General features: G+C 42.0%; 107 protein-coding genes, 8 pseudogenes, 1 CRISPR repeat array and 2 riboswitches (2 of these 118 cut by a window edge). Of the genes and pseudogenes, 56 read left to right on the top strand and 59 right to left on the bottom strand.

Features of this window, described 5'->3' with window-relative positions:
* Together zds and V7K30_RS25225 are read left to right on the top strand one after the other, a co-directional pair.
* Positions 1-1,030: the 3' portion of a 9,9'-di-cis-zeta-carotene desaturase gene (gene zds, locus V7K30_RS25230; RefSeq protein WP_335003968.1), read on the top strand. It extends 407 nt beyond the left edge of the window; 1,030 of the gene's 1,437 nt are visible here — the last part of the coding sequence; its start codon lies off the left edge, out of view; the stop codon is at positions 1,028-1,030.
* An 85-nt stretch (positions 1,031-1,115) separates the two neighbouring features.
* Entirely contained in the window at positions 1,116-1,559 is a 444-nt protein-coding gene (locus V7K30_RS25225; RefSeq protein WP_335003967.1) for an SRPBCC family protein, read from the top strand.
* Positions 1,560-1,851: 292 nt separating this feature from the next.
* Here the strand turns inward: V7K30_RS25225 and V7K30_RS25220 are convergent, their stop codons facing one another.
* From V7K30_RS25220 to V7K30_RS25195, 6 genes are all read right to left on the bottom strand, one after another.
* On the bottom strand, positions 1,852-2,070 hold the full coding sequence (locus V7K30_RS25220) for a type II toxin-antitoxin system HicB family antitoxin (RefSeq protein WP_335003966.1): 219 nt from the start codon (positions 2,068-2,070) through the stop codon (positions 1,852-1,854).
* Positions 2,063-2,275, bottom strand: a complete 213-nt coding sequence (locus tag V7K30_RS25215) for a type II toxin-antitoxin system HicA family toxin (protein ID WP_334971950.1) — start codon at positions 2,273-2,275, stop codon at positions 2,063-2,065. Before V7K30_RS25215 ends, V7K30_RS25220 begins: the two co-directional genes overlap by 8 nt.
* A 102-nt stretch (positions 2,276-2,377) precedes the next feature.
* A complete protein-coding gene (locus tag V7K30_RS25210; RefSeq protein WP_335003965.1) occupies positions 2,378-2,677 on the bottom strand; it encodes a HigA family addiction module antitoxin in 300 nt (99 codons plus the stop codon).
* 176 nt (positions 2,678-2,853) lie between these two features.
* Positions 2,854-3,090 carry a 2Fe-2S iron-sulfur cluster-binding protein gene (locus V7K30_RS25205; protein WP_118161629.1) on the bottom strand — a complete coding sequence of 79 codons (237 nt, stop codon included), beginning with the start codon at positions 3,088-3,090 and terminating at the stop codon, positions 2,854-2,856.
* A gap of 130 nt (positions 3,091-3,220) precedes the next feature.
* On the bottom strand, positions 3,221-4,699 hold the full coding sequence (gene cobQ / locus V7K30_RS25200; protein ID WP_335003963.1) for a cobyric acid synthase CobQ: 1,479 nt from the start codon (positions 4,697-4,699) through the stop codon (positions 3,221-3,223).
* A 298-nt stretch (positions 4,700-4,997) separates the two neighbouring features.
* Positions 4,998-5,402: an Npun_F0494 family protein gene (locus tag V7K30_RS25195; RefSeq protein WP_335003961.1), complete on the bottom strand. Its 405-nt coding sequence runs from the start codon at positions 5,400-5,402 to the stop codon at positions 4,998-5,000.
* 195 nt (positions 5,403-5,597) lie between these two features.
* Between V7K30_RS25195 and V7K30_RS25190 the strand changes: the two genes are divergently transcribed.
* Positions 5,598-6,020 (top strand): peroxiredoxin, encoded by a 423-nt coding sequence (locus V7K30_RS25190; RefSeq protein WP_335003959.1) that lies wholly within the window; start codon positions 5,598-5,600, stop codon positions 6,018-6,020.
* A 76-nt stretch (positions 6,021-6,096) separates the two neighbouring features.
* Here the strand turns inward: V7K30_RS25190 and V7K30_RS25185 are convergent, their stop codons facing one another.
* From V7K30_RS25185 to V7K30_RS25165, 5 genes are all read right to left on the bottom strand, one after another.
* Complete coding sequence (locus V7K30_RS25185) at positions 6,097-6,495, bottom strand: hypothetical protein (RefSeq protein WP_335003958.1); 399 nt, start codon at positions 6,493-6,495, stop codon at positions 6,097-6,099.
* A 36-nt stretch (positions 6,496-6,531) separates the two neighbouring features.
* A complete protein-coding gene (locus V7K30_RS25180) occupies positions 6,532-7,419 on the bottom strand; it encodes an ABC transporter permease (RefSeq protein WP_335003956.1) in 888 nt (295 codons plus the stop codon).
* A 120-nt stretch (positions 7,420-7,539) separates the two neighbouring features.
* Positions 7,540-8,559 (bottom strand): ABC transporter ATP-binding protein, encoded by a 1,020-nt coding sequence (locus tag V7K30_RS25175; protein ID WP_335003954.1) that lies wholly within the window; start codon positions 8,557-8,559, stop codon positions 7,540-7,542.
* Positions 8,560-8,694: 135 nt separating this feature from the next.
* On the bottom strand, positions 8,695-9,678 hold the full coding sequence (locus V7K30_RS25170) for a choice-of-anchor A family protein (RefSeq protein ID WP_335003952.1): 984 nt from the start codon (positions 9,676-9,678) through the stop codon (positions 8,695-8,697).
* 321 nt (positions 9,679-9,999) lie between these two features.
* The gene (locus tag V7K30_RS25165) at positions 10,000-11,487 is read right to left on the bottom strand and encodes an aminotransferase class I/II-fold pyridoxal phosphate-dependent enzyme (protein ID WP_335003950.1); all 1,488 of its coding nucleotides are present in this window, start codon (positions 11,485-11,487) and stop codon (positions 10,000-10,002) included.
* A 61-nt stretch (positions 11,488-11,548) separates the two neighbouring features.
* Here V7K30_RS25165 and V7K30_RS25160 point away from each other — a divergent pair, with 61 nt between their 5' ends.
* From V7K30_RS25160 to V7K30_RS25150, 3 genes are all read left to right on the top strand, one after another.
* The gene (locus tag V7K30_RS25160; protein WP_335003948.1) at positions 11,549-11,893 is read left to right on the top strand and encodes a DUF6883 domain-containing protein; all 345 of its coding nucleotides are present in this window, start codon (positions 11,549-11,551) and stop codon (positions 11,891-11,893) included.
* Positions 11,880-12,140, top strand: coding sequence for a DUF4926 domain-containing protein (locus tag V7K30_RS25155; protein WP_335003946.1), 261 nt, complete (start codon positions 11,880-11,882; stop codon positions 12,138-12,140). Before V7K30_RS25160 ends, V7K30_RS25155 begins: the two co-directional genes overlap by 14 nt.
* A 547-nt stretch (positions 12,141-12,687) precedes the next feature.
* Complete coding sequence (locus V7K30_RS25150) at positions 12,688-13,395, top strand: M15 family metallopeptidase (protein ID WP_335003944.1); 708 nt, start codon at positions 12,688-12,690, stop codon at positions 13,393-13,395.
* A 5-nt stretch (positions 13,396-13,400) separates the two neighbouring features.
* Here V7K30_RS25150 and V7K30_RS25145 read toward each other — a convergent pair whose 3' ends face one another.
* The 3 genes and pseudogenes from V7K30_RS25145 to V7K30_RS25135 form a co-directional block, all read right to left on the bottom strand.
* Positions 13,401-13,874 carry a TspO/MBR family protein gene (locus V7K30_RS25145; protein ID WP_335003942.1) on the bottom strand — a complete coding sequence of 158 codons (474 nt, stop codon included), beginning with the start codon at positions 13,872-13,874 and terminating at the stop codon, positions 13,401-13,403.
* Positions 13,875-13,964: 90 nt separating this feature from the next.
* A complete protein-coding gene (locus tag V7K30_RS25140) occupies positions 13,965-14,438 on the bottom strand; it encodes a TspO/MBR family protein (protein WP_335003940.1) in 474 nt (157 codons plus the stop codon).
* A 280-nt stretch (positions 14,439-14,718) separates the two neighbouring features.
* Positions 14,719-15,024: pseudogene (locus V7K30_RS25135) on the bottom strand (IS4 family transposase); the annotation flags it as partial.
* A 342-nt stretch (positions 15,025-15,366) separates the two neighbouring features.
* Between V7K30_RS25135 and V7K30_RS25130 the strand changes: the two are divergent.
* A complete protein-coding gene (locus V7K30_RS25130; RefSeq protein WP_335003938.1) occupies positions 15,367-18,390 on the top strand; it encodes a UPF0182 family protein in 3,024 nt (1,007 codons plus the stop codon).
* A 151-nt stretch (positions 18,391-18,541) separates the two neighbouring features.
* Positions 18,542-18,724, top strand: a complete 183-nt coding sequence (locus V7K30_RS25125) for a hypothetical protein (RefSeq protein ID WP_335003936.1) — start codon at positions 18,542-18,544, stop codon at positions 18,722-18,724.
* A 57-nt stretch (positions 18,725-18,781) separates the two neighbouring features.
* Here the strand turns inward: V7K30_RS25125 and V7K30_RS25120 are convergent, their stop codons facing one another.
* The 5 genes and pseudogenes from V7K30_RS25120 to V7K30_RS34375 form a co-directional block, all read right to left on the bottom strand.
* Complete coding sequence (locus V7K30_RS25120; RefSeq protein WP_335003934.1) at positions 18,782-19,255, bottom strand: hypothetical protein; 474 nt, start codon at positions 19,253-19,255, stop codon at positions 18,782-18,784.
* A 105-nt stretch (positions 19,256-19,360) separates the two neighbouring features.
* Complete coding sequence (locus tag V7K30_RS25115) at positions 19,361-19,663, bottom strand: hypothetical protein (protein WP_335003932.1); 303 nt, start codon at positions 19,661-19,663, stop codon at positions 19,361-19,363.
* Between the two features lie 503 nt (positions 19,664-20,166).
* Entirely contained in the window at positions 20,167-21,570 is a 1,404-nt protein-coding gene (locus tag V7K30_RS25110; protein WP_335003930.1) for a glycoside hydrolase 100 family protein, read from the bottom strand.
* Positions 21,571-21,632: 62 nt separating this feature from the next.
* Positions 21,633-22,442: pseudogene (locus V7K30_RS25105) on the bottom strand (glucose 1-dehydrogenase).
* A gap of 466 nt (positions 22,443-22,908) precedes the next feature.
* Positions 22,909-23,325, bottom strand: a pseudogene (locus V7K30_RS34375) (hypothetical protein); the annotation flags it as partial.
* A 521-nt stretch (positions 23,326-23,846) separates the two neighbouring features.
* On the opposite strand from V7K30_RS34375, the gene V7K30_RS25095 reads away from it, so the two are divergent.
* Positions 23,847-24,641 carry a glutathione S-transferase family protein gene (locus V7K30_RS25095; protein WP_335003926.1) on the top strand — a complete coding sequence of 265 codons (795 nt, stop codon included), beginning with the start codon at positions 23,847-23,849 and terminating at the stop codon, positions 24,639-24,641.
* A gap of 422 nt (positions 24,642-25,063) precedes the next feature.
* Positions 25,064-26,794 (top strand): ATP-binding protein, encoded by a 1,731-nt coding sequence (locus tag V7K30_RS25090; protein WP_335003924.1) that lies wholly within the window; start codon positions 25,064-25,066, stop codon positions 26,792-26,794.
* A 39-nt stretch (positions 26,795-26,833) separates the two neighbouring features.
* Here the strand turns inward: V7K30_RS25090 and V7K30_RS25085 are convergent, their stop codons facing one another.
* Entirely contained in the window at positions 26,834-26,956 is a 123-nt protein-coding gene (locus V7K30_RS25085) for a hypothetical protein (RefSeq protein WP_335003922.1), read from the bottom strand.
* Positions 26,957-27,435: 479 nt separating this feature from the next.
* On the opposite strand from V7K30_RS25085, the gene V7K30_RS25080 reads away from it, so the two are divergent.
* Both V7K30_RS25080 and V7K30_RS25075 read left to right on the top strand, forming a co-directional pair.
* On the top strand, positions 27,436-28,419 hold the full coding sequence (locus tag V7K30_RS25080; RefSeq protein ID WP_335003920.1) for an RNA polymerase sigma factor, RpoD/SigA family: 984 nt from the start codon (positions 27,436-27,438) through the stop codon (positions 28,417-28,419).
* Between the two features lie 540 nt (positions 28,420-28,959).
* A complete protein-coding gene (locus tag V7K30_RS25075; protein ID WP_335003918.1) occupies positions 28,960-29,661 on the top strand; it encodes a hypothetical protein in 702 nt (233 codons plus the stop codon).
* 8 nt (positions 29,662-29,669) lie between these two features.
* Here V7K30_RS25075 and cobO read toward each other — a convergent pair whose 3' ends face one another.
* The 3 genes from cobO to V7K30_RS25060 all read right to left on the bottom strand — a co-directional run bounded on the left by cobO (position 29,670) and on the right by V7K30_RS25060 (position 32,552).
* Positions 29,670-30,347 carry a cob(I)yrinic acid a,c-diamide adenosyltransferase gene (cobO, locus tag V7K30_RS25070; protein WP_335003916.1) on the bottom strand — a complete coding sequence of 226 codons (678 nt, stop codon included), beginning with the start codon at positions 30,345-30,347 and terminating at the stop codon, positions 29,670-29,672.
* A 321-nt stretch (positions 30,348-30,668) separates the two neighbouring features.
* Positions 30,669-31,124 carry a GFA family protein gene (locus tag V7K30_RS25065; RefSeq protein WP_335003915.1) on the bottom strand — a complete coding sequence of 152 codons (456 nt, stop codon included), beginning with the start codon at positions 31,122-31,124 and terminating at the stop codon, positions 30,669-30,671.
* A gap of 159 nt (positions 31,125-31,283) precedes the next feature.
* Positions 31,284-32,552, bottom strand: coding sequence for a plasmid pRiA4b ORF-3 family protein (locus tag V7K30_RS25060; RefSeq protein WP_335003913.1), 1,269 nt, complete (start codon positions 32,550-32,552; stop codon positions 31,284-31,286).
* Positions 32,553-32,747: 195 nt separating this feature from the next.
* Here V7K30_RS25060 and V7K30_RS25055 point away from each other — a divergent pair, with 195 nt between their 5' ends.
* From V7K30_RS25055 to V7K30_RS25045, 3 genes are all read left to right on the top strand, one after another.
* Complete coding sequence (locus V7K30_RS25055; protein WP_335003911.1) at positions 32,748-33,284, top strand: nucleotidyltransferase family protein; 537 nt, start codon at positions 32,748-32,750, stop codon at positions 33,282-33,284.
* Positions 33,285-33,452: 168 nt separating this feature from the next.
* The gene (locus V7K30_RS25050) at positions 33,453-38,876 is read left to right on the top strand and encodes a trifunctional serine/threonine-protein kinase/ATP-binding protein/sensor histidine kinase (protein WP_335003910.1); all 5,424 of its coding nucleotides are present in this window, start codon (positions 33,453-33,455) and stop codon (positions 38,874-38,876) included.
* A 504-nt stretch (positions 38,877-39,380) separates the two neighbouring features.
* A complete protein-coding gene (locus V7K30_RS25045) occupies positions 39,381-39,968 on the top strand; it encodes a nuclear transport factor 2 family protein (RefSeq protein WP_335003908.1) in 588 nt (195 codons plus the stop codon).
* A 224-nt stretch (positions 39,969-40,192) separates the two neighbouring features.
* Here the strand turns inward: V7K30_RS25045 and V7K30_RS25040 are convergent, their stop codons facing one another.
* Together V7K30_RS25040 and V7K30_RS25035 are read right to left on the bottom strand one after the other, a co-directional pair.
* Positions 40,193-40,636 carry a (2Fe-2S) ferredoxin domain-containing protein gene (locus tag V7K30_RS25040; protein ID WP_335003906.1) on the bottom strand — a complete coding sequence of 148 codons (444 nt, stop codon included), beginning with the start codon at positions 40,634-40,636 and terminating at the stop codon, positions 40,193-40,195.
* 263 nt (positions 40,637-40,899) lie between these two features.
* Positions 40,900-41,052: a hypothetical protein gene (locus tag V7K30_RS25035; RefSeq protein ID WP_335003904.1), complete on the bottom strand. Its 153-nt coding sequence runs from the start codon at positions 41,050-41,052 to the stop codon at positions 40,900-40,902.
* 251 nt (positions 41,053-41,303) lie between these two features.
* Between V7K30_RS25035 and V7K30_RS25030 the strand changes: the two genes are divergently transcribed.
* Positions 41,304-43,529, top strand: a complete 2,226-nt coding sequence (locus V7K30_RS25030; RefSeq protein WP_335003902.1) for an FdhF/YdeP family oxidoreductase — start codon at positions 41,304-41,306, stop codon at positions 43,527-43,529.
* Between the two features lie 56 nt (positions 43,530-43,585).
* Positions 43,586-44,275, top strand: a complete 690-nt coding sequence (locus V7K30_RS25025; RefSeq protein WP_335003900.1) for a Uma2 family endonuclease — start codon at positions 43,586-43,588, stop codon at positions 44,273-44,275.
* 156 nt (positions 44,276-44,431) lie between these two features.
* On the opposite strand, the gene V7K30_RS25020 is transcribed toward V7K30_RS25025, so the two are convergent.
* Genes V7K30_RS25020 through V7K30_RS25010 form a run of 3 tightly spaced genes read right to left on the bottom strand, consistent with a single transcriptional unit; the run spans position 44,432 to position 46,263 of the window.
* Entirely contained in the window at positions 44,432-44,599 is a 168-nt protein-coding gene (locus tag V7K30_RS25020) for a hypothetical protein (protein WP_335003898.1), read from the bottom strand.
* Between the two features lie 19 nt (positions 44,600-44,618).
* Entirely contained in the window at positions 44,619-45,026 is a 408-nt protein-coding gene (locus V7K30_RS25015; protein WP_335003897.1) for a hypothetical protein, read from the bottom strand.
* A gap of 55 nt (positions 45,027-45,081) precedes the next feature.
* On the bottom strand, positions 45,082-46,263 hold the full coding sequence (locus V7K30_RS25010; RefSeq protein WP_335003895.1) for a serine hydrolase domain-containing protein: 1,182 nt from the start codon (positions 46,261-46,263) through the stop codon (positions 45,082-45,084).
* Positions 46,264-46,406: 143 nt separating this feature from the next.
* Here V7K30_RS25010 and fdhD point away from each other — a divergent pair, with 143 nt between their 5' ends.
* On the top strand, positions 46,407-47,246 hold the full coding sequence (gene fdhD / locus V7K30_RS25005) for a formate dehydrogenase accessory sulfurtransferase FdhD (RefSeq protein WP_335003893.1): 840 nt from the start codon (positions 46,407-46,409) through the stop codon (positions 47,244-47,246).
* A gap of 304 nt (positions 47,247-47,550) precedes the next feature.
* Here fdhD and V7K30_RS25000 read toward each other — a convergent pair whose 3' ends face one another.
* The 3 genes from V7K30_RS25000 to V7K30_RS34370 all read right to left on the bottom strand — a co-directional run bounded on the left by V7K30_RS25000 (position 47,551) and on the right by V7K30_RS34370 (position 50,564).
* A complete protein-coding gene (locus V7K30_RS25000; protein WP_335003891.1) occupies positions 47,551-48,156 on the bottom strand; it encodes a CDP-alcohol phosphatidyltransferase family protein in 606 nt (201 codons plus the stop codon).
* 103 nt (positions 48,157-48,259) lie between these two features.
* A complete protein-coding gene (gene ilvD, locus V7K30_RS24995; protein WP_335003890.1) occupies positions 48,260-50,002 on the bottom strand; it encodes a dihydroxy-acid dehydratase in 1,743 nt (580 codons plus the stop codon).
* Positions 50,003-50,363: 361 nt separating this feature from the next.
* Complete coding sequence (locus tag V7K30_RS34370; protein WP_442941105.1) at positions 50,364-50,564, bottom strand: SDR family NAD(P)-dependent oxidoreductase; 201 nt, start codon at positions 50,562-50,564, stop codon at positions 50,364-50,366.
* Between V7K30_RS34370 and V7K30_RS24990 the strand changes: the two genes are divergently transcribed.
* Positions 50,478-50,816: a hypothetical protein gene (locus tag V7K30_RS24990; RefSeq protein ID WP_335003889.1), complete on the top strand. Its 339-nt coding sequence runs from the start codon at positions 50,478-50,480 to the stop codon at positions 50,814-50,816. The two genes, V7K30_RS34370 and V7K30_RS24990, sit on opposite strands and share 87 nt — an antisense overlap.
* 16 nt (positions 50,817-50,832) lie before the next feature.
* On the opposite strand, the gene V7K30_RS24985 is transcribed toward V7K30_RS24990, so the two are convergent.
* Positions 50,833-52,488, bottom strand: a complete 1,656-nt coding sequence (locus V7K30_RS24985; RefSeq protein ID WP_335003888.1) for a B12-binding domain-containing radical SAM protein — start codon at positions 52,486-52,488, stop codon at positions 50,833-50,835.
* A 302-nt stretch (positions 52,489-52,790) separates the two neighbouring features.
* On the opposite strand from V7K30_RS24985, the gene V7K30_RS24980 reads away from it, so the two are divergent.
* Positions 52,791-54,410, top strand: coding sequence for a cyclic peptide export ABC transporter (locus V7K30_RS24980; RefSeq protein ID WP_335003886.1), 1,620 nt, complete (start codon positions 52,791-52,793; stop codon positions 54,408-54,410).
* Between the two features lie 105 nt (positions 54,411-54,515).
* Here V7K30_RS24980 and V7K30_RS24975 read toward each other — a convergent pair whose 3' ends face one another.
* Complete coding sequence (locus tag V7K30_RS24975) at positions 54,516-54,959, bottom strand: TOBE domain-containing protein (RefSeq protein ID WP_335003884.1); 444 nt, start codon at positions 54,957-54,959, stop codon at positions 54,516-54,518.
* 93 nt (positions 54,960-55,052) lie between these two features.
* Between V7K30_RS24975 and modA the strand changes: the two genes are divergently transcribed.
* Positions 55,053-55,847 (top strand): molybdate ABC transporter substrate-binding protein, encoded by a 795-nt coding sequence (gene modA / locus V7K30_RS24970; RefSeq protein WP_335003882.1) that lies wholly within the window; start codon positions 55,053-55,055, stop codon positions 55,845-55,847.
* Between the two features lie 539 nt (positions 55,848-56,386).
* On the opposite strand, the gene V7K30_RS24965 is transcribed toward modA, so the two are convergent.
* The 4 genes from V7K30_RS24965 to V7K30_RS24950 form a co-directional block, all read right to left on the bottom strand.
* Positions 56,387-56,944: a peroxiredoxin gene (locus tag V7K30_RS24965; protein WP_335003880.1), complete on the bottom strand. Its 558-nt coding sequence runs from the start codon at positions 56,942-56,944 to the stop codon at positions 56,387-56,389.
* 57 nt (positions 56,945-57,001) lie between these two features.
* Complete coding sequence (gene sipA / locus V7K30_RS24960) at positions 57,002-57,244, bottom strand: regulatory protein SipA (protein WP_335003878.1); 243 nt, start codon at positions 57,242-57,244, stop codon at positions 57,002-57,004.
* A gap of 146 nt (positions 57,245-57,390) precedes the next feature.
* Positions 57,391-57,912, bottom strand: coding sequence for a Coq4 family protein (locus V7K30_RS24955; protein WP_335003876.1), 522 nt, complete (start codon positions 57,910-57,912; stop codon positions 57,391-57,393).
* A 63-nt stretch (positions 57,913-57,975) separates the two neighbouring features.
* Positions 57,976-58,482: a Spy/CpxP family protein refolding chaperone gene (locus V7K30_RS24950; RefSeq protein WP_335003875.1), complete on the bottom strand. Its 507-nt coding sequence runs from the start codon at positions 58,480-58,482 to the stop codon at positions 57,976-57,978.
* A 276-nt stretch (positions 58,483-58,758) separates the two neighbouring features.
* On the opposite strand from V7K30_RS24950, the gene V7K30_RS24945 reads away from it, so the two are divergent.
* The 3 genes from V7K30_RS24945 (at position 58,759) to V7K30_RS24935 (ending at position 61,448) form a co-directional block, all read left to right on the top strand.
* On the top strand, positions 58,759-60,024 hold the full coding sequence (locus V7K30_RS24945; protein ID WP_335003874.1) for a sensor histidine kinase: 1,266 nt from the start codon (positions 58,759-58,761) through the stop codon (positions 60,022-60,024).
* Entirely contained in the window at positions 60,024-60,686 is a 663-nt protein-coding gene (locus V7K30_RS24940) for a response regulator transcription factor (RefSeq protein ID WP_335004112.1), read from the top strand. The genes V7K30_RS24945 and V7K30_RS24940 overlap by 1 nt, the downstream gene beginning before the upstream one ends.
* A 177-nt stretch (positions 60,687-60,863) precedes the next feature.
* The gene (locus tag V7K30_RS24935) at positions 60,864-61,448 is read left to right on the top strand and encodes an O-acetyl-ADP-ribose deacetylase (protein ID WP_335003873.1); all 585 of its coding nucleotides are present in this window, start codon (positions 60,864-60,866) and stop codon (positions 61,446-61,448) included.
* Between the two features lie 177 nt (positions 61,449-61,625).
* Here V7K30_RS24935 and V7K30_RS24930 read toward each other — a convergent pair whose 3' ends face one another.
* Entirely contained in the window at positions 61,626-62,051 is a 426-nt protein-coding gene (locus V7K30_RS24930; protein ID WP_335004110.1) for a nucleoside deaminase, read from the bottom strand.
* A gap of 88 nt (positions 62,052-62,139) precedes the next feature.
* Here V7K30_RS24930 and V7K30_RS24925 point away from each other — a divergent pair, with 88 nt between their 5' ends.
* The gene (locus tag V7K30_RS24925) at positions 62,140-62,931 is read left to right on the top strand and encodes an ion transporter (RefSeq protein WP_335003872.1); all 792 of its coding nucleotides are present in this window, start codon (positions 62,140-62,142) and stop codon (positions 62,929-62,931) included.
* Between the two features lie 193 nt (positions 62,932-63,124).
* On the opposite strand, the gene V7K30_RS24920 is transcribed toward V7K30_RS24925, so the two are convergent.
* A complete protein-coding gene (locus V7K30_RS24920) occupies positions 63,125-63,277 on the bottom strand; it encodes a hypothetical protein (protein WP_335003870.1) in 153 nt (50 codons plus the stop codon).
* A 257-nt stretch (positions 63,278-63,534) separates the two neighbouring features.
* On the bottom strand, positions 63,535-64,887 hold the full coding sequence (tftA, locus tag V7K30_RS24915) for a hormogonium tapered terminus morphoprotein TftA (RefSeq protein ID WP_335003868.1): 1,353 nt from the start codon (positions 64,885-64,887) through the stop codon (positions 63,535-63,537).
* Between the two features lie 206 nt (positions 64,888-65,093).
* On the opposite strand from tftA, the gene dnaG reads away from it, so the two are divergent.
* Entirely contained in the window at positions 65,094-67,037 is a 1,944-nt protein-coding gene (gene dnaG / locus V7K30_RS24910) for a DNA primase (protein ID WP_335003866.1), read from the top strand.
* Between the two features lie 769 nt (positions 67,038-67,806).
* Positions 67,807-69,237, top strand: a complete 1,431-nt coding sequence (locus tag V7K30_RS24905; RefSeq protein ID WP_335003864.1) for a hypothetical protein — start codon at positions 67,807-67,809, stop codon at positions 69,235-69,237.
* A gap of 267 nt (positions 69,238-69,504) precedes the next feature.
* Here V7K30_RS24905 and V7K30_RS24900 read toward each other — a convergent pair whose 3' ends face one another.
* Complete coding sequence (locus tag V7K30_RS24900; RefSeq protein ID WP_335003862.1) at positions 69,505-70,848, bottom strand: DEAD/DEAH box helicase; 1,344 nt, start codon at positions 70,846-70,848, stop codon at positions 69,505-69,507.
* A 241-nt stretch (positions 70,849-71,089) separates the two neighbouring features.
* Here V7K30_RS24900 and infC point away from each other — a divergent pair, with 241 nt between their 5' ends.
* On the top strand, positions 71,090-71,581 hold the full coding sequence (gene infC / locus V7K30_RS24895; protein WP_335004108.1) for a translation initiation factor IF-3: 492 nt from the start codon (positions 71,090-71,092) through the stop codon (positions 71,579-71,581).
* Positions 71,582-71,763: 182 nt separating this feature from the next.
* On the opposite strand, the gene V7K30_RS24890 is transcribed toward infC, so the two are convergent.
* Positions 71,764-72,381 (bottom strand): TetR/AcrR family transcriptional regulator, encoded by a 618-nt coding sequence (locus tag V7K30_RS24890; RefSeq protein WP_335003860.1) that lies wholly within the window; start codon positions 72,379-72,381, stop codon positions 71,764-71,766.
* Between the two features lie 220 nt (positions 72,382-72,601).
* On the opposite strand from V7K30_RS24890, the gene V7K30_RS24885 reads away from it, so the two are divergent.
* From V7K30_RS24885 to V7K30_RS24860, 6 genes are all read left to right on the top strand, one after another.
* Positions 72,602-73,909, top strand: coding sequence for an HlyD family efflux transporter periplasmic adaptor subunit (locus V7K30_RS24885; protein WP_335003858.1), 1,308 nt, complete (start codon positions 72,602-72,604; stop codon positions 73,907-73,909).
* Positions 73,906-75,081, top strand: a complete 1,176-nt coding sequence (gene devC, locus V7K30_RS24880) for an ABC transporter permease DevC (protein ID WP_335003856.1) — start codon at positions 73,906-73,908, stop codon at positions 75,079-75,081. Before V7K30_RS24885 ends, devC begins: the two co-directional genes overlap by 4 nt.
* An 87-nt stretch (positions 75,082-75,168) precedes the next feature.
* A complete protein-coding gene (locus V7K30_RS24875; protein WP_335003854.1) occupies positions 75,169-75,867 on the top strand; it encodes a DevA family ABC transporter ATP-binding protein in 699 nt (232 codons plus the stop codon).
* Positions 75,868-76,043: 176 nt separating this feature from the next.
* A complete protein-coding gene (locus V7K30_RS24870) occupies positions 76,044-77,573 on the top strand; it encodes a YifB family Mg chelatase-like AAA ATPase (RefSeq protein WP_335003853.1) in 1,530 nt (509 codons plus the stop codon).
* Positions 77,574-77,692: 119 nt separating this feature from the next.
* Complete coding sequence (locus V7K30_RS24865; RefSeq protein WP_335003851.1) at positions 77,693-78,142, top strand: hypothetical protein; 450 nt, start codon at positions 77,693-77,695, stop codon at positions 78,140-78,142.
* On the top strand, positions 78,139-78,555 hold the full coding sequence (locus tag V7K30_RS24860; RefSeq protein ID WP_335003850.1) for a type II toxin-antitoxin system VapC family toxin: 417 nt from the start codon (positions 78,139-78,141) through the stop codon (positions 78,553-78,555). The genes V7K30_RS24865 and V7K30_RS24860 overlap by 4 nt, the downstream gene beginning before the upstream one ends.
* A gap of 61 nt (positions 78,556-78,616) precedes the next feature.
* On the opposite strand, the gene V7K30_RS24855 is transcribed toward V7K30_RS24860, so the two are convergent.
* A complete protein-coding gene (locus V7K30_RS24855; RefSeq protein WP_335004107.1) occupies positions 78,617-79,258 on the bottom strand; it encodes a type I restriction endonuclease in 642 nt (213 codons plus the stop codon).
* Positions 79,259-79,492: 234 nt separating this feature from the next.
* On the opposite strand from V7K30_RS24855, the gene V7K30_RS24850 reads away from it, so the two are divergent.
* The 4 genes from V7K30_RS24850 to V7K30_RS24835 all read left to right on the top strand — a co-directional run bounded on the left by V7K30_RS24850 (position 79,493) and on the right by V7K30_RS24835 (position 83,434).
* Complete coding sequence (locus V7K30_RS24850; RefSeq protein WP_335003849.1) at positions 79,493-80,500, top strand: YihY/virulence factor BrkB family protein; 1,008 nt, start codon at positions 79,493-79,495, stop codon at positions 80,498-80,500.
* Between the two features lie 298 nt (positions 80,501-80,798).
* Complete coding sequence (locus V7K30_RS24845; protein WP_335004105.1) at positions 80,799-81,350, top strand: DUF421 domain-containing protein; 552 nt, start codon at positions 80,799-80,801, stop codon at positions 81,348-81,350.
* Positions 81,351-81,390: 40 nt separating this feature from the next.
* The gene (purB, locus tag V7K30_RS24840; protein WP_335003847.1) at positions 81,391-82,686 is read left to right on the top strand and encodes an adenylosuccinate lyase; all 1,296 of its coding nucleotides are present in this window, start codon (positions 81,391-81,393) and stop codon (positions 82,684-82,686) included.
* Between the two features lie 196 nt (positions 82,687-82,882).
* Complete coding sequence (locus V7K30_RS24835) at positions 82,883-83,434, top strand: DUF4126 domain-containing protein (RefSeq protein ID WP_335003845.1); 552 nt, start codon at positions 82,883-82,885, stop codon at positions 83,432-83,434.
* 329 nt (positions 83,435-83,763) lie between these two features.
* On the opposite strand, the gene hemH is transcribed toward V7K30_RS24835, so the two are convergent.
* Positions 83,764-84,930, bottom strand: a complete 1,167-nt coding sequence (hemH, locus tag V7K30_RS24830) for a ferrochelatase (RefSeq protein WP_335003844.1) — start codon at positions 84,928-84,930, stop codon at positions 83,764-83,766.
* 93 nt (positions 84,931-85,023) lie between these two features.
* On the opposite strand from hemH, the gene V7K30_RS24825 reads away from it, so the two are divergent.
* From V7K30_RS24825 to V7K30_RS24805, 5 genes and pseudogenes are all read left to right on the top strand, one after another.
* Positions 85,024-85,647, top strand: coding sequence for a class I SAM-dependent methyltransferase (locus V7K30_RS24825; RefSeq protein ID WP_335003843.1), 624 nt, complete (start codon positions 85,024-85,026; stop codon positions 85,645-85,647).
* A 104-nt stretch (positions 85,648-85,751) separates the two neighbouring features.
* Entirely contained in the window at positions 85,752-86,273 is a 522-nt protein-coding gene (locus tag V7K30_RS24820) for a DUF29 family protein (protein WP_335003842.1), read from the top strand.
* Between the two features lie 4 nt (positions 86,274-86,277).
* Complete coding sequence (locus tag V7K30_RS24815) at positions 86,278-86,796, top strand: DUF29 family protein (protein ID WP_335003841.1); 519 nt, start codon at positions 86,278-86,280, stop codon at positions 86,794-86,796.
* A gap of 4 nt (positions 86,797-86,800) precedes the next feature.
* A pseudogene (locus V7K30_RS24810) lies at positions 86,801-87,322 on the top strand (hypothetical protein).
* A gap of 187 nt (positions 87,323-87,509) precedes the next feature.
* Positions 87,510-88,055: a CRISPR direct-repeat array (repeat unit 37 nt; unit sequence GTTTCAATCCCTAATAGGGATTTTGATGAATTGCAAT).
* 43 nt (positions 88,056-88,098) lie between these two features.
* Positions 88,099-88,887: a dienelactone hydrolase family protein gene (locus V7K30_RS24805; RefSeq protein ID WP_335003839.1), complete on the top strand. Its 789-nt coding sequence runs from the start codon at positions 88,099-88,101 to the stop codon at positions 88,885-88,887.
* A gap of 67 nt (positions 88,888-88,954) precedes the next feature.
* On the opposite strand, the gene V7K30_RS24800 is transcribed toward V7K30_RS24805, so the two are convergent.
* Positions 88,955-92,071: an MFS transporter gene (locus V7K30_RS24800; protein ID WP_335003837.1), complete on the bottom strand. Its 3,117-nt coding sequence runs from the start codon at positions 92,069-92,071 to the stop codon at positions 88,955-88,957.
* 519 nt (positions 92,072-92,590) lie between these two features.
* Here V7K30_RS24800 and V7K30_RS24795 point away from each other — a divergent pair.
* The 3 genes and pseudogenes from V7K30_RS24795 to V7K30_RS24785 all read left to right on the top strand — a co-directional run.
* A pseudogene (locus V7K30_RS24795) lies at positions 92,591-92,728 on the top strand (high light inducible protein); the annotation flags it as partial.
* 41 nt (positions 92,729-92,769) lie between these two features.
* Positions 92,770-92,982 (top strand): high light inducible protein, encoded by a 213-nt coding sequence (locus tag V7K30_RS24790; protein ID WP_335003835.1) that lies wholly within the window; start codon positions 92,770-92,772, stop codon positions 92,980-92,982.
* 41 nt (positions 92,983-93,023) lie between these two features.
* Positions 93,024-93,236, top strand: a complete 213-nt coding sequence (locus V7K30_RS24785) for a high light inducible protein (RefSeq protein ID WP_335003834.1) — start codon at positions 93,024-93,026, stop codon at positions 93,234-93,236.
* Positions 93,237-93,299: 63 nt separating this feature from the next.
* Here the strand turns inward: V7K30_RS24785 and V7K30_RS24780 are convergent, their stop codons facing one another.
* The 5 genes and pseudogenes from V7K30_RS24780 to V7K30_RS24760 form a co-directional block, all read right to left on the bottom strand.
* Complete coding sequence (locus V7K30_RS24780; RefSeq protein WP_335003832.1) at positions 93,300-93,425, bottom strand: hypothetical protein; 126 nt, start codon at positions 93,423-93,425, stop codon at positions 93,300-93,302.
* Between the two features lie 266 nt (positions 93,426-93,691).
* Positions 93,692-94,312 (bottom strand): universal stress protein, encoded by a 621-nt coding sequence (locus V7K30_RS24775; RefSeq protein ID WP_335004103.1) that lies wholly within the window; start codon positions 94,310-94,312, stop codon positions 93,692-93,694.
* A gap of 182 nt (positions 94,313-94,494) precedes the next feature.
* Positions 94,495-94,630: riboswitch (cyclic di-AMP (ydaO/yuaA leader) on the bottom strand.
* Between the two features lie 17 nt (positions 94,631-94,647).
* A pseudogene (locus V7K30_RS24770) lies at positions 94,648-95,533 on the bottom strand (ABC transporter ATP-binding protein).
* 53 nt (positions 95,534-95,586) lie between these two features.
* Positions 95,587-95,742: pseudogene (locus tag V7K30_RS24765) on the bottom strand (twin-arginine translocation pathway signal protein); the annotation flags it as partial.
* Positions 95,732-96,427: pseudogene (locus V7K30_RS24760) on the bottom strand (ABC transporter permease); the annotation flags it as partial. The pseudogenes V7K30_RS24760 and V7K30_RS24765, both read right to left, overlap by 11 nt.
* Positions 96,428-96,524: 97 nt before the next feature.
* A riboswitch (cyclic di-AMP (ydaO/yuaA leader) is annotated at positions 96,525-96,806 on the bottom strand.
* A 418-nt stretch (positions 96,807-97,224) separates the two neighbouring features.
* Between V7K30_RS24760 and V7K30_RS24755 the strand changes: the two are divergent.
* On the top strand, positions 97,225-98,415 hold the full coding sequence (locus V7K30_RS24755; RefSeq protein WP_335003830.1) for a sensor histidine kinase: 1,191 nt from the start codon (positions 97,225-97,227) through the stop codon (positions 98,413-98,415).
* Positions 98,416-98,473: 58 nt separating this feature from the next.
* On the opposite strand, the gene rnc is transcribed toward V7K30_RS24755, so the two are convergent.
* Together rnc and V7K30_RS24745 are read right to left on the bottom strand one after the other, a co-directional pair.
* Complete coding sequence (gene rnc, locus V7K30_RS24750) at positions 98,474-99,160, bottom strand: ribonuclease III (RefSeq protein WP_335003828.1); 687 nt, start codon at positions 99,158-99,160, stop codon at positions 98,474-98,476.
* A 305-nt stretch (positions 99,161-99,465) separates the two neighbouring features.
* Positions 99,466-99,831, bottom strand: coding sequence for a phosphopantetheine-binding protein (locus V7K30_RS24745; RefSeq protein ID WP_335003826.1), 366 nt, complete (start codon positions 99,829-99,831; stop codon positions 99,466-99,468).
* Between the two features lie 315 nt (positions 99,832-100,146).
* On the opposite strand from V7K30_RS24745, the gene V7K30_RS24740 reads away from it, so the two are divergent.
* Entirely contained in the window at positions 100,147-100,278 is a 132-nt protein-coding gene (locus V7K30_RS24740) for a hypothetical protein (protein WP_335003824.1), read from the top strand.
* A gap of 1 nt (position 100,279) precedes the next feature.
* Here V7K30_RS24740 and V7K30_RS24735 read toward each other — a convergent pair whose 3' ends face one another.
* Both V7K30_RS24735 and V7K30_RS24730 read right to left on the bottom strand, forming a co-directional pair.
* Positions 100,280-100,888 carry a hypothetical protein gene (locus tag V7K30_RS24735; protein WP_335003822.1) on the bottom strand — a complete coding sequence of 203 codons (609 nt, stop codon included), beginning with the start codon at positions 100,886-100,888 and terminating at the stop codon, positions 100,280-100,282.
* A 54-nt stretch (positions 100,889-100,942) separates the two neighbouring features.
* Positions 100,943-101,530: a Uma2 family endonuclease gene (locus tag V7K30_RS24730; RefSeq protein WP_335003820.1), complete on the bottom strand. Its 588-nt coding sequence runs from the start codon at positions 101,528-101,530 to the stop codon at positions 100,943-100,945.
* A gap of 120 nt (positions 101,531-101,650) precedes the next feature.
* On the opposite strand from V7K30_RS24730, the gene bchD reads away from it, so the two are divergent.
* On the top strand, positions 101,651-103,684 hold the full coding sequence (gene bchD / locus V7K30_RS24725) for a magnesium chelatase ATPase subunit D (RefSeq protein WP_335003818.1): 2,034 nt from the start codon (positions 101,651-101,653) through the stop codon (positions 103,682-103,684).
* A 58-nt stretch (positions 103,685-103,742) separates the two neighbouring features.
* Here bchD and V7K30_RS24720 read toward each other — a convergent pair whose 3' ends face one another.
* Positions 103,743-104,528 carry an RNA polymerase sigma factor SigF gene (locus V7K30_RS24720; RefSeq protein WP_335003817.1) on the bottom strand — a complete coding sequence of 262 codons (786 nt, stop codon included), beginning with the start codon at positions 104,526-104,528 and terminating at the stop codon, positions 103,743-103,745.
* Between the two features lie 337 nt (positions 104,529-104,865).
* On the opposite strand from V7K30_RS24720, the gene V7K30_RS24715 reads away from it, so the two are divergent.
* The 6 genes from V7K30_RS24715 to V7K30_RS24690 all read left to right on the top strand — a co-directional run bounded on the left by V7K30_RS24715 (position 104,866) and on the right by V7K30_RS24690 (position 109,725).
* Positions 104,866-105,594 carry a Bax inhibitor-1/YccA family protein gene (locus V7K30_RS24715; protein ID WP_292772558.1) on the top strand — a complete coding sequence of 243 codons (729 nt, stop codon included), beginning with the start codon at positions 104,866-104,868 and terminating at the stop codon, positions 105,592-105,594.
* Between the two features lie 138 nt (positions 105,595-105,732).
* Positions 105,733-106,885 (top strand): PCRF domain-containing protein gene (locus tag V7K30_RS24710; RefSeq protein WP_335004101.1). Its coding sequence is split into 2 segments (ribosomal slippage): positions 105,733-105,804 and positions 105,806-106,885, totalling 1,152 coding nucleotides; the frame shifts between segments, so codons are not numbered across the junction.
* 126 nt (positions 106,886-107,011) lie between these two features.
* Positions 107,012-108,134, top strand: a protein-coding gene (gene prfB / locus V7K30_RS24705) for a peptide chain release factor 2 (protein ID WP_335003816.1) whose coding sequence is annotated in 2 segments (ribosomal slippage) — positions 107,012-107,083 and positions 107,085-108,134 — 1,122 coding nt in all. Because the reading frame shifts where the segments join, the coding sequence is not laid out codon by codon here.
* A gap of 260 nt (positions 108,135-108,394) precedes the next feature.
* Positions 108,395-108,550 (top strand): DUF3285 domain-containing protein, encoded by a 156-nt coding sequence (locus V7K30_RS24700; RefSeq protein ID WP_104904774.1) that lies wholly within the window; start codon positions 108,395-108,397, stop codon positions 108,548-108,550.
* A 38-nt stretch (positions 108,551-108,588) separates the two neighbouring features.
* A complete protein-coding gene (ybeY, locus tag V7K30_RS24695; protein WP_335004099.1) occupies positions 108,589-109,116 on the top strand; it encodes an rRNA maturation RNase YbeY in 528 nt (175 codons plus the stop codon).
* 153 nt (positions 109,117-109,269) lie between these two features.
* The gene (locus V7K30_RS24690; RefSeq protein ID WP_335003815.1) at positions 109,270-109,725 is read left to right on the top strand and encodes a diacylglycerol kinase family protein; all 456 of its coding nucleotides are present in this window, start codon (positions 109,270-109,272) and stop codon (positions 109,723-109,725) included.
* Between the two features lie 476 nt (positions 109,726-110,201).
* On the opposite strand, the gene V7K30_RS24685 is transcribed toward V7K30_RS24690, so the two are convergent.
* From V7K30_RS24685 to V7K30_RS24675, 3 genes are all read right to left on the bottom strand, one after another.
* On the bottom strand, positions 110,202-111,284 hold the full coding sequence (locus V7K30_RS24685) for a glycosyl transferase (RefSeq protein ID WP_335003813.1): 1,083 nt from the start codon (positions 111,282-111,284) through the stop codon (positions 110,202-110,204).
* Between the two features lie 210 nt (positions 111,285-111,494).
* Complete coding sequence (locus V7K30_RS24680) at positions 111,495-112,688, bottom strand: aminotransferase class V-fold PLP-dependent enzyme (RefSeq protein WP_335003811.1); 1,194 nt, start codon at positions 112,686-112,688, stop codon at positions 111,495-111,497.
* A gap of 122 nt (positions 112,689-112,810) precedes the next feature.
* The gene (locus V7K30_RS24675; RefSeq protein ID WP_335003809.1) at positions 112,811-113,263 is read right to left on the bottom strand and encodes an HIT family protein; all 453 of its coding nucleotides are present in this window, start codon (positions 113,261-113,263) and stop codon (positions 112,811-112,813) included.
* Positions 113,264-113,664: 401 nt separating this feature from the next.
* Here V7K30_RS24675 and V7K30_RS24670 point away from each other — a divergent pair, with 401 nt between their 5' ends.
* Positions 113,665-115,128, top strand: a complete 1,464-nt coding sequence (locus tag V7K30_RS24670) for a TM0106 family RecB-like putative nuclease (RefSeq protein WP_335003807.1) — start codon at positions 113,665-113,667, stop codon at positions 115,126-115,128.
* Between the two features lie 66 nt (positions 115,129-115,194).
* Here the strand turns inward: V7K30_RS24670 and V7K30_RS24665 are convergent, their stop codons facing one another.
* Positions 115,195-115,343 carry the 3' end of a TauD/TfdA dioxygenase family protein gene (locus V7K30_RS24665; protein ID WP_335003805.1) on the bottom strand. It continues 820 nt past the right edge of the window, so only the last 149 of its 969 coding nucleotides appear in the window; the start codon falls outside the window, past its right edge; the stop codon is at positions 115,195-115,197.

Here is a 115,343-nt window from a genome sequence, read left to right as displayed (position 1 = left end):
TCGCGGATTGGTAGACTTTAACGGGGCGATGAAAACCATCCGCAAATTAGATAGAATTAGCTTTGCCGATTGGTTCCGTAGTCACGGTGGGAGTAATGGCAGCATTAAGCGCCTGTGGAACCCCATTGCCTACGCATTGGGATTTATTGATTGCGAAAATATGTCGGCCCGTTGTATGTTAACGATATTCCAGTTATTTGCAGTCAGAACTGAAGCTTCAGTTTTGCGAATGCTGGAAGGTTCTCCTTATGAGTATTTACACAAGCCCATTCTGGAATATCTGGAAGTTAGAGGCACCAAAGTTTACACGCGTCGGCAAGTTCGGGAAATTCAGTTTACATCAGAGGAACAAACCCGCGTCACTGGTATAGTAGTTGCCCAAGGTGATACCGTAGAAACTATCACTGCTGATGCTTACGTTTTTGCCTGTGATGTTCCAGGAATTCAACGTATATTACCACACGAGTGGCGTAAGTGGTCAGAATTTGACAATATTTACAAACTGGATGCAGTACCAGTGGCTACAGTGCAGTTACGCTTCGATGGTTGGGTAACGGAACTGAACAATGGAGAGCAACGTAAACAACTAAATCATGCGGCTGGAATCGATAATTTACTTTACACAGCCGATGCTGACTTTTCTTGTTTTGCCGATTTGGCGTTGACTAGCCCTGCTGATTATTATCGCCCAGGACAGGGGTCATTGTTACAGCTAGTGCTGACACCGGGAGATCCGTTTATTGCCCAAAGTAATGAAGCGATCGCGCACCATGTCCTTAAGCAAGTTCATGAACTGTTTCCCTCGTCGCGGGAGCTAAATATGACTTGGTACAGTGTGGTAAAACTTGCCCAGTCTCTCTACCGAGAAGCACCAGGGATGGATGCGTACCGTCCCAACCAAAAGACACCAGTAGATAATTTCTTCCTTGCAGGGAGTTATACTCAGCAAGATTACATCGACAGTATGGAAGGTGCTACTATTTCTGGACGGCGGGCGGCAAAAGTGATTTTGGAGAGTTTGAAGAAATAACTAACTGCGTTCGCGCAGCGTCTCGTTAGAGAAGGGCGCAAAGGGCGCAATCGCAAAGCGTCTCGTAGAGAAGGAAGAAGAGAGAATGTCAGATTGGTTAGAGCATACTGTGCAGGTAGAAGTAGAGGCTCCCATAGATTTAGTATGGAGTCTCTGGGCTGATTTGGAGCAAATGCCCCGGTGGATGAAGTGGATTGATTCGGTGAAAATTCCGCCAGATAATCCAGACATATCTCTTTGGAAATTAAAGACGGGCAGTTTAGAATTTACTTGGAAATCTCGAATTCTCAAAGTTATTCCCAACCAAATTATCCAATGGGAATCGATTGATGGTTTGCCGAATCAAGGAGCGATTCGCTTTTACGATCGCCAGAATAGTAGCATTGTCAAAATGACCATTTCCTACGCCATCCCCGGCATTCTTGGCAAAATTATGGATAACTTATTTTTGGGGCGGATAGTTGAATCGACAATTCAAGCTGATTTGGAAAGGTTTAAAGAATACGCGCTGAATGTTAAAGCTAATTGATATAGATAGCAAAAACAGGCAGTAGGAAACAATCTGTAAAAGTTTCTTACTGTCTGATGGGAAAATATTGATTTTTTAAGAGTTTGAGAAGGTGCGCTCCTCCATCGTTATGAGGTAGTTGTGGTTACAAGTGTAACACTCTGCCCATTCTGACGACAAAATTCTTATTCACTAACTATAAAAATTATCTAGATAGAAAAAAATAGTAATAATACGTAAAAATAATATTTCAACCAAAATAACCTGCGATCGCGCAAATTGTGCAGTATTAGTTACCATCTAGTAAATTGCGTTAACTTACCCTACTTACTGTTGGTTCTGGAAGTGGATCACCGACAGCTTCGTAAGCAATAATTAGAGACTCTAAAGCTTCAATTCCATTTGCCACAGCTAACTCGTAAGTATCTCCATGAGTCCGCCAGCGTTGTCCTGGAAAATCAGGGAATCCTACTAAGAAGCAATCATCTTCCTCAGACCATTGGATAAGCATTTGGTACTTGAGTTTATTCATCTTCTTTTTTCCCTTCTACTTCCTCAATTGCCTGTTTTACTTCTTTCTCTTGGTAGCGTTTAGCATCTGCTCCATCTTTGCCTGAAACCGTGATTTTTCCACTATAGAAGGGATGAACCCAGTTAGTATGACTGCCTTTTCCTGGGAGTTCTGTAAAACCTGCTTGAGAAAGCATTTGCTTCAGTTCCCGGATTTTCTTTGGCATTAATTTGCTGAAAAAATGCGATCAGCAGAATAAAAACAATGTGTCAAACTTTCTTGCTATCTATCCAAAAAAATCGAATCTCCGATTTTTTTATGCATTAAGTTATTTTAACTCAGATAATATCCGGGGTGAAATAGTTGCCTGAATTTCTTCACCCATTTTTTGTTCAGCTAGTCTAAGCTCATAATTTTTTTGTAAATTCATCCACAACTCGGCACCAGTACCAAACCATTGCCCTAAGCGTAATGCCGTGTCAGCAGTAATTGCCCGTTCACCATTAATTATTTCAGTAATACGGTTTGTTGGTACATGAAGGATACGTGCTAACTCACTTGCGCTCATTTGCAATTCATGAAGCTCATCAGCAAGAATTTTTCCAGGATGGATGGGTGTCCATACCATCTTGTTCTCCTTTTAGGATAATAATCATTAATATTGCCATAGCATACTATAGCAATCCTAAATCATTTGTGAGAAACAAAATCGCTGAAAAGCCGATAAATACCTACTTTTAATCTCCGTATTTTCTCACGTTTCAATTCGGATTGCTATAGTCCTTCTCAATAACAGGGGCGACATTACCAAGTAGGATCGCTAAACAAATTAATCGTCAATTCCTCGCGTGGTGGTACTGCGGTGATACAAGCGCGGATGATCTCTCCATCCTCTAATTCGACGGTGCAAGCGTGACAAGACCCCATAAGGCAACCGGTGGGAATAAATACCCCAGCCCGATCTGCTACATCTAAGAGGGCTTCCCCCACTTCGGCATCTACTGTGACATCATCTGGTAAAAAGTGGACACGAACAATCATCAATGTTACGCATTTAATTTAGTATTGACTCATAAAGGTTGTCCTTTGTCATTAGTCCTTTGTTAAAACAAATGACTAATGACAAATGACAGTTTGAACGAAAAAATGTGCGATTGTTATGCACTTTAGCTTAAGACAAAAACAGACTTAAGTCTAAATGGCTTTCTACTTCAGTAGCTAAGGAATCCAAAATCTGTTCTCGCTGTTCCCGGTAGTTAGCAACACCAGTGGGCAAAGATTTTAAACCCCGTTGTTGACGGAGGCGATTTAACCAAGCGCGTCGCCAAGGGCCATTGTCAAAAAGCCCGTGGAGGTAACTTCCCCACACTGATTGACAACTATCCACTAACCCTAAATTAATATCGTCAAATAGGGCATGGTAGGATTGAGGGTCTATCCCTTGCTGTTCGATGCGCGATCGCCCTTGGTGAATTTCAAAACCATTAACTGGCAAACCCTGTTGCGGATAATTCGAGCTAACTTGGCGCTGGCGGGCGATTTTTTGTCCTGTAATTACAGTTCTGATTGGTAAAAGATTTAACCCTTGAAATCTGCCAGCTTGTCCCTCTATCCCTTCTGGATCGGCGATGATTTGACCAAGCATTTGATAGCCACCGCAGATGCCTAAAACTGTTCCCCCAGAAGCAGCATAGTTTTGGATCGCTTCTGCCATACCGCTTTTTTGCAGCAGTAGCAAATCAGCAATTGTGGTCTTTGTACCTGGGAGAATCACGGCATCAGGATGTCCCAAATCTTGCTTAGGACTGAGGTATTTTACTGAAACTGTACTTTCTGATTCCAGTGGGTCAAAGTCGGTGAAGTTGGCAATTCTTGGTAAGCGGATGACGGCAATGTTTAGGTCAGCTTGGGCTTTATTCGATTGACGTTCCAGCAGATCAAGGGAGTCTTCCGCTGGAAACCCTTCTTGTAAATAGGGTATAACACCGACAACAGGAATACCTGTACGTTCTTCTAACCATTTTATTCCTGGATCTAAGAGCGATCGCTGTCCTCGAAACTTGTTAATTACTACACCCTTAATTAAGGCGCGTTCATCTGGTTCCAATAACTCTAAGGTTCCAACGACATGGGCAAAAGCACCACCCCGATCAATATCAACCACTAACATCGTTGGTGCATTCAAATATTTTGCCACCCGCATATTAGTTAAGTCGCGGTGCTTGAGGTTAATCTCTGCTGGACTACCGGCACCTTCACAAACCACCAAGTCAAATTCTGTTCCCAAATGCTGTAGCGATTCTTCAATTGTCCGCCACCCCAGTTCAAAATATTGCTCGTAGTAATCTGAGGCACTCACTTTGCCTACAGACCTACCTTTGATAATTACTTGGGAAGTCATATCCCCTTGGGGTTTGAGTAAAATTGGGTTCATTTCTACCCAAGGCACGACTCCCGCGGCCCAAGCTTGTACTGCTTGGGCATAGCCAATTTCTCCACCACTGGCAGTGACATAAGCATTTAAAGCCATATTTTGACCTTTAAAGGGAGCCACTCGCCAGCCACGCCGCGACAGAATACGACAAATAGCTGTAGTTAAAAGTGATTTCCCTGCATGGGATGTTGTCCCCACCACCATAATTGATTTCATAGTTGCTATCAGTTAGTTTTTCAAGATACAGGGTGAATTTTTAGGAGTGAACAGTCATATGACAATCCATCCATCAGTTAAAAAGCAGGGGAAGATCCAAGCAGGGGAGTAGGGCAACAGGGGGAGAAGAACCAATACACCATACCCTATAAGTGCCCCATGTCCTATACTCAGTGCCCACCAGCAGCATCACAAATTTCGGTTAGATGATTATGGTAAAGACTTCATGAATAGATGTGATGTTTCCGTATATATTGTTCCCTTTGATTCCCTAATCCTAACTCTTTGGTTTTTTATTCTAAAAAGGTATCCGTAACCAACGAATCACAGCATCGGATAAATGATCGCCCCATGAAGGAGTCCGCCAATTTTTTTCCTGGTATTGTTCCACTAACTGGCGACCCAAGGGAGTGAGGCGAAAACTATCTGTAATCCCCTGACCATCGACTTCTCGCCGCAATACACCAACTTGGATCAGCCAGCCCAAAGCATTGTCACATGCTAATTCTGATAAAGGGCGTTTAGTATAGCCCTGCTTGAGTCCATTTTCCAGGGCGATCGCAGTTAATGACACACTCTGGTGTCCCATCACTGCAAATAACGATACATTAAAGGGTGAACACACTAGCGATCGCTCGGCTCTTTCTACTGTGCTTCGAGGATAGACAAAAATATTTGGGTTTTGGGAATCAACAGCAGGCATTGTGTATGGGGAGAAATTTTTCTTCTAAAAAAGATTAATTTAAGAATATATTTTTTCTTGTACCAGCTACCTGAATTTAACCAAAATTAGTTACCTCAAGTATAGTTATGCTATTTTTCAGTAATTATATTTAATCATTATAAATTAATGTAAAATTTCAAGTGCATCAACAATCTGAAACAGGAAAAGTTAATTATGCCTCTAGCAGTTGGTACGGATGCACCTGCATTTACCGCCAAAGATACAAACGGCAACACAGTTTCGTTATCTGATTTTGCCGGGAAGACGGTCGTTTTGTATTTTTACCCCAAAGATGACACGCCAGGCTGCACCAAACAAGCCTGTAGTTTTCGGGATGCCCAGTCTGAATATCAAGGTAAAGATGTTGTAATATTGGGAGTCAGTGCAGATGATGAAGTTTCCCATCAGGCATTCACCCAAAAATATAATTTGAATTTTCCCCTACTGGCTGACACCGACAAATCCCTCATCAAAGCTTTCGATGTGGACAAGCGGATCACCTACGTAATTGACCCCAGCGGCAAAATTACCCATGTTGACGCTAATGTAAACACAACCACCCATGCTAGCGATATTTTAGCTGCACTTGGGCTGTAGTTTTTTACCTGATAATTCAGGATTTTTAAATAGTCTTAGCCCCAAGCCCTAAAAGCTTGGGGTTCTTTGTTTGAATTCAGTTACCTGATGGTGGTGTAATTGATCGTGGTGTAACTGATGGTAGTGTAACCGATGGTAAACCGGGGGTTGCTTGTTGTTGTTGACCTTGAATTAATTTTTGTTGCCTTGCTTTAAAAGCTGCTGCTGCTGAGTTTAGTTGGTCGTTCTGTTGGTTAGAATCCCAGTTGAGAGTCCCGAAATTTGCCCGATGAATCAGATCAAACATATTGAAATTGTCTGAGTTGGAACGGGAGAAAGGATCGGTATTTTGGTCTGTTGTACTATTACTGGGAAAAGCATCCGTTGGGCTGCTGATTTGAGCCGAACTGGGTTGAGCCATGAGCAAGGAAGCAAAGCTAATTCCCGCCGCTGTAGCCACAAAGAGTCTAGTAATTTGTAAAAATGGTTTTTTCATGGGGTTTTGACCCTAAAACTTCTCTATTTTATCTCTTTAAGCAAGAGTCCGCCGCAGTTGGGGTTGAATGCTCAGTAAGGCGACAAGGGCAAAGCTAAACAATACCAGCAAGGCTCCCCCAAAGGTAACATCACCCCAAGGAGCCTGCATTACTACACTACCTAGTCCCCAATTACTGTGGAGATAGAGATAGCGAATTGGTTCGATCGCATAGCTGAGAGGATTTAGGGTAGCCACAACCTGTAACCACTGAGGCATGAAGGATAGAGGAGCCAAAGCAGTACTAGCAAACAATAATGGCAGGTTAGTGACGAAAATCACTGCAATCAATTCAATGTGTCCCGGTAGAGCAAAAGCTAAACCAAGGGAGATGGCTGTCACGCCCAAAGCTAAGAGAAAGACAATTAGAGCGATCGCACTTAAACCCGCTGCATCTGGTAGTCCAGCCCCCAAGAACGCCGCCGCCGCTACAATCGCCGCTGCTTGCAGCAAACTTTGGCTGATGATGAAGATTGCCGAAGCAAAAACAATAGAAAACCGTGATGCTAAGGGTGCTACTAGCAAACGATTCAAAAAGCCGAACTCGCGGTCAAACATTACCGGTAAACCAGCATTCAGCGCCCCAGCAAAGGCTGTGAACACAATTATGCCGGCAGCCAAAAATTGACCGTAATTTGTTGTATTGCCAAATATACCTTTGGGAGCATTTTGGAACAAAGCACCAAATAGGACTAACCACATTACTGGCTGAATAATTCCGGCAACCAATGTGGAGGGACGGCGTTGCAATTGAATAAACAAGCGACGAGTTAAAGCCAACGTCTCTTGTACCAATTCACCGAAAAAGTTAGGTGCAGCATTAACATCTGCTTGCGGCGATGCTAATGGCTGCCAATTTATATCAGATTTAGGAGTAACGCTCATAGCAATTTGGGATTAATTGGGCATTGGGCATTGGGCATTAGGCATTGGGAATTGGGAATTGGGCATTGGGCATTGGGAATTGGGAAGTATCTCCATGCCCTATGCCCCATGCCCCATGCCCTATCTCATATTCTGCTTCTTCTCAGCCTTGGGATCCCGGGTGGCAACGGCTGCGAGTTCTGCATCCAATAAGGTGCGTCCTGTAGCGGCGAGATAAACATCATCAAGACTGGGGCGAGATTGGGCGATGCCAAAAATTGGCAAGCCAGCGGTGTTCAGCGCTTGCTGTATGTTAATGAGAACATCATTTTGAGGTGTAACCACCAAGTTGAGAGAATTACCTTGAGCGCTGTTGATGATCACTTCTTGCACAAATGGCAAAGGTTGCAAGAGGTTTTTGGCAATTTCTGCTTCCTCAATGGGGGAAAACTCGCGGATTCGCAAAGTGATGCGATCGCCCCCGACTTGATCTTTTAATTGTGAAGGTGTCCCACTGGCAATCACAACGCCGCGATCAATAATTGCCACGCGATCGGCTAGGGCGTCAATTTCTTCTAAATAATGACTGGTAATTACTACTGTTGTCCCAGAAGCACGTAATTTTCGCAGGAAATCCCATACCACAAAACGAGTTTCTATGTCAAGCCCTACAGTTGGCTCATCCAACACCAAAACATCGGGTGCATGGAGCAACCCAGCAGCCAAGTCTAGGCGCTTGCGTAAACCGCCAGAGTAGGTTCCTGTTTTTTTATTAGCGTATTCTTGCAAACCGAGCAAATCTAATACCGTCTCAATGCGCTGTTTGGCGATCGCGCCTGGGAGGTGATAAAGTGCTGCTTGCAATTGCAGCAGTTCTCTTCCAGTCAGCACCTTATCTATAGCGACTTCCTGAGCTACATAGCCTAGTCGTTGTCTTGCCACTCTCGGATTATCTAACACAGAGATGCCAGATACTTCGATTTTGCCAGCATCTGGTGTGGTAAGTGTACACAAGGCACGCAAGGTAGTAGTTTTACCAGCACCGTTGGGGCCCAATAAACCAAAGATTTCTCCTGATTCTACCTGAAAGGAGACATCCTGGACGGCGACTACTGTACCATAGCGTTTTTGCAGATTTTGAATTAAAACGGCGGGAGCCATGACAGCTTATCCCCTACTATACAAATCTCAATAAAGTCTATCTTTATTGTAGAAGGTAGGGAGCAAGGAAATAGCGCATGAGCGAAAATCTGTAAACAAGTTCGCCTCATGCGCCATGCTGCTAAAAATTTCTGATTATTCTAGGCAAGTTGCTTGATTGCGTTTGTGGCGAAATAAACCAAATACCACAGCAATTAATCCTAAACCTGGAAGATTTGCAGGCTCTGGAACCTGAGTATGGGTGGGAGGCTTAGGCTGAGTGTAGTACTTAGTTGGCAGATTCGGCAGATCGCCATTAAACAGATAGTTGTGAGACTCGCCATTTCCTGTCAAAGAAGCTACCACCACGTTGCCGTTAACTTGACCGTTATTGAAATTGAAATTAGCCAAAGGAGCAAGAATACTACCTAATATACCAATCCCACTGGCAGTTATGTTTGTCGCTTCATAGAAGTTGTAGATCACCTTTTGTTTATCTGTGCCAAGGATATTGAACCCAAAGTTTTGCAGCGACACATCCTTACCGCTGATATTGACAACAATAGTCGAATTTGCGTCGCCCTTAATTTCAAAAGAGCTTGCCTTGGAGAGAGATGAGCCTGCAAGATTAAAAACATTGAAGGCAGTACCACTGCCACTAAGGTTAATAGCACCCCAAGGTTGAACTGTTGTTTTACCAGTAGGAGTTAAGGTTGCCAAATATTGAGATAGCCCTCGCAATTCTTTCCCTGCTTCATTAAAGTCGATGGGATTACCCTTGCTGAGAGTTCCCTGTGGAAATCCCTCATTGCTGGACACATTGGCGCTGCCTCCGTAGACAGCATTACCGTGGTTGACTTGACCGTTACTTAAAGTTAAGTTTTGTCCAGCTACTACTACGTTGCCGCTATTGCCAGAAAGTCTGCTTCCAAGTCCGCCGACGAAATTCACGTTACCGCCAGCAGCAAGTTTTCCTTCAATATCTGTATATTTTTGAGTGATATCTCCCAAAACAAATACATTGTAATCAGAGGCAGCGCCTAACTCAACTGCATTCGCTCTTGCTGAGAAACCCAGCGCCAGAGTGACTACAATTGGAGCTGCTACTAGTCCCCAACCATAATAGGTTTTTAATTTCATCTTCTGATTTATGAATCATCAAGATTATCCTATGGGTATAAATTAAAGATGGCATTAGTCTGCTAGCTATTTTCATTGAAGTTTCATACCTGGTAGAACTACTGTAGATTTTCCCTAAATTATCTGCTCAACGGTATATTTACTGTTGACTTTATGAATTAAATTTTTACCAACAAGAATTCAGGAGTTAGAAGTTAGAAGTTAGGAGTTTGGAGTTAGGAGTTTGGAGTTAGGGGTTTGGAGTTTGGAGTTAGGAGTTTGGAGTTAGGGGTTTGGAGTTTGGAGTTAGGAGTTTGGAGTTAGGGGTTTGGAGTTTGGAGGTTATTTCACAACTTTCAAAGTTTTGAGGCTAGTGTCATTGCAACCACTGATAAATCCCCCCATTGCCTGGATTTGTTGTAGGTAATCAAGGATAGATTTCGTGATCACTTCTCCCGGCATTAACAAGGGAATTCCTGGAGGATAGGGACAAACGATTTCGGCACAAATGCGTTTATTGGTCTGTGTCAAAGGTAGTATTTCACTGACAGCAAAAAAGGCTTCACGGGGAGAACAACATAAAACATGACACTGCGTAGTGAAAATCTCCTGCCAAAGATGGTTTTTAACAGTCAAGTTGGTTCGGCGATATTCTTTGGCAAGAGTGATAAAACCTTGCACTAATTGCTCAATATCGGCTGGGGTGTTGCCTAAACTAATGATAAAGGTGAGATGTTGCAGTGAGGCGAATTCAGCGGTGACAGCAAATTTTTCATCTAGAATTTCATCTGCTTCAAATCCGGTTAAACCTAAACCAGAAACAGTGACAGTTAGTCGCGTTTTATCTAAAGCCACAAAGCCGGGAGATCCCCCCAACCCACCTTGATAAGGGGGGCTAGGAATTTGTAAGACAGATAATCCAGGAATTTGACTGATTTTTGTTCTAGCTTCATTAGCAAGTTGTAAAGTGCGAGACATCAGCATTTTTCCTTGGAGTGCCATTTGCTGACGCGCTGCGTCTAAAGAAGCTAAAAGTAAATAACTAGGACTGGTAGACTGCACAAGTTGCAAAGCTTTACTGATGCGATCGCCATCTATCCTGTTACCTTGGATGTGCAGCATCGATGCTTGTGTCATCGCACCGAGTACTTTATGGATGGATTGTACAGTTAAATCAGCACCTGCGGCTAAGGCGGCAGTGGGTAATTTTGGATGAAAGGCAAAGTGGGCGCCGTGTGCCTCATCTACAAGTAGAGGAATATTATATTGATGTGTGATGTTAGCGATCGCACTCAAATCTCCACAAACGCCGTAATATGTTGGATAAACTGTCAACACTGCTTTGGCATCGGGATGTTGTTGAAGTGCAGATTGGACAGCATTGGGCGTGATGCTGTGAGCAATATCTAAAACTGGATCGTATTCAGGATTGAGAAAAATGGGTATTGCACCAGAGAGAATTAAACCGGCGATCGCAGAAGAATGCACATTTCGAGGCAGAATGATTTTATCGCCTGTGCCACAGGTAGCGAGAATTGCCGCTTCAATCCCACAGGTAGAACCATTAACGAGGAACCATGTTTGCGAAGCGCCAAATGCCTCAGCCGCCAGTTTTTGTGCTTCTTGAATAACGCCTTGGGGTGCAAAGAGATTATCTAAATCTGCTAATTCGGTTAAATCAGCGCGAAAGACAGCTTTACCAAGTAAATCAGCCAAGGGTTGAGAAATTCCCTCACCTTGTTTATGTCCTGGCGTGTAAAAAGGCGCATGGGATCTTGCTGCATTGGCTTTTAAGGCATCTAATAAGGGTGTTTGGTTTTGATTGAGCATTTTTGAACAAACGAACCGTTAATGATAAAATTTAAAATCTGTTAGGGCATATTCATAGACAATGAAATTACCCAACGGTGAGCAAGCAGAGATTTCTACACAAAAGCTTACAGGTTATTGTTTAAATCCAGAACATCCGAGTGGGAAACATAAAGCCAGAGTTTTCGCATCAATTCTAGGAATCACGCTAGAAAACGCTGATGTTTTGCGTGAACTTATTCAAACAGCAGCAGTTGCAGGTGAAGTTATTCAGCAAAGTACTACACAATTTGGTCAACAGTTTAAGGTAGATTGGATAGTACCTGATACAGACGGAATCAGGCTGCGGACAATCTGGGAAACTACCACTAATAATCCCTATCCACGTTTGATTACTGCATTTCTGAAGTTAAATGAAAAAAGTTAAACTTTTGGATACTATTGCTACACTCAAGCCTATTCCCATTGAGAGATTACAACTAGTGGAAGTCCCTTATACTTCTATCGAAAGCTTACCCAGTGGACAAGTTGGAACAATTGTAGAAGTGTATGAGCAAGAAGAAGAATATCATTATTTAGTCGAGTTTGCTGATACCCAAGGCTGTGAATATGCAATGGCGACTTTGAGAGCAGATGAAATCTTAGTTTTACATTATGATTTGGCAATTGCCTAAATTTTTACTAAGCTGTTCCACATTTAAGAAAGAATATATTGGGCGCTCGTGTAGCCCACCCCACAAGAAATGTACAATTTCAGATTATGCAAACTAGATGTGGTTTAGCTTAATGCACATTGCAAGGCAAAATGATTTGATCGCCCATGCCACAGGTAGCGAGAATTAAATTTGGCAATACCTCACAATGCCAATACGGCGGCGGCAATGTGAATGCGTCCCCTCACAATGTGAATGCGTCCCCTCACAATGCCAATGCGGCGGCGGCAATGTTAATGCGTCCCCTCACAATGCCAATGCGTTCCCCGACAATGCCAATGCATCCCGATGCAATCTTAATGCGTTGTTCTGCATTAAAAACGCTACGCTTTTACGCGAAACTGTACTTAGGCAATCAAAGCTTGAAACCTCGATCCCTCTTAAGGCCCCTTAAAAAAGTGGGAAACTTAAAAGCCCCTTTTTTAAGGGGGTTGGGGGATCTATTCTACGTAAATCCTAAGAATGCTATGCTTACGTTAAAATTCGTAAGTTCTGTGTGGCTGACTAAATGAGGCCTTATCATCAAATCCCGATTTTCGAGTGTGGTGAACCGCTAAGGGAGATTCCTTTAGAATTGTTTGCGGTGGAATCTCCCCATCCTTATGAAAAGTTGGGTGCGCCCTATGGCAAACACTCTCCTTATTATCTCCGTCAAAGTGTGATTGAAAATTTGATCCAAGCCCAAAATTACCTTTATCTCTTGCATCCTAACTGGCTTATCCAAATTTTCGATGCTTATCGCCCGATCGCAGTCCAGCAATTTATGGTAGATTACAGCTTCGCCCAAGCAGTGCAGGATAGGAGACTGAGTGAGGTGGAGTTATCACCAAACCAACGCCAAGAAGTTTGGGAAGCGGTTTATGAAATTTGGGCTGTACCAAGTTTGGATGAAAAAACTCCCCCTCCTCACAGTACAGGTGGGGCGGTGGATGTGACGTTGGTAGATGATGCAGGGCAAATAGTGAACATGGGTTCGCCAATTGATGAAATGTCAGAGCGATCGCATCCCGATTATTATGCCAATAGCGATCGCCCACAAGCCCAAAAGTATCATGCTCACCGTCAGCTATTGCGAGATGTAATGTTAAAAGTCGGCTTTCAACGCAATCCTAGAGAGTGGTGGCATTTTTCTATTGGCGATCAAATGTGGGCTTGGCTGAATAATCAATCCAATCCAGCCAATCCTGTCACAGCCCGTTATGGGCGTCTTTCATAGATGCGTTATGCATCTTGAGGATTTAACTCTTTTAACTCGTCGGTAGTGTAAGTACCAATGGGAGTCCAAACTAGATAGGGAAGGAGTAACAGCGCCGCCATTAGAGAAATCGGCAAAACACAGATTGCGAGGACAACGCCTGAAATCAAACCGATTAGTCCAAGAATTTCCCCAGCTTTGAGACTGCGAAACCTCAGCATTACAGGTATGTAGGCGACGGTGATAATTTCCACTAAGAGGTACAAAGCCATTAGTAACCAAGTAATTAGGCTTCCTGGATTTTTTTGCCAGACAATATAAGCTGAAGCTGCACCGCTAATAAAAATCACAGTCCAGATGAGCGGAATCAGCGGCTCAAAAACTAGCCAGCGAGGGCGACTTAACTGTGCAAACCATTTAACATCACGCGGCGTGATTAAGAAACTACCAAGGGCGATGAAGAAAGTTACAGCCCCAATTATTATCCAAGATGGAATCATAATGCACTCAAGCTTTGTGTATTTTGTCAAGTCATACACTGCAAGTTTGACAATTTAGGGCATAGGTTGAATCATTCGTTAGTGCGATTCTTAGGCATCTTCAGGATTGAGACTAGCCATCTGCCAAGTGGTATAAGTACCAATGGGACTCCAGAGCAAATAAGGAATTAGTAATAGTGCTGCCCAACCAGAAATACCTAAGACTGCGAGTATCAATAAAATACAAATGAGAAAACCTGTGCCGCCAAGAATTGTACCCACTTTCAGACTGCGAAGCCTAAACATTACAGGCGTATAGGCAATGGTAATAATTTCTAAAAGCAAGTATAAACCCATGATTAACCGGGTTGAGGTGCTTCCTGGGTCTTTTTCCCAGATAATATAAGCTGACCAAGCACCACAAATAAATATTACAGTCCAGATAATTGGAATTGCACCCTCAAAAGTTAGCCATCTCGGTCGTTGTAAGCGCTTGAACCATTGGCGATCGCTTGGCGTAATCAAGTTAGCCGCCAAGGCAACTAAGAAAGCCACCCCCCCAATCACCATCCAAGATTTAATCATGACCGTTAGTCCTTTACAAGCGCTATCTATCGCTTAATATCACTCTTTATAGTCTGATTTTGTCAATTTAATTGCTAATTATTTATCATCCCTCAGTTTGAAACCTTCATATCATTTGGCAGGATTTTAAATTATGGGCATTGGGGAGCAGGGGAGCAGGGGGAGAATATAGCAATTCTCGTTTGGATGCAACACATGGTAGGGGCACAGCAATGCTCATTGGTGTCAACTTAAGAAGGTAAAGCCCAAATTTGTTGAGTGTAAGCATCAATCTCTCGATAATACATAATTGCTTGAGAACAGCATAAAAAATCCAAGTAGCCAGAATTTGGATTTGTACGCCGTTGGTATCGCCCACCCAGATATAAGCCAAACCCAAAAGCCTTTTTGTGAGCAAAAATGCGTCTTCAACACGCTTTCCGTCACGATATAATTCACAAACTTGCTGTGCAGATAAGATTTGCGGGTCAATTACATTAGTGAGATAGTAGTACCAAGTTGCACCCTACAATACAGAAACTAAGCGGACTTTTTGCTGACAAGGATTGGAGCGGTATTCGCCCATATGAATAATTTGCTCACGATAGAGATGATGATAAAAAATGCGTTGGCGTAGCCCGTCAGAGACATCATTTGGTGTCTAATGGTGCGATCAGCAAAGAATAATACAATGTTAATGATGGTAAGTGAAGGGCGATAGTCTGACGACAAGCCCCTGTGCGTCTTTGCTTACCCTTTAAGCTCGGTACTTCATGCTCAGAACCGCAACATCCGAGATTCAAGGGTCATTTATTTTAGTTTCGGCTATAAACTTTGAGACGTTGCTGAATTCAGCTATTGTGGAAAGTAGTAATAACTTTTGGGAAAGCATCAAATACTTTCCTTGATGCAGTGAAGTTGGCTTTGCAGATAGTTTGGCTGCCACGGAATGTTCTGGAAATGGGGCTTTAGACTATTAATTGTATTCTTGGGGCTGTGGCTACTGTTGGATCTGGGTTGCCGCCTGGGAGCAGACATTTTCTGGTTTCAGGAAGTTGGCTACCTCCAAGTATTTCTGTTGAGGGTGCTAACTCGTGGTGTTTTGTGGGTAGTGGTGGCTGGGATAACTGCTGCCTATCTACTGCTAAATCTGGCTCTGGCACAACGGCTTAAGTATCCCAAGTCTCTGAAGAGTGAGGAAGCACAACTAGGCAGTGAATTAACAAATTTTCTCAGTCCTGATTATCCAAGACGCAACGAAACCCGAATACTTGCACCGCAACGCTTTCAACCATTAAGATTGCGCTGGTTATTACCCCTAACTCTGGTACTGAGCTTGTTGATCGGGTTAATGCTGGCTCACTATGGTCAAATTGCTCTTTTCTACTGGCATTCTCCAGTTAATAACGCTATTCTACCCATTCCCGCCCTATTCCGACCAGAGACAATCTGGCAACTCTTGAGGCAGATTGTCTCTCAAATCTGGTATCTCGGTTTAATTGTGGGAGTAGCGATCGCCATCTTAATTTATCCCCAATTTTTACTCACTGCGATCGCAGTTTTCTTCAGTCCCATTTTTGCCTTCATCCTATTCCAACACTGGCCAAAGGTGCTGCAATATTTCCACCCCACTCTTTTCAACAGCACTGAGCCTTTATTTGGTGAAGATATCAGCTTTTACGTATTTTCCTTACCCTTTTGGGAACTGCTAGAACTCTGGCTGATGGGATTATGTTTATATGGCTTCGTCGCTGTTACTCTCACTTATCTCCTGTCAGGAGACAGTTTGAGTCAGGGGATTTTCCCTGGTTTTTCGCCCCAGCAGCAGCGTCATTTATCCGCTATGGGTGGCTTATTAATGCTGGTAGTAGTTCTGAGTTATTGGCAAAGTCGCTATGAACTCGTGTATTCTACCCGTGGAGTAAGTTATGGTGCCAGCTATACGGATGTGACAGCCCAGTTGCCAGCTTACACCATCTTGTGCATCCTGGCAGTAGCGATCGCCTTTTACCTACTTTGGCGAACGTTTTTCTGGAAACCCAAATCTCAGTATCATCCCTTGGTGTTTTACGGGTTAGGGGTTTATCTAGTATTAGTTGTAGCAACTGACGTTGTTCTACCTACGGTGGTGCAATATTTAATTGTCCAACCTAATGAGTTACAACGAGAGCAACCCTACATTCAGCGGACTATCGCCTTGACTCGCCAAGCATTTGATTTAGAGGCGATCGATGCTAGAACTTTCAACCCGCAGGGAACATTGACTGAAGCTGATATTCAAAAGAATGCCTTGACAATTCGCAATATTCGCCTGTGGGATGAACGACCACTCTTAGAAACCAACCGTCAGCTCCAACAAATTCGACCCTACTATCGATTCCTCGATGCTGATATTGACCGCTACACTCTCAAAACAGATGAAACACGCCGACCACGTGCCCCCCAAAAGCCACTAGAACCTCAGCAGGAAGCAGCTGAACCAGCAGAACGGCAGCAGGTACTGATTGCTGCACGAGAATTAGACTACAGTTCCGTACCACAGGAGGCTCAAACATGGGTTAACCGCCGCCTTATTTATACCCACGGTTTCGGGTTTACTGTTAGCCCAGTTAATACAGTAGGGCCGGGTGGGCTACCAGAATATTTTGTCAAAGATATTAGCGGTGATAGTAGCGCCCTCACAACTTCCAATGAAGCCATTCGTGACAGTATTCCCATTAGGCAACCCCGAATTTATTACGGTGAGATTACTAATAATTATGTGATGACTGGCACAAGAGTTAGAGAGCTAGACTACCCTAGTGGTAGTGATAATGTTTACAACTCTTACGATGGTCTGGGTGGCGTTGAAATCGGTTCAGCATGGCGACGCTGGCTATTTGCGATGTATTTGAAAGATTGGCAGATGGTGCTGACGCGGGACTTTTTGCCAGATACCAAGGTGCTACTCCGGCGAAATGTCAAGCAAAGAATTCAAGCGATCGCACCCTTCCTGAAATTTGACAGCGACCCCTATTTGGTGGCTGCTGATGCTAATCAAGATTTTCCAAGTAATCCCAGTTATCTTTACTGGATTGTTGACGCCTACACAACGAGCGATCGCTATCCTTATTCAGACACTGGTAGCGATGGAATCAACTACATTCGCAATTCGATCAAAGTAGTGATTGATGCCTATCACGGCACTGTTAAGTTTTATATTGCCGATCCCAGCGATCCGATCATTGCCACTTGGTCAGCGATATTTCCCAAAATGTTCAACCCGCTCAGTACAATGCCAGTCAATCTCCGCAGTCATACCCGGTATCCGGTAGACTTTTTCAAAATTCAATCTGAGCGCTTGATGACTTACCATATGACTGATCCCCAGGTATTTTACAACCGGGAAGACCAGTGGCAAATCCCCAACGAAATCTATGCCAGTGAACCCCGTCCGGTAGAGCCGTACTATTTGATTACTAGTCTACCTACCGTCACCTTTGTTGGCGCAGCCTCTCGTAGAGAAGAATTTATTCTGCTTCTGCCCTATACTCCCAAACAACGGACTAATTTAATTGCTTGGTTAGCGGCGCGATCGGATGGCAAGAATTACGGTAGGCTGGTGCTATATGTCTTTCCTAAGGAACGCCTGATTTACGGCCCAGAGCAAATCGAGGCGCGGATTAACCAAGACCCAGTAATTTCTCAGCAAATATCCCTGTGGAATCGCCAAGGGTCGAGAGCCATTCAAGGCAATCTTCTAGTAATTCCCATTGAGCAATCGCTGCTGTATGTCGAGCCAATCTATCTAGAAGCCACACAGAATAGCTTGCCAACTTTGGTGCGAGTAGTTGTGGCTTACGAAAACCGGATTGTCATGGCACAAACCTTAGAACAAGCATTGCAGGGAATTTTTCAACCAGAGGTAACACCAGCTTCTGCGATTATTCGTCCAGTAGAGGAAGCAGCCCCGCCAGGTCAGCGATCTAAATAATTACATAGCAGGCGACAATGAGTGTAGAGGCGCAACGCAAAGCCGGGACTTCAGTTGCCTCCGAGCAAGTCGAGTCACATCGCCATTAACAAAATTTATTGCAACAGACATAGTTTAATGGTTAAACATATTTAGTAGACACTAAAAGTTAATGGACATGGTACAAGATAACCAACTAGAGATTCGCCACGTTAGTCCTAAAGTGAGGCAGTTGATTAAAATGTACGCTGATGTTAATAACTGTACGCAGCCTGAGATGTTAGAGCGGATTATTTTGGAGTGGAACGCCCAACAAAGCGAGAGCGAACGACCGCCAGGAGACGAAGATGAATAGCTTTCTGCTACAATCTTTAGTCCGCTTATAGTGACAGGCTTTCATTAATTTGGCTATCTAGTTCAAGAAAAATTTTCCAGAAATTGGGTCTTGTTTGAGGGATTGAATGAAATCCCTCAAAGTCATCATGCTGCCCGTTAACGTGAACTTAGGAGTACCATTTTGAGCAACTATTCTCACTTCACCGTCTTGGATCTGAATCTTATTCTTAATACTATCCCATAGAGTATCGAAGCTCTGATCATCCTTGCAACCATTGGCTTCAAGGAATCTTTGGTGTACTTCTGTTTTTAGTGCTAGTGCTTCTGCTGCTTGAGTCCGCGCCTCAAAGTGCTTAATTACATCTTCATAAGCACTCTCCCTCAGAGTTTTATTTTCAGCCTGAACTTGCTCTAACTGAGTTTTTGTGGCTTGCAGTTGGGACGCTAAAGCAGCTGATTTATGGTATTCAACTTTTAAGGCTTGCTTTGCATTGGCTAACAAGGTTTTATAATCTAGCTGATCTTGATCTTGATTTTTTTCGGATTGCATTTTTATCTCTTGATCAACAGATTTTTGCTGATCAACTCTCGTCAGTTATATAACAAAAACTGGCGAGAGTTTAGTAAATATTCTCGCTAGTTATTTGAGTATTAGTTATTTCACCAATAATGGTAATTCCGAGCTAGGATTCTCCTGAATACTACTCAGACAAAAACTAATGTGAGAGCGGATAGCTCGCTCATAAACTCCAGTCTGCTGAGTGCGTACCCCTACAGCCTGATATATTAATTTAACTTCTGGGAATTCAGACCAATACATCAAAAAAATGTCTTTAGCTGGAGTAATAATTTCATAATTATTCTCTTGTCTTTTCTTTCTGAGTTTACAATTATTTAGTTGTAATTTTTGTCTGAATAGTTTTTCAAATTCTGGAATTAAATCTGAAGTAATTTTCATGGTTTATACACGTTAAAACGTGTTAATTATGCAAAGACTATCTGGTGATATTACTAAGTATGACACTTCAGATACCTCTTATAATATAGTGTATCAGTTATCAGGTATTTGAGAAGGGGATTCAGACGCAGGGTAACTCGTAGGCGCAGCCTCTTCTCTTCTTAGGCTGTGCGATCGCCACGACCTGGTGGATCAGGATTTTACATAGCACAATTCTGCTATTTATTAACTTATACTGACTAACAGTTTAGCGTAGACGCCAAGCGGTGAGGGTGTCGCAGTCTTCTCTACCAGACCAAAAGCGTTGGCGTCAGCCTCTGTAAGAGTTGGTGGTTCCCGTCGTTAGCGCAGCGTCTCGTAGAGAAGCGGTAGCGACTGTGCGTAGCCTCACCCAGAGGGCTTGCCGTGAGGCATCGCTATTTCAGTGTAGCTAGTTAGCAGAGACACCCTGTATAATTACACAGCTAAATCATATTCGGGGTAGAAGCCCTGCCAATCAGTACCTACAGGCTACAGCCTGGGCCTTCAAGACCCTCTGCAAAGCTGATTAATTCCAAGTATTCTGGATTTTCTAGGAACTTTTTAGCTACTAGCAAGCCGGCAATGCTCCAAGTTTGATAAATTCTGGCTTCTTTGCCAATCAAACGACCATTGTTGCCATCGTAGTATTCCGGGAATTGATCCTTAAATAAACGTCTTTCGGCAATGGCGATCGCTGCTTGGGCAAGTTCTGTTCGACCTGTTTTCTGTGCCGCAGCAGCAAATAACCACAGTAAAACGGGCCAGTTACCACCGTTGTGATAAGACCAAGCGCTGTTCTTGGAGTCACATCCTGTAACAACTCTCCACTCTAAACCTTCCAAAGCTGGAAAGCAGATTTTAACAGGCATATAGCCGATCAAGTCTTGCCAGCGTTGGGCAAATAAATTCATGATGCTTTGAGATTCTGTTTCGCTTGCTAAGGAAGCTAAGATTGCCATCAAATTTCCCAGAGCAAAAAAGCGAAAATCCATCCGTCCCGGCCCCAGATTTCCCGCTAAATATCCTCCAGTTTCAGGTAACCACTGAGTCAACCAACTAGGGATTGATTCTGAGTGGATGTTGAATTTATTAACAATTTCTTTACCAAATTCGTTACCCTTGTAACGATAGATTTCCCCCAATCGCTTCAGGTCTAGCCAGTAATAGTTGCGGATATGATATTTCAAAGATCCCAATCGCCTATTTACTTTGTCGAGGTAACTATCGCCATCTCCATCTGGTAAAAGCAATTCACTAGCTGCCCTGAGGGACGCATAGAATAACGCCTGAATTTCTAGAGGATGTTCGTAGACTCCCATGCGACGGTCAATCATAAACGCGCCATCGGGAACTAACATTGTTGGGTACATGGAAAACCGATGTACCAGGCAAAGATCCAAAATTAGCTTGATTCCTTGTTGAAAATTTGGCTGACGCGCCAGAGCCAAATCGCCAGTAGCTTTTTCATAAGCTCGTAGCAGGAGAATCCACCACATAGAGGAATCAACTGGGGGAACGCGAGCGATCGCCTGCTCACCAAAATCAGCGACCAAAAATTCCTCATTCCCATTGGAATGTACTTTAAAACTTGCAGGCATTAATCCCGCTCCCGGTTCAAAGCAGTCCATCTGCTTTTCATGACTTTGTAATTTCAGTGTTTCTACTAAGAAGTTGTGGACAATATCTGCTTTGCCGTGCATGAGAAACACCAAGGCAGAAGGGACAAAATCGCGCAGAAAACACTGGTCATAATTGAGTGCATTTAACTCTGGATCTTGGGCGGCTACAGTCCCAATGGGTTTGCCCTGGTAATAGATTATGGACTTTTCCAACAGTGTCCAGGCTTCTGCTGACAGCAGACTGTTCTTATCGATCGCGCTAGTCATAGGCGTCTAATTCCACTAATGGTATGTATCGGCTCAATTGTGGAAAGTACGCAAGCCTTACCTCAAGCTGACCAAGTTTCCCGGAAGTCAGCATACAGAGTCAATCCACCATCTACAAACAACGTTTGTCTGGTGATCTAGGCGGCTTCATCCGAAGCTAAAAAACCTACTGCGGCTGCCATCTCCTCTGAGGAGCCAGCACGCCCCATTGGGATGTAACTTTCCACGCTCGCCTTTTTTTCTATCTTCATCTATCCAGGCTTGATTCATTGGTGTGGTCGTTGCTCCGGGGCAATGGCGTTGACACGAATACCTCGGTTAGCATATTCCAATGCTAAGGTTTTGGTCAGGTTTTCCATACCGCCTTTGCTAATGGAATAACTGATATACATCGGTCGAGGAATAATTTCGTGAACGCTGGAAATATTAATAATCACCCCCGGACGATTAAGAGAAAGGAGGTGTTTAATAGTTTCACGAGCGCAGAGATAAGCACCCCGGAGATTTACTGCAATTACGCAATCAAAGTCTGCTGTGGTAACTTCGTGAGATGGACTTTCGGTTTGAATGCCAGCATTGTTGACTAAAATATCTACACTGCCAAATTCCTTTACTACAGTGTTGATCATCTCAACAATGTCTGATTCTTGGGAGACATCTCCCTGAACCAGCAGCGACTTCACACCACAGCTTTTGATATTTTCGCCACCTTTTTGCAATGCCATCTGTTCCGTGTCTGCCGCAGCTTTAGGGTCTTTGCGGTAATTGATGGCGATGTTGCACCCTTCTTGGACAAGTCTGATGGCGATCGCCTGACCAATACCTGACGTTGCACCTGTAATTAAGGCATTCTTTCCTTCTAACCCTATCATATTTCTTGCTCTAGCTGTCTATTGCTTGAATTTGCACTCAGTCAAACAATTTTGGATTTTAGATTATTTCTTCAATTCAAAATCTAAAATTGGTATTGTCAACTTCCAAAAGGGAAATTCAAAATTCAAAAATAAATCTTTCATTATTTTGAATTTTGAATTTCTTATACTATTTGACAAAATCCCTGCTCCGGACACATAAGTAACCCAAGTTGCGGGTTATCAAATACAAATTTACTATTGAATGCGATCGCGCACGACCAAGCGGGGTAGCGCCTAGAGCGACCGCGACTCCACCTCAATCAAAAGTATAAATACTGAATCAGCCTAAAGTATTAAATTTAACTCATTCCCTAAATGCTTGGGCGTTGAGTGAATGCAAAAATAAATGCTTGGATTTTAAGTAAAAACCCTTGATATCTGAACTGCATGAATTTATTTCGAGAAAACACAAGTGATACTACTAAAAATGGTCTAAAAGATATTCCCTAGTCTCACTCAAATCTTTCAGTATCATTCCTACTTGATGAAATAAGTCGTTGATTAACATCGATAAATTATGTAATCTCCGATTGAATCGTGATTTTTATAACAATACACCTCTTGCAAAAGTCCCTAACACCCCACCCCCAACCCCTAAGAGCTCTTCGGGAGGGGAGCGTTTGCGTTAGCAAATGCGGGGTGGGGTTCTTAATTTTTGATTTATGCAAGAGGTCTATTCTTTGCACCAGTTTATGGTCTTTCATTATAGTCACAAGCCTGACTGTGATAAACAAAAGAAAAACATCGCTGCAACCAGTACCGTAGTAATGATTTCTGCATCACTCATCTCTCGACGAATATCTTCACGGTGTCCAATAGTTTTCAGTAGGTCGTCGATCATATAGCAATCCGATTTGATTTCTGAAATTATTTGCGTAGGCTGGGAGTGGGGAGTAGGGAAGAAGCCTCTTTGAGTTGTACTGAATTTTTTCAAAAATCAAATATGAGTCCTATAGCATAGATCGCAATTGTTTCGTTTAACATATGCCCCTCTGAATTTTCTGACTTGAGGGGATTTTATTGCTTAAGTGGTCTGGTGCGATCGCACTCCGGCATAACTAGCAACTTGGGTTAGATATCTTAACGTAGGTTAACAGTGACGGAAATTAAAGTAACTGCTGAATACTCACGACTGAGCGGTTAGGTTTATTTATGTATGCAGAATCAAATTATTTAATGATTTGATACTTTAATGACTCAGGAAATAATATTTTTAAAATCGATAATTTTGCCAGAGATCAGGTATAAGTTCAACAATAATATCAATTTAATAGACAACAAGCAACTAATCTCAAGAAAAATTACTTTAACTAAAGATACAATTGTAAAGTTAAGAAGTTGACCAGTTACAAGGTATACACTATGCTGGAATTATACCAGTGGGAACTATCTCAATACTCAGAGAAAGTGCGCCTAATTCTAGATTTTAAAGGACTGGATTACCGCAAAATAGAGGTTACGCCTGGGATTGGACAAGTAGAACTGTTCCGGCTGACTGGTCAAAAACAAGTCCCAGTATTAAAGGATCGGAATAGATATATTGCGGATTCTACGGAAATAGCTAAGTATTTAGACTTAGAGTATCCCGATCGCCCAATAATACCGCAAGACCCCAAAAAACGGGGTTTAACTTTATTAATAGAAGAATGGGCTGATGAGTCTATAGGCATCAAAGGTCGGAAAGCACTATTTGCTGCCATAAGTCAAGATCAAAATTTCCGCAAGTCTTTATTACCCACGTCAACACCAGATATATTTAAAAGTCTGGTTGGAGGAGTACCTAGTGACTTGCTGACACTGTTGGGTTTTGGGGTAGGTTATAGTCCAGATGTGATCCAGTCAGCGATCGCATCCTTAAAACAAGACTTGGAAGCGCTAACGTTATTATTGGCAGATAGTCCTTATTTAACTGGAGATGAGCCGACTTTAGCTGACTTGGCAGTAGCTGGCTTATCGATATTGCTCAAGTTCCCCCCTGGGCCCTATCTGGATTTACCAGCTTCTATTAGAGGTAAAGGATTGCCAATATTTGCAGAGAATATAGATTATGAACCATTCTTTACCTGGCGCGATCGCCTTTACGCCCAATTCCGTAAACCATTAATTAGTACCACTCCACCAACGGGAAGTGCGCCAACTTCGATTCAAATTGATTAGGTAATGGGCATTGGGCATTGGGCATGGGGCATTGGGCATTGGGCATGGGGCATTGGGCATTGGGCATGGGGCATTGGGCATTGGGCATTGGGCATTGGGTATTAGTTATTCCCTAAGACTTCTAACTCCTAACTCCTAACCTCAGACTCCTAACTCTGCCAATTTTAGATTTGGAATTTTGGATTTAAGGAAAGTAAGCGCTCAATAATCCGGGGTAAATCGCTCAGTGACAAGCCTCAAATAACGTAAAATCTTCCCAAACTGGTAGTTCGCCCCGATTTATTGAGCGGATACGAAGGAAAAATCTAAAATCTAAAATCTAAAATCTAAAATTGAATGACTCCTGACAAATTCGCAACTTTTGCCCTATCCAATTAAAATTCAACATAAGAGATAGCACCAACAATCATGTAATTAATTAAATGAATTCGGGACAGCCATTAGGTTCGGTCATTCAAGGTTCTCTAACTGAAGGGTTAGAAGTACGATTGCATCCTGACATTTCTGTGGAAGATATGCGGGTGGGTAAGTTTCTCGTTGTGCAAGGGATGCGATCGCGTTTTTTTTGTATGCTGACAGATGTGGCATTAGGAGCTGCTAATGCACGAATTATTGCTAATCCCCCCAATTGGGAAGACACTTTTTTACGAGATGTTTTAGCCGGAAGTGGTACATACGGTACTATCAACCTCGCGCCGATGTTGATGTTCACTCCCGAATCGGAGGAATCTTTCTCTCCAACAAATGGCAAATCGGCAAATCCCTTTATCCCATCGGTGACGGGTTTAGCTTCGTTTGTGCCACAAACCAGTACTACTATGGAATTGTTGCCTGTTAAAACTATTCCTAGCCACTTTAGCCAAGTTTACGACGCAAGTGTTGAGGATTTTCGCCGGGTATTTGGTTGGGAAGATGACCCCCAAAGGCGCAATTTTTCCATCGGGAAACCTTTGGATATGGATGTGCCCGTTTGTATCGATTTAAACCGCTTCGTGGAACGGAGTAATGGGGTCTTTGGGAAATCTGGTACTGGTAAATCCTTTCTAACACGGCTACTTTTAGCTGGCGTTATCCGTAAAAATGCGGCAGTAAATTTAATTTTTGATATGCACTCTGAGTATGGCTGGGAAGCCGTTGCAGAAGGGAAAAACGTCAGTACTGTTAAGGGTCTAAAGCAACTTTTTCCTAGTAAGGTGGAAGTTTATACCCTCGACCCGGAATCGACAAAGCGTCGGGGTGTGCGTGATGCTCAAGAACTTTATTTGAGTTACGAGCAAATAGAAGTTGAAGATATTAAGTTATGTAGTCGAGATTTAGGACTCTCTGATGCAGCCTTGGATAACGCCAATATTCTATATAGCGAGTTTGGCAAATCCTGGATTGTCCAGTTGCTGAATATGACTAACGAAGAAATCGAGATGTTCTGCGACGAGAAGCGCGGACACAAAGGCTCGATTATGGCATTGCAGCGCAAACTCTTGCGGATGGATAGCTTGAAGTATATGCGAGCGGTTTGCCCCCAGAATTACATTAGTAAAATTGTGCAATGCCTGGAATCTGGGAAAAATGTTGTGATAGAATTCGGTTCCCAGTCTAATATGCTCTCTTATATGTTGGTGACGAATATGATCACCCGACGGATTCACGAGCATTACGTCAAAAAAGCAGATAAATTCCTGCAAAGCAAAAATCCTTGCGATCGCCCCACGCCATTGATGATTACCATTGAAGAGGCGCACCGTTTTCTAGACCCAGGAGTGGTACAGAGTACTATCTTTGGAACTATCGCCCGTGAACTGCGAAAATATTTCGTCACACTTTTGGTAGTTGATCAACGTCCATCAGGCATTGATAATGAAGTTATGTCCCAGATTGGGACTCGCATTACCGCTTTGCTTAATGATGAAAAAGACATTGACGCGATTTTTACGGGTGTATCTGGTGGTAGCGGATTGCGATCAGTATTGGCAAAGTTAGACTCGAAGCAACAAGCCTTAATTTTGGGTCACGCCGTTCCTATGCCAGTAGTAGTGCGTACCCGTCCTTACGACGCAACTTTTTACGAAGAAATGGGTGAGCCAGCCTGGGAAGAAAAACCTGACGCAGAAGTATTCGCCGCTGCTGAATTAGCCAAAGCTGACCTGGGATTCTAGATAGTTATTTGTCATTGGTCATTTGTCATTTGTCCTTGGTTAAATGATGAGTTCTAACCAATGCCCAATGCCCAATGCCCAATGCCCAATCTCCAATCCCCAATCCCCAATCTCCAATCCCCAATCCCCAATCTCCAATCCCCAATAGCTAATTCGTGACATCCCTCCATCGTCACAGCAAATTAAGTTCGGTTATCCGGCTAGGTTTTGGCAACAGAAGAGGGGTTTTTGGCGTCACTATAGATGTAGTAAGTAATTTCAAGGAACTTTAAATTTTTTTTCGCAAACGACTGCTTTTGAATTATAATTATACGCTTTATCTAAAGATACTTTACTATCCGCCTGATTTATCGTATTATAAAGGTAAGTAGAACTCATACCGACTTCGGATTTACAGTTACTGATCTAGTAAGTGCCCAAAAGAATAATTCTCAAAAACAACCAGCGTGCTTATAAGAAATTGAAAATTTAGGGAAGGTAGGGGAACCTATCATTGGGGGTTTACCGTCTTAACAACGGCTGTATCAATTGATAATTGCTTTTGGTAGCTCCTGATATTTCGTGATATATGTACTACCTTCATTCATCCATTTTAGTAAGAAAACATACATTGTGTTTACGGAGTAGAGGATAACGCACCAATGCCTACTGTCAACACCCAAACGGAAAACCTCAATACCAAATTCACCGCTGATATGGTGCGAACCTATCTGCGAGAAATTGGTCGTGTACCACTGCTAACCCGTGAACAAGAGATTGTCTATGGGAAGCAGGTGCAACAAATGATGAAGTTCATCGACGCCAAAGAGGTTTTGGCGAAGGAACTGCACCGCGAACCGAATATGTCAGAGTGGGCTGACCATGTTCAAGAATCGGAAACCGAGGTACAACAAACGGTGGCGCAAGGTAAGCGGGCAAAGCAAAAAATGATCGAAGCGAATTTGCGCTTGGTCGTTGCGATTGCCAAAAAATACCAAAAGCGGAATATGGAATTTCTGGATTTAATCCAGGAAGGAACACTAGGATTAGAGCGGGGTGTGGAGAAATTTGACCCAATGAGGGGTTATAAGTTCTCGACTTACGCTTACTGGTGGATTCGCCAAGCGATTACCCGCGCGATCGCCCAACAAGGTCGCACCATCCGGTTGCCGATCCATATTACCGAGAAACTGAATAAAATCAAGAAAGTCCAGCGCGAGTTAGCTCAAACTTTGGGGCGATCGCCGACTCCAGCCGAAATTGCCAAAGAACTGGAACTAGAACCTGCTCAGATCCGCGAGTACCTGAACATGGCGCGTCAACCAGTGTCTCTGGATGTTAAAGTTGGCGAGAACCAGGATACTGAGTTGCAAGAAATGCTCGAAGATAACGGTCCATCACCAGAGTATTATACCAACCAGGAATTCTTACGCCAAGACTTGAACAACCTGCTAGCAGAACTAACCCCGCAACAGCGAGAAGTTGTAGCCTTACGCTTTGGTTTAGAGGATGGTAACGAAATGTCATTGGCGAAAGTGGGTGAGAGATTGAATCTCAGCCGTGAACGCGTCCGCCAGTTAGAGCATCAGGCTTTGGCTCATCTGCGTCGCCGTCGTGCCAATGTCCAAGAATACGTTGCTAGTTAAATATGGAGACGCGAAATTCCGCGTCTCTACAGCGTGATCCGCCTCCTGAATTCAGGGGGCGATTTTTTTATGCTGATAACCAGGAAAAATATTTTGATTTGAGGCTGTAGGCGGTTAGAAACCGCGTCTACATGAGACTTTACCCACCTCCGTGGGTTTGAATTTTTTCTTATCTCCTGGCAAAGACGTTGCGCGAACGCCTACGTTTGTATAGCTGCAAATTCTATTCGCCAGGGCTTAGGCTTAAGTTGACAATATGGTTCAATTAAATGAAAACTGCTGTAAATGTTAATTGAGAGGGTTTAATTTGTCATTAACCTCACTCAATGGGATGAAACTATTGAATGAAATAATATATACCCTAACTGGTGGTAATCTAAGATTGTTGAGCTAAATTAAATAAAAACTTTAGTTTTTGACAGTTTTCTTTTTTGGACAATAGTAATATAAGTCGTTAACAAGGTCTTTGACAATTAAGACTTGGTTATAGTTTAAGTAAGTTCTAGAGAACTTAATTATTTGTTTAACAGGAGAAGTAGGGTGCTTAACAACCTTTATCAGTTCTTATCTCCCCGTCAGTGGGGAATTTCCCTAGCGGGCTTAGGCTTACTTCTCGGTTTGGGCTTTATAGGCAAGCAGACTCAAGTAATACCGCTTACAGATTATCCATTATCATCGGCTCAGATTCAGAAAACCCCCGAAAACTCTCTTTTATCGCAGCTAAGAAGAGTTAGAGAGCAGAGAAGTCAACTGAGAGCGGCAGCTGGAGAGAGAGAGATTTTTGTGCATAAGAGTGGAAAAACCCTGCCTACAACGACAGCGTTGGTTCCAGATTCTCAGGGAGCTACAAAAGGCGCAGAAGTTTTACCAAAAGCGGATTTTCCTGTAAAAGATGGGGTTTATCTCTATGGTCAATCCCCAAAACCAAACCAGCTTGGTCAAGGTTACATCATATTTCAAAAGCAGCAGGAGAAGATAACGGGTGCGTTGTATATGCCCCAATCAGAGTTTAATTGTTTTCAGGGTACACTCAACCCATCAGGAGAGTTGGCGATGACGGTTAATGGTTCACCAAATGAAGCCAGCTCTAATCAGTCAAATCAGGTAGCTGCAAGCAATAGACTGCCTAAGGTCAGTGAAGATGAGTTAAGCAGTTATCCTTACTCGGTGGCTCTGCAAGACTTTCATCGGTTAAATTCCATCACTGCTAGCGATCGCCGCACGTTGCAAATGTGCAAGTAATTTACAATTTAATACTCAATTCCTGGTTGCGCCTTAACACCTTGATCGCGGAAAGGATGCTTAACTAAGGTCATTTCGGTTACGAGATCAGCACGCTCAATTAAAGCAGCCGGTGCGCCTCTACCTGTGAGAATAACGTGTTTGTTAGCTGGTTTTTGCGCCAAACCCTCTAAAACATCCTCTACTTCTAAGTAAGACATTTTGAGGGCAATATTGATTTCATCTAACAACACCAGATGAAAGTCTGGGTTGCGGATGTATCCTAATGATTTCTCCCATGCGGCGCTAGCTTTGTCAAGATCGCGATCGCGGTCTTGAGTTTCCCAGGTGAAGCCTTCGCCCATTGCGTGAAATTCTAACTGGTCTTCCCAATAGCTGAAAACCCTTTTTTCTGAAGGTTCCCAACTTCCCTTGATGAATTGGACAATCGCTACTTTATACCCGTGACCGAGCGATCGTAACACCATCCCCAAAGCCGCAGTAGTTTTACCCTTACCGTTACCAGTATTTACAATAATTAATCCTTTTTCTGGTACAGCTTCTGCTATCCGCTTGTCTTGAACTTCTTTGCGCCGCTGCATCTTTTTGCGGTACTGTTCATCAGTCAGAGATGAAGACATTACCTCATCAATCAAGCGTCCAATCTCTTTGTCTGGGTTTAATTCTTGTGGTGTATCGTTTTTCATCAACCTTGTGTGCAAATAACTGTTAAAAGTTTCGATAATGAACAATTTTTTTGAAGTTACATGATTGGATATGTTCAGTAATATTTCACAGAAAAATATTGATAATGTGTTAGCTTTTTTAACATGATTTGCAGACAAGTATAGAAAACCATATGATATACAAACTGGACTTATAATTTGAGTTTACTATTACTGTTTTAAATAATTTAATATGTTCATTAAAGCACTTTACCAGGAAAATTTTGTTATTCTATCCTTTGATACAGTCATGAGTTAGACTACCAACTGAGGGCGTTAGCTTAACTATCAGGAGTTGTAGGTTTATGGATGCTGTTGTGTCCATTCTTCCCATAAAGGGCGCACATCTTCTGGTTGCCCGTCATAGTTGAGCAATTGATCTGAAATTATCACCCATGATTGGGCACTGCGTGTCCAAATGTTACCTACTGGGCGTAACCAACTTGTATCATCTAACGTTCCAGCTTTGACATTGATAGTATTTGGGTTGTAAGTCCGTTCATGGAACAATCGGGTTCCGCAGTCGCCACAGAACAGATTATTTACTTCACGTCCGCTATCAGTTGTCCGAGTCCAAGCTTTCGGTTTTCCCTGAACAATCATAACAGCATCTCGTGGTACGGTAAGAGACATTCCAAAAGCACTAGAAGATTGTTTCTGACACTCCTTACAGTGGCATAGATAGAGGGTTAACGGTTTAGTATGAATTTCGTAACGAATCTGTCCACATTGACAACCTCCAGTATATGGAAGACTCACAGGCTTTATCTCCTGACAATTGATATTGTTTCATTGTAACTAAAGCTATCTCAATCTTGAAGCTGGTTGTAAGAAACACAATCAGCCCATAAGCTTCTCCAATGTCGGATGAACTCCGCTTGGTGAAATCGACTACTTACTAGTTCAAATACAAATCCCTCATTCTTCATCTTCATTCGATTCATCATCCTCACTCCAATACTGTTGAGGTGCATTTCCGTGAACTTCTAAAATCTTTGGTTTTTTGATTTTATTATCAGGCAGATTAATTGCTTCTAACTGCACATCAAATTTCCAGTTGTCACCAAAATCATAAAGATAGGTCATTTTAGCACCTAATTCTAGAGACAAGTCACCAATTTGCACTTGGTCGGCAAATGGGGGTGTTTCCATGTAAGGATGACCGATTTTGATAATGCGACCAAAACGGTCTTTATAACTAAACTCATGTAGATGGTCATAGTCAAAGTCAAAAGCGTCGAGAATTGTCTCTGCTAGCCAGCCTAAGGGTTTTTTTGCTGGTATGGCAATGCGTCGCCAAGCTTGAGAAATAGACACTTTAAAAATATAAATACCATCAGTGAAGCCTTGCTTGGGAACAAATAAATTATGCTCCCATTCTGGAAAAAATGGTTGAAAACTTGACTGCATTTTTCCAAAAGTTACATTTACATCATCCTGTAATTCTCCTCGTATCCCCAGCGGAAATAGTAATTGCAACAGAGCATCACCAAAGGGTAAGCGTTGTAAACTGGTAATGCGCCACCCCTTACCTTCTTGTGGTTTCCCCTGTTTGATAGATAACAATCCAAATAACTCTAAAAGGGCAACGTTATAGAGACCAGGGTAATAACTAATATCCTGTTGGTCTTCATATTTAGGAAATTTTAAACCTTTATCTGGGACGCGAGGCCAAAGTTGAATGCATCTAAATAAATTTCCGAATGAGTCTTGATGTTCACCCAAAATTTCGTTATTTCCCCAAATTAACCAGGCTTCTAATAAGTTTAAATAGCGTTCTGTTGGGTTAAGATTTGACCATGATTCTAAGGTGGCTGGGTCTAATACTAAAATTTGCTTCTTATCTTGGGATCTAATTTGGGCTATTCCAGAACTGCGTAATAACAGATATAGTCCATTAATGTAGGGGTATGATTTCTGTACTGGGCGTTTGAGTTGAGTTTCAATTGGGTGACTTAACCGAGAATTAAGTTCTGATAGTACTTTCAGTGGTAGAAGGTTATTAACATTACTAACTTCCACTCCATTTGGTTGTAAGAAATCTATCAGAGTTTGAAAGTCACGCAAAATCGTACCGGGTTGATTTTCATCAATGCTGAGTTCTTGTAGGAGTTGTTGTTGTGACTCTGTTAAGGAAGGTAGTTCAGGATTGAGTGTGCGTTCTAGCCGCGCAAATAAATCTTCCATAAATAAAAATTCTAAATTCTAAATTCACAATTTAACCTTCTGTGTAACCCTGTTCTCTTTATACTATGACTACAGAAGTTATCCTAATAAACCTTGACCCGCTAAGTGTCACAGTCGGTCTATCAAGACCGTAAGCTTAATGAGATGTGAATGATAATATTTTCACCTTCTAGTTGATAATCCCAGGAGTTTGATATGAATAGTAACACTCGTCTACAGATGATTTTAGCTGATACACCTATTGATACAGTATTACCTGGGATCGCTCAACTAAATCTACCTAACTGGTGGTTAGCCGGTGGTGCAGTCCGAAACACCGTTTGGTCTTCGATTTTTGGCGACAATTGTGGGTTAGGTATTAAAGATTTTGATATTGCATTCTTTGATATAGAGGGGAATCGTTCTCAGGAACTAGCAGCAAAGGCGACTCTCACAGAACAATTTCCTCATGACGAGTTTGATGTCAAAAATCAAGCCAGTTTTGCTCGTTGGCGGCTTGGTAGCAGACCCTACACTAGTACAGAGGATGGCGTTACGGACTGGCTGCACACTGCTACTGCTGTCGGAGTTCGACTAGATGCACAAGGCCAATGGCAATTTTTCACTCCCTACGGGTTAGATGACCTGTTTGATGGCATTATTCGACCTACGCCAGCACATACTCATAACGTAGATGCCCACAATAAGGCATCTGGGTTTTTACAAAAGTGTCCTTATCTGCGATTGGCGTAAGGGATGCAGTAGCTACAACCCCACTGGTTTCCATTACAAGGGAATAATCGCTTGGATACGGAATCGCAATGTTAATAATTTTCTACCACTGGGAATAATTAAATTAGAACCCCTTTCACGACAAGACGGGGGGTGATACTAATTTTGTAAATTTATAGTCAAAAATCAATGCCAAATCGTACTGGATATCAAATCAACTCGACTCTCCATGAAGGAATCCAAACAATTATTTATCAAACACAAACGCCAAAGACGCAACAGCGAGTTATCCTCAAGTTGCTTAAAAATGAATATCCTACCCTCGAAGCCTTTACTCGTCTTAAAAATGAATATCAAATTCAGCAAAGTTTAGACCATCCCAACATAGTTAAAGCCCTTAGTTTGGAAACCTTTGACAATCGTGTGGGGCTTTTGTTAGAAGACTTTGGTGGTCAATCTTTAGCCGAAATTATTCAAATAGAAAAACTTGACTTAATTAACGATTTAAAAATTGCTATTCAACTGACTAAAGCTCTAGCTTATTTGCATAAACACCAGATTATTCATAAAGATATCAAACCCAGTAACATCATTATTAACTCCCAGACAGGTATTGTTAAACTCACTGACTTTGGTATAGCCTCCCGCCTCAATAAAGAAAATCCCCAATTTAATAACCCTAACTGCGTTGAAGGCACACTTGCCTATATGTCTCCTGAACAAACTGGGAGAATGAATCGTATTCTCGATTATCGCACTGACTTTTATTCTCTTGGTGTGACTTTATATGAAATGCTCACCGAGAAAACACCATTTCTTAGTCAAGACCCCTTAGAACTAGTTTATAGTCACATTGCTGTTCAACCGATAAACCCACAGTCATTAAATCCAAAAATTCCGAACACCATCTCAGAAATTGTGCTGAAGTTGATGGCAAAAAATGCGGAAGACAGATATCAAAGTGCTACAGGATTATTAGCAGACTTGGAATTATGTCTCAACCAGTTAGAAACCAAGGGGACAATTACTGATTTTGTTCCAGGTCGTTTAGATGTCTTAAGCCAGTTATTAATCCCTCAGAAATTATATGGCCGTGAAGAACAAGTTAATGAACTATTAGCTGCATTTGAACGCATTACATCTGGGACTAGTGAAATGATGCTAGTTTCTGGTTATTCTGGTATTGGCAAATCAGTTCTAGTCAACGAAGTTAATAAACCCATTACTCGCAGAAAAGGTTACTTTATTTATGGTAAATTTGACCAGTTAAGGCGAAATATACCTTATGCTTCTTTAATTCAAGCTTTTGCTTATTTAATGCGGTATTTACTGACAGAGAATAATGAAAAAATAGAAACATGGCGTGAAAAAATACTATCAGCTTTAGGAACAAATGGAAAAGTCATTACTGACGTAATTCCCGAAGTAGAATTAATCATTGGTACACAGCCAGAAGTTGCCCAAATTGGTGCAACAGAATCACAAAATCGCTTCAACCATGTTTTTAAAGAGTTTATCCAAATTTTCACTCAAAAAGAACACCCCCTAGTCATATTTTTAGATGATTTGCAATGGGCAGATTCAGCCACATTGAATTTAATCAAACTGCTCATAACTGACACTGACAGCAAACATCTATTGTTCATTGGTGCATATAGGGATAATGAAGTTAGTGCAGTACATCCGTTAATCCAAAACATAGAAGAAATTAAGAATTCTGGCACAGTTGTTAATAATATTGTGTTGCAACCTTTGAATTTAGAGAATGTCACTCAGCTAGTTGCTGAAACTCTACAACAAACAGAGGTTAATCATGATGCAAAATCCAGACTTTTTGGTAATAAAATTATCCAATTAGCTGAATTAATTTCTAATAAAACAGGTGGAAACCCATTTTTTATAACGCAACTTATTCAGGCACTTCACCAAGAAAAACTTTTAATATTTGATTTCATTAATGCTAGATGGCAGTGGAGTATAGAAGATATTCAAGCAATTGGAATTACTGATAAAAATGTGGTTGAACTGGTTGCTAGTCGAGTTGAGAAACTACCAAAGTTTACCCAAGATGTTTTAAAATTAGCAGCTTGTGTGGGTGACAGATTTAGTCTGGATGTTTTATCGATAGTCAATGAAAAATCAGCTTCTTTGACAGCCAATGATTTACACTCGGCTTTGCAAGCGGGATTAATTCTGCCTTTAAGTGAAGCTTACCGTATTCCTTTAGTTTTTAATCAAGAAGAAGCAGTTAATTTAAATTTTGACACTTCACGAGTGGGTTACAAGTTCTTGCATGACAGAGTACAACAAGCAGCATATTCGTTGATTCCAGAAGAACTAAAGAAATCTACTCACCTGAGAATTGGGCAATTGCTTCTACAAAATATCCCAAAGGAGGAAATAGAAGCTAATATTTTTGATATCGTTAATCAGTTGAATGTAGGTATTGTTAACCTGATAGAGCAATCTGAAAAAACTGAATTAGCACGATTAAATTTAATTGCAGGGCGAAAAGCTAAAGCTTCTACAGCTTACGAAGCTGCACTCAAGTACTTCACAAATGGGATAGAACTTTTAAGTATAGATGCTTGGCAAACTGAATATAACTTAACCATAGGTTTATATGAAGGAGCCGCAGAGGCAGCCTATCTGGGCGGTAATTTTGAGCAGATGCAGCAATGGGCTGAGGTGGTGCAGCAACAAGCCAAAATCCTTTTAGACAAAGTGAAAGTCTATGAAGTACAGATTATCGCTTCTATCATTCAAAGCAAACAACTGGAAGCCATCAAAATAGCAGTATCAATTCTGCAATTGTTAGGAATAAATTTTCCAGATGAACCGACATCATCTGATATTCAGCAGGGGATGGATGAAATCGCTGTTTCTTTGAAAGGGAAAGCGATCGCACATTTAATTAACTTACCATTAATGAGTGATCCTAACAAGATTGCAGCCATGAGAATTTTAATGGGAGTTCTCCCTGCGGCTTTTCAAACTGCTCCTGCAATGATGCCAATTATTGTCTCTAAAATGGTAAATTTGTCCTTAAAGTATGGCAATACGGCTGTATCTGCCTATGGTTATAGTCTTTATGGATTAATTTTGTGTGGAGTTCAAGGAGAAATTGATTCTGGCTATGAATTTGGTAAATTGGCTTCTAGTTTGGTGTCACAATTTAATGCTGAAGAACTCAAGGCTAAGATTCTGACGGTTGTTAGCGCCCATGTTATGCATTGGAAAGAGCATGTTAGGGAGACATTAACATCATCAATGACAGGATATTCTAGTGGTCTGGAAACTGGAGATTTAGAATATGCTGGCTATTGTGGTTACATTTATCCCTATCATTCATTTTGGCTAGGTAAGGAACTTTGGGTTCTAGAAAAAGAACTAATAGCTTACTGTGAATCGCTGAAAAAAATTAAGCAGCAAGTAGCTTTAACTTGGAACTTAGTATATTTACAAACAGTTTTGAATTTGAAAGGAAATTCCGAAAATGTGGACTGTTTAATTGGAGAAGCCTACGACGAGCGAAGTATGCTACCAATTCATCAGCAAGTAAATGACCTTTACACAATTAACCATCTATTTGTCAATAAACTAATGCTCTCTTACATATTTGGGGAGTATTTTAAAGCTGTAGAAAATGCTGCGATCGCAGAAAAATCTTTAGGTGGTGTAACAGGGTTGTTTGTTGTTCCACTGTTCTATTTTTATGATTCTTTAGCCCACTTGGCAATATATCATAGCGCTAAAGAGTCTGACAAGCAAGCTATTCTAGAAAAAGTCCAAGTTAATCAGCAAAAAATGGAACTCTGGGCTACTCATGCTCCCACGAATCACTTACATAGATTTTATCTCGTGGAGGCAGAACGGTATCGGGTTTTGGGTCAAAAGCTTGAAGCAATGGACTACTATGAGAATTCTATTGTCAAATCTCAAGAAAACGGTTTTCTCCAAGAAGAAGCTTTAGCCTATGAGTTAGCAGGAAAATTTTATCAATCTCTAGGTAAAGATTTAATTCATCAAACTTATATAACTAAAGCCTATTATGCCTATATTCGTTGGGGTGCGATCGCTAAAGTTAAATACTTAGAATCCAAGTATGTTTTTCTAGTAGGACAAACTACTACTATAGAAACTACTACTTCTAAAATAGATACAATTCACTTTACCACTACCACGACTACTAATAGTAGTTTAAGCGATTTTTTAGACTTTAATACATTCATCAAGTTTTCGCAAGCGATTACTAACGAAATTGTTTTGGAAAATTTGTTGGGTAAGCTAATCAAAATTCTACTAGAAAATGTTGCCGCCCAAAAAGCACTACTACTCCTACTTAAAGATAATCAACTATATATCGAAGCTTCTGGAAATGCTGCTGACGATGTAGTGACAGTTTTACGCTCTATTCCTGTTGAAACCTATCAGGATTTACCGCTATCTGTGATTAATTACGTTTTTCGCACTCAGCAATATCTTGTATTAAATGATGCGATAATTACAGAGCCTTTTAACTTTGATATTTATATTCAGGAATCTCAAACAAAATCAATCTTTTGCTTGCCCATTATTTACCAATCACAGCTTACGGGGATTATTTATTTAGAAAATCAGTTATCATCAGGAGCTTTTGTTCCAGAAAGGGTGGAGGTATTAAAAGTCTTAGTTTCTCAAATGGCTATTGCTATCGAAAATGCCCGCTTGTACACAAGGGAGCAAGACAAATCTAGAGAATTAGAACAGTCAATCAAAGATTTGCAAGAGGCACAACTACAACTTATTCAAAGCGAAAAAATGTCGAGTCTGGGGAATTTAGTCGCAGGTGTAGCACACGAAATCAACAATCCAGTTGGTTTTCTTACAGGTAGTATCGTCCAAGCAAAAGATACTGTTAAGGATTTAATAGACTATCTGCAACTGTACCGAGAAAAATTCCCCAATCCTGGCGCTGAAATTGCAGAAAAGGCCGAAGAAATAGATATAGATTTCCTGCTAAAAGATTTGCCCAAAATGATTGATGGGATGACAGTAGGGACACAGCGTATTCGCAACATTAGTACTTCACTCCGTACTTTTTCACGCACTGATACTACCTCTAAAGTATTAGCTAATATCCACGAAGGTATTGATAGTACTTTGTTGATTTTACAGCATCGCCTCAAAGCTGATCATAATCGTCCCACCATTCAAGTCATTAAGGAGTATGGAAATATTCCATTAGTTAAATGCTATTTAGGACAATTGAATCAGGTGTTTATGAATATTATTGCAAATGCAATTGATGCTTTAGAAGAAGCAAATATCGGTCGTAGTTTTATGGAAGTTCAAGAAAATTATCCTAATATTATTACTATCTTAACTAAGATACAGGAAGATAATAATTTGGTAATTAAGATTCAAGATAATGCTAAAGGAATGTCAGAAGAAGTTAAAGCATGTATATTTGTAAATTTATTTACTACTAAATGTGTAGGAAAAGGTACGGGATTAGGATTATCTATTAGTCGCCAAATTATAGTAGAAAATCATGGTGGAAGTTTGATTTGTGAATCCGTCTTGAGACAAGGAACACAATTTATAATTTCTATTCCCATTTTGGGAGAATAATCTCTCATAGTAAAGCCGTGTTAGCAAAACTATAGCCGCAGTTACCCGACTTCTTTGAGAAGTCGGGCATCTTGTTTATCACGAATGCTTCAGGATTGCTATAGTAATTATATTTAAGTTTTGAAAGTTGGTAAAATCAAGGTTATTTTGTTGTTAATAAAACTATCTAAGTGGTAACTTTATTACTTAATCAAATCAACATAAACTTAGTTACAATTAACACTTAAAAATTTATGAGTTACCTGTTATAACTGATTATATGCATCAAGTCTTGTATTATCTCTCTCATTTACTAGCTGATATAAAAGTAAGCTATAGCTAAATCTGCAAGGATTTTAGCCAGCTTTTTATGAGCTACAATATCAGCCGTAAATTGAGTTTGCAGCAAGTTGCAAGATGCGAAAATCGGAAAAATTAAGGTGTTATCCTGTGGAAAAAAGAAGAGAAAGTGGGCGAATAGTTTCAAAGGCTATCTCGTTTTTGTTAAATCGGATCACATTGATTGTGCTTGCAGTCACTTTTGTGCTGTTTATTGGAGGTAGGTTTGAACTAGCAAGTGCATCTCAACCTAACGCAGAATTAGAAATTCAAAAATTAACATCCTGTTACTCGCTGGGAACTGATGCCATTGGTAGAGGAAATCTCCTAGAGGGAAAGAATATTTATCGGGATTGTTTTACTCAAGATGCTGTCCTTACTGCTATTTTTCCTGATGGGGCAACTCAAACAAGTTATGGGACGGATTCTTGGGCAGATTTTGTCTATTCAGTATTCCAAGGAAATGGTTATACAGCTACCCAACACTTGATGGGTACGATAAACATTTCAGTTGAGAATAATAAAGCAACCATGACCTCTTATCTCCATGCGACTCACAAACGTTCAGAAACCAGCATTGATGTTGCTAATGGTACTTATGAAGATGAAGTCGTAAACAAAGCTGGACGCTGGAAAATTCGTAAACGTACTCTCAAACTCATCGATTTCTTGAATCTCAGTTCCCCAACCACTGCTTCCTCAAGTACTAATGCCCGAAGCACTAATTCCTCACCTACTATGGTAGTACCAAATATACCTCGCTTAAAGTCGTAATCGCTGAGATATGAATGGCACCAATACGGTTTGGATAAGTATTCTTCACCTCCCTTGTAGTCTAGGAAAAAGGTAAGAAGATAAAAGGTGAGGGGTGAATTCAAATATTCACCCCTTTTTACTTTGCCACTTAACCGAACCATAGTGCGATCCAAAACACAATTTGGTATTCAATAATTTAGTGAAAAAAATATCCTAATCTCAGCGTTAGCAAAACTGTAAAATCATCCTTTATTCTGTTTGATGCGTGAGTAAAGAAGTTCGCGATCGCTCTGAGGATTTACAATTAAGCATGGACTATTACCGCCACTTCCATTACTTACAATAACAACAGTAATTCCCATCCGTGGACAAACTCCTAAACAACTGGTGCTAACGACCCGAAATTCACCCCATAATCCCTCAAATTTTAAACGAGATTTCAACCAATTCTCTAAGTCTTCGGAAACCGTTGAGCTTCTGCTAGTTGGATGAAAACTATTTGACCGTTCGTTTGCACATTGGGAACACACAAGCACCAAACCAGACTCCCATCGGGGAGAAACACTCTTGATAGATGTGTCTAACGGGCGAGAATTTATTAAGGGCGATGTCTGCTGAGAATTGGATACAAACTTTTTGAGGATACGTTGGAGCAATATCTTAATACACTGGGTCAGTTTCTTCATGGACAACCCTACCTATTTTTATAAACAACGTGAACTGAATCAAAAGACCTCTCGCTGGTTTTACTAGGTAAAACCTTCCCTCTCCGAGTCGGAGAGAAACTTGAACTAAAGTTCAAGGTAGGGAGAGGTTTGTCGAACTCACGTTGAACAGGATAATGTAAATTTCCTGTTTAGTCTGTTCTGGTAGATCATCTAATAATCAGCGCTTCTGAGCAATTTGCTGCAAGTATCCAATTAGCTGTTCTCCGGCGGTGTCAATGTGTTCATTTTAGTAACCTGACAGCAGCTTTTGTATCCTGCTTTTGATAAACATCTAAGAGTTGATAGTGTTCTTTTTGAGAACCTTCTTGGTAATCCATCTGCGCTAATTGTACGCGGACATAGCGATCGCAAATAATGTGTAAAGTTTTAATCATTCTCAAAGCGGGTCTAGGCTGCAAAGGCTGCTTTTGGATATCTGTTCAGCCCACTATTGCGATCAGAATTTAGTTTTTGTCAGTAAGACGGGCTGCCCGATGACCAGCAGCATCATGTTTGCTTCCTGGAATGATATCATGTCCGCATAATTAGTTACGATTCCCACAGTCATTTGAAATCCGTGCTACTAAAATGCTACTAAAAACGGTAGCCTAAAAGAACCACCACATCGCTTTACTTTCTTACCGTCATGTTGCCTAAACCCAAGAAGTATTGGACACCACAGCACTGGGCAAGTTGGAAGCCTTTCGGGATTGGCGAACAGTACCCCAACAATTATTGGGAGGTTTTTCGGGCAATTTGGCTGTCTCGTGACAAACTACCCTATGCGTGGAATATTCTCGATAAAGGTGTCTGCGATGGTTGCGCTCTCGGAACAACCGGGATGAAGGATTGGACAATAGAAGGCATCCATCTCTGCAATGTCCGGTTGCGGCTGTTGCGGATGAATACTATGCCAGCTTTTGACCCTATGCTACTAGAGGATGTTTCGCAGTTACAAAAGCAAAAAAGTGCCCAATTACGCGACTTGGGACGGCTTCCTTACCCGATGATCCGTCAACGAGGGGAAAAAGGCTTTCGCCGTGTTAGCTGGGATGAAGCTTTAGGGGTAATTAGCGATCGCATCCGCACTACCACACCAGACCGCCTCAGTTTCTATGTTACCAGTCGCGGTACTGTCAACGAAACTTATTATGCTACCCAAAAAGCTGTGCGGGCAATGGGAAGCAATAATATTGATAACGCTGCCCGCATCTGCCATTCTCCCAGTACGGCAGGACTGAAAGCTGCTATTGGTGCAGGGGCTACCACCTGTTCTTATAAAGACTGGATTGGCACTGATTTATTAGTCTTCATTGGCTCCAATGTTGCCAATAATCAGCCTGTTACCGTCAAGTATCTCCATTACGCCAAGAAAGCTGGCACAAAAATTGTAGTTATTAATACTTACCGTGAGCCAGGAATGGAGCGCTACTGGGTGCCCTCAATTGTGGAAAGTGCCGTTTTTGGTACAAAGTTTGCCGAAGACTTCTTCTTAATCAACATGGGCGGGGATATAGCATTTTTGAATGGCACAATTAAACATATAATTGCTAACAATTGGGTAGACCAGTCATTTATTGATTTACACACAGATGGCTTTGCCGAACTCAAGGCATCGTTAGAAAGCCAATCTTGGGAAGAATTAGAGCGGCTTTCTGGTACATCCCGCGAGTCAATGTACGCCTTTGCCAAAATGGTCAAAGAAGCTAATAAAGCCGTATTTGTTTGGAGTATGGGCATTACCCAGCATGAATGCGGCGAAGATAATGTGCGAAGTATCATCAACTTAGCTCTCACCAAAGGTTTTGTCGGTCGGGAAGGCTGCGGTTTAATGCCAATTCGCGGTCACTCTGGGGTGCAAGGTGGTGCAGAGATGGGATGTTACGCCACAGTCTTTCCTGGTGGTAAATCCATTACTTCAGAAAATGCTGCCCAATTGAGTCAACATTGGGGCTTTGAAGTGCCAGCAACTAAAGGTTTAATTGCTCCAGAAATGATTAACGCCGCACATCAGGGGGAATTAGATGTGTTGTTTTCCGTGGGCGGGAATTTCCTAGAAGTGCTGCCAGAACCGGATTATGTGGAAGCGGCGCTGAAGCAAATACCGTTGCGGGTACACATGGATATTGTTCTCTCCAGCCAGATGTTGGTGGAACCTGCTGACACTGTGGTGCTTTTACCTGCGACGACTCGCTACGAAATCCCAGGAGGAGTCACAGAAACTAACACCGAACGCCGGGTAATTTTCAGTCCAGAAATTCCGGGGCCACGCATTGGAGAAGCCCGTCCAGAGTGGGAAGTGTTTTTAGAATTGGCAAGGCGGGTAAAGCCAGATTTGGCAGATAAGCTGGCTTTTGCTGACACAGCTGCTATCCGTCAAGAAATTGCTCAAGTCGTCCCCCAATATGCTGGTATTCAACACTTACAGCAGGCTGGCGATCAATTTCAGTATGGTGGGTCACATTTGTGCTTTGGTTGGAATTTCCCTACAGCGGATGGTAAGGCACACTTTGGGGTATTATTGCCACGGCAAAGAGAATTACCAGAGGGCTATTTCTTAGTAGCAACGCGCCGAGGTAAGCAATTTAATAGTATGGTGCAGGAACGCAAAGATGCAATTACTGGGGCGGTGCGAGAGGCGGTGCTAATGAATGCTGCTGATGCGGCCCAGTTGGGTTTAAAAGATGGAGATAAAGTAATTCTTAAGAATGAGTTAGGCGAGTTATTCTGTCAAGTCTATATTGTGCCAATTCAGTCAGGAAACTTGCAAGTACATTGGCCAGAAGGGAACGTGCTACTAGATAAAAGTAAGCGATCGCTCGAAGGAGTTCCTGATTATAATGCAGTAGTACGCCTAGAAAAGCAAACCTAATATTAACGCTTTCCGACTGCTACGCTCAACTTAATATAACTCCAAAACTTGCAGCCATGTCTGTCGCCAAAGATTTTGAAACCCCAGAAGATGTTATATTTCCACCAGGGGATTTAGAAAGTAATGAGCCACCATTGGAAACATACCTACATTTGCAGCAAATGCTGCTATTGATAAAATGCATTGATTGGTGGTGGCGGGACCACAACGACTTTTTTGCTGCCGGCAATCTTAGCATTTATTACAGTCCACGCCAGCGTAAATCCCAAGACTTTCGGGGGCCAGATTTCTTTGTCGTTTTAGATACTGAACGCAAACCCCGTGATAGTTGGGTTGTTTGGGAAGAAGACGGCAAATATCCAAATTTGATTATAGAACTGCTTTCAAAGTCAACCGCAGCGACTGACAAGGGCTTAAAAAAACAAATTTACCAAGATATCTTTCGCACTCCTGAATATTTCTGGTTTGACCCCAAGAATTTAGAATTTGCTGGGTTTATTTTGTTGGGTGGTACGTATCAACCTATAGAACCCAACCCACAAGGATTGTTGTGGAGTCAGCAGCTAAGTTTGTACTTGGGCGTTTATGAAAATCAATTACGCTATTTCAATGCGGAAGGACAGTTAATGCCTACGCCTGAAGAAATTGCACAGTGGGAAACGGAACACGCCGAACAAGAAAGACAACGCGCTGAACGCCTAGCAGCAAAATTGCGAGAACTGAACATTGACCCAGAAAATTTATAAAGGTGCTTCCTAAGTGATGTGAAGTTTATTTGACAAAACTTGGCTTATTTGAAAAGCTGATCTAGAGTTACTTCCAAGGCATAAACCAGTAGAATGTGCTTTGCTGGATGAATTATAGTTGGATTTGGCGGTAACAGTTAAGTTAAGCTAAAAGCCTTACTCAAAAACTTTTAGCTCTTTTTTTATGTATTCCCTAAGCTCATCTTCAGTATAATTAAGCGGCTTAATTTTTCCGTTGGAAACAAGGGTCAATCTTACCTTTTCAAGTTGATCTTGATGTAGATAATAATTGCCGTCTAAGTTTTCCAAATCTAACTCATTCATAAATAAAAAAACTGCTACTTTATTGGAGTACTGTAGTAGCTTTTTTTTTATCTTCATCGCTGAATTCTTTTTGTTGCAAAAACAGTTCTATTGCGTTAACTCGCATATATTTACATAGAAAGTGAATATCTACATAACCTGCATCAAAAATTTCTATGCTGAATGGTTTTGGTCTTGGGTTCAATACAGACATAATTCTAATCCAGTCTGTATCTGACAAATTAATCCAAAGTGAAGGAGTTGATAGAATAAAGCTAAGTACATATCCAATAGGAAATTTTGCTTGGCAAGCTAATATTTGGGCAAAATCATATTTTTCCATCTCATGCAAAAACTGACTAAAATAATCAATTCCGTAAGAATCTCCTTCATTTTTGTAGATTTCATTGAGGAAATTCAACATCTCTTGTTGGTTATTATTACTCATGGCAAACGTGTATTTACTACTTTATTATCCCATTCGCCTCAAATTTATATTAGGATCATTTATTCTCAACAACCTCTAGACCTGTCTTAGCTACTGATTTAATATCAACATTCTGATTGTTTAGTAGCACTACTATAGTGGTTTTTTGATTGGGTAAATATGCCAGCAATGTTACGAAGCCATAAGCTGTACCAGTATGCCCAATTGCTTTTTCTAAAGGAGATGAGAACCGTTCTACACCCAACCCATAGCTATAGCCTTCGCCATTATCTTTAAATTTCAGCATTTCTTTCATCATCTTCGAGGAAAGTAAGCTTTTTTTGACAAATAACGCTTTAGCGAACTTGGCTAAATCCTCTGCTGTTGAAACTAATCCACCATCTCCTAAACCATTGCCATCATTGACTTGGGCGTAGCTATCTAGCTTACCATCCTTATTGCGATCGCCATAACCTATAGCTACTTCTCCAATTGTCGGTTCGCGCAATTCCGTGAAGGTATGTTTTAACCCTAATGGTTTTAAAATCTGACTGCGGATTGCTTGTGCGAGAGTTCCTCTAGTTATATTTTCAACAATCAGTTCCAAAAGAATGTAGTTGCAATCAGTATAAATAAATTTTTCTCCGGGATTTGCCTGCGGTTGTTCTTGGTACATATATCGAATAGCTTCTCTTGCTGTCCAAGGCTGTGAGCGACTTCTTTTCGCTGTAGCTTGAAGAAACTCTTTTGTTTCTAGGTATTCAGCAACACCACTGGTGTGGTTGAGCAGTTGACGAACTGTAATTTTGTCGCTGTTGATAATATGAGGACTGATGTCTCTTGGTAGGTAGGTTGCGATCGCCCGATCTAATTCTATCTTCCCTTGTTCCACTAATTTCAGCACAACCACCGCCATAAAAGTTTTACTCATACTGGCAATAGAAAAGCCATCTGTGGTTTTCATCCGGGTTTTAGTTGACAAGTTATTCACACCAGATGCTCCCAGCCAAGAACCTTTAGGTGTAGAAATATACATGACTGCACCAGGAATTTTTTGTTCTGCAACTATCTCATTTAAAAGTGTCTGTAATTGAGAACTTTTTCCGACGGTGGAGGTGGACATAACTTGTTTAGCAAGAGATTTTTCAATTACTCTTTGACTAATGTTACTACCCACTAAGTATCCTGCAAAACCAAGGGGAATCACAAAGACTATTGCAAATAAAATTTTGCTGAAAGCCAAAAATTTTAGGTTCATTTTACTTCCTAAACAGAAACCTAGCCGATCTAGCTCAACAGTACAAAATAGTTGGTGAGCATCAACCTGACATCTGATATACAAATAGCATTACTCTGTTTCCAGATTAGTATCAAAGTTTCAATTCACCAAGGATCACAAATATGACAATGCCAACTAAGAGCAAAACCAAAGCCACTGTCTGGGTAATGGAAAAAGGTCAAGTACGGCCTCGTTTAGACCAACTCACCACCGAAGAACCTTTAGAAATTCGCCTTGCTCCTTTCCAAAAGACAGTCGCTGTCACCATGCGGACACCAGGGGCAGATTTTGAACTAGCAGCTGGTTTCCTCTACAGCGAAGGAGTCGTTAGCCGCAGGGAAGATATCCGACGGATTAGCTACTGCGTAGATGAATTAGTAGATGGTGAGCAACGCCATAACATCGTAAATGTAGAACTGCGGGACGGGTTGATTCCAGACTTACAGCCTTTGGAGCGTCATTTCTACACTAGTAGCGCCTGTGGGGTGTGTGGTAAGGCTAGCCTTGAGGCTTTGCGTATGCGGGGATGTCCAGTGATTCCTTCGGGCCCAACAGTAACACCTGAGATCATCTACAGCCTACCAGACAAGCTCCGGGCTGCTCAAGGTATCTTCACTGCTACAGGGGGTTTGCACGCTGCGGCAACCTTCGATGTTCAAGGACAACTGTTAAACCTGCGGGAGGATGTTGGACGACACAATGCTTTGGATAAATTGATTGGTACAGCTTTGCTCAGTGACGAGTTGCCTTTAAATAATTGTATTGTCCTGGTCAGCGGACGCTCTAGTTTTGAAATTTTGCAAAAGTCTACAACTGCTGGAGTTCCCATTGTCTGTTCTGTTTCCGCTCCCAGTAGTTTAGCTGTGTCTGTCGCCAAGGAATTCGGGATTACCTTAATTGGATTCCTGCGCGGAGAACGGTTCAATGTTTACACTGGTTTGCAAAGAATAAACGCTGCTTAAGAACATTAAGACAGGATCAAGCAAGTAAAAATCACCGAATTTACGATGTTTAAAATTTGTCAAATGGAATTGAAGATTCAAGAGCCTTCGACTGAGCGCTCACGCCGTTCGCGTAGCGTTCCGCAGGAAAGTCCAAAATTTAAACAGGTCTGAGAAAAAGCGAATTTAAACGCGAGAATAATTCTATTATCTAAAATCTAAAATTACTTGACTTGCCCCTGACTTGATTGCTATGAGTCAATCTAAAATCTAAAATCTAAAATCCAAAATTGATTGACAGCCCAATGCCCAATGCCCCGTTATCCTAGTTTGATTCAGACTGCGGGAGTGCCCAAAATTGCCAAATTACCCATATAGCAAAAGTTGGTGCTCCAATTGTAGCCGCCATTAGTAACGGCTCTAGTCCATCCAGTAAGGTAACTATGGGAAACAAATACAGCACGTCTTCAATGTCAAACCCGGCGAAATTTGGTTGACGGCTGGCGTCTTTACCTAAACGCTGTTCCATTTGGTTTCGCAAATGAAAGATGCAAGCAACAGACACGCCAGATACTATCCCCATAAGCAACGCCCACCAACCAAATTTTCCCTCCCTAAGACCATATCCAATACACACAAACAAAAGAATGTGAATGATGGCGTCACTAGCGAGATCATACTGATGTCCCCATTTGCTGCTTTTCCCACTCAAACGAGCTAATTCACCGTCTGTGTGATCTAGAAAGTTGGATAAAGCAAATAGCCCTGCCCCTATGTTAGCCCAGATAGCATCGCCAACTGCGATCGCAATGGCAGCCGCCAACCCTGTCACAAGTCGCACTGTGGTAAGATGATTGGGGTTTACCCAACTGTCTTTTAGAGGTTTAACTAGCCAGTAAGCAAGTTGAGCATCCCAAGGCTTTATGGTCATATATGAATAGGACTTACGCAAGTGTCATATTCTTATCGTAGAGGTTGTCCAGAGTCAAAAGTCAAGAGTTTAAAAAATCTGGACTCTGGACTCTTGACGGAAACTAATGGGATACAAAGTTATTGAACAGATCCAAATCCGTTACTGCACCGATACTGCTAGAAGATACCAAAAAGGCATATTTTGCCAATACGCCTTTAGTGTAACGGGGTGAAGGAGGTTGCCAGTTTGCACGGCGGCGAGCTAATTCTGACTCAGATATGTTCAACTGCAAGAGGCGTGCAGGTGCATTAATGGTAATACTATCGCCTTCTTCTACAAGAGCGATCGCACCACCAACTGCGGCTTCTGGTGCAACGTGACCAACCACCATGCCGTAAGTGCCACCAGAAAAGCGCCCATCGGTAATTAATCCCACAGCATCACCTAAGCCAGCACCGATAATTGCAGAAGTGGGAGCTAGCATTTCCCGCATACCCGGGCCACCCTTGGGCCCTTCATAGCGGATGACGAGAATATCACCTGCTTGAATTTTCCCGGACAAGATTGCATCTAAAGAGGCTTCTTCCGATTCAAACACCCGTGCGGGCCCAGTAATTACTGGCTTTTTCACCCCGGTAATTTTAGCGACCGCACCTTCTGTAGCCAGATTACCTCTGAGGATGGCTAAGTGTCCTTGAGCATACATCGGGTTATTCCAGGGACGGATCACATCTTGGTGGGCGGATGGTTCTGCTGGTACATCTGCCAAGACTTCTGCAACTGTTTGACCACTGATGGTGAGGATATCTCCGTGTATTAAGTCATGCACAAGTAGCATTTTCATCACTTGGGGAATGCCACCAGCTTTGTGCAAGTCTGTAGCTACATACTTACCACTGGGTTTTAAATCACATAAAACAGGAACACGGGCGCGGATAGTTTCAAAGTCATCCAGGGTTAACTCTACATCAGCGGCGCGGGCGATCGCTAAGAAATGCAATACTGCATTCGTCGAACCACCCACCGCCATAATCACAGAAATGGCATTCTCTATAGATTTGCGGGTGATAATTTGCCGGGGCAAGATTTGTTTGCGGATAGCTTCGACTAACACAAACGCTGATTTTTCCGTGCTGTCGGCTTTTTCGGCATCTTCTGCCGCCATTGTTGAGGAATAGGGCAAACTCATCCCCATCGCCTCGAAAGCTGAAGACATGGTGTTAGCTGTGAACATTCCCCCACATGAACCAGCACCAGGACAAGCCCGACTTTCAACTTCTAATAGTTCTTTGGAGTCAATCTTCCCAGCGCTATATTGACCAACAGCTTCAAAAGAACTGACAACGGTTAAATCGCGTCCGTTGTAGTGTCCAGGTTTAATGGTGCCACCGTAAACGAATATTGCAGGGATATTCATCCGCGCGATCGCTAACATTGCCCCTGGCATATTCTTATCACAACCGCCAATGGCCAGCACACCATCCATACTTTGCCCAGTACAGGCAGTTTCAATCGAGTCAGCAATTACTTCCCGCGACACTAGGGAATATTTCATCCCTTCAGTTCCCATCGAAATCCCGTCGCTGATGGTAATTGTGCCAAACACTTGTGGCATCGCCCCAGCATTTTTAACAGCAATTTCTGCCCTTTGTGCCAGTTGATTTATCCCCATATTGCAGGGGGTGATAGTGCTATAGCCATTGGCAATACCGACAATGGCTTTATTGAAATCTTCATCTGTAAAACCAACAGCACGCAGCATTGCTCTATTAGGCGATCGCTGCACTCCTTGCGTCACAACTTGGCTTCTCAAATTCTCCTTAGTCGCATTACTTGAATACCCTGGAGTATATTTCTCCGACATAGTTACATCATCCTATGACTTGCATGTATGAGTATCATAGGTAGCAATTTTTCCGATGTCCAATATATATTTATGAATATTTGAGACTTATAAAATATCAAAACTCTGGAACTGCGACACCTGCGCTACTTCATTAGTCCTGATAAATATGAATTTGATGTGGTCTTTTGACAGAAACATTGACGACTACCACATCCAATACGGTTCGGTTAACGTGTTTGTCTCTCGAAGATCCCCCCAACCCCCCTTAAAAAGGGGGGCTTTTTCTAATCTTTACCCTCTTTTTAAGGGGGTCGCCGCAGGCGGGGATTTTGTCCGAACCGTATTACTACCACATCTATCTATAGATATAGATTTTTATTTAAGAACTGGCAGTTTTCTCGAACGGGCCGAGCATCAGGGCGGCGATCGACGACGTGAAAAGGATTCGACCCTTGCCACGCTCAACCATGTCCTTAACCACCCGTTTGGCAAGATGTACAGACGATACGAGGTTCAGATTGATCAGATTGAGTTCGTCCTTCAGGTCGGTTTCACGGGCGAACTCACCACCGACACCAATACCCGCGTTGATGGCGATCGCATCCACTGGTCGGCCAGTCGCCTTAATCTAGTTATAGAGCGTCTCAACACCATCATAGGTAGCGAGAGCAATGGTGAAATAGGACTTTTAGCTAGCTTTGATAGTCAATTTTTTCCCAAATATCTAAACAAAGCCTCAGCCCTATTTGCAACAAACCCCAGATGTATTATGCGTGAGCTATCAAATTTCAATGTAGCACTTGTAGCAACCGATGGTTTTAAAGAACCCTAGTACCTAATGTTGACAGTTAGCTACGAACTTTAGTGAGGATTTTTTGGGAATAAAACGAAGCCGATTCTTCGTTTTTGGCACAATCTTGGGCAAACTTAATCAAATGGTGTCCGACAAGTCCAACGTGAATCAAGTTTTCAATATTACCCGCTTTCAGTGCTGGCTTGGCCATTTTCCAAAAAGTCTGACGATAGTTACTAAATACGCCTATTCGCAGCAAAATATTGGTTAAATAAGTTAAACCTTTGCGAATATTTGCCGCAGAAGCGCGATCTGGGCTGTTGGGTACTTCGATGCGGTTTGGGTAAGTGTGTTCCATATTGTAGGCAAACCGCTCATATAAAAATTCTGGCTCATAAGCAGTTGTGATGCAGCGCCGCCACATCTCAATAACTTGCTCGTAGGGCATCAAAAACTCAACATTTGATTCGCGGCTTTCATCAAAGACAAGTCGCCCTTCTGCTTCTAACCTCCGCCATAGCGGAGTTCTAGGTAATGCATGAAGGAGGTTAATTGTCAACATCGGAATTTGGGATGCCCGAATAAATTCGATAATTCGGTCTGCTGTTTCTGGTGTATCTGTATCTAACCCAATGATGATTCCTGATACTACTTCCATGCCATAGCTATTTAAAATCTGAATCGCTTTTAAGATTGGTATACTCAGATTTTGGTCTTTGGAAATAGCATGGAGAGCCTGTGGTTCCGGTGTTTCAATGCCGCAAAAGATTGTGCAGAAATAAGCTTCGCGCATCATCTCCAGCAGTTTTGGACTTTGAGCTAGGTTGAGCGTTGCTTCACAGGCAAACTGGATGGGGTAGCCATTGCGCTTTTGCCAGTCAATCAGATGAGGAAGCAACTTCATGGCGGCACGGCGATCGCCAACAAAGTTATCATCGACAAAATACACTGCTCCCAAATTGCCAGATCGCCGCATTGCATCTAACTCCGCGACTACTTGCTCTGGTGTCTTCATTCGGGGAGTGTTGCCATAGAGTTCTGGAATATCACAAAACTCGCAGCGATAAGGGCAACCACTCGAAAACTGCACATTTGCCAGGAAATAATCATTGATATTCAGCAAATGATAAGCTGGAGTCGGAAACTCTGTTAGGGGCAGACGTTCCTTGCTTTCAAAGCGAATTTGCGCTTGGGGACGTTCCAGATTTTGGTCGAGATATTCGATCATGCGATCGCTTCCATCTCCCAATTCACCCAAATTTAAAATGTCAAACTCAGGATAATATTCTGGACACCCAGATACCGAGGGGCCACCCACAACTGTGATTTTGCCGGCTCGATGGGCAAGTTCATTAATTTGATTAATCTGTGGTTTCTGGATATGCATTCCACTCACAATCACCACATCAGCCCATTGGTAATCAGCCCTAGTTGCCGATTTGACATTCTCATCAATAAACCGCACTTCCCATTTTTTAGGTAAGTAGGCAGCCACAATTAAAATACCTTGGGGTGGCATAAAAGCCCGGACATTACCCATAAGTGGGTAGGCGTGATGAAAAGTACCAAAGGAGCGACTGTATTTAGGAAAGATACACAGAATGCGTCGATGGTGCAAGGGAACGTAGCGGCTTCCTTGAGTGACAGCAGCGGTTTTGGAATTGGCCGCTACATCAAATTGGTTCTCCAAAGATTTCAGATTCAGAGTCATCGTAAATTTTACCCCAGAAAACTGAGCAGCTAATTTGACAATTTATTCACATAATCAGCTGTAATTGCAACTAGCTTACCAAAGAAAGGCTTGAGGCTCCAAAGCAATTTTCCTCCAGCAAGAACTGCCTTCTGCCTTCTTCATCGTCATATTTCAGGGGTATTTAACTGGTAAAATATAAAATCTACCCTAGCAATGCAAATTTAATTGGTTGGCAAACAACTGTCATAAAAATCGGACATGGGACATAAAAAGAGAGATTTTCATTTTTTGTTGTGTCCAACAGGGTATGGGCGTTTGTCATGAATTTGATTTACTTTCTTTTGCGTTCTTCTTGGGGGATGGTGGCGATCGCGATCGCTACGGGATTCCTGAGTGGCGGTAGTAGTGCTGGCTTGATTGCCTTAATTAGTCATGCTGCAAGTAGCAGTGGTGGTTACCGGCTGACATCGATAATTTGGGGTTTTGCGGGGCTGGCAATTGTCGCCTTGATTACCAGTATTATTTCCCAAGTGATGCTGATTCGCCTTTCTCAGAATGCAGTTTTGCAATTACGGATGCGTTTGAGTCGCCAAATTCTCGCTTCTGAGTTGAGTCATCTGGAACGTTTAGGGAATCCTCGATTATTGGCAACTCTAACAGAAGATATTCAGGCGGTTGCTAATGCTGTTTATCAGATGCCTTTCATCTTTATTAATCTAGCGATCGTCCTGGGTTGCATAGCATATATAACCTGGCTTTCTTGGTTAGTACTGCTGATGGTTTGTGGTATTTCAGTAGTAGCGATCGCTAGTTGTCAGTGGCTACTCAACAGAGGAGGAAAATTGCTAGCCCTAGCTCGTGATGATGAAGATCATCTATTTAAGCATTTTCGCACCATTACCGAAGGAGTCAAGGAACTCAAGCTAAATTACAGGCGACGTGAAGACTTTTTAGAAGAAAAACTGCAATCAACTGCTAACGAATTCCGTCATCACAACGTTAACGGTTTAACCCTTTTTGCCACAACTTCAAGCTGGGGTCAACTCGTATTCTTTTTTGCCCTTGGTTTTGTACTGTTCGCGCTGCCTAATCTACTTACCATCAATCCCCAAACTCTCTCTGGCTATATTTTGACCTTGACTTACTTGGTGTTACCAATGGATAACATCATCAGCAAACTTCCCCTATTAAGCAAAGCCAGCATTGCGCTACAAAAAATAGAATCACTGGGTTTATCTCTAGCTAGCCGAACTGAAATATCGACTGTTCCACCTGCTCTTAAATCTGACTGGCACAGCTTAAAATTTAAAAGTGTTACCCACACTTACTACACAGATCAAGAAGACAATAGCTTTATCTTTGGCCCCATCGACCTGATATTGTATCCTCAAGAATTAGTCTTCATTGTCGGTGGCAATGGTAGCGGTAAATCTACGTTAGCGAAACTAATTACTGGACTTTACATACCGGAAAATGGCGAAATTTGGTTTGATGACGAGTTAATTAGCGAACAGAACCGAGAATGGTATCGCCAGCATTTTTCCGTGGTATTTTCCGACTTCTATTTATTTGAAGAACTTTTAGGATTAAAAAATTCTGACTTGGATGCTCAAGCCAAAAAATATTTACAACAACTGCAACTAGACCATAAGGTGAAAGTTGAAAATGGGAAACTTTCTACCACAGCACTTTCTCAAGGACAACGGAAACGATTAGCTTTACTCACAGCCTACTTGGAAGATCGACCAATTTATCTATTTGATGAGTGGGCAGCTGATCAAGATCCAGTATTTAAAGAAGTATTTTACACCCAACTATTACCAGAACTGCGATCGCGGGGCAAAACAGTTCTGGTGATTAGCCACGATGATCGCTATTTTCATTTAGCAAACCGAATTATCAAACTTGATTATGGACAAATAGAGTACGACAAAACTTAACCCAATAGGCTTGGGTTAAGGCTTGATCCTCCCTAACCCTCCTTTTTAAGGAGGGAATAAGAGCAATTTTGCTAGTTCTTCTTGAGTGAATAGCGAAGCGACAGCCTATTCTCTGGCAATAACTATATCGTTGGACTTAATAACGGCATAAGCCTCTTTCCCCTCAGACAAATCCAACTCTTCTACCGATACTCTGGTGATAATCGAAGTTAACTCAACTTTGTGAATAATCTCCAGCGTCACCTCACTATTAACGGCTCCAGTGACAACTCGTTTAACAACACCCTTCAGAATATTGCGGGAGCTAACTTTGAGTGGTTTCTTTTGAATACTAATTTCTATCTCAGGCTGTTGAGCGTAGATATCTTCCTCTTCTGTATTTATGGTTGGTAGCGAGTTGGATGGTGAGGAGTATTGATTAAGACCACGTACCAATTCCCGGAGAATCTCGGTCTTGGTTCGCTGAGACTGACCGCAAAACTCTTCCAAAATCTTGCGCTCCTCTTCTGAGGTTTGAAATGTGACCCACCCTTGTTCTTTTCTAGGCATAAATTTACCGATATAGTTGGGAAAATCTTGGTATTATTGTTACGATTCTACCTAGCATCCATTTTAGAAAAAAACCTCTCAAACACCTTTTCTATGAAAAGAAGACAGATTTTTGGCTTTCTGGGTATAGTAGTTGCTGGCTTGCTGCTGGCAATTGGTTTACCATTTGTTACTCCTTCTCCTGTAATAGCACAGTCAAACACCAGCATACTTGTGTCCGCAGCTGCCAGCTTAAAAGATGCGCTGGAAGAAATTAAACCTTTGTACCAACAAAGTAAATCAAATATCAATATTAGTTATAACTTTGGGGCTTCTGGTGCCTTGCAGCAACAGATTGAGCAAGGTGCGCCAGCGGATATCTTTATTTCTGCTGGCAAAAAGCAAGTGGATGCCTTGGAACAAAAAGGACTGTTGCTACCAGGTAGCCGGATTAACCTAGCAAATAACCGTCTAGTCTTGATTGTGGCTCAGGATGTTGTTGGCATCAGTAGCTTCTACAATTTAACAGATAGTAAGATTAAAAAAATTGCGATCGGTGAACCTAGAAGTGTACCCGCCGGTCAATATGGGGAAGAAGTCTTAAAGAAATTGAAAATTTATGATCGGGTCAAGTCAAAATTGGTCTTTGCTAACAATGTGCGTCAAGTTTTGGCAGCAGTAGAAAGTGGCAACGCCGAAGCGGGTTTAGTTTATGCCACTGATGCCAAAATCTCCAACAAGGTAAAAGTCGTAGTCGCTGCTGACGATAAATTTCACTCACCAATTGTCTATCCAATGGCTGTACTCAAGAGTAGTAAAAATACTTCTGCTGCCAAGGAATTTGTCGAGTTTTTATCTGGCAGTCAAGCCAAGACTGTACTCAAAAAATATGGGTTTATCGTAAATTGAAGGGTTTAAGACCCGCAACGTCAACACGTAGCTCAAAGGCTGAGTGGCTCCCACTCCGTTCAGTTACCCTGCGGGATCTTGCTACAGTCGGGGTTTATTTCTAAACGTTGGCGCTGCCCGCCACTAAAATTAGTAGCACCCTCAAGCAAGTTGCCTTATTTCCTGTCAATGCGTAAGTCCTAGATAAGTCTTTGACCGAAAATTATATCATGCCCCGCCCAAGCGTGGGCGGAACAAATCCAAAATCCAAAATTTAAAATCATATTACCCTGCACCCTGAGCGTAGTTGAAGGGTGGTCGGGGTCAATCCAAAAGACGCTCGATAGCGCGGCGTAGCGTTAGCGAGCGTCTGACTCGCTAACGCTACGCTATCGGCAATCCAAAATCCAAAATTGCTTGACTTAAACCAGTGGCGATTGAAACGCGATTTAGCTGGAGGTGGCTCTTTAGCGGATGTGGGAATTTATTGCTTGAATGCAACGCAAATTATAAGCGTTAGCCTCAGCTAAGAAAGCGAATCCCTAACTTAGGCTAATCGTTTAAGAAGCTGCGGACTGTAATTTTTCTAGTCGTGCCAGCACTTCTGAACTGTGAATGGTTGGGTTGACTTTGACAAAAGTCTCGCGTAAGACGCCCTGAGGATCGATGAGAAAACTGTGGCGCATGGATAAGAAGCCAAGCCACGAACCGTAAGCTTTACTCACTGAACCATCAGTGTCAGCCAACAGCGGGAATTTTAGTCCCTCTGAATCACAAAATTTGGCGTGAGAATCAATGTCATCAGCACTGACACCAATAATCTGGGCATTTTTTTGGAGGTATTGGGGTAAGTCTTGCTGAAAACGACGAGCCTCTATAGTACAACCAGAGGTGAAGTCTTTAGGATAAAAGTACAGGACTAGCCACTTACCACGCAAGTCAGAGAGGGAGATTTTGCCATCACCTGTGTTGGTTGGCAAAGTAAACTCTGGTGCGGGTTGATTAATTGCCGGAAGTTTACCACCAAGAGCATCAGCAGCAGGGGTAAAATTCAGCCAGCTGATCACAGAAATACAGCTGGCAAATAATATGCTTAAAAAAGTGCGGCGGGAAATCATGGTGCAAACCAAAATCACAACTTTACACAAGTTTACAATTCTTGGTTACTAGTAATCTCACTCTAAATTAGATTCGGGTGGGGTATCTGTGCTTTCGATGTATTGGCTATCTAGGAGAAAAGCTCCCCTAGTAAAGCGAATACCCCAATATCCACCAGGTCTGCGGTCAATGACTATACCCTCTTCGCCAATGTGAATCACATCGGGGGGGCGCAGCATGGGCATAGGTTCAGCAGTTTTGACGTAGGCTGGTAGTGCCACAACACGGACTTTACTACCAATTGCGAATTCTTTTGACATCTTAATCAAGCTAGGAGTTTTGAATTAACTCATAACTCATAACTAGCTTGAAAGTCTACTAAATTGGGCATTGGGTATGGGAATAAATAGGGAAAGGGAAAGGGGATGAAGTTTTTCCCCTTTCCGCATCTTCTGCAAGAAGTCTATTAATTTTTGACTATGGAAAACAATGCCTGGACATCAGTCAAGGGTGAGTGCCATAGTAATTCTGGTTGCCAAGTATCTGGGTCAAAGTGGGAGTGACGACCGCGTTGGTATGCTTGCCAAAGTCTGTCCCAGGTAAATTGTTGTCGAGAATTCAGGTTTTTATGAATTACTCGCAACAGTCCTAGCCCCAGCATCAAGTTAGTTATGCTAAATTTGGTTCCTAATAAAAAAACCTGTACTTCTGCTTCACCATTGAGGTCTGTGCCATAGCCTGTAAGAACGTGAACCCCGTCATGGAGTTGTTTACGGCGACTACCTGTAGTGAAGGGTTTTAAATTGTGTTCATTGAGGAAGTCTGCCCAAATTCTGCCAAAAGTGCCAGTAGGGAGGAAACGCAATTTATCTATTTCCACAATTTGGGGAACATCTCGCCCCTGTGCTTCAGCGATGCGATCGAGTAAATCTAAAACCTGTTGCAGGCGAGGAGCGGGATTTGAGGAAGCAGTGAGCGGTTGCATCATAATCTATTTTGGGGTGGGCGGCACTGCCCACTCCAAAATTATTAACTATTTTTTGAAAGATGATTATTGGGGATTGCCTTGTTGACGATTTTGACGGAATTGCTCTAGTTTTTGGCGCTGTTCGGGGGTGAAGACTGCTTGAATCTGTTGTTTTTCAGACTCCCGAATTTGTCGTATTTCGGTTTTCTGGATTTCACTCAGATTTAAGTCAGCAAAAGCATCTTTTCCACGACCGTGATGCTGACCTGGTTGCCGTTGACCTGTTTGTCCCTGAGCCTTACGCGCTTGCCACTCAGCCCGATGTGCTTGTTTTGCTGCGTCTAATTTTGCCTTTTGTTCTGGGGTGAAAACTGCTTCCATTTTGGTGCGGCTATCGCGGCGAATTGCTTGAATTTGAGTTTTTTGGGCATCTGTTAGACCCAATTCTTTCCAAGGGCCCCTTTCTTTTTGTGGAGTTTGTGCAAGCAACACGGGTGAAGGAGAGGCTGTTTGGGCGTCAACTGCAAAGGAGGTTGCGGTTAAAGTTAAGGCGATCGCTCCAGCGACTAGCGATAATGCTTTGAGTTTCATTACTTGTTTGGTGGTTTTTCCTGGTTGGATGCCACCATCATAAGAACTTATCTTCAGTAGTTACATGAGGAGAAAGTCATGGTTATACCCATGACTAAAGTCATGATTGAATTTTGACAAACATGATTGACAATAAATAGTTAAGGTTAGGAGTTTAGAGTTTGGAATAATGAAGATTTTTATGTTGAAGCGGGGGAAGCCACAGCTCAAATATCTGGAACTGCCAACTTCCAAATTTTAACTTCTAACTCATTCATAACTGGAGCGAAGCAACTGATGAGTCATCCAATTCAAATTAATAAACACCCTTTTCCATCTCTGCTTTATCTGGAGTGGGCACTATTGGCGATTACTGCATTGACGGCAGTTATACCACCTCCGTTACGGCGATTTCGTCCGAAGACGCCAGAACTATCAATTTGTGTTATATTTCCAGACTTGTCAATTTGTAGTATATTGCCAGAACTGTCAATTTATAGTCTGATTATTTTTGCGTTAATGGGCTTAAGATTACCCAGAAGTAACCAGATAACTAAGGTAATCTACACAGCCATTGAAATTTTATTGATTTTAACAACTGGACTTTTTGGAGAGAGATTTGCTCGCCTTTTCCCCGTTCTCTACATAATTTTAGTTACTCGCAGTTGCTTAATTTTTAAGTTACCGGGGCGTTTATTCATTACTACTTTATCATTTACCTTATTTTTAGTTACTACACAGCTAAAATACCAGCTATTCAATTTTCAAGCATCACCACAAGCCCAAGAGCGATCTCGTTTTTTTAGCTTGAATTGGTCGCTGACATTTGGCTTAAGTTTGGTTTTTGTGTTGTTGATGATGAATGCAGTATTATCTGAACGGCACAGTCGAGAAAAGCTAGCGATCGCTAACGAAAAACTCGGTCAATACGCCATGCGAATTGAAAATCAAGCTACCTTAGAAGAACGTAACCGCATTGCTCGTGAAATTCATGATTCATTAGGTCACTCTCTGACTGCTTTAAATCTGCAATTAGAAACTGCTTTAAAATTGTGGTCATCTAACCCAGGTAAGGCTGAAACATTTCTAGCAACAGCAAAGGAGTTAGGTTCAAAAGCGCTAAAAGATGTCCGTCAATCTGTTTCTACTATGCGTTCTAATCCCTTACAAGAGCAATCTTTAGAACGGGCGATCGCTAATCTTTCAGAAAATTTTTATAGCTCAAATGGCATTTTACCAATTTATCAAATTAACCTGGAATATTCTCTACCACCTGAAATCAATACCGCTATTTACCGGATTACTCAAGAATCTTTGACAAATATATCTAAATATGCATATGCAACCGAGGTTAAACTGGAACTCACTACGACAAGAGGCAATTTACGATTGATAGTTCAGGATAATGGTAAAGGTTTTGATTTAGGGCAAAATACTACTGGTTTTGGACTTCATAGTATGCGCGATCGCACTTTAGCACTGGGAGGTGAGTTTAAGATTAATAGCGCTCTTGGTTCTGGTTGCAAAATTACAGTTAATATTCCATTAACAAGGTTTATATGATGATTAAAGTGTTGCTGGTAGATGACCAAAGTTTAATTCGTCAAGGATTAAAAGCATTATTGGAACTACAACCAGATTTAGAGATAGTAGGAGAAGCAGAAAACGGTGAACAAGCGATTACTTTGGTTGCGGAATTTCAGCCAGATGTCGTATTGCTAGATATCAGAATGCCCATTATGGATGGAGTTGCAGCCACGCGGGAGATTCAAAAACGTTTTGCCAAAACTAAGATTTTAGTACTGACGACTTTTGATGATGATGAATATGTGTCAGCAGCATTGCGAAATGGAGCAATGGGTTATTTATTGAAAGATACACCATCAGAAGAATTAGCTGTTGCTATTCGTGCCGTTCATAAGGGATATACTCAATTAGGCCCAGGTATAGTTAAAAAGCTGTTGACTCAGTTTTCTAATAGTACACCAACCCAATCATCGGCTGTACCATCTAGTTTAGCTGAACTCACTCCTAGAGAAAAAGAGGTTTTGCGATTAATTGCTACAGGCGCTAGTAACCGAGAAATTGCTCAGAAACTCTACATTTCTGAAGGGACTGTAAAAAATCATGTTACAAATATTTTAAACAGGTTGAATTTGCGCGATCGCACTCAAGCTGCTATTTGGGCAAATACATATTTATCTTATTTGAATGAGCCAAGTTAAATAATTCGTAATTCTTCACTGAGCTACTTATACAACTGAAAAGATCAGAACTTACCAATTGATAAAGTAGATAAAAAATGCATTGAATAAATCAGGAAAAAGCAGGCGATCGCTATAAATTGCGAACCTACCATTATTCGCGATCGCTCATCACCTTAAGCAGACTGATCGTTAAGCTTGAAGCTAAAACTGTATGGTGGACATCTACATAATACAATTGTAGTATTTACAATAGTCTTGATTACGCTTAATTCTTTTATGGAAGTGATTTTGGGTGATATCACAAAGCTAGAAGTTGATGCCATCGTCAATGCTGCAAATACTAGTCTGCTTGGGGGTAGTGGCGTAGATGGAGCGATACACAAGGCATCTGGATCAGACCTAGTTGATGAGTGTAGGTCACTTAGAGGATGTAAGATTGGCGATGCTAAACTAACCAAAGGATATCGCTTGCCTGCAAGCTTCATCATTCATACCGTAGGCCCAGTATGGCGAGGAGGTAATTACGGAGAACCTGAACTTCTAGCTCAGTGTTACTATAAATGTTTGCAAATTGCCGCAGATAAAGAGTTTAATAGTTTGGCATTTCCTTGCATTAGTACTGGCATTTATAAATATCCTAAAGCTTTAGCAGCTGAAGTTGCAGTGAAAATATGCGATGAACAGCTACAAAAGAATGGTCGTCCACAAAGAATAATTTTTTGCTGCTATGACCCAGAAAACTATGGAATATATACAAATATTTTAGGACTTACGCATTGACATAAGTAAATGAATATTGGTTAGATAAATTACTTTGAAACCCCAGAGGCACAGAGGATGACACTTGCTTGAGAAGGTTTTCCGACTTGAGCAAAGTGTCCGTGGTACAGAGAGAAAGAACGAGATTTTTCGAGTTATTTTGAAAGGACTATTCCTAAAAATAATTTTTTTGATAGCTTATTTAAATAATTCCAAACATTCGTGCTTTAAAACGTCTTTTGTGACTTTAATATTCCTAAATGACTTAGCAATTACCTCTTCACAAGATATATTAATCTGTGATTGATTTACAGTGATTAAATCTTGAATTGAAGCACCATATACAATTTCTGATAAACCACTCCAAATACAAGCAGTTGCACACATCGGACAAGGTTCGCCAGTTGTATATATGCTATAACCTTCTAAAGAAGGGTTTTTGAGTTTAGCTGTTAAACTGCGAATGACATTAATTTCCGCATGGGCTGATGGATCGTTGTCTCTGGTAACAGTATTATGAGCTACTGCCATGACTTCCTTATCTTTAACAATTACTGCACCGTAAGGTGCATCACCTTCTTTTGCTTCTGCCAATGCTAAACGCATAAAATATTCTGGGTTCATATAAGATCGGGTTAACATAAGGATAATGATTAATAATATCGTATTTCTAATGCTATAACTGGGAATTAAGATTAGTTAATGGTCGAATATGTTACTGAGCAGAGAAGAAACAGAATTTTACTTAACAGACCTAGAAACACCATTAGGTAAAGCGATTAATTTAACACTTGCTGCGATGGTGCTACTATCATCAGGAATTTTTGTAGCAGAAACTTATAATATTCCTGATTCTGTGCGGTTTAAGTTAAATGTAGCCGATACTGCGATCGTCATCATTTTTGCGGTGGAATATTCACTCCGCCTGTGGAGTGCGGAAAATAAAATTAAGTATATTTTTAGCTTTTATTCGATTATTGATTTAATGGCAGTTTTGCCATTCTTTCTAGGAATGGTGGATATTAGCTTTATCCGCCTACTCCGATGGTTTCGGATTTTGCGATTAATCAGATTTATAGATAGGAAATTTTTATTCGCCAGTATCAGTACCGAAGATGGGATGATTTTTGCGCGAATATTATTTACATTATTTGCAATTGTTTTTATTTACTCTGGCTTAATTTATCAAGTCGAGCATCCGGTTAATCCTCAAAATTACGGTACATTTTTGGATGCCTTTTACTTTTCTGTTGTCACAATGACAACTGTGGGATTTGGCGATGTTATTCCAATTTCTGAATTAGGCCGCTTGCTAACAGTACTGATGATTTTTACCGGAATTGCGCTGATTCCTTGGCAAGTGGGGGATTTAATTAAGCGAGTGGTGAAAACTGCTAATCAGATAGAAACAGTTTGTTCAGGTTGTGGTTTGGCTTTCCATGATCTAGATGCTGGGTTTTGTAGAAGGTGCGGCACTAAGTTAGCTAGTCGGAGGATTGATTGAGAACGTGCAATTATAAGCTAATTGTGCATAGTTCATCAACCAGTGTGTAGGATTCATCCTGCCAAAGGGTATTGATGGACAACCTATTGATGTTGGTAACGTCATTGGTAAAGAAATATCCGAAATCATTGAAACGGTAATTGGGCACTATAATTACACAACATTAACAACCGATTGGCAATTGACGATATATTTAATGCCAACGACTAAAAACTATGGCAATAATCCGATCGCGCTGTGCCAGTTGCGTAAGTCCTGAAGCTAAACAGTCAAACTTGGCACCGCGTCCAGTCTTTGGTGGTTCTGGTGCTTTACCCTTGCCAGACTTCACTTGGAAACTTACCATAGGCGGTTGCTGGCTATGGTAAATAGTTGGTTCTATCCAAGCTTCCTTTATTTTTTATTTATAGGACTTACGCAAAACTACACGCTGTAGGGGCAATTTATGAATTGCCCCTACGGGAAATCAGGGCTTTCACTGCCTTTTTGCGTAAGTCCTGATTTATTACGAAATTGCAAGCATCTGAGATGCTAAGATTATTTAAGCGCATTATTTGGCTACAGCTAACGCCCTAAAAATTGCTAGGACAAGTTACTCAATACTTAAAGAAGCCCTGCTGATTCATATAATCGTTTGAGCATTGCTGAAATCTTTGCACCATAATCCAAATCTGCTGACCACCGCCCTGATAGCTGATCAATTAATGGTGCAATCCCACGTGTGACAAAGCGAAACCTTGGATCTACTACTTCTTGTACCAAAGGTTCTAAACTGGCGTAAGCTTTCAAATGTTGGATGTGCGCCCTCACTCCAATTCTGGCACTTGCAAAAGATGCAGCCTCAGAACCGCCACCGATCGCACCTAAGCCAGCAAAGTTATTTTGCTCAGGTTTAATATCACCACCAAACTGTAAAAATCCAGTTTCTACACACATTTGGCAAAAGGCAATATCATAGTTCACTCCTTCTATTCCTGCTTCTTCCCGATAAAGTTTTGGGATGTCAGGAAACTTTCCCAAAGCATTTTCATTATTGTTTCTCAGGAATAATTGTAACTGGACTTCTGAAGTATTACCGTTCGACATTACCCGCGAAAATTGACCGGGGCAAACCATTAAATTTGATCGCAAGCTGACAGTACGAGTTGCAGCATCCCAATTGACTGCAACATTAAAATCTCGCAGTTCGATCGCTTTGACATAAACAACTTTGTGATAGGTAATCCGATTGACATTAGCTGCTTTTGAAAGGTCAATCCGCAGAACGTCTACTAAATCAATGGGAATGTAAGCATTACCATTAACTAAAATTCCTTGCTCTGAGTAATTTTGCCCATTAATATTAATATTAATTGGCGGATAATTTGCTTCGGCCGGAGTTCCAGGAGTAGGGTCAATCACACGACTCCAAGTTACTAGTCCATCGACAATTCCCAAAGCAAAATCGCGGCGACGAGTTTGCAGCAAAACCCGATCTTCTGGATTGCTGAGAAACCCCACTTGCATCACCAAAGCTGGAAGCGTTGTCTGGCGACAGAATGCTAAACTACCTAATCCACTATCTGTATCTGGCTTGACTCCCCGATTCGTTAATGGGGGTACGCGGCGCAATAACCCCATTAGCAACTGTTCAGCATTGCTTCTGCGATCGCTATTATTAGCAATGTAGAAGACGCTAGCCCCACGCACAGAAGGGCTGTTAGCTGCATCAGATTGAATCTCTAAGGCGATATCACCCCGGCGGCCGCGGGAATTGATCCAGGTGATAGTTTGGGCGGCACTCAAGTCATCAGGAACCGCCAAAATTTCCAAATTCCGCGCCCTCAGTTCCGTGACAATCAAATCCCGCAGCAGAATCATTTCTTTTGCTTCAGTTGTACCACCTGCGATCGCACCAGCATCGATTCCTCCGGCTTCTTTGCCTCCATGAGCCGCTGATATAAAAATACGCCCCATTTTCAGTATTTCCTCTGATAAAATTAAGTGTAAGCAATTGTATAGATCATTCTTGGTCTAGCAACAAGAATATAATAGCCATCAGAAGTCCAAAGTCATTTGTCCTTTGTTATTTCTCCAAAGTTAATGCCCAATGCCCAGAGACTGGGGATGAGGGAGACAAGGAGAATAATCAATGCCCAATGCCCAATGCCCAATAACTAAATATGCAAATCCCCCGCTTGCACCCAGACACAATTGAGGAAGTTAAACTACGGGCTGATATTGTAGATGTCGTCTCGGAATACGTAGTTTTACGCAAACGAGGAAAGGATTTTATCGGTTTGTGCCCCTTCCATGATGAAAAATCTCCCAGCTTCACCGTCAGCCAAACCAAGCAAATGTACTATTGCTTCGGCTGTCAAGCTGGGGGAAATGCGATTAAGTTTGTCATGGAGTTGGGAAAACGGTCTTTTGCTGATGTGGTGCTGGATTTAGCACGACGTTACCAAGTACCTGTGCAAACCTTAGAACCCGAACAACGCCAAGAATTACAGCGTCAGCTATCTTTGCGTGAGCAGTTATATGAAGTTCTGGCTTCGTCAGCACAATTTTATCAACACGCCCTGAGACAATCACAAGGGCAAAAGGCACTTCAATATTTACAATCTAACCGCCAACTCAAAGAAGAAACTATACAGCAATTTGGTTTAGGTTACGCCCCCGCAGGTTGGGAAACTCTCTATCGTTATTTAGTGGAAGATAAACATTACCCGGCGCAAATACTAGAAAAAGCAGGCTTGATTAAGCCGCGCAAGGAAGGAGGCGGTTATTATGATGTATTTCGCGATCGCTTAATGATTCCCATTCGTGATGTCCAAGGGCGCGTCATTGCCTTTGGTGGGAGAACCCTGACTGATGAGCAACCTAAATATCTGAATTCACCAGAAACCGAACTTTTTAGTAAAGGTAAAACATTATTTGCCCTCGATCAAGCCAAAGGTGGGATTTCCCAAGCCGATCAAGCTGTGGTGGTAGAGGGATATTTTGATGCGATCGCTCTCCACGGTGCTGGGATTAATAACGCGATCGCCTCTCTCGGTACTGCCTTAAGCTTAGAACAAGTGCGGCTAATATTACGCTATACCGAATCGAAACAATTAGTACTCAACTTTGATGCTGATAAAGCCGGAACGAATGCTGCCGAACGGGCGATCGGTGAAATTGCCGAACTAGCATACAAAGGCGAAGTTCAGCTAAAAATTCTTAATTTACCTGATGGTAAAGATGCTGATGAATATTTGTATACTCACACTTCAGAAGATTATGGAGAACTGTTAAAAAATGCGCCACTTTGGTTAGACTGGCAGATTCAGCAGATTATTCAAGACCGCGACTTAAAACAGGCTACTGATTTTCAGCAAGTAACTCAGCAATTAGTCAAATTACTTAAAAATATAGCTAACAGCGATACACGAAATTATTACGTTTCCTATTGTGCAGAAATACTCAGCTTGGGAGATACCAGACTTATACCCCTACGAGTCGAAAATCTGTTAACTCAAATTGCTCCGGCTGCGGCTACATACACTAAGCCCGTATCAGCGAAGAAAGCATGGGGAAGTAGCAAAGTTTCCGACTCCCCACTCCCTACAGAACGCAGCCTTTTAGAACATGCAGAGGCATTATTACTGCGAATTTACTTGCATTGTCCTGAACAACGTCAAGCGATTATTGCCGAACTAGAGGAGCGAGATTTGCAATTTAGCCTTTCCCACCACCGATTTTTATGGCAACAGATTTTAGAAATTTCATCCGGTGATGGAGAGACGAGAAATGTTGCATCTCAACCAAATTTAATTTCTCGCTTGCAAGACCAGTTTTTAGAATTTGACAGCGAGATGGGGTTAATTTCCCATTTATTTCATGTGGATGAAAAAAATCAGAAAGAAATACTTCGGACTCCGCAAGTAGTTCAAGCTGCGATCGCTTGCATGGATTTGGTGATGCTTGAAAAACGCTACCGTCACTTTTTGGAACTATGGCAACAAACCGATCCAGAAGCTGAACCAGAGCGGTATCAATCTTATTATCAGGCTTTCTACGCCGAAAAAATCAAGCTTCAGAAAATAGACCGACAACGGCTATTTTCGATCACAGAGTTGTTGTAGAGTAAAATACTTACATATCAGTTAATTAAAAACTGAATAATCAACTTTGAGCATTAAATGAGTATTATGCTAAACAGCAGTAAAACGCCGACTGGCAAAGCCAAGAAAGAACAATAAACCCTTTAGAAGGTCAGTCTCGATCACAGAGTTGTTGTAGCCTAGCACTCATGTCCAACCTATAGCAATCCTAAATGAAATATAAACCAATAGTGCATTTATACTATAACGAAGTTCTTTGCCAATCAGCAAGAATTTGATTTTTCTAAGCTGCATCGGTGATCCCAGTATAGATATCTAGCAGCATTGGTGCGATGTCCACCAGATATCTCCTGAATTTGTAGCTCGTGCTGCTTACCTTTCTGGGGTGGCTAATTTAATGTATAAGCCAAAGTTATCAAACAAAATTATGTATTACTAATACCATTTCTTTGTGAGGCCGCGCCAAATTTTATTGGCTTCTTACTTACTTTCTTTGTGTGCTACCCTGCGAGACGCTGCGCGAATGCGGTTCGTTCCTCATATAGTTTGGCGCATCTTCATACAGAATTGGTATAATTACGCAAAAAATTTACCAAAACTTAATCCCTTGGCACTTACGTATTTTCTTTAACATGATTAAATTAACATATCCCAGCGAATTAAAGTGGGTTAGGGGGGATCTAAAAGTGCTTAAAATCACAGGATAACACTTTTAAAACAACCTCTAAGGCTTCTAAAAAACCTTTTAGGTTACTGATAATATAAGTGAAAAGTTTATTGATTAATTATTATGCTAAATGTGAATAATTCTTATAGCAGTAAAAAAAATAAAATATTATTAGGTTTTGCCATAATTCTGTCATTGATATTATGTGGAGAATTAGCAATTAGAGCTTATTCTTTTAATCTTGAGGCTTTAGCTAATTCCACAGGTCAATATCTACCTGATTTTTCTAACCGTTTTGACAAAATAAGAACAGGTATAGAATACCTTTTTTTAAATATTATATATATTGTGTGGTTAACAATAAATAAAAACAAAAAAAGAGATGTAACTTTTATAAAAATCCTAAAAAATAGTTCATTTTTTTTGTTAATTGCCTTCATAAGTTATCCAATAACTACTGATATTAATTTATATGTGCATTATGGTTTAATGGATTTAAATGGAATCAACCCTTTTATTAATCCTGCAAGCGCATTTACCTCCAAGTTGTCTTCATTTATTGTATGGAAACAAACTTCAACTTATGGGCCTATATCTCAACTATTTTTTATATTTTCCGCTGTTTTTGTTGCAATTACTCCTAGTTTCGGAATTTATGTATTTAAATTAATATGTCTTTTATTCCATATATTAAATAGTTACTTAATCTGGGGGCATTTAAAAAACTCTCCTCATAAAATTAATGTAACAATTGCATATTTACTTAGCCCATTGCTGCTATATGAGCAGGTTACAAATGCCCATCTTGATGTCTTAATTTCTACAATTCTAATTATTTTAATAATCTGTCTCAAAAACCATAATTATATAACTGCGAGTGTTGCAGCTTTGATTGGTTTTCTAATTAAAACATTACCAATTATTTGGTTGCCTCTAATTTTTGTATATTTGATTAAGCAACAACGCTGGAAAAGTTTATTCAGTGCTATTTGTATTTTTGTAGCTATAAATTTTGCAGCTTATCTTATAGCTTTACATACAGTCGAGGCTTGGAAAAGCCTTTTAAATCCGGGGGTTGAAGGAAAATTGATCAATTCATTATATTCTGTGGTTAGGAGATTACTAGATTGGAAAATTCTAAACTTTTCTCTAAGTTTCCAACAGACTCTATTCTCAATATTTAAACCTATAATATTTTCTATATTTATAGTTTCTTATTTGATTATTCTGGTAAAACCATATTTTAAAAAAAATTATTCTGAAACTAATCTTAGTATAAATATAGGATGGATTACCTTAATATTATTTTTGTTTGCTGCTCCTTGGTATTGCTCTTGGTATTCCTCTGTGTTGCTGGCAGTCGTAGCTTTAAACATACATGCAAAAAGATTCGTGATTACTAGCATCGTATTCTGTACTACAAGTACTGTTTCTTACTATTTATTACTAAATAGCCGACTTGGGGATGTTATGACGCTTGTACCAACCTTAGCAGTAATTCTATTTTGGTTTGTGCGTGATATCCAAGCTCAAAAAAAATTTGTGACAAAATAAATCAAAAAATTATTTAATTGCAAATTAATATAATATTGAACAAATCAATCAGTCCACTCAACGCTAGGAAAAGCCCCGGATGCTACCAGCCTGCCGGATAACTCGCTGAGGCATTTGCCATTAATATCTGCAAATGCCTCAAATAAAATGCCAAACACACCAAGCACCACTCCCCAGCAGCCTTTTGCAGATCACCCATAGAGAACTGCTGAAGCGAGGTTTTCCAGAACCTATGAAACATCAATTTATTGAACAGCTAACAGAAGATCAGCGATCGCGTTTAGCAGAACGGCGCGATGCTGACGAACGAGCACCAGGCTTATCGCCATTCGTGGCCGGTGGCGCTGCCTTACGTTTAGCTGATGTCTGTGGTAACGGTTTAGGAGTACGAGCCGGACGCTTGTCACCTCCAGGCTTGGCTCTGTGTTGACGCCCATTTGGGATTGCTTCTGGCTCAATATCGGGGTTGGGGCTAAAGCCAGCCACCACTTCCCTTGGCAAACGCTGCTCAATCAGTTTTTCGATATCTGTCAATAGAGGGTATTCATCGACGCACACCAGCGATACGGCTTCACCTGAAGCGCCAGCGCGACCAGTTCGCCCAATGCGATGAACATAATCCTCCGGTACATTGGGCAAATCGAAGTTGACTACATGTGGCAGTTCGCTGATGTCAAGACCTCTAGCAGCAATGTCCGTCGCTACCAATACCTGTAAGCTGCCATTCTTGAACTTTGCCAGAGCATTGGTACGCACCGGCTGGCTCTTGTTACCGTGAATTGCCAGTGCTTGAATGCGGTCTTCGCCCAACTGCTTAACCAAACGATCAGCGCCATACTTAGTGCGAGTGAACACTAGCACTTGATACCAATTATCTCGCCGAATCAGGTGAGCAAGTAATTGGCGTTTCTTGTCACGGTCTACTTGGTAAACTTTTTGGGCGATCGTGTCGGCGGTAACGTTGCGGCGTGCTACCTCAATCATCGTTGGGTGATTGAGCAACCCGGCGGCGAGTGTCTTGATTTTGTCTGAGAAAGTAGCGAAGAATAGCAAATTCTGTCGCTGTTTGGGCAGGAGTGAGAGGATGCGGCGGATGTCATGAATAAAGCCCATGTCCAGCATCCGATCTGCTTCATCCAGCACCAAAACCTCAATCTGCGACAGGTTGACTGTGCCCTGCTGTACGTGGTCTAGCAGTCGCCCTGGAGTAGCCACCAGAATATCGACTCGGCCCTTCAAACGCTGTTTTTGCAGATTAATACCGACTCCGCCGAAGATCACCATTGAGTTTAGCTGCAAGTACTTGCCGTACTCGCGCACGCTTTCTTCCACCTGTGCGGCGAGTTCGCGAGTCGGGGTGAGAATCAGCGCCCGGATTGGTGGGTATCCCTTAGACGTAACTTTGACGCTCTTTTCGGACGACAACCGATGCAGGAGCGGCAGGGTAAAACTAGCGGTCTTTCCAGTGCCAGTTTGTGCCCCAGCTAGCAAATCGCTACCTGACAATACAGCAGGAATCGCCTGCATCTGAATTGGCGTGGGTTCGGTGTACCCCCGTTCGGTAACGGCACGGATAATTTCATTGGACAAGCCGAGAGTAGAAAAAGACATAAAACTCCAAAAATAACATCGGCCTGTCGCCAATGGCGGCGTCAGTCTTAGGCGGACGGATAAACTATCATTGAAAGGCTGGATGGGCAATAGCGCCAAGACTGAGAGCGAGTGCCGCAGTACTGCATTCTAACAGATTGCAGTCCATTGTGTCGTTAAAGTTGCTCTGATTCAGTGTTGTGTTAAATTAGCATTACTTGCTTGCTTACAAAGTAAAGTGTTGAACAACTAGGAGAAATTCATTATCGCAATCCAAAAGCAACTGATTAATTCGCAAATCAAGTCACCTCACGTTTTCTTGATTGACCATGAAAATAACAATCGTGGTCTGATCGGCACCGATGAGGCGCTACAGCTAGCCGAAAGCTTAGAACTTGACTTGGTTGTAGTCTCCGAAGGGAAAGATGCTCCAATCGCCAAGATTCTCAACTATGGCAAGCTTCAGTATCAAAAGAAAAAACGTCAGAGCCAGAGTGCTAGACCTACGGTAAAGGAAGTCCGGTTCGGTCTAAACGTAGGTGTGGCTGATTACAATTTACGCATTGAGAAAGCAGTTGGGTGGTTGAGTAAAGGCGATTCAGTCAAGTTTGCTATTCGTTTACGAGGCCGAGAACATCAATATCGTGACCAAGCTGGAGAACTGCTAGACAGAATTGCAAATGATCTCAGTCAAGTAGGTAAAATCCAGTCGCTGGATAAACGCTCATTAATTGTTCAAGTCATTCCTGCTTAGTTAATCTTGCGATCGCTGGAGGATGTATTTGTGCCAGCTTTTGACAACTCCCACGGCGATGAAAACATGGCTATTGCTCGTTTTCACATCAAGCCGTGGGATTCTCGGCTCAATGGTAAGGAACGAAAAAAGCCGGGGGATAGGCAACAGCACTCAATAAGCTAATAATGGGACATAACCAATCAATCGGCGTATTTAGTGATTAGGTGTGTCAAGGCATCAATCAGGCGATCGCTTTCCATTGGGATAATGTCCCTCCCATGCATCACATCTTGAGTAACATGAAAATTAACTAATGTACCTAAAAAAATCCTCGCTGTTGCCTCTGGGTCACTAATATTCAGTTCCGGGTGAGCAGCCAAGTATTGATTGAGCGTTTCCAACATTGGTTTAATCATCGCCCGAACACAAATCTGAGTTAATTCTGGAAAACGACCAGATTCCCCAATTAGCACTCGCCAAAATGCAGAGTGTTCCTGGTCGTTATTCATTTGTTCTAATAATTTGGTTCCTAATTGGCGCAGTAGGATTTTTGGTTCTCCCTCCATAGGTTCCGCACCAAAGAGAGAGTTAAACTTCTGATGTGCCAAGGACTCGATCAGGACTTTAAAAAGTCCTTCTTTATCTTGAAAATGGCTGTAGACTGTCGCTTTAGAAACACCTGCTGCTACTGCTACCCGATCCATACTTGTACCAGCATAGCCATTTTGCAAGAACTCATGCATTGCCCCTTGCAAAATTTGCTCTACTTTATCAACGGAATGATCTCGATCAACTTCGTCGGTTTTAATGCGTACCATTTATTAATCATCCTCTCTTATAAACAATTTTAATAGATGCGGCAATTTACCCTACGCCATTAATCCCAGTTGTGGCAAGCATTCTGGTACATAAATGAAGGCAAACTGATTAAATTGAGAATTTTAGCTTTGTACTATTGACTAAACTACTCCGTTTAGTTTAGCATAAAATTGAACTGGACAGTTTAGTATGATTTGCTAATGGTAAAAGGTAAACAGTATGGTGCAGAACTGGAAATTAGAAGATTTAAAGTCTTCCCAAAATCTTTTGCGATCGCCCATTACACTAGCAGTAATTACATCTTTATTAATAGGTGGAGCTAGTGTTTATACGGTGCTAAAGTTTCAGGCTACCGCTAATGAAAAGCCAGCCACGCCAGTAGCTGTTCAACCAGTGGTAAAAACAGTTACAGCATTGGGACGCTTAGAACCAAATGGAGAAGTAATAAAACTGTCTGCAACTTCTTCGACTGAAGGAAGTCTGCTTCAAAAACTATTGGTGAAAGAAGGCGATCGCGTCAAGGCTGGACAAGTAATTGCAATTATGGATAGTCGCGATCGCTTGCAAGCAAGTTTAGTTGAAGCTCAAAAACAAGTTCAAGTCGCCAAATCCAACGTTGATAAGGTAAAAGCGGGAGCAAAACAGGGAGAAATTGGAGCAAAGCAAGCTGCTGTATATCGTCTGCAAGTCGAACTAGAGGGAAATATCAAAACTCAACAAGCCACAATTGCTCGCCTAGAAGCGGAATTGCAAGGACAACAACAGAGTTTACAAGCAACGGTGGCTCGCGTCGCAGCCCAAAAGCGAAACGCTCAAGTAGATGTGCAACGCTATGACGCTTTATACAAAGAAGGGGCTATTTCCAGTCAAGAAGCCGATCAAAAACGCCTGAGTGCAGAAACTTCTACTCAGCAGGTAATCGAAAACCAAGCCAACAAGACAAGAACTGTCGCTACTTTAGAACAGCAGATTAAGGAAGCCAAAGCTAACCGCAACCAAACCCTCGCTAGCTTGCAACAGCAGATTAACGAAGCCAAAGCCACGCTGAACCAAACGGCTGAAATTCGTCCTACAGATATTGCCAACGCCCAAGCAGAGGTAGACAGTGCTCAAGCTACTGTGCAAAAAATGCAAGCACAACTTGATCAAGCATACGTCCGCGCCCCCGAAGCGGGACAAATTCTGAAGATTAATACCCGAGCTGGAGAAACCGTTTCTACTGACGGGATTGTGGAATTAGGTCGAACCGACCAGATGTATGCAGTCGCAGAAGTTTACCAAAGTGATGTTAACAAAGTGCGATCGGGGCAACAAGTAAAGGTAATCAGTGATTCCCTCCCCGGAGAATTACAGGGAACCGTCGATTGGATGGGGATGCAGGTACAGCGACAAAATCTGATCAACAGTGACCCCTCTAGTAATATTGACGGCAGAGTAGTGGAAGTTCATGTGCGACTAAATCAGGCATCTAGCGCCAAGGCTGCCAAGTTTACCAATCTGCAAGTAAAGGCAGTGATAGAACTATGATTGGATTTATTCAACAACTGCGGCAGCGAACCCCTTTGGGATGGCTGCAACTGAGTCATGAAAAAAGCCGTCTGTTGGTGGCATTGGGAGGCATTGCTTTCGCTGATGTTCTCATGTTCATGCAGTTAGGGTTTCAGACTGCCTTGTTTGAAAGTAATACTAAGCTGCATCATAGTATACAGGCTGACATTTTCCTAATTAGTCCTCAAGCTCGTAACGTGTTAAATGCGTCCACTTTTACGCGGCGGCGACTGTATCAGGCAATGGATGTACAGGGGGTGAAGTCAGCAGAAGCAATGTATATCAACATTGTTGATTGGAAGAATCCTAAAACACGCCAAAAGACATCTGTGCTAGTTATCGGGATCAATCCTGAAAAGCAAGCCTTTGACTTACCGGATGTGAACAGCCAAATAGATCGGGTGAAGCTACCAGATACCCTGCTGTTCGATCGCGCCTCTAGAGGAGATTATAAAGAAGCGATCGCTCAAGTTGATCAAGGGAAACCTGTGACGACTGAAATTGACCGCCGGACGATTACCATTAGCGGCTTATTTTCAATCGGGGCTTCCTTTGCGGCTGATGGGAATTTGATTACCAGCGATCAGAATTTCTTGCGGCTATTTCCGAAGCGAGAAGCCAGCAGTGTCAGTTTAGGTTTGGTTCAACTAGAACCAGGCTATGACTTAAAACAGGTGAAAGCAGCTTTAGAATCTCATTTAGATAATGATGTTAAAGTGTTGACCAAAGCAGAATTTATCGAATTTGAAACAGATTATTGGAAAAAAAATACAGCCATCGGGTTTATCTTCAGCCTGGGTGTAGGAATGGGGTTTATGGTAGGCGTGATTATCGTCTATCAAGTTCTTTCTACAGATGTGAATTCCCATATAAAAGAATATGCCACATTCAAAGCAATGGGGTATAACAATCTCTACTTATTAGGTGTGGTGTTTGAAGAGGCGATAATTTTGGCAATCTTGGGCTTTATTCCCGGAGCGATCGCACCTTTAGGACTTTATCATTTAACTCGTAATGCCACCAATTTACCACTTTACATGACCCTAGCACGAGCCTTGACAGTATTAACGCTGACTATGATTATGTGTATAATTTCTGGTGCGATCGCCACTCGGAAATTACAGTCCGCCGACCCCGCAGATATGTTTTAGAAAATGGGCATTGGGCATGGGGCATTGGGCATTGGGATAATTAACAATTCCCAATCTAAAATCTAAAATCTAAAATCTAAAATTGCTATGCTTCCCGTTATCTCTGTTAAAAATCTCGACCATTACTTTGGTTCTGGTCAACTTCGTAAACAGGTTCTCTTTGATATCAACCTGGATATTAACGCTGGCGAAATTATTATTATGACGGGGCCTTCTGGTTCTGGTAAAACTACACTTCTCACCTTAGCAGGCGGCTTGCGTTCTGCCCAATCTGGCAGTTTGCAGATATTGGGACAAGAACTTTGTGGTGCTAGTACAGCACAACTTACCCAGGTGCGACGCAATAACGGTTATATTTTCCAAGCGCACAACTTGCACGGTAGCCTGACAGTACTCCAGAACGTCAGAATGGGCTTAGAAGTGCATAATAATATTTCGCCGGCAGAAATGAAAACTCGGTCAGCCGAAATGTTAGAGGAAGTAGGATTAGGGAATCGCCTGAATTATTATCCTGATGATTTATCTGGGGGACAAAAACAAAGAGTTGCGATCGCTCGTGCTCTAGTTGGTCGTCCTAAAATTGTCTTAGCGGATGAACCCACCGCCGCCCTTGACAGTAAATCGGGACGAGATGTGGTCAACCTGATGCAAAAACTAGCTAAAGAACAGGATTGCACCATTCTCTTGGTTACTCATGACAACCGCATTCTAGATATTGCCGATCGCATCGTCTACATGGAAGATGGCAAATTAGTAAATGACCGTGCTGTTGTTACAGCCAGTTAGGCTGGTTCTCCCCAAGATGTTTTATTACAATGCTTTTCAAGTAATTGAACTACACTACTCCCCAGTCCCCATTCCTCTTTACCTATTTGGCTCGAAAAATCGTCTCTGTGGTTTCACTAATGCCAATGTACCGACTCATCTGCTAGAGATTTGAAAGGTTTACTGTTATATAATAAATGCTTGCCAGAGTCTGGAGTGCATCAATTGTGGGCATCGATGCCGTCAAAGTAGGCGTGGAAGTCGATGTGTCAGGGGGATTACCGGGAATTGTTGTCTTGGGACTGCCAGATTCAGCGATTCAAGAATCCAGAGAAAGAGTCAAAGCAACGCTGAAAAATGCAGGTTTTGCCTTTCCCATGCGAAAAATTGTGATCAATTTAACTCCGGCAGATTTACGGAAAGAAGGCCCCTGTTTCGATTTGCCTATTAGTGTGGGAATTTTGGCGGCTTCTGAGCAAGTTAGCGCTGATTTGTTGGGGGATTATCTATTCTTGGGCGAAGTCTCTCTGGATGGCAGTTTGCGTCCGGTGGCTGGTGTTTTGCCGATCGCAGCAGCAGCCCAAAAGATGGGAATTGCAGGTTTAGTTATCCCTGCTGATAACGCCCAAGAAGCGGCAGTGGTTGAAGGCTTGGCTGTTTACGGCTGCAAACATCTGTCTGATGTGGTGGATTTTTTAAATAATCCGGGGCGTTACAAACCTGTGCAGATGGATAGCACAACGGAGATAGCAACAGTATCCTATCCTGGCGCAGATTTGCATGATGTGAAAGGACAAGCTCATGCGCGTCGGGCTTTAGAAATTGCTGCTGCTGGTGGGCATAATTTAATTTTTGTCGGGCCGCCTGGTAGTGGGAAAACTATGTTAGCACGGCGCTTACCAGGAATTTTACCGCCCTTGAGTTTTGCCGAATCTTTAGAAGTGACTCGCATCCATTCGGTGGCTGGTTTATTGAAAAATCGTGGTTCATTGGTACGCGATCGCCCTTTTCGCAGTCCCCACCATTCAGCATCGGGGCCTTCACTCGTTGGTGGCGGTAGCTTCCCTCGTCCTGGCGAAATCTCATTATCTCACAGGGGTGTGCTTTTTTTAGATGAACTCACGGAATTTAAACGAGATGTTTTAGAATTTCTGCGTCAGCCTTTAGAAGATGGCTATGTGACAATTTCGCGTACCAAATTATCAGTAACGTTTCCCGCGCAGTTTACTTTAGTGGCGAGTACTAATCCTTGTCCATGCGGTTACTATGGCGATACCATTCAACAATGTACTTGTTCTCCTCGTCAACGGGAGCAATATTGGGCAAAACTTTCTGGGCCGTTGATGGATCGAATTGATTTACAAGTTGCGGTGAATCGCTTAAAACCAGAAGAAATCACCCAACAACCTACGGGAGAAACATCAATATCAGTGCTACAACGAGTGCTACAAGCAAGCGATCGCGCTATTACTCGCTTCCAAGAAGAACCAAATCTGCGTTGCAATGCCCACATGCAGAGTCGTCATCTCCAGAAATGGTGTAAGTTAGATGATGCTAGTCGCAATTTATTAGAAGTAGCAATTAGAAAATTAGGTTTATCAGCAAGAGCCAGCGATCGCGTTCTCAAAGTAGGGCGGACTATTGCAGATTTAGCGGGAGACGATGAGTTAAAAACCAATCATGTAGCCGAAGCGATTCAGTATCGCACAATCGATAGAATGCAGTAGCAATCTTGTTATGATGCCTTAAGTCTGTTTAGGGTTGACGCAGATAGTTTGTGTTACCAGCAGCTAGAACAGCAAGGCTAAAGCTATGATTTTAATAAATGAGTGAGAGTCCAAACTTTATGGAAATCAATACTTTAGCAGAATCACAGACTGCAAATTTAAAAGTGAATATTTTGCTGGAAACTAGAGAAGATGGTAGCGCGATCGCATCTATTTTGGAACTTCCACAGTATCGTGTCGAAGCAGCAACTCGTGAACAGGCACTCTTGATGCTAAAGCAGCTTTTGGTTCAACGTATGGATAAAGTTGAAGTAATTCCGATGGAAATCAAATTACCTCAAACTGAGCAATCTCAAAGACCTTGGATGAAATTTGCAGGGGTATTTAAAGATGATCCAGACTTTGATGTAGTTCAGCAGTATATTCAAGAGTATCGTCAACAATTGGATGCTACTGAGAATGTAGATGATCCAGACTTTGACGTAGTTCAGCAGTATAAAGAGTATCGTCAACAATTGGATGCTATTGAGAATGTAGCGGATTCTGATACCCAGAGGGAAGCAAGTTGAGTCTTTGGATTCTCGATACTGATAGCGTTTCTCTTTTGCAGAGAGGAAATTTAGAAATTGCTCGTCGCCTAAACATTGTTAATGCTAGCGAAATAGCGATTACAATTGTCACTGTCGAGGAACAACTTCGTGGGCGATTTCAAGTCATTCGACGAGCGGCTGCTAATGATTTGGTTTCGGCTTATGAGAAACTACAGGTAACATTTGATAGTTTGAAAAGTTTCAATGTTTTAAGATTCACTGCTGAAGCACAGAAATTATATACGAATCTCCTACATCAAAAAATTAAAGTTGGTCGGCAGGATTTACGTATTGCTGCAATCGCTCTCTCAGTAAATGGAATTTTGGTTACACGGAACAATCGGGACTTTTGTCAAGTACCCAATTTAGTTTTGGACAATTGGACTTTGTAAATCCGTTCTTCAATCCGCACCATAGTTGTTATAAATGCCACCAATACTTTTAAAACATCCTCTAAAATGCAGGAGAAATTAACTGACCAATACGCTTGAGAATTTGCAAAACGTCGTACAGTTCTCTCGCGGATGCAAAGGGAGCAAAGACCCTTGAGAGGTCGTACTGTGGTGTATTTGTTTGCGTCACTTTCACAAATAAAATATCGTCTCCATTCGTCACCATCCCAAACACAGGTTTACTGAGGTTGGGGTTAGCCATCATATAAGCTAGGGCTTGCGGTACAGCCGCCCAAACTGACAGCGTGGTTTTTTTCGACTCTAAGACCATCACCCACAACTGATCTTGTAGCACTAAAACGTCAATCCGTCCGCGCAGTATTTCCTCGCCATCATCTAACACTAGTTCCACAGATGATTCAGCCTTAATTCTAAAAGGAGGATCGTAAAATCCAGAGAGTGCAAGTATTGGTGACACCAACAACAATATGACTGTCCCTTCTAGTAAATCACCTCCGGCACGGTGATAGAGATACCTGCGCCGCACGACATCCACAGAGGCTTTTTCCGCTTCCGTAATTTCAGACAATTCCTCATACCACTCTGGAAAAAACTGCTGGTCTTCAACACGGACAAAACCGAATCGATTTTCTGCATCCTGAAGAGTGGTAATTGCTTCTGTAATTGCTGCCGTCTGTGTCATTGCTTCTAGGTAAAAATTGCTTTGCGACATTATCAACATCACCACATCTTTATTATCGCCAATTAGCGCGACGCCGAATAGCCCGTCGTAGACATCGCATTGTCATCTGACTATAAAATTCTAAATTCATCCTCCAGGACGCTGCACAAACTCCCTTGGATGGATGCGGTTACTTAATAAATAAGTATCCAATATATCAGTAACTAAGCCATATCCTCTAAGGAGACTGATTGGATGAATTTGCAGGCGATTTGGAAGTTATTACAAGAAACATTCAAAGAATGGAGTGAGGATAAAGCCTCACGGTTAGCGGCGGCGTTAGCTTATTACACGATTTTTTCTATTGCCCCGTTGCTAATTATTGTAATTGCGATCGCCGGGGCAGTATTTGGAGAAGAAGCCGCAAGGGGTCAAATCGTTGGACAAATTCAAGGTTTAGTCGGCCCAGATGGCGCAAAATATATCCAAACAGCCATTCAGAATGCTAACAAACCACAAACAGGAGCGATCGCTTCTATTATTAGTGTTGTAGTTCTGCTAGTGGGTGCTACTGGTTTATTTACCGAGTTACAAGATTCCTTAAACACGATTTGGGAAGTAAAACCAAAACCCGGACGGGCGATAAGTAACATTATTCGCCTACGCGTTTTGTCCTTTGCAATGGTGATCGGGATTGGCTTTTTACTTTTAGTTTCTCTGGTAATTAGTACGGCGTTAGCAGCATTAGTTACATACTTTAGCAACTTGATACCAGGTGTAGATTTCCTCTGGCAATTTCTCAATTTCATCGTCTCTTTTGCCATCACTACGTTCCTGTTTGGACTCATTTTTAAAGTTCTACCAGATGTCAAAATTGCTTGGAGTGATGTTTTAATTGGAGCGGCTCTCACCTCCTTTTTGTTCTCTATTGGGAGATTTTTATTAGGACAGTATTTAGGTAATGGCAGTTTTGGTTCAGCTTATGGTGCTGCTGGTTCATTGGTAGTGATTTTAGCTTGGGTTAACTATGCTGCACAAATTCTTTTCTTCGGTGCAGAGTTTACCCAAGTTTATGCCAGAAGGTACGGAAGCGGCATAACCCCAACTAAAAATGCCATACCTCTCTCTGATAATACAAAACATAATGGTACGAATCCAACGGAGCAATCAAAAAAGCCATCTTCTCGCTTTATTAATCGCTTATTCCAGTCTTTCAAAAAGCCCAAGCGCTTAAAACAGAAAAGAAAAAACCAGCGATTTTAATCCCTAATTGTTGGAGGTTTATATTTTTAAATCTGATATAGATTAAAGTATTTAAGTAGGTAGGCGTAATTAAATCTAAGATCAAACCTCACCCTCAATCCCTCTCTTTACTAAGGAGAGGGAAGCCGGAGGCAGGGTGAGGTTTTATATTTAATTTGACCCACTTACTTAACCTCTAAGGAAAGTCAGTTTGATGAAATAAACCACATAGAATCATAAATAATTAATCTGGGTTTATGAATAACCTGATACTGGATTTTTTCCAGAAATATATTGAAAAGGAAGAAAATCAGTGCTAATGGAAAAATGGTTTTTCATCAATTGGCAAGCAATCTTTATTCCTAGCATCAGCGTCTTTGAGTTGATTATCCGTGGGTCGCTGGTATATTTAGCGCTGTTCTCAGTGCTACGCGTGCTTCCTAGCCGACAACTAGGAACACTAGGAATAACTGATTTACTCGTAGTTGTGCTATTTGCTGAAGCTGCCCAAAATGCTATGGCAAGTAATTATACATCGATTACTGAAGGCGGTATCCTGGTAGGAACTGTGATTTTTTGGAGTTACTTGCTGAACTGGTTAGGCTACAAAATACCCCAGTTCCAACGTTTTCTGAATCAGCCACCGCTGCTATTGGTAAAAAATGGTCGGATGATTCAGCGTCATTTGCAACGAGAGTTAATTACAGACGATGAGTTGATGAGCAAGTTACGTCAGCAAGGTGTGGAATTTTTAGCAGATGTGAAGTTTGCATATATGGAGGCTGACGGTAGAATTAGCATTATCACCCTGGATTCAAAAACTAGTTCCGTCCCTGAGCAAAAAGCAGCACTAAAAAGTGATCTACATTAATTAGACTGTAGAATATGACGGTTGTATTCTGTGCCGAACTGTGATTGAGCGTTATACTTTGCCCGAAATGGCTAATCTGTGGAGTGAAGCCTATAAGCTAAAAACTTGGCTGCAAGTCGAAATTGCTGTTTGTGAAGCTCAAGCTGAACTGGGTTACATTCCATCTCAGGCGGTTGAGGAAATTAAGGCTAAGGCAGATTTTGACCCGAAGCGGGTGCTGGAAATTGAGGCTGTAGTCCGCCACGATATGATCGCTTTCTTGACAAATGTTAACGAATATGTAGGTGATGCCGGACGCTATATTCACCTGGGTTTAACCAGTTCGGATGTTTTGGATACAGCTTTAGCACTGCAATTGGTTGCCAGCCTGGATATATTATTGCAACGTCTGGAAGATTTGATTCAGGTAATTCGCCACAAAGCACGGGAACATCGTCATACAGTGATGGCTGGTCGATCGCATGGTATTCACGCTGAACCGATTACTTTTGGTTTCAAACTAGCTGGCTGGTTAGCAGAAGTGTTGCGACACCAAGAACGCTTGAGAATTCTCCGTGAAACGATCGCTGTGGGTAAGATTTCTGGTGCAGTGGGAACCTATGCTAACGTTGAACCGCGTGTAGAAGCGATCGCTTGCCAAAAACTCGGACTTAAACCCGATACGGCCTCAACGCAAGTTATTTCCCGCGATCGCCACGCCGACTATGTGCAACAATTAGCATTGGTAGCCGCATCCATCGAACGTTTTGCTGTAGAAATTCGTAATCTGCAAAAAACAGACGTTCTGGAAGTTGAAGAATTCTTCGCCAAAGGTCAAAAAGGTTCCTCGGCAATGCCACACAAGCGCAATCCCATCCGTTCGGAGCGGCTAACGGGAATGGCGCGACTCGTCAGAAGTCATGCGGGTGCAGCTTTGGAAAACGTTGCTCTCTGGCATGAAAGGGATATTTCCCATAGTTCTGTAGAACGGGTAATTTTACCAGATGGTTGCACTTTGACGCATTTTATGTTGGTAGAAATAACCGATTTGGTGAAAAACCTATTGGTCTATCCTGAAAACATGGAACGAAATCTCAACTGCTATGGCGGCGTTGTATTCAGCCAAAAAGTGCTACTTGCTTTAATAGACAAGGGAAGCCAGCGAGAGGAGGCTTATGCGATCGTTCAAGAAAGCGCTCACGCCGCTTGGAACAAGCCGGAAGGCAATTTCCAGGATTTAATTAGCAAAGACCCTCGCGTTAGCCAAAAGTTGTCCCCAGCAGAACTAGAGGTCTGTTTTGACCCCCAGCAGCATCTCCAACATTTAGAAGAGGTTTACCAACGGTTGGGTATTTAGGATTAATTTGCTTGTAGTGAGCGCTTAAGCGCTTACTACTAACCTGTTACTCAAAAAATACGCAAATTTTTTGAAATACCAAAAATCTTTAGTATCCCATTGGTGAAGATTGTCAGTTTGGTGCTGGAATTTTTGCCAGCCCTGGGTAGTATAAATAACAAATATCTACTTGTTTATTAGTGCTTCGAGTGCCTTGATGATTGAAATCCTAGCCACACTTTCAGCCTCTGCGGCAGCAGGAATGAGAATAGGTACACCTCTGCTGATCATTGGATTGTTGCAGGGTAGTAACTTGTGGTCACAAGTTCCAATTTTATCTCACATTTCTCCACCAATATTATTAGGCTGCCTCACCAGTTGGTCGTTAATTGAATTATTAGCCTCAAAAAAGCTCCGGGGGCAAAGATTGTTACAACTAGTTCAGTTATTAATGTCTCCCCTGGTGGGAGCAATTATGGGGTTAGCAGTAGCTACCGCAACAGCAACGCCAAACTGGCTCATTGCCTTAATTGGGGGTTTGTTAGCTTTGGTACTCCAGCTAGTTCAAGTTGGTTGGTTCTATCGCTTACGCGGCTTACCCTTGTGGGCAGTCTTTCTTCAAGATACCTTGTGTGTTGCTCTAGTATTTTTTGCCTTTGGTGCTCCCTGGCAAGGAGGATTAATTGCTTTAATACTGCTCTGGTTTGCAGTTCGTAGCGCCAAGCAGTGGTATGACTGGTATCACAAAGGTAGGGGGCATAGGGCATAGGGCATAGGGCATAGGGCATGGGGCATGGGGCATGGGGCATGGATGATATCATGTCCGCTTGATTGCTTATTAAACCCAAAGAACCCCACCCCGCCAAAGCTATGCTTTGTCTCCCTGCCCCTAATCCCCAGAGGGGGCCCCGAGTTCCCCGCTTGCGGGGAGGGGTTGGGGGTGGGGTTCTTTTATTATGGGTAATCTGGCGGACATGATATGACGAGTGAGATGAGTGAGCATGGGAAGTAGGGGCAGCAAATGGGCAATTGCGCTAGGTTTTTCGCCTCTGCCCAATGCCCAATTCCCAATTCCCAATCCCCAATCCCCAATCCCCTTTACTGCAAAAGTCCAATCATATGCAAGAAGCCGTGACCGGTAATTAGCTCGATGATTAAGGCAATGAAGCCCAGCATGGCAATTCGACCATTCCATACTTCAGCGCTAGTAGTCAAACCCCATTCCCAACGCTCTTGGGGGTACATCTTTACCATTTTTTTCATTTGGGCAGCTTGCGAAAGCTTGAAACTGGGGTTTTTCAGGGCATCAATCACTAAGTCTGCCAGTGCATTAATAAATACCGGATGGGTGTTGGGAGCCGGAACGCGACGGAAGTTGTGAATTCCTGATTTTTCTGCTACTTCCCGATACTCAATATCAATTTCTTGTAGTGTTTCAATATGCTCTGAGACAAAACTGATAGGCACGACAGCTAAATCTTTCACGCCTTGTGCGCCTAGTTCTTTGAGGGCATCCTCAGTATAGGGTTGGAGCCATTCTACTGGGCCGACGCGACTTTGGTAAGCTAAGGTGTGGACATTGGGCCGATTGAGGGTCTGCATAATCAGGGCAGTACATTCCTCAATTTCTTGCTGGTAAGGGTCGCCAGCCTCTTCAACGTAGCTTTTGGGAACGCCGTGAGCACTGAAGAAAATATGAACCTCATCTGGATTAGGAAACTGTTCGAGTTCCTGAGCTACGAGTTCCGCCATTGCTTGGAGATAACCTGGTTGTTTGTACCAAGAGGGAATGACGGTGTAATCAATGCGTTGAAATTTTGGGTCTTCTTGCCAAAGCTTTTCTAAAAGCCGGAAGCTGGAACCACTGGTACTGATAGAAAACTGGGGATAGAGTGGTAAAATTACCAGGTGTTCTATATTATCTTGGGTGATCTGTGCGATCGCTTCTTCTGTATAGGGATGCCAATAACGCATTCCTACGTAAATATTGGCTTCTTGTCCCAAATAACCTAACTGTTCTTTTAGGGCTTGTCCTTGCGCTTCTGTGATCCGCCGCAGTGGGGAACCACCACCAATTTGCTTATAATTCTCTTGAGATGTTCTGATTCGCCGCGAGGCAATAAACCAGGCTAGGGGCTTTTGCAACCAGCGAAACGGTAGGCGAATAATTTCCGGATCGGAAAATAGGTTATACAAAAACGGCCCGACATCTTCTAGCTTATCGGGACCACCGAGATTGAGTAATAAGACGCCTACACGACCCATAGCAGTTACTTTCCCCCAATCTTTTCAGATTTTTTACTAATGTTAACAATATATCTTTATTAAATATAAAGCTTAATAGCAAGGAAATATGCAATGGCAACAATTTTAAGAGATTGGAGTTACCGCTATCAGTGGCTATATGATGGCATTTCTCGTTTAGCAGCCTTAAGTGTAGGTGGTGAAGCCCGTTTTCGGCAACTTGCTTTGCAAGGCTTAACAATTGACTCAGATACTCAGGTCTTAGATTTATGTTGCGGCAGTGGTCAAACAACGCAATTTTTGGTAAATTTTTCACAAAATGTAACAGGATTGGACGCCTCACCCAAGTCTTTGCAACGGGCGCGGCACAATGTACCATTAGCTTCCTATGTCGAAGCTTTTGCCGAGGAAATGCCATTTGCAGATAATCTGTTTGATGTGGTGCATACCAGCGTCGCCCTACACGAGATGCAGCCTCAGCAATTGCGTAAAATTATTAGTGAAGTTTATCGGGTGCTGAAACCAGGAGGGGTATTTACGCTGGTGGATTTTCACGCTCCGACAAATCCGATATTTTGGCCTGGGGTATCAATGTTTTTGTTGTTATTTGAGACAGAAACAGCTTGGCAATTGTTGAAAACTGATTTGTCTGAGTTGTTAACTGAGACTGGTTTTGAAGTGAGTAAATTAACTTTATATGCAGGTGGTAGTTTGCAAGTGATACAGGCGAATAAGTAAAGTATACCGCCTGAACAATAGCAGGTTAGATACCTGCTACATCAATGAAATAGGGATAATTGTTATATTCAAATTAGCATGATGAAATTTTGAGGTTAATAAAAATGACACAGGAATTAATAGACCTCAGAACTTGTATCCAAGATGGACGTTACGCAGATGCCTTGGCAATTGTAGATGAACTAGAAGGCATGAGTAAAAAGGCAATTTTGCGGCAGATTAAATCATTTTTAAGAATTCTGCTGATTCATCTGATTAAAAATCAAGTAGAAAAACGATTAACAAATTCTTGGGTTGCTTCTATTCGCAACGCCATCCGCGAAATTAAAGAAGTGAATTTGAAAGACAATAAAACATCTTATTATGTCAATTCAAACGAATGGGAAAATTTCATAGAGGAGGAAGTTATTGAAGATGCGATCGCTGATGCCAGCGATGAAGTAATGAATGGGGCATATAATCAATTCCAACTGGCTGAAATGGTAGATAGAAACCAGATAACTCAGACTGCTTCGAAGTTTTTGGCGCTAACTTATTCCTATTCAGCTAAGGAGTTACCCGCAGTTGTGGCAGAAACTTTAACTCAGCTACCCGGTGGAGAAGATTGGAAAGCAGGTAGGCGGTAAAAAAATGACACAGGAATTAATAGACCTCAAAAAGAGTATTTTGGAAGGACGTTACGCAGATGCCTTGGCAATTGTTGATGAATTAGAAGGCATGAGTAAACAAGCTATTCTGCGGAATATCCAAGCTTATTTAAGGATTCTGCTGATTCATTTGATTAAGAACCAAGTAGAGCAGCGATTAACAAATTCTTGGGTTGCTTCTATTCGGAATTCGCTTATAGAAATTAAGAAACTTAATCTCAAAGACAATAAAAAATCCTATTATATCAATTTAAACGAATGGGATACTTATATTGAAGATGAAATAGAAGTAGCAGTGCCTGATGCCAGTGTAGAAGTTTTAAATGGAATTTACAATGAATTCCAACTTACTGAAATGGTAGATAGAAACCAGATTATTCAGACGGCTTTGAAGTTTTTGGCGCTAACTTATTCCTATTCAGTTAAGGAGTTACCCGCAGTTGTGGCTGAAACTTTAACTCAGCTACCCGGTGGAGAAGATTGGAAAGCAGGTAGGCGGTGAAAAAATGACCCAGGAATTAATAGACCTCAAAAAGAGGATTTTGGAAGGACGTTATGCAGATGCCTTGGCAATCGTAGATGAATTAGAAGGCATGAGTAAACAAGCTATTCTGCGAAATATCCAAGCTTATTTAAACATTCTGCTGATTGATTTGATTAAGAACCAAGTAGAACAACGATTAACTGGTTCATGGGCTAATTCCATTCGTAATTCAATCCGAGAAATTAAAAAACTGAATATCAAAGATAATAAAACATCTTATTATATTAATTTAGATGAATGGGAAAATTTGATAGAAGAGGAAATTATTGAGGATGCGATCGCTGATGCTAGTGAGGAAGTGATGAACGGTAAATTTACTCGCTCTCAGTTGTCTGCGATGCTAGATAAAAACCAGATTTTAACTACAGCTACTAGTTAACTGGCTTTAACATATACTTATTCGCCAAAGGAATTACCAGCGATTATGGATGATTATCTCAGTCAATTAGCTGGTGGTGAAGATTGGATAAATCGGGAAAAATGAGGCGATCGCTGGGGAGCATCTCACCTTTGCAAATATACCAGGCGATTAGAAATCGCGGCTACACAAACGAAGTTCGCCTACGCGGACTCAAAGAATTTGAAACCCACGGAGGTGGGTTTTGTCTGTATAGCCGCGAATTCCATTCGCCAGGGCAGGCGTGTTTTTACACTATACTTATCTTGTGGACGTTTCAATCCCTAATAGGGATTTTGATGAATTGCAATCAAGGATGAAATTACACTGCCTAAAAAGATGTCTAAGTTTCAATCCCTAATAGGGATTTTGATGAATTGCAATGTATGGAGTTGAAAGACTGCCCTGTAATTCAGGAGTTTCAATCCCTAATAGGGATTTTGATGAATTGCAATTATTTGCATCAAATTTACTTGCACCTGAAATAGTGCGTTTCAATCCCTAATAGGGATTTTGATGAATTGCAATCATGCAAAGCTGCTGTGATCTCGCTCCCCAACGCCTGTTTCAATCCCTAATAGGGATTTTGATGAATTGCAATCCGATGCCATTCCCTGTAATGCTGGCATTGCTGAGTTTCAATCCCTAATAGGGATTTTGATGAATTGCAATCAAACTCGTGTGTTATCTTTTTAGGCATGAAAATTTTAGTTTCAATCCCTAATAGGGATTTTGATGAATTGCAATTTCCCTTGTCCTGTGGCTACTGCTGTTTTAATTTGGGTTTCAATCCCTAATAGGGATTTTGATGAATTGCAATCAATTTTTCAAAGCGCCGCCGCAAATTTATCGCAACTGCCACCGTGGCGACGGGTTTTGCCCTCGCAGTCCAACCCATTTCTGCCGAAGCCATCACCACCGACGCCAAGGGGTTGGTAGCTGGTGCGGTGAAAATTCCTGTTAAAGATGGGGAAATTCCTGCCTATAGAGCAGCACCTGCCACTGGTGAAAATTTCCCTATCGTCCTGGTACTTCAGGAAATATTTGGTGTACATGAGCATATTCAGGATATCACCCGGCGCTTTGCCCACTTGGGATATTTGGCGATCGCACCCGAATTATTTGCGCGTCAAGGCGATGTCTCGAAGTTAAGCAGCGTAGACGAAATTCGCCCAATTGTCGCCAAAGTGCCAGATGCCCAAGTGCTATCTGATCTCGATGCCACAGTAGACTGGGCGGTGAAATCAGCTAAGGGTAATGCCGATAAATTGGCAATTACAGGCTTCTGCTGGGGTGGCCGGATTATCTGGTTGTATGCAGCACACAATCCCAAGGTGAAGGCAGGTGTGGCTTGGTATGGACGACTTGTAGGCGATGCTACCGAACTTCAGCCCAAATATCCCATTGATATTGCATCAAAACTGACAGTCCCGATTCTGGGACTCTACGGCGGCAAGGATACGGGTATTCCCTTAGATACAGTAGAGCAGATGCGCGATCGCCTCAAATCCAGCAGCAGCAAATCTGAAATTATCGTCTACCCCGATGCACCCCACGCATTTTTTGCCGATTATCGCCCCTCCTACCGCGAGAAAGAAGCTAAGGAAGGTTGGAAACGTCTCCTGGCATGGTTTAAGGAGCATGGCGTCTAAATCTGCGGAACAAAAAAAAGCCTCCTGGTATGGGAGGCTTAAAAGTTAGCGGAGAAAACTTGTTAAACTACGGCCTTGCAGCGATCGCTCCTCCTAATGCAGAGAAAACTGCGGATACGGATGCTGTGGCAAATAGCCACCATGCGGCTGTAGCTGCGGCTTTGCGGGTTTCTTCAGCTTGCCGCTGTGCTTGATGCTTCACCTGTTCTAGGCGGCGTTGGGCTTCTTGCTGTATGCGTTCTGCACGTTGCAATACTGTGTTACGGGCCCGTTCAATTTGGTCGATGATGCCGTTGGCATCTTCCTCAGAGATGTCTTCACGAGAACTCATAATTGCCACCAGAGTCTCACGATCAAAAGAAGATAGGCGATCGCGCAGGGCATCAAACCCCGCCTGGGGATCGTCAAAAAATGTGCGAACATCACGCTTGATATTATCGTAATTGAGTTCCGGGCGATCCAGGGAGTTGAGATAGTTACGGATGCGGCCGAAAACCCCATCAATTGCATCTTGAATGCCTCGTTGGATGTTCCGCACTTGTTCTACAAATTGATCCTTTACGGACACCATGTTATCGGCAATTCGCGCCGCTTCTTCATCGGAAATATCTTCCCGAATTTTCAGCAGGGCGATGATCGTAGAACGGTCAAAATGGGAAAGGCGATCGCTAAAAGTTTCCACCCCAACTCGCGGATCGTGCAACAATAATTGCAGGTCGCGTTTAATACCTTCAGGATTGAGTTCTTCTTTGCCAGTTTGGCGTAGATACTCTTCCAGATAACCTTTGAATGTTTCCACTCTTTGCTGTGTGCGGGTAGCTAAACGACGAGGCGCACGCACAAAGTTACGAATCGAGTTTTGCGTGGAATCAATGATTTCATTGACTTGTTCTTCACTCAAGTCTTGGCGTTGACTGAGCAACTTCACCAGTGTATCCCGGTCTACCTGCGACAACCGACGGCGTAGTGCTACGGCTCCCTCTTTGGGATTTTCAAACAATCTGGTTAAATCTCGTTGAATACCTTCTGGATTCAGTTCTTGTTTACCAGTATTCCGCAGGTAATCTGCGATCGTGGTACTAACAGAGTCGTATTGCTCTTTGGCTTTATCTACTACAGCTTGGGGTGTGTGGCGAATACTATGCCACGACTCCTCAGCAGCATTGATGGCTTGATTAACTTGATCTTCACTCAAATCTTCCCGTTGACTCAACAATTGTACCAAGGTATCGCGGTCAAAGCGAGACAACCGCGCCCGAATTGAGGTAATTCCAGCTTGAGGATCTTCCAGCAGCTTTTTGAACTCCGCGCGGATGGCATCAGGATTCAGTTCTGATTTCCCTGTATTACGCAGATATGATTCTACATTCAACCACAGGGTTTCTGCTTGATATTGTGCCTGTTCTGCTAATCCTTTGGATTCTACCAAGACGCGATCGCGTTGTTTTTCCAACTCATCGAGAATGCTGTCTACTTCATATAGCTGGACATCATTACGTTGCAGCAATATCTCCCGCATTTCCTGGCGTGTAACCTGCGCTAGTCGCAAGATCAGGGTTTCATAATCTGCCTCTGGGTCTTGCAACAGTGGTCTAAAATTCTGCTCAACGCCTTCGGCTGTCAAATCTGCTTTCGGGGTAACGAGCAGATAACTTTCCACTCCCCGTTGCAAGTCTTGGACTATCTCTCTTTCTTCAACAGCTGTCACTGTCACCAACACCTCTTTGCGGACAGCTTCTAGCTGATTTGCAATGCGCTGAATTTGGGCTTGGGTAAGTAGTCCTCGCTGTTGCAGGATGTTGACAAAATCGTTCCGGGATAGTCGTTCTACTTCTCTTTTGACTATTCCTGAGTCAGCAGCTGGATCGTAGATGACATCACGAAATTCCTGAGCGATTTTTTCCTGACTCAGTTGCCAAGCATAAGTGTTGTACAGGTAGTTTTCGACATCAGCCCGAATTGGGCTATAGGGTTGCGATGGTGTTGGCAATCCTAGCTTATCGGCTTGTTGAGTGACTTTATCTTTGGCAGTGGTGAGGCTACCCAAGATTTTTTCCACATCCAAATCAGGCAAATCTGTCCGTCCCAACACAGTGGCGGTTAAGGCAGATAGTCCTTGCTGGAGTGTACTTTGAATTAGCCCTGGAGCCGCCTTTTGGTCAGCTTGTTTGGAATCACGCTTTTCTGCTACTAACCGATCCAGCTTGGCGTTGAGTTCATCTGTCTTGCTTTGTCCTGCTGGAACTGATTTCAGATAATCCATTAACTCAGCCAGACGGTCTGGGGTGGGTGATTGCTGACTCACCACTTGCTGCCAAACTTTATACAACGTATCAGCAATGCGGCTAACGTCTTTTTTAGAAAGGTCGGTGCGACTACTGACTAACTCGATAAACTTTTGGCGGTCGATGTTGCGAATATCTGAAGTCCCAGCGATCGCTTTTAATTGCGGATCGTTGAGTAAATTTTCAAAGTCACCCCGAATTTTCGACAAATCTAGCTCTGGGGGACGGAGCTTTTCTAAGTAATCTTCTATGTTCTCCCGGATACTTGTAGGGTCGATGGCGCTCCCTAGTTCCCGACGGATAGCGCTAGCGGCAGCTTCAGCCGTCGCTACAACTTGGTTATTGACAGCTTTTGCGCCCAGTGCGGCGGTGGCTGTCCCCATAATCGCCTGAAACCCAGAAGTTGCCGTATTGACGACTGAGCCAATTAAGGAACCTACGGTGGTGGAACTTACCCAAACGAGGATTAAAAAGTAAGCACCCCAAATTACCAAGCCGAGAATCGCTCCCAATGCTGGGTCTAAGATTACAAGGCTCAATTTCACCGCCAGAAAAGAAGCGATTAATAAGGCGATCGTCACAGTGACTAATGTCCAAATCCCCACTGCGGTGCCGATTTTGCGAATGCTGCCGCCCAAACTTCCGACTTCCCCAGAATCTGAATCCGAGTCAGATGAGTGCCCCAGGTAGGAAATACCGGCTGCAAGGGAGAGATTAGTTAGAACTAATTGGAAAGCAAAGGCTAGGATCACGCCGGAGATTAAAGCCACAAAAAAGCGCGGCCCGGAAGTGAGAACCGATGCCTGTGCTGGCGTGACGTTTGAGGTATCTACTGGAACCTGTGCTAACCACAATAGTGGTTTGTAGAGTCCCACCATGATTTCCGTACTTTGGAACATTGTATTTCCTTCTTCTAAGTTTTAATTTAGGGAATTAAGAATTTCTTGAGAAGCAACTCTTAGTATGTATTTATGTCTGTATCTATGGCAATACCTAACTCTGTTTAGCTCAGAATCGTGGAATTTAGCTGTTTAAAGCATCTCTCCAAAGGCTGAAAACTGTATCCAGCAAAAGATATAAATTTTATTATCTAACTGTAAAACTGTTCAGTATGAAGTGAAAAAGCTGGCTAATTCTTGGCTGCCGCTTTTTAATTTTAATTGCTTAATCACAAGGATTGATTTTTCTGTAATTTATAGTTTAATTCCTAAAAAGTTACATTTCTTTATGTTTTTATTTTTATCACCCTCTCAGGGTGGATTTGTTTGCACCAATATGTGTTGATTATGTGCCTGTAGTTTGTGCCTACAGGCAGAAAGCAGTTTAGTTATTAATCGCTATATTAAAGTTAACAAACGAATTGTTAAGGATAACAAAGATGGCAACTTGTTCTTCCAGACAGAGATTTGTCAATAATTGCAATTCTGTTTGGCTGGACACCTCAAGCCAAAATCTGCAACTGTCGTTTAGCAATCATTGGCTTTCTTGCCTATTTACTTTGGGATTTAGCCGGCTATAGCGTCCTGCACGACGTTTTATATCTGACTGGCTACTAGAAATTAAACACCTAAAAAGCTACTAAATTTTGGAGAAAAAAATGGCAACTCAAGAAACTCGGCCTTCTACTGATTTACCATCTGTTGCAGCATCATACAACGGTGTAGATCGCAATGCATTTTTGTTTGGTTGGACTCCCCAAGCCGAAATTTGGAATGGTCGCTTGGCAGCTATTGGCTTTCTTGCCTATTTACTTTGGGATTTAGCTGGTTATAGCGTCCTGCGCGACGTTTTGCATCTGATTGGCTACTAGAAATTAAACACTTAAAAAGCTACTAAATTTTGGAGAAAAAAATGGCCATTAAAGAAACTCGTTCTTCTACTGATTTACCACTCGTTGCACCTGAATACAACGGCGTAGATCGCAATGCATTTTTGTTTGGCTGGACACCTCAAGCCGAAATTTGGAATGGTCGCTTGGCAGCTATTGGTTTCCTTGCCTATTTACTTTGGGATTTAGCTGGTTATAGCGTCCTGCGCGACGTTTTACATCGGATTGGCTACTAGAAACTAAACACCTAAAAAGCTACTATATTTTGGAGGAGAAAATGGCCACTAGAGAAACTCGCTCTACTGACAATTCTTAACTCCTCGATAATCTCGATTTTGGTAGGCGGAAGCAAAATCGAGAATTTTTTCATAGATAGAATCGCCAAGAAATGTCATGACACTGAGGATTGCTTGGCAGTTTTTCACATCCTACCTCCCGAAGTTTAATTGGTTGCATATAGCAATCCGATTTGATTGCGTGAAAAAATCTAAGTATGTGTAGGGGAGCCAGTGCGTTGCGGAGGTTCCCTCCGTTGTAGCAACTGGCGTTGTGTTATCGCCGAGAGTACGGCACCCTACGTCTATTTCAAAAATCAAATATGAGTCCTATAGTAGCGAAAAAAGTCACCTAAAACTAGGTGACTTTTGTATGATTACAATTTGATCCAAATTACTGAAATTGTGAACAGCGATTATTCATCAATACAACTAGGAATACCCAAAACTGCACAGGGAAAATTAGAACCTAGTGCCTCAATCATCGGATGATTGACAGAGTTGCAACCTAGAAAGAGAATATCGGCAGCTTCTGATTCAACAACCTTCTTAATTTGTGTGGAAATGTAGCCAAACCGCAAATGAGATTTGAAAGAACCCTGCCATTCTTCAGCTAAACTTCGGGCTTGCCAGAGAATTATATCTGCTTGTTGCAGAGGAGTTACCACTGTCTGCAATTTGGGTTGAGTTAATACCAGTGTGACAGACTTTGATACTTCACTGACTTGACATTCCAATGAAGGCTGTGGTTCTGGAAAGTTCAAGATGTTTGGATGCTGGCTGCTTTGATTGTCTTCTACGACATAAACGGCTTGAACTGTGACTTGTGCATTGGTGGCTAAACGCGTTTGATGGGCAATCCAAAAGGCAATATCTAGTGCCGTATGACTATTAGGAGATGCGTTATAGGCAACAATTAAGTTAACTGCTTTTGCTCTTTGAGGTTTTTTAGAAAAAGGTTTTTTTGGTTCTGGCAACAATACCATTTGTTCAATTAAATCATTTCGACCTGTGGCACTTTGCAGACGTGCTAACATTGGCTTAATTTGCACAGCTTTACTTCTCCCAATGAAATGAATTAACAATGAGAAGCAGGGCGACCAATTTTAGATTTTAGATTTTGGACTTCGGATTTTAGATTGAGTGACGATAGGCAAAATCTCAAATCTGAAATCAGTCAAGGAAACCCCAATAATAACTGTATTACAGCCAAAGTCTTGGGGGTTCCTTCCATTGCCTACGGAGTTAGCTGACGGGCTAAGACTGGAAGGTGTCTCTCGTAAGATTAGCCCCAAACATTGGTTCCTCCGTTCCAAATCCAGCTTTCATGAATTTGAATTAGGCTACCCACTAAAAAAAATGATAATCTAATTTACTCGTCTTGGGCAAAATATCGCTCAAGGAAATTTAGGGCGTGGTTGCGGAGTTCAAAATATTCTTTTGAGTTTCGCATGGCGGCGCGAGCCTCTTTCAGAGGAGCTTCTCCTGACGGAGACGCTTTGCGAACGCTAACGCATGGATGCTCAAAAGGAACTTCTAATATCTCCCCTATACTAGCAGCCCGGCCATTGGTCATCAAGACGATGCGATCGGACATATAAATTGCTTCATCTACATCGTGGGTAATCATCATCACTGCTCGCCGATTATTTTCCCAAATATCCAATACCTGCCGTTGCAATTTGCCACGAGTTAGCGCATCTAGTCGCCCCAAAAGGTTCATCCATCAGCAACATTTTGGGACGAATTGCTAAAGCTCTGGCAATACCTACTCGTTGTTTCATACCTCCAGAAATTTCATCAGGATATTTGTCAGCCGCCGCCGTCAAGTTTACCATTGCCAAGTGTTGATTTACAATGCTGATTTTTTCAGCTTTATTAGCATTTTTTAACACTTAATCCACGGCTAAACGGATATTTTCTCGCACTGTTAACCAAGGTAACAGCAAATAGTTCTGAAATACCATCATCCTTTCGGCTCCTGGCTGACGAATTTCTTGTCCATCTAGCCGGACTGAGCCGGAAGTAGCTTTTTCTAAACCAGCTACTATCTTTACTAGGGTTGATTTGCCACAACCTGAGTGACCAATTACAGAAATATATTCATCTTCACCAATCGTCAGATTAACCCCATCTAAAACTACAAAGTTATCTTTATCAGGTGTCGGATAAGACTTGACTAAATTTTCAATTTCTAAAAATCCAGGGCGGGACATAACTTCGCTCTGGGTATTAATAGGTAATGAGGTATATTCCATCATCAAATGCTCCCGAAATAATTTAGTCATCAGTCAATATTTAAACTTGGGATTTAAGACATGAAAAAGTTAGTGGGAGCGTTAGCCCTGATGGCAAAACTATTCAGATAACCCACAGGATCGGTGGGGTCGAAGCCTTTCTTATCTATAAATACTTCTGGTGGTTCGACCTTGTAATCATCATTAGGACACTGAATGCCCAATACCGCCCGTGAGCATTTCCACAGCGACAATTACTAGCCAAGCTATCCCTAAACTAATTCGTAAACCTGTAAAAATATCCGGCAAACTTGCAGGCCAAATGATTTTTGTAATTCGTCGCCAACGGGGCATTTCCAGCACTCGTGCCACATCTAAATAATCTTTAGGAACGCTAGAAACTCCTAAAGCAGTATTAATGATTGTCGGCCATAAGGAGGTAATAAAGATGACAAAAATGGCTGAAGGATCTGCTAAGTTGAAAATTGCTAAGGCGATGGGCAGCCAAGCTAAGGGTGATACGGGTTTAAAAATTTGAATGATCGGATTGAGCGCTAGCATTGCCGATCTGGACATGCCAATTAGAAACCCCAGAGGAATCGCTACTACCGCACCTAATAAAAAGCCTAGTAATACCCGGCGCAGACTTGCGATCAACAACCAACCAATTCCTAAGTTACCGGGGCCTCTTTGGTAGAAGGGATTTAAGATGTAGTCTAGATTAGCGATTAGCGCTTCTGGTGGGGTGGGCATCAATTCATGGTTGGCAAGTGCAACAATCCACCACAGCACAATTATTCCCAAGAAGCCCAACACAGGTAGAATGAAGACATCTCTAAGGATGACAGGTTTTGTCTTTTTCCAAACGGCTTGTCCTCCGATCGCAGGACAAGCCAAATTTAGTTGAAATATCATTTATGACCTCAACAGATTTAAGTGCAGGTACAAAAAATCCGAGCAGTACCAGCCTTGGACACCGATGAGATCGGAACATTATAAAAATGCCGTCTCTTCAGTCTCCTCTCAATGCCTACGAAGTTAGCTGACGGGCTAGGGCTGAGAGATGCCCTTCTGAAGAAAGTTATGAGAGACGCGATTAATCGCGTCTGTACAAGAGATTAATCGCGTCTGTACAAGAGATTAATCGCGTCTGTACAGGAGTTATGAGTTAAATATTAGTAACTTCTAACTCCTCACTCTCAACTTCTCACTTTCTCTGAGATACGCCCCACAATTTGGTTCCTCCGCTCCAACGTCACGCACTGTGATCTGCTGGATTAGGCTGACTTACTCTAATGGATACTAATTATCGACAATATAACATCAATGCTCAGTAAAAGCCAACTGGATAAAGAGAAATATTGTTTATTTCAATACCAAAATCAAGTATGTTTCCTTGCTTTTCAGTAATTAACAAAATTTATAATTTTAGTTGTGTTGTGAGTGAAGTCATTGCACAGACAGCTAAACAACAATAGTTGAATCAATCATCAAGTTTGTTACCTGTTTTATTAACATTTGTTAACAAAACCTATATTATACTGTGCAAATTTCATATACGGATAGTTGAGCCAGTAAATAAAATAACAAACAATATCTATTCCTTTTGGTAGGTGAAGTATATTGCTAAATTTGATAAAAGTTCACTGCAATCGCTAAACTAATTGCATATGAAAGTTTACTCATCTATCTTTTAGCTGAATTTTAACATAATGGATTTTAGTCAAGTACTGGCTGAAAAAACGGACACCATCATAGATAAATGGATTGCAGCAGTTCGTGAGGATAGACGGATTGAAAGTGCTGATGATTTATCTTACACAGCGGTAAAAGATCACATTCCCGATGTTTTGAAAGCAATGGTAACGGTGCTTTCAACATCTCAGGATAATGATATTAAGTCAATAGTTACTGCCAGTTTTCAGCATGGGGCTATTCGAGCTGAACAAGGTTTTGATCCAGCAGAAATTGCTAGAGAATATCATTTGCTACGAACAGTAATATTTGATGCTATACAAGCAGATTTATTTAAGGGAACACCTCTAGAGATAATTCGTTCTATGCGTTTGATTGACGCTATCATAGATGAAGCGATCGCTCGGTGTTTTAAGAGTTATGTTGAGGAGCGATTGCGGGAATTACAGCAGTTGCAGTCATCACTAACACTCCATAATGAAGAACTCACGCGCTTAATGAGCGCTAATCAAGAGTATCTTTCGCAATTAGCTCATGAATTGAAACATCCTCTGACTTCCATTATTGGTTATTCGGATTTGTTTTTACGCCAACAACGACGAAAGACTCGGCTAAAAGACACTTCTGTGAATCTAGAACATATTGAGCGCGTGCTACGCAATGGTAGACAATTACTCCACCTGATTAATGATGTATTAGAACTTTCGCGGTATGATGCGGGACAGATAAAACTCCAACTAGCACCTACCGATGTGCCTGAATTAATCAATAATGTCTGTGAAATGTTAGAACCTTTAGCTGGTGGGAAAAATTTAAAAATCGTAGTAGATTGCGATCGCGTCCCCAAAGAACTAATCACAGATTATTTTCAATTACAACAGATTATCACAAATCTTATTAGTAATGCGATTCGCTATACAGAGTCGGGGACTGTTATTATCATGTGCCAGGTGTTGGAGAACCAGAGATGGGCGATGGCAGTTTCTGACACTGGAATTGGCATTGCACCAGAAAACCAAGCCCAGATATTTGAACCCTACTTTCGCGTCAGTTTTAGCGATCGTCCCTATCTCCCTGATAGTACAGGATTGGGATTAGCGATCGTTTCGCGGTTGGTGAAACTACTACAAGGTACAATTAACTTAGTCTCTGAGGTAGGAGTTGGTTCTACTTTTACCGTAATTTTGCCCTTAGAAATAGAGAGTTGATTTCGCGCCAAGACGTAAAATTCTTTTCTGCACCTCTGCGTGAAATCAAAAAACATTTTTACAACAAACCTTGTTTTTTCAACTTAGCTAGCGCATCTTCAGCAGCAGCTTTCTCTGCATCTTTTTTATTGCGTCCCTTACCTTCGCCGTAAATTGTTCCATCTACCAATACTTTTGCGATGAATTCTGGGGCGTGAGAAGGGCCTCCTATTTGTTCTGTGAAATATTTAGGAGGAGTTGGGGTAACGTTGCGTTGTACCCATTCTTGAAAGCGATTTTTTGAGTCTACATTAGAACGAGACACAACTATATGCTTAGGATCTACAGAATCAAATAGTGGTTCTATAATTGCGCGAACTGCTTCAATATTAGAATCATGATCCAAATAGTAAGCACCAAGAACTGCTTCAAAGGTGCTACTGAGCAGATTAGGATTTTGGTAGCCTCCGTCTCGAATAGCGCCTTTTCCTAACCGCATCCTAAAGTCTAAACCTACCTCCTCGGCGAACTTTGCCAATTGCTTCTCATCTACCAGTGCCGAACGCCGCCGTGTTAATTCATCTTCTCCCATTTCTGGGTGACAACTATATAGATATTCGCCACTTAAGAAATTCAGCAAAGCATCACCGAGAAACTCTAGGCGTTCATTATGTTCGCCTTCTCCTGGGTTTTCATGAACATAAGAACGATGGGTAAGCGCATGGCGGAGAAGTTTTTCATCATGGAATATTAGGATTTTGTGCATCTTATATTGTGTCTTTTTGCAGAAATTGACTGTTGGGAAACTATATAAGTGTACTTTTATTCAGATATGAAAAAATCACAAACTGTGATGTATTGATAAAACCCAGTTTTATACTCAACTGAGTTTTTCAAACATCCTCTAATAGTCAGCGCTTACACTGTCATGGAATCAAATTTATCTTTATCGCCCTCATTAACTGTCAATAAAATTACAATTACTCCCTAAACCCCACACGTCAAGGGACTAGAACATAGTGCGACAATATCTCTTTTTTCACACTATGAGCCACTGCGGGAGATTTAATGCTATGCATTTCCAAGTTTTAAATAAATAAAGTCAACAAGCTCCTTAATAGTCATAGATGTTTTGCCATCGAATTCTTCATCGGGAATTTCAATGTCAAATTCTTCTTCTAAAGCCATTAATAGCTCTACTCCATCTAAGGGTTTCATTCCAAGCGAATTTTCTGGATAGGAACATTGACTAAAATCTAAAATAGAGCCATAGACTGTAGTGACATGATCATATTCCTGTCCTAAAAAAACAGTATCATCTAGGTTTATATCTTCATCCTGTATTGATAATGTCTTCAAGATGACTTTCTTAACTCTTTTAAAAATCTCTTCATTTGATAATTGAACTTTGTTATCCTGCTTATCTGGAATTTGCATATCTTCAGGCAAGCTTACTTAATAAGCATAAAGTTCTCTACCGTCGCTTTTGTTTGGTTCAAGTCTCAGCCGTAGAATTCCTGGCTTCCTACCAAGTTTCGCGTTATCCTTTCCTCTGAAAATCCACCCAAACATCTTGTCTTCCCGTTGAAAGTCTAGTCAATCAGTTGACCTGACATTGGGCTGAATATTCAGCCGAAGGGATGACACGAAGCTCGGCAGGAAACTAGGAATTCTGCTGCTGAGACAACACCAAAAACCTGCGCTTTAGAGTGCGGTTATTTTGCTGTCGTTAAATATACATTGGCATACCTTATGCTAGATGTCAATATAGTTATTTATGAAGATTTGTCAAAGCGATCGCCCATATCCATCAACTTTAAAAATGCTCTATGGTATTCTGTCAAAGCAACTATTTATTTAAAAAATATTTTAGCTGATAGATAATTTACGGCTTACTTTGCGCGATCGCACTATACAAAATACCTAAAATTTTCTTAATATCCTTAATATAATACTCACTCAAATCAATTGAAACTACATTGCCTTCAAGTTTGAGAAATTGCCAAATAGTACCGATAGTAACAGCACCATATATAGCTTTGATTTGATTTCCACCTCTCTCGTTAAATAACTGGGCAGCTACCATTTCAGCAATACATTGTGCTAAACCAGACCTCAAATTCTCATTTTTACTTTCTACTAGGACAATCACCGGACTACGTACAAGCAACTGCTCCGAAGAAAGACTCAAAATAAAATTACAAAAACCATTTAGTCCTCGTTGGCTATCAACAGTAAAATCAACTCCAGAAAATAAACTTATTTCATAATTAAATTTGCGTCTAATTTCTAACAAAATTGGACTAATTATCATTTCACTCCGAGCTTTTTCTGTACTTATCGCTACCGCTAAATCAATATTTTCTTTAAGGATAGTAGATAATAAATCACTACATTCTTGCTCCTGTATACTTGCAAATAGTCCAGATGACTCGTGGATAACTAAACCAAAAGAATCAATAACTTCAATAAGTTTAAAGTCACTATAAGCCATAAAAATTACTCCTTTGTCTTATGAATGAATCCTATCTCATTGCTATAGCCAGGTTTAAAAATTCAGCTTTGGCGGAAAAACCCTAACTAAATTAAGAGATAAATCAGGGAAACAGGGAAAATTTATCAGCTGATGGAATAAGAAAATTCGCTTATTTAAATAACCATATTTACCTTGATTGTCCTGTTCTGGTTCACTGTAAGTTTCCAAATAGTTATCAAATAAATTAAATATCCAATAATCAGCAATACCTGCTTTAGCATAGAGAGGTATTTTCACATCTTGGTCATAATCAAAAGAAGAATCTGAAACCTCTATCACCAATAACACATCAGCAGGTTGAGGATGACCAGAAAGATAATTATCATCTCGGTTTTGAAGAATAGCAAAATCCGGTTCAGGTTCACTATTAGATGGCAAAGCAATTGGAGCTTGAGATTGCAAAGTTGCCCTATCACCTACAAGTTTTGGAAGTTCCCGCAACAAGTTTCGCAAACAAATTTCATGGGCTGTACCTTTAGATGCCATTTCAATAATTTCTCCATTGATTAATTCAATGTGGTCATCTTCATGGAAAAAGCCCAATTCAGTAAGCCTGTGGTATTCAGCTAGTGTGAAGCGTTTAGCCTGAGCAATACTCATAAATCTTCCTCCCAAGGGAAATGCGATGGCGTAACCGCCCCCCGGAGGCGATCGCACTTATATTCTAAATGTGTCAGAAATTGGTATGCTAAAGGCCGAGACTCGCTATGAAAGCAAACAATGCCTGCGCCTACTATCAATCCCACAATCACTGCCTTTCCCTTGAGTGCCGTAGTCGGTCAAGAAGCAATTAAATTAGCCTTGCTGTTAGCCGCAGTTGATCCTGGTTTGGGGGGAGTGGCGATCGCAGGTCGTCGTGGTACGGCAAAATCTGTGATGGCTCGTGCTATCCACGCTCTACTACCGCCGATAGAAGTTGTCAAAGGTTCAATCAGCAACTGTGACCCCAATCACCCAGAAGAATGGGATGATCAACTTTTGGCGGAGTCCGCAGACAAAGACATTCAAGATGTTCCCGTCGAAATCATCCCTGCGCCTTTTTTGCAAATTCCTCTAGGTATCACAGAAGACCGACTACTGGGTTCAGTGGATGTTGAAAAGTCGGTAAAACAAGGTGATACCATTTTTCAGCCCGGTTTACTCGCTACAGCTAACCGGGGTGTACTGTACGTAGATGAAATTAATTTATTAGATGACCAAATATCAAATCAGCTTTTAACAGTATTATCTGACGGACGCAACCAGATTGAACGGGAAGGGATTAGTTTTCAGCATCCGTGTAAATCCCTATTCATTGCCACCTACAATCCAGAAGAAGGCGGATTACGGGAGCATTTGCTAGATAGAATTGCGATCGCCCTCTCTGCTGACGGTGTACTCGGCTTAGATCAAAGAGTAGAAGCAGTAGAAGTTGCGATCGCTTATTCTAAATCTCCCCAAGACTTCCTCAAGCAGTACAACGAAGACTTAGACGCCCTCAAAACCCAAATCATCTTGGCACGGGAATGGTTGAAAGAAGTAATCATCACCCATGAACAAATTGCTTACTTAGTAGATGAGGCCATTCGCGGCGGAGTTCAGGGACATCGCGCCGAGTTATTCGCCACGCGGGTTGCCAAGGCGGCGGCGGCTTTGGAAGGACGAACAACAGTTAATGCCGAAGATTTGCGCCGTGCTGTGGAACTGGTAATTGTACCACGCGCCACAATTGTGCAGACACCGCCACCAGAACAATCACCACCACCGCCTCCACCCCCGCCACAGAATCAAGAAGAACCCCAGGACGAATCAGAACAGGAAGAAGAGGAAGAACAAGAAGAACAGGAAGAAAATCAAGAGCAACAACCCCCTAGCATCCCGGAAGAATTCATTTTTGATCCGGAAGGGGTAATTCTTGATGACAACGTGCTTTACTTTACTCAAATGGCGAAGCGGCAAGGTAAATCTGGTAGTCGCAGTGTCATCTTTTCCGATGACAGGGGACGCTACATTAAGCCAATGTTGCCCAAGGGGAAAGCGCGACGCATTGCAGTAGATGCCACCCTGAGAGCTGCGGCTCCTTATCAAAAAGCCCGAAGAGAAAAACACCCAGATAGAAAAGTTATTGTCGAACAGGCTGATATTCGCTCGAAACGCCTGGTACGCAAAGCCGGGGCGTTGGTAGTATTTGTGGTAGATGCTTCTGGCTCAATGGCCCTGAATCGAATGCAATCGGCTAAAGGTGCGGTGATGCAACTGTTAACAGAAGCTTATCAAAACCGCGATCAAATAGCATTAATTCCCTTCCGGGGAGAACAGGCAGAGGTATTATTGCCTCCAACACGTTCTATTGCTTTAGCGCGTAACCGCTTGGAAAGGTTGCCTTGTGGTGGGGGTTCGCCCTTAGCGCATGGTTTAACCCAAGCTGTGCGTGTCGGCTTAAATGCCCAAATGAGTGGAGATATTGGGCAAGTTGTCCTTGTAGCAATCACCGATGGACGGGGTAATATTCCTTTAGCGCGTTCTTTAGGTGAACAACTAGAACCAGGAGAAAAGCCAGATATCAAAGGAGAATTATTAGAAATTGCTGCCAGAATCCGGGCTTTGGGGATGCAACTATTAGTAATTGATACGGAAAGTAAATTTGTGTCCACGGGCTTTGCTAAGGAATTATCGCAAACAGCAGGCGGTAAATATTATCATTTACCGAAAGCGACAGATCAAGCTATTGCTGCTATGACCAAAGGTGCGATCGCTGATTTAAAATCTCGATAATTAGTCATTTGTCATTTGTCAGTTGCTTTTCTACTAACCACTGACCATTGACTAATCACTACGATCCAGTGGGCATTACCTGTGGTTGTAAATAGTAAATCAAATCTTGAATTCCCTTTTGGAGATACCGCGTTACCGTCATTGGACTAGTGCCAATATTCTTAGCAGCATCCTTGCGAGAAAGTTCCTTCAAAAATACCATTTCAACTGCCATGCGGGGCTTTTCTTCTAACATATTTATTGCACCTTGGAGTTGTTGGCGTTCTTCTTCTTGTTGCAGGAGAACATGAGAACGAGGACAAGGAAGTGCTTCACCCAAGGTTATTTGGCAATCAACATAGTTAACTGCGGTCGCATCTAAACTCAAAGGCATCCGATTTTGAGCAGCTAACTTGGTTTCTTGCCATTCTTGCACAGATACCCGAAGTTGGCTGGCAATTTCAGCGTCCTTTGGCGGGCGACCTAAAGACATTGACAAGTCCTTGCGAATCTTTTGCCCTTCATTGTATAATTCTTGCCAACGACGGGGAATTTTTAATAGAGTACTGCGATCGCGCAAAAAGTGTAGCATCTCACCGCGAATATATGGCACAGCAAAGGAACTAAAAGCATATCCTTGACTAGGGTCGAAACGCTCAATAGCCCTAATCAAACCAAAATAACCGATTTGTTCTAAATCTTCATAAGGTTCATTACATTGATGGCTGAATTTATGAGCCATCTTGCGTACTAAGCCAGTATGTAACTGTACAAGTTTATTACGAAGTTTAATAGAAGGATTCTGGTGGTACAAGTGCAATAATTCTATACCATCAGTTCGTAAAGAGGACTCACTTGTTGCCATATACATTCCTTTGTTGTAACTCCTATTCCTGAGAAAATAGAGCTGCGTATATTTTCTTCTAAGCTGTAATTATTTTCCTTAGTTAGGGAAGAATAAGCCATCGTCGTTTCACTGAACTTATGAGGGGTCGAACTCCACAGTTCCGTATTTTTACGCATGATTTTCCTAATCTCTCTGTTGCAGGTTATGTTTGTTTTTTAGATAAAAATTTCCACTTTGGATAATCTTTTTTGTTTAGTTGTCTCCTAACTTGCATAACCCCTTCCTGGTTTCTCGCCCAAAATCTTGGTAAGAATAGGAATAGGCAGAACGTTTTCCTAAAAAACAGTTTTTCAATATGAGCAATACCAGTAATTTTCGTGAAGCTATCCGTGAGGCTAAATCTCACGCCCTCGTTGGCCCAAATGTGATTGCCAACGCCCTTCCCTACGTTGGTGGTGGATTGGTGCTAACGGCATTAGGAACCTACGGCGGTTTGGGAGTTATCCGTACTAACCCCGGAATATTCTTTCCCACCTTCATTGGTGCGGTGATTTTGGAGTTAATTTTGTTCTTTGTTGCTCAAAATGTTGCCCAAAAAGGTAACAAGGGTCTTGCATTACCCCTGTTGGCAACCTACAGCCTCTTGTCTGGATATACCCTCAGTGGCTTGATATTTGTCGCCTTGAGATCCCAAGGTGTTGGCATTCAAGGCATTGGGTTGGCTGCCCTTGGTTGTGGCGTTACTTTTATTTTCGCCCGTCAAATAGGTTCAAATCTTTCTGAACAAGACGGCATGGCTTTGACGAAAACCATCAATCTCGGTGTCATTGCCTTGGTGGTTGTGTGTCTAGCCCAATTCGGATTTGCCATGTTTGGTGTTTACACGCCAAATTGGTTAGAAATCGCCATTTCCGGCTTAGGGGTGTTTCTGTTTGTTGGAGTTTCTGTTGTTGATTTCTATATCTTGCCCCGCACTTACAGCGATGACCAATATTTGCCTGCTGCTTTGTCGATGTACCTCACTTACATCAACTTGTTCGTCTTTATCTTGCGGTTGCTAATTTCCATAAATGGCCGCAATTAATTATCTGTAGGCATTAACAAAAGTAAACTTTTATAAAATAAAAACCGTGGTTAAATTTTCAGCAATCACGGTTTTTTCATCGTTTTAATAGTAAAATGTGTAGATGTCAGTTATCAGCCTCAAGTGAGCAAAACTATGCTGGAACTCTCAAATATCAAAATCGAAGTAGAAAAGTTGTCTAATATCTTGGGGAAGGCTGAGGACTGTCTTTGACCTCCAATATTTGACTGCAACAATTCAATACTTTCATCTAGTAATTGCTCAACCGGATTTTTGGAAGAATCCAACCCCTGCTTATGAGACACTTCAAGAAATTGAATATTTCATATTCTACAAACATCAGCAATATCAGCGCTGGTGTTCGATTCTAGAAGATATTAAGGCTGCACTGGAATTGTTGGAATTGTTAGCCGATGAGCAATTGTTGCAAGAAGCGCAAACCAACCTTACCGTACTCCAAAAAGAACTCGAAACAGCAGAAATACGACAGTTATTGTCTGACCCCCACAACAAAAAAGGAGCATTTCTCACTATTACTGCTGGGGTTGGTGGCGTAGATGCTGAATATTGGGCGTATAGGTTGCTACAAATGTACTGTCGTTGGGGAAAAAGCCATAATTACCAACTGCATCTAGTAGAGATTTCTGAGGGGAATGAGGGCGGAATTAACTATGCAACCTTAGAAATTACAGCACGTTATGCATACGGCGATCTCAAATCAGAAACAGGCACACATCAACTACAGCAAATATCGCCCTTCGGTGTTAATAACAGCTTGCGGACGAGTTTAGCTAGTGTTGAAGTTATCCCAATATTGAGTGAGTCCGTTGATTTTGAGATTCCAGAGAAGGATTTGGAAATTACTTTTTATCGGCATCGGGGGAATGTCAACCGGACAGAAACATGGGTAAAGATGGTTCACATTCCTACTGGGATTAGTGTATCTTGTAACCAAGAGCGTAGCCAGATGCAAAATAAAGAGAAAGCCTTAGCTATTCTCAAGAGTAAATTGTTTGCGATGCCTACGGCTGGCTACGCCTACGCACTAGCCCAAAATGTCCAGCAAGTTGACGAAATTCAGCCTGGACTGATAAAATCTCTATCCAACAAGCTCATCCGTGAATATATCTTGCATCCTTACACCAAGGTGAAAGATTTACGTACCAATATAGAAACACCTGCTGCGACAGAGGTCTTAGACGGTAAAATTGATTTGTTTATCAAAGCCTATCTGCAACAGCTAAATCACACTCGTTCAGTGGACAAAGAAGCACTTGATAATTTCAAGTAATTTTTGTAACTTAATATAAGTAGTGCGGAGTGAAATTGCCCAACTACAGCTAAAATTGATAAACGTAAGTAGAATAAAGAGCAATTTCCCAATGCAAAGCGCTCTATCTATCATTCAGCAAGTCCTATGGAAGTTTTAGAACTCAAACGCGAAATCGAAATGTTGTCTGGCCGCCTGGGTAAAACCCAGGACTATCTTTGACGTACCTGCACTGACAGCCAAAATTCAAGACCTCGAAAAAATATCAGCGCAGCCAGAATTTTGGAATGACCAAACCCAAGCCCAACAAACTCTACAAGAACTCAACGACCTGAAAGCCCACCTCCAGCAATACGATCAGTGGCACGCTAATCTGGAAGATACGAGGGCAGTTGTTGAGTTATTGGAGTTAGAAACCGATGAGGCACTACTCCAAGAAGCGGAATCTACCATCACCAAGCTAAATCGTGACCTTGACCAGTGGGAGTTACAACAGTTACTTTCTGGCCCCTATGATGCCGAAGGTGCTGTACTGACGATTAGTGCTGGTGCTGGTGGCACAGATGCTCAAGACTGGGCATTTATGCTAATGCGGATGTACACCCGTTGGGGCGAAGCTCACGGCTATAAGGTAACTTTAGCTGAAGAGTCGGAGGGTGATGAAGCCGGAATTAAATCGGCAACCCTAGAAATTACTGGTCGCTATGCCTATGGTTACTTGCGTTCAGAAATGGGTACACACCGCTTAGTGCGGATTTCACCTTTTAATGCCAACGGCAAGCGACAAACCAGTTTTGCTGGGGTGGAAGTCATGCCACAGATAGATAACTCCGTGCAGTTGGACATTCCAGATAAGGATTTGGAAATCACTACAACTCGCTCTGGTGGTAAAGGTGGGCAGAACGTCAACAAAGTAGAAACTGCGGTAAGGGTTGTTCACCTTCCCACAGGTCTTGCCGTGCGCTGTACAGAAGAGCGATCGCAGCTGCAAAATAAAGAAAAAGCCTTAAATCGCCTTAAAGCAAAGCTGTTGGTCATAGCTAAGGAGCAACGCGCCCAAGAAATTGCCGAAATTCGTGGGGATATGGTGGAAGCCTCATGGGGAAACCAAATCCGTAACTATGTGTTTCACCCTTACCAGATGGTGAAAGATTTGCGTACAAATACGGAAACTACGGCGATTGGCGATGTGATGAATGGCGAACTTGATACATTCATCCAAGCTTATCTGCGCCAAGAAAATAAACTGGTAGAAAGCACTCCGGCATAATTGAGGATTAGCAATAGGTACTAGGTAATTTTTTGATTATTATTTAGTACCTATGATTTATTTTTTCGTATTTGAGATTAGCGCGACGCCGATAGCGCAGCGTTAGCGAGTCGTCGAGCGTCATAGCCCGTCGTAGACATCGCATAGCATTCTCTCTTATTAGGGCATTCTCAGAGAAATCTCTTAGCAATATACAGGCGATCGCAATTCTATCCCAGACCAACTGTTACAGTTATAAATGAGTCTGTAGACAAATAACTATGAGCAACTCTCCTTCAACAGAACCTCAACCTAGCTACGTAAAACTCGCCATGCGAAACATGGTGCGGAAGGGTGGAACTTCCCTAAAGCATTTTGCGTTGACTGCCGTAGGGCTTTTAGCTCTCCTTGTTGGTCTTGCTTACCTAACTCACTAACGACAAACCGTAACCTCAGACTAGGAGACTGTGTGCCCCTGAGCGTTGAACTATATGTGGAGGATTCTTTTTACGATTTGTCCCCGACAACATCTGTAAAAATTGAGGACACTGATCCCCGAATTCCTGCTGAAACTTGGGAAAACTGGTTTAATCGCTGGTTAGAAATACTTCACCCTCATATTCCGCCAGCGCCAAGTTATGAAATCGGGCTGCGTTTGACAGATGACTTGCAAATTCAAGAACTGAATGCTCAGTATCGTCAACAAAATAAACCCACAGACGTTTTAGCCTTTGCTGCTTTGGAGGTGGATTTTCCTCAAAGCGAAGAAATGCTTGCTTCTGTACCATTATATTTAGGTGATATTATTGTGTCTGTAGATACAGCACAACGTCAAGCTCAACAGCAGGAACATAGCTTATCAACTGAGCTAGCCTGGTTAGCTGCTCACGGTTTATTGCACCTGTTGGGCTGGGATCATCCTGATGAAGAAAGTTTGGGGCGAATGTTAGAACAGCAAGTAAGATTGCTTAACGCAATAGGTATTGCTATTGACATGGAATAATAGTAGTTCGTGTATTCCTTAGTGTTAATTTTGGGTAATACTTTTATAATACTTCTGTGGAAAATTGCTTAAAGATTGCCTCAAAGTTAATTCCGCCATTAAGATCGGCGAATATTCCCACTGTAGCAACTCTGTTCTTGTGTTTTTAAGTCTATGTCCCAAAAAATTTCTCCATCACCAACGCCCACCTCGTTACAAACACTGGTGTCTAACGAACGGGAATTCTCCTGGAAAGTAGCCTCTAATTTATTTGTTAGTTTTAAATATGCCTGGGCTGGAATCAGCTATAGTTTTCAAACTCAACGGAATTTTCGCATCCACGTAAGTGTTTGTGCAATGGCGATCGCTTTAAGCGTTTTTTTGCATCTGCAAGCGGTAGAAATAGCGGTAATTGGTGTAACTAGTGGTTTAGTTTTAGCATTAGAGTTACTGAATACAGCTATCGAGTCCCTTGTGGACTTAACCGTTAAGCAGACATACCATGATTTGGCAAAAATTGCTAAAGATTGTGCGGCTGGTGCAGTCCTTGTCTCTGCTTTGGTAGCGGTGCTGGTAGCTGGTACGCTATTGCTCCCTCCCCTGGTAAGGTTAATTATATCGGCTTTGTAAAGGTGATTTGCGACGCCGATAGCGCAGCGTTAGCGAGTCGTCGAGCGTCATAGCCCGCCGCAGGCATCGCCAAGTGATTCGGTAAGAGGATCACGCTCTGTGCGATCCAGTTTGGAGAACATATTTATTATCAGCAATTCAAAATTTGGCGTTGCAGAATAGAAATATGAATTAGAGCGACGCCGAATAGCCTGTCGTAGACATCGCAATGAAATGTCCAAGGTGTGCATCAACTCACATTCGTAATAACAGTCGTTTAAGACATGATCTGGCTCTGTGACATTGTAAAACTTTTTGTGACTCAAACTCAGAATAAATACTTAAGTATTCAATCGATTAGTAATACATTATCTTAAGTACGGTGACGATGCGCCCGCAAGCTTAAAGCAATGTCTACGAGGGGCTATTCGGCGTCGCATGATTCATATTTTGATTCAGCAACGCCAACCTATGAGACGCTATCAGTTAAGTAAAGTTTAATTACTGCGAAAATAGTTGACAATAGCATGAGCGATCGCTTCATTACCATCCTTAGCAATTGGTTGAGATTGCTTTGGTGGTTGAGGTAACTCATGGAGAAAATCCCAAGTTCCTTGAAAAAACTCAAATAAGGTGATGATTTGATGCTGGTTATAATTAGTTATGCCTTCTAGTATAAAAGTTGCTTCGGCAAAATCATCACGCGGCATGGTAACGATAGGTACTCCTAGTATTGTGGCTTCAGCAAAAGTACTATAGCCAGGTTTAGAAACGACTCGCCCACAAATAGGCATAAAATCTACAGGGCGGTATTTGCGGTCATCAATTTTCACTAAATTAGGTAAATCAGGGGCAAATTGATCAAAGACGATAAATTGCCAATCTGGAAATCGCCGCAGGTTATGATATGGTATTTGCTGTAAACCCAAGCCGCCAAAGGTCAACAAAATAGTTTTTTCAACTGGTGTAGTTATTCCCCAAAGAGAACGTAAATCATTAGCAGAGTAACGGGGAGAACCGCCTGTTAAGCCGACATCTGTGATATTGTTAAAGGCTTGCATCGGTTCATGGAAAGGGAGACGAAACAGGCGATCGCATTTTGAGTAGCAATCACTAATCCAATCAGCAATTGCGGTAAATTCACCTCCCCAATCACGGTAGATAAAGTCCCAGCCAAAGTTACTCATCATCCAGCAAGGAATATTTGCAGCTTTGGCAAACCCAGGAGCGAGGAAGGGAATATCTGCCAAAATGAGATTAACGCGATTTTGGCGAATAAAATTCACTTCTGAGGCCATCAGCGAATTTTGATGCTTCTTAATATCCAGCAACTTTTCTAAAGTCGCTACTTTATCCATTTTCAAACTATCGGTTTGCACCACACCCAAATCAAATGCACGAGGACGATAGATAAAATCGCCTTCTATATAGCACTCTAGCAACCAGCGTGGGGCAGTACTCACCAGAATTAGCAGAACTTCTGGACATAATTTTTGAATTGTTGCAGCTACAGAAGCCGTGCGGGTAGCATGACCAAAACCGTGGTTAGTTATGGCTATGTATAAAATTGGACGTTCCATTTATAGTTAGGAGGTAGGAGTTAAGAGTTAAGAGTTAGGAATTAGGAGTTAGTAGTTAAGAGGTAGAAGTTAAAATCATAATTTCCAGACTTATACAGCAGATTTCAAGTTAGTGAAATACACAAGCTAAGTCTCAAAGCCACGTATCAAGCGTGTTTTACTTCTGACTTTTGACTTCTGAATTCTGCCATAACTTCTAACTCCTAATTTTTAATTAATTTTGCAAAAACTTTGAATCGCCTCAACTAATTGGTCAATTTCCGATTCTAAAGTGAGGTAATGGACGGTGGCGCGTATACAACTAGGATCGGCAATTGTCCGAGTTAATATCCTTTGTGAGTCTAAAAATTGCACCAACTTGAAATCAGCCCCAAGCTGATTATTTGTAAGTTGGAACGAGATTATACCGCTTTCAGGTGGAGAAGTTCGCAAACATTTAACATCGGGTAACGCCGTCAATTGTCGCCAAAGATAGTCACTATTTTGACAAATTTGCTCATAACGTTCCTGTGAGGTTCCCCATTGCTGATGGATTGCGATCGCCTCCCGTAACCCAACATACAACGGATAAGCTAATGTAGACACTTCGTATCGTCGCCCATCTGGAAGCCAATCCACAGGCTGAGATTGACTATCCACAACAATGCCACTTAAGCCAATAAATGTAGGTTTCAGGCTTTCTCGTGCTTCTGGTCGAACATACAAACCACCAGCACCCGCAGGGCCACATAACCATTTGTGACCAGTAAAAGCATAAAAATCTACTCCCAATTCAGTCAAGTTTAAAGGCAACAAACCAGCAGATTGGGCAGCATCTATCAGTAAAAAAGAATGATTATTTCTGCATACTTCGGCAATTTTATCAAGAGGTAAAACTTGACCAGTATTCCAGAAAACATGACTTAATATTACAAGACGGGTATTAGGACGTAAGTGCTGGATAATAACTTTTACGGGGTCGCCCTCATTTAAAGTCGCCTTTAGGGGACAGGTAGTAACTTCCACTGCGAATCTCCGCGCGATTTCCTGCGCTATGGCAATCACGCCTGGATGTTCGCAGTCTGAGAGCAGCATATGGTCGCCAGCCCGCCATTCAATGCCCCACATGGCGATATTACAGCCAACAGTGACATTCTGGCTGAGGGTAATTGTTTCGCTTGGTGCATGTAACTCCGAAGCGATCGCTTCTCTTGCAGCTTGAGTCTGGGGCGCTATCCAGCGATACGCCTCATTGCCAAAGGGGCCTATGTGCTGAACATGAGCTTGAGTTTGGGTCATAGCATCCATTGCCCTTTGGGGCATCGGCCCTTGTCCCCCATAATTGAAATAAGTCTTATTCGCTAAAGCGGGAAATTGCTCTCGATGGCTATGCAACTTGGTTTGTGCGACAGAAATACTAGTCATAATTTACAAGGGATATCTGCTTTTATAGGCTATTGATATAAGAGGTATTTGTACTTTGTCCTCGTAGCAACGCTAAAAATAGGATGAGATTAATTTAAGCGATCGCTGCCAAATCTTATCTCCTAATCAGTAACGATAAATGCTGTCTGACTTTTTGTCCTAGATTCTGCGCTGTTTGAGGAGTAATCAAATGGTGTTTGAATTCTGATGCTATGAAGCCACGGGATACCTTGGCGATCAGGATCAGACTCGTAGCGTGGGAAGAGATGCCAATGAATATGTGGCTCACTATTGCCATAACATGCATAATTCATTTTCCACGGACTAAAAGCGTTAACAATCGCTTGTCCTGCCAGCATCACCTCTTGAAATAAGGCAGACTGGATAGGTGGAGGAAGTTCATGCAACTCTCTAATATGTTTTTTCAGAAGAATAAGGGAGTATCCACGATGAAACTGATGATCGCCAATCACAAAGATTGAATGCTCGAATTCGTGGATGAAGTAAGGATTTTGACCGTTTCTGGAGAGTGTGACCCGCTCACAGATGAGGCATGGCTCATGTTGTTCTGTCATGTACCCTTGTAATTATGGATAATATCATGTCCGTATAATTAGTTATGCTAACCATAGTCATTACACCCCACCTCTTAATCCCCTCCTTGCTTGCGGCGAGGGGAGACAAAGCGTAGCTTTGGCGGGGTGGGGTTCTTCGAGTTTAATAAGCAATCAAGTGGACATGATATAAAACGTGATTTTGTTATTCTCCCTCGTCTGTCACTTAAGAAAATGCAAACGCCTATCTGTTTACGTCACAAGCTAGCTGTTGACAGTATAGAAGAAACGGCAAATTAGGTGTAGAGGCGTTGGCGTAGCCCACCGTTCGCGTAGCGTCTCGCAGAGAAGGTATCGCCACTTCAAAACTTTAGTTGTCTGAGTTACTCCCAGAGTGTGCTAATTCTTGTTAACTTAAAAGGATGCTAATTAATGCTGAACTCCTACTGCAATACCAACGCTGTAAACGCCGGCCTTTTCTAGATATCCACGGTGACAAAAGTCAGCGCGATGATGCCAATGAGTTGCTGCGAAAACTACAACAGGACAAAATCGCCCATCAGCTGAGTTTTCTAGCACATCTGACTTATCACCAACCAGATTATCCATACGGAAACTGGGAAAGGGGAGAGGCGGCAACTTTGGAATTGATGCAGCGTGGGGTGGACTACATTTATAAAGGAGTACTGTTAGCAACTTATTCTGAAGCATACACCCTACTGAGTCGTCCAAATCTACTCGTCAAACAGCCAGGACAGTCCCGTTTTGGAGACTGGATGTATGTCCCGGCTAGTATTGAACTGGGTAAGCGCCCTAAGCAAGAATATCAAGTTATCACCGCATTTCATGCCCAAGTGTTGGCAACAGTGCAGGGAGTTATACCAGAAATAGCTTGGCTTTTATTGCGGCGAACCAATAACAGAACTTATGGGGTGGATCTTTTCAAATGGACACCACGGATGCAGCAGATTCTGGAGGAGTTTATTCAAGTTTTAGAGTTACCGAATCCGCCAGAAGTGTTTATTTCTCGGCAAAAGTGCACTCTTTGCCATTGGTATAGTCAATGTTATGCTGTTGCTCAATCTGAAAAACACCTCTCACTGTTACCAGGCGTAACACCGATTCGCTACACTCAACTGCAAGCCTTAGCCATCACCACACTAGAATCTCTCGCTAACACTAGTCCCAGCGCCCTAGAAAACCTGCTTGGTTTCGACAGTGAAGTAGCGCCCAAGCTAGTAGTGCAAGCTCAATCTGCACTGGAAAGACGACCCTTAATCTTACCCTACCCTCTACCAATAGAAGATATTACATTCACAGCACCCATAGAGCTTTACTTTGATATTGAGGCACAGCCAGACTTAGATTTAGATTATCTTTTGGGGGTGTTGGTTGTTGATAGACTTGCCAATACAGAACAGTTTTATTCGTTTTTAGCAGATAAACCAGAAGATGAAGAATTGGTTTGGCAGCAATTTTTGGATTTGGTTTGGCAATATCCCGAAGCGCCAATTTATCATTTTTGTGTCTATGAGTTTGATACAGTCAAACGGTTGGCAAAGCTTTATAACACTCCCTACGCCTCAGTGCGTCCTGTACTGAGTCGATTTGTTGATATATATGAACAATTAACCCAAAGTGTAGCATTGCCTGTAGAAAGCTATGCCCTGAAAGCGATCGCTCGTTGGTTAGGATTTGAGTGGCGGGAAAAAGAAGCTAGTGGTGCCAAATGTATTTATTGGTATGATCAGTGGCTAGAAACAGGCGATCGCACCTTACTAGAAATTATCCAAAGCTACAACGAAGATGATTGCCGCGCTACCCGCAGAGTGAAAGATTGGCTGGTTAATTTTTTTCAGGATGAATATGGTTTGCGACTTGCTTAAGTAATTTTGTATATAAAGGCAATAGGCAAGAAGCAATTAATCTTTCCCTATTGCCTAGTCTGTAGTTTAGGACAGCACTGGTTGTGCTTCCAACTTCTCGGTTTTATTCTTCAAAACGGTTGGTAATTCGCTGCTGAACGCCTCACCTTCAACCACTTGCGATCGGAAACCATCAACTCCAACTGGAACATCGCCTGTGATGGTGGTGCGATAAA

Origin of the sequence: Nostoc sp., from assembly GCF_036917655.1 — a bacterium.
Taxonomy (GTDB): Bacteria; Cyanobacteriota; Cyanobacteriia; order Cyanobacteriales; family Nostocaceae; genus Nostoc.
This window is presented reverse-complemented; position numbering and strand designations above follow the sequence as displayed.

Excerpts from the sequence above, each read along its gene's own strand:
- V7K30_RS25090 (WP_335003924.1), top strand. The coding sequence starts at position 25,064 with ATGAATTCGGGACAGCCATTAGGTTCGGTCATTCAAGGTTCTCTAACT.
- V7K30_RS25225 (WP_335003967.1), top strand. The coding sequence starts at position 1,116 with ATGTCAGATTGGTTAGAGCATACTGTGCAGGTAGAAGTAGAGGCTCCC.
- V7K30_RS25195 (WP_335003961.1), bottom strand. The coding sequence starts at position 5,402 with ATGCCTGCTGTTGATTCCCAAAACCCAAATATTTTTGTCTATCCTCGA.
- V7K30_RS24875 (WP_335003854.1), top strand. The coding sequence starts at position 75,169 with ATGCTTCCCGTTATCTCTGTTAAAAATCTCGACCATTACTTTGGTTCT.
- V7K30_RS24980 (WP_335003886.1), top strand. The coding sequence starts at position 52,791 with ATGAATTTGATTTACTTTCTTTTGCGTTCTTCTTGGGGGATGGTGGCG.
- V7K30_RS24865 (WP_335003851.1), top strand. The coding sequence starts at position 77,693 with ATGGAAATCAATACTTTAGCAGAATCACAGACTGCAAATTTAAAAGTG.
- V7K30_RS25080 (WP_335003920.1), top strand. The coding sequence starts at position 27,436 with ATGCCTACTGTCAACACCCAAACGGAAAACCTCAATACCAAATTCACC.
- V7K30_RS24775 (WP_335004103.1), bottom strand. The coding sequence starts at position 94,312 with ATGTTAGCACGTCTGCAAAGTGCCACAGGTCGAAATGATTTAATTGAA.
- cobQ (WP_335003963.1), bottom strand. The coding sequence starts at position 4,699 with ATGAAATCAATTATGGTGGTGGGGACAACATCCCATGCAGGGAAATCA.
- V7K30_RS25130 (WP_335003938.1), top strand. The coding sequence starts at position 15,367 with ATGTTCTGGAAATGGGGCTTTAGACTATTAATTGTATTCTTGGGGCTG.
- V7K30_RS25035 (WP_335003904.1), bottom strand. The coding sequence starts at position 41,052 with ATGATTAAAACTTTACACATTATTTGCGATCGCTATGTCCGCGTACAA.
- V7K30_RS25030 (WP_335003902.1), top strand. The coding sequence starts at position 41,304 with ATGTTGCCTAAACCCAAGAAGTATTGGACACCACAGCACTGGGCAAGT.
- V7K30_RS24930 (WP_335004110.1), bottom strand. The coding sequence starts at position 62,051 with ATGAACCCAGAATATTTTATGCGTTTAGCATTGGCAGAAGCAAAAGAA.
- sipA (WP_335003878.1), bottom strand. The coding sequence starts at position 57,244 with ATGTCAAAAGAATTCGCAATTGGTAGTAAAGTCCGTGTTGTGGCACTA.
- V7K30_RS24735 (WP_335003822.1), bottom strand. The coding sequence starts at position 100,888 with ATGGCTTATAGTGACTTTAAACTTATTGAAGTTATTGATTCTTTTGGT.
- V7K30_RS24850 (WP_335003849.1), top strand. The coding sequence starts at position 79,493 with ATGAATTTGCAGGCGATTTGGAAGTTATTACAAGAAACATTCAAAGAA.
- V7K30_RS24755 (WP_335003830.1), top strand. The coding sequence starts at position 97,225 with ATGGATTTTAGTCAAGTACTGGCTGAAAAAACGGACACCATCATAGAT.
- V7K30_RS25175 (WP_335003954.1), bottom strand. The coding sequence starts at position 8,559 with ATGGCTCCCGCCGTTTTAATTCAAAATCTGCAAAAACGCTATGGTACA.
- V7K30_RS24745 (WP_335003826.1), bottom strand. The coding sequence starts at position 99,831 with ATGCAAATTCCAGATAAGCAGGATAACAAAGTTCAATTATCAAATGAA.
- V7K30_RS25205 (WP_118161629.1), bottom strand. The coding sequence starts at position 3,090 with ATGATTGTTCGTGTCCACTTTTTACCAGATGATGTCACAGTAGATGCC.
- V7K30_RS25220 (WP_335003966.1), bottom strand. The coding sequence starts at position 2,070 with ATGAATAAACTCAAGTACCAAATGCTTATCCAATGGTCTGAGGAAGAT.
- V7K30_RS25180 (WP_335003956.1), bottom strand. The coding sequence starts at position 7,419 with ATGAGCGTTACTCCTAAATCTGATATAAATTGGCAGCCATTAGCATCG.
- V7K30_RS24845 (WP_335004105.1), top strand. The coding sequence starts at position 80,799 with ATGGAAAAATGGTTTTTCATCAATTGGCAAGCAATCTTTATTCCTAGC.
- V7K30_RS25155 (WP_335003946.1), top strand. The coding sequence starts at position 11,880 with ATGAAAAAAGTTAAACTTTTGGATACTATTGCTACACTCAAGCCTATT.
- V7K30_RS24870 (WP_335003853.1), top strand. The coding sequence starts at position 76,044 with ATGCTTGCCAGAGTCTGGAGTGCATCAATTGTGGGCATCGATGCCGTC.
- V7K30_RS25120 (WP_335003934.1), bottom strand. The coding sequence starts at position 19,255 with ATGCAATCCGAAAAAAATCAAGATCAAGATCAGCTAGATTATAAAACC.
- V7K30_RS24885 (WP_335003858.1), top strand. The coding sequence starts at position 72,602 with ATGGTGCAGAACTGGAAATTAGAAGATTTAAAGTCTTCCCAAAATCTT.
- V7K30_RS24825 (WP_335003843.1), top strand. The coding sequence starts at position 85,024 with ATGGCAACAATTTTAAGAGATTGGAGTTACCGCTATCAGTGGCTATAT.
- V7K30_RS25085 (WP_335003922.1), bottom strand. The coding sequence starts at position 26,956 with ATGTCACGAATTAGCTATTGGGGATTGGAGATTGGGGATTGGGGATTG.
- V7K30_RS25170 (WP_335003952.1), bottom strand. The coding sequence starts at position 9,678 with ATGAAATTAAAAACCTATTATGGTTGGGGACTAGTAGCAGCTCCAATT.
- V7K30_RS24730 (WP_335003820.1), bottom strand. The coding sequence starts at position 101,530 with ATGAGTATTGCTCAGGCTAAACGCTTCACACTAGCTGAATACCACAGG.
- cobO (WP_335003916.1), bottom strand. The coding sequence starts at position 30,347 with ATGAAAAACGATACACCACAAGAATTAAACCCAGACAAAGAGATTGGA.
- tftA (WP_335003868.1), bottom strand. The coding sequence starts at position 64,887 with ATGGGGCGTATTTTTATATCAGCGGCTCATGGAGGCAAAGAAGCCGGA.
- V7K30_RS24950 (WP_335003875.1), bottom strand. The coding sequence starts at position 58,482 with ATGAAACTCAAAGCATTATCGCTAGTCGCTGGAGCGATCGCCTTAACT.
- V7K30_RS25010 (WP_335003895.1), bottom strand. The coding sequence starts at position 46,263 with ATGAACCTAAAATTTTTGGCTTTCAGCAAAATTTTATTTGCAATAGTC.
- V7K30_RS25215 (WP_334971950.1), bottom strand. The coding sequence starts at position 2,275 with ATGCCAAAGAAAATCCGGGAACTGAAGCAAATGCTTTCTCAAGCAGGT.
- V7K30_RS25095 (WP_335003926.1), top strand. The coding sequence starts at position 23,847 with ATGCTGGAATTATACCAGTGGGAACTATCTCAATACTCAGAGAAAGTG.
- V7K30_RS24790 (WP_335003835.1), top strand. The coding sequence starts at position 92,770 with ATGGCAACTCAAGAAACTCGGCCTTCTACTGATTTACCATCTGTTGCA.
- V7K30_RS25060 (WP_335003913.1), bottom strand. The coding sequence starts at position 32,552 with ATGGAAGATTTATTTGCGCGGCTAGAACGCACACTCAATCCTGAACTA.
- V7K30_RS24990 (WP_335003889.1), top strand. The coding sequence starts at position 50,478 with ATGTACAGACGATACGAGGTTCAGATTGATCAGATTGAGTTCGTCCTT.
- V7K30_RS25185 (WP_335003958.1), bottom strand. The coding sequence starts at position 6,495 with ATGAAAAAACCATTTTTACAAATTACTAGACTCTTTGTGGCTACAGCG.
- V7K30_RS25140 (WP_335003940.1), bottom strand. The coding sequence starts at position 14,438 with ATGATTAAATCTTGGATGGTGATTGGGGGGGTGGCTTTCTTAGTTGCC.
- V7K30_RS24890 (WP_335003860.1), bottom strand. The coding sequence starts at position 72,381 with ATGGTACGCATTAAAACCGACGAAGTTGATCGAGATCATTCCGTTGAT.
- V7K30_RS24675 (WP_335003809.1), bottom strand. The coding sequence starts at position 113,263 with ATGACAGAACAACATGAGCCATGCCTCATCTGTGAGCGGGTCACACTC.
- V7K30_RS24680 (WP_335003811.1), bottom strand. The coding sequence starts at position 112,688 with ATGACTAGTATTTCTGTCGCACAAACCAAGTTGCATAGCCATCGAGAG.
- V7K30_RS24815 (WP_335003841.1), top strand. The coding sequence starts at position 86,278 with ATGACACAGGAATTAATAGACCTCAAAAAGAGTATTTTGGAAGGACGT.
- V7K30_RS25050 (WP_335003910.1), top strand. The coding sequence starts at position 33,453 with ATGCCAAATCGTACTGGATATCAAATCAACTCGACTCTCCATGAAGGA.
- V7K30_RS24690 (WP_335003815.1), top strand. The coding sequence starts at position 109,270 with ATGTCCCAAAAAATTTCTCCATCACCAACGCCCACCTCGTTACAAACA.
- V7K30_RS25160 (WP_335003948.1), top strand. The coding sequence starts at position 11,549 with ATGAAATTACCCAACGGTGAGCAAGCAGAGATTTCTACACAAAAGCTT.
- V7K30_RS25025 (WP_335003900.1), top strand. The coding sequence starts at position 43,586 with ATGTCTGTCGCCAAAGATTTTGAAACCCCAGAAGATGTTATATTTCCA.
- V7K30_RS25015 (WP_335003897.1), bottom strand. The coding sequence starts at position 45,026 with ATGAGTAATAATAACCAACAAGAGATGTTGAATTTCCTCAATGAAATC.
- V7K30_RS24820 (WP_335003842.1), top strand. The coding sequence starts at position 85,752 with ATGACACAGGAATTAATAGACCTCAGAACTTGTATCCAAGATGGACGT.
- V7K30_RS24940 (WP_335004112.1), top strand. The coding sequence starts at position 60,024 with ATGATTAAAGTGTTGCTGGTAGATGACCAAAGTTTAATTCGTCAAGGA.
- V7K30_RS25145 (WP_335003942.1), bottom strand. The coding sequence starts at position 13,874 with ATGATTCCATCTTGGATAATAATTGGGGCTGTAACTTTCTTCATCGCC.
- V7K30_RS25115 (WP_335003932.1), bottom strand. The coding sequence starts at position 19,663 with ATGAAAATTACTTCAGATTTAATTCCAGAATTTGAAAAACTATTCAGA.
- V7K30_RS24965 (WP_335003880.1), bottom strand. The coding sequence starts at position 56,944 with ATGATTTCCCGCCGCACTTTTTTAAGCATATTATTTGCCAGCTGTATT.
- V7K30_RS25040 (WP_335003906.1), bottom strand. The coding sequence starts at position 40,636 with ATGAAGAAACTGACCCAGTGTATTAAGATATTGCTCCAACGTATCCTC.
- V7K30_RS24720 (WP_335003817.1), bottom strand. The coding sequence starts at position 104,528 with ATGGCAACAAGTGAGTCCTCTTTACGAACTGATGGTATAGAATTATTG.
- V7K30_RS25000 (WP_335003891.1), bottom strand. The coding sequence starts at position 48,156 with ATGACCATAAAGCCTTGGGATGCTCAACTTGCTTACTGGCTAGTTAAA.
- modA (WP_335003882.1), top strand. The coding sequence starts at position 55,053 with ATGAAAAGAAGACAGATTTTTGGCTTTCTGGGTATAGTAGTTGCTGGC.
- V7K30_RS25055 (WP_335003911.1), top strand. The coding sequence starts at position 32,748 with ATGAATAGTAACACTCGTCTACAGATGATTTTAGCTGATACACCTATT.
- V7K30_RS24740 (WP_335003824.1), top strand. The coding sequence starts at position 100,147 with ATGCTAGATGTCAATATAGTTATTTATGAAGATTTGTCAAAGCGATCG.
- V7K30_RS24685 (WP_335003813.1), bottom strand. The coding sequence starts at position 111,284 with ATGGAACGTCCAATTTTATACATAGCCATAACTAACCACGGTTTTGGT.
- V7K30_RS24920 (WP_335003870.1), bottom strand. The coding sequence starts at position 63,277 with ATGGTAAGTTTCCAAGTGAAGTCTGGCAAGGGTAAAGCACCAGAACCA.
- fdhD (WP_335003893.1), top strand. The coding sequence starts at position 46,407 with ATGACAATGCCAACTAAGAGCAAAACCAAAGCCACTGTCTGGGTAATG.
- V7K30_RS24835 (WP_335003845.1), top strand. The coding sequence starts at position 82,883 with ATGATTGAAATCCTAGCCACACTTTCAGCCTCTGCGGCAGCAGGAATG.
- V7K30_RS25165 (WP_335003950.1), bottom strand. The coding sequence starts at position 11,487 with ATGCTCAATCAAAACCAAACACCCTTATTAGATGCCTTAAAAGCCAAT.
- ilvD (WP_335003890.1), bottom strand. The coding sequence starts at position 50,002 with ATGTCGGAGAAATATACTCCAGGGTATTCAAGTAATGCGACTAAGGAG.
- V7K30_RS25110 (WP_335003930.1), bottom strand. The coding sequence starts at position 21,570 with ATGACTAGCGCGATCGATAAGAACAGTCTGCTGTCAGCAGAAGCCTGG.
- devC (WP_335003856.1), top strand. The coding sequence starts at position 73,906 with ATGATTGGATTTATTCAACAACTGCGGCAGCGAACCCCTTTGGGATGG.
- rnc (WP_335003828.1), bottom strand. The coding sequence starts at position 99,160 with ATGCACAAAATCCTAATATTCCATGATGAAAAACTTCTCCGCCATGCG.
- V7K30_RS24855 (WP_335004107.1), bottom strand. The coding sequence starts at position 79,258 with ATGACACAGACGGCAGCAATTACAGAAGCAATTACCACTCTTCAGGAT.
- V7K30_RS25150 (WP_335003944.1), top strand. The coding sequence starts at position 12,688 with ATGAGGCCTTATCATCAAATCCCGATTTTCGAGTGTGGTGAACCGCTA.
- V7K30_RS24925 (WP_335003872.1), top strand. The coding sequence starts at position 62,140 with ATGTTACTGAGCAGAGAAGAAACAGAATTTTACTTAACAGACCTAGAA.
- hemH (WP_335003844.1), bottom strand. The coding sequence starts at position 84,930 with ATGGGTCGTGTAGGCGTCTTATTACTCAATCTCGGTGGTCCCGATAAG.
- V7K30_RS24975 (WP_335003884.1), bottom strand. The coding sequence starts at position 54,959 with ATGCCTAGAAAAGAACAAGGGTGGGTCACATTTCAAACCTCAGAAGAG.
- dnaG (WP_335003866.1), top strand. The coding sequence starts at position 65,094 with ATGCAAATCCCCCGCTTGCACCCAGACACAATTGAGGAAGTTAAACTA.
- V7K30_RS24900 (WP_335003862.1), bottom strand. The coding sequence starts at position 70,848 with ATGTCTTTTTCTACTCTCGGCTTGTCCAATGAAATTATCCGTGCCGTT.
- V7K30_RS25125 (WP_335003936.1), top strand. The coding sequence starts at position 18,542 with ATGGACATGGTACAAGATAACCAACTAGAGATTCGCCACGTTAGTCCT.
- V7K30_RS25020 (WP_335003898.1), bottom strand. The coding sequence starts at position 44,599 with ATGAATGAGTTAGATTTGGAAAACTTAGACGGCAATTATTATCTACAT.
- V7K30_RS24945 (WP_335003874.1), top strand. The coding sequence starts at position 58,759 with ATGAGTCATCCAATTCAAATTAATAAACACCCTTTTCCATCTCTGCTT.
- V7K30_RS25190 (WP_335003959.1), top strand. The coding sequence starts at position 5,598 with ATGCCTCTAGCAGTTGGTACGGATGCACCTGCATTTACCGCCAAAGAT.
- V7K30_RS24800 (WP_335003837.1), bottom strand. The coding sequence starts at position 92,071 with ATGTTCCAAAGTACGGAAATCATGGTGGGACTCTACAAACCACTATTG.
- V7K30_RS24670 (WP_335003807.1), top strand. The coding sequence starts at position 113,665 with ATGCTAATTAATGCTGAACTCCTACTGCAATACCAACGCTGTAAACGC.
- V7K30_RS25210 (WP_335003965.1), bottom strand. The coding sequence starts at position 2,677 with ATGGTATGGACACCCATCCATCCTGGAAAAATTCTTGCTGATGAGCTT.
- V7K30_RS24785 (WP_335003834.1), top strand. The coding sequence starts at position 93,024 with ATGGCCATTAAAGAAACTCGTTCTTCTACTGATTTACCACTCGTTGCA.
- bchD (WP_335003818.1), top strand. The coding sequence starts at position 101,651 with ATGCCTGCGCCTACTATCAATCCCACAATCACTGCCTTTCCCTTGAGT.
- V7K30_RS24905 (WP_335003864.1), top strand. The coding sequence starts at position 67,807 with ATGCTAAATGTGAATAATTCTTATAGCAGTAAAAAAAATAAAATATTA.
- V7K30_RS24985 (WP_335003888.1), bottom strand. The coding sequence starts at position 52,488 with ATGACTCTGAATCTGAAATCTTTGGAGAACCAATTTGATGTAGCGGCC.
- V7K30_RS24715 (WP_292772558.1), top strand. The coding sequence starts at position 104,866 with ATGAGCAATACCAGTAATTTTCGTGAAGCTATCCGTGAGGCTAAATCT.
- V7K30_RS24700 (WP_104904774.1), top strand. The coding sequence starts at position 108,395 with ATGAGCAACTCTCCTTCAACAGAACCTCAACCTAGCTACGTAAAACTC.
- V7K30_RS24955 (WP_335003876.1), bottom strand. The coding sequence starts at position 57,912 with ATGATGCAACCGCTCACTGCTTCCTCAAATCCCGCTCCTCGCCTGCAA.